106 protein-coding genes, 5 tRNA genes, 1 pseudogene and 1 riboswitch (2 of these 113 running past the window's edge) are annotated in these 113,693 nt (G+C 70.4%); of the genes and pseudogenes, 31 read left to right on the top strand and 81 right to left on the bottom strand.

All coding sequences use genetic code 11. The features are described 5' to 3' along the window. Window positions 1-1,130, bottom strand: partial view of an ATP/GTP-binding protein gene (locus ACIA8D_RS03700; RefSeq protein ID WP_399228354.1) — the 5' portion only. 1,231 nt of this gene lie to the left of the window's left edge; 1,130 of the gene's 2,361 nt are visible here — the first part of the coding sequence; it begins with the start codon at window positions 1,128-1,130; the stop codon falls past the left edge of the window. A 546-nt stretch (window positions 1,131-1,676) separates the two neighbouring features. On the opposite strand from ACIA8D_RS03700, the gene gabT reads away from it, so the two are divergent. Both gabT and ACIA8D_RS03690 read left to right on the top strand, forming a co-directional pair. Beyond that, entirely contained in the window at window positions 1,677-3,011 is a 1,335-nt protein-coding gene (gene gabT / locus ACIA8D_RS03695; RefSeq protein WP_399228352.1) for a 4-aminobutyrate--2-oxoglutarate transaminase, read from the top strand. A gap of 558 nt (window positions 3,012-3,569) precedes the next feature. Further along, complete coding sequence (locus tag ACIA8D_RS03690; protein ID WP_399228351.1) at window positions 3,570-4,001, top strand: phosphatase PAP2 family protein; 432 nt, start codon at window positions 3,570-3,572, stop codon at window positions 3,999-4,001. Here the strand turns inward: ACIA8D_RS03690 and ACIA8D_RS03685 are convergent. After that, window positions 3,955-5,784: a chitinase gene (locus ACIA8D_RS03685; RefSeq protein WP_399228350.1), complete on the bottom strand. Its 1,830-nt coding sequence runs from the start codon at window positions 5,782-5,784 to the stop codon at window positions 3,955-3,957. The two genes, ACIA8D_RS03690 and ACIA8D_RS03685, sit on opposite strands and share 47 nt — an antisense overlap. A gap of 101 nt (window positions 5,785-5,885) precedes the next feature. Next, on the bottom strand, window positions 5,886-6,344 hold the full coding sequence (locus ACIA8D_RS03680) for a hypothetical protein (protein ID WP_399228347.1): 459 nt from the start codon (window positions 6,342-6,344) through the stop codon (window positions 5,886-5,888). Between the two features lie 168 nt (window positions 6,345-6,512). Between ACIA8D_RS03680 and ACIA8D_RS03675 the strand changes: the two genes are divergently transcribed. Further along, a complete protein-coding gene (locus ACIA8D_RS03675) occupies window positions 6,513-6,893 on the top strand; it encodes a DUF4440 domain-containing protein (protein WP_399228346.1) in 381 nt (126 codons plus the stop codon). Window positions 6,894-6,907: 14 nt separating this feature from the next. Here the strand turns inward: ACIA8D_RS03675 and ACIA8D_RS03670 are convergent, their stop codons facing one another. From ACIA8D_RS03670 to ACIA8D_RS03645, 6 genes are all read right to left on the bottom strand, one after another. After that, window positions 6,908-8,326 carry an NAD(P)/FAD-dependent oxidoreductase gene (locus ACIA8D_RS03670; RefSeq protein WP_399228344.1) on the bottom strand — a complete coding sequence of 473 codons (1,419 nt, stop codon included), beginning with the start codon at window positions 8,324-8,326 and terminating at the stop codon, window positions 6,908-6,910. 46 nt (window positions 8,327-8,372) lie between these two features. After that, window positions 8,373-9,161, bottom strand: a complete 789-nt coding sequence (locus ACIA8D_RS03665; RefSeq protein ID WP_399228342.1) for an ABC transporter permease — start codon at window positions 9,159-9,161, stop codon at window positions 8,373-8,375. Then, window positions 9,161-10,093, bottom strand: a complete 933-nt coding sequence (locus ACIA8D_RS03660; RefSeq protein WP_399228340.1) for an ABC transporter permease — start codon at window positions 10,091-10,093, stop codon at window positions 9,161-9,163. Before ACIA8D_RS03660 ends, ACIA8D_RS03665 begins: the two co-directional genes overlap by 1 nt. Continuing rightward, the gene (locus tag ACIA8D_RS03655; RefSeq protein WP_399228339.1) at window positions 10,090-11,280 is read right to left on the bottom strand and encodes an ABC transporter ATP-binding protein; all 1,191 of its coding nucleotides are present in this window, start codon (window positions 11,278-11,280) and stop codon (window positions 10,090-10,092) included. Before ACIA8D_RS03655 ends, ACIA8D_RS03660 begins: the two co-directional genes overlap by 4 nt. A gap of 111 nt (window positions 11,281-11,391) precedes the next feature. Then, window positions 11,392-12,654, bottom strand: a complete 1,263-nt coding sequence (locus ACIA8D_RS03650) for a spermidine/putrescine ABC transporter substrate-binding protein (protein WP_399228337.1) — start codon at window positions 12,652-12,654, stop codon at window positions 11,392-11,394. Window positions 12,655-12,708: 54 nt separating this feature from the next. Then, window positions 12,709-14,259, bottom strand: a complete 1,551-nt coding sequence (locus ACIA8D_RS03645) for a gamma-aminobutyraldehyde dehydrogenase (protein WP_399228335.1) — start codon at window positions 14,257-14,259, stop codon at window positions 12,709-12,711. A gap of 226 nt (window positions 14,260-14,485) precedes the next feature. Here ACIA8D_RS03645 and ACIA8D_RS03640 point away from each other — a divergent pair, with 226 nt between their 5' ends. Continuing rightward, window positions 14,486-15,034 (top strand): NADAR family protein, encoded by a 549-nt coding sequence (locus tag ACIA8D_RS03640; RefSeq protein ID WP_399228334.1) that lies wholly within the window; start codon window positions 14,486-14,488, stop codon window positions 15,032-15,034. Between the two features lie 37 nt (window positions 15,035-15,071). Here the strand turns inward: ACIA8D_RS03640 and ACIA8D_RS03635 are convergent, their stop codons facing one another. Then, the gene (locus tag ACIA8D_RS03635; protein WP_399228332.1) at window positions 15,072-15,491 is read right to left on the bottom strand and encodes a DUF4190 domain-containing protein; all 420 of its coding nucleotides are present in this window, start codon (window positions 15,489-15,491) and stop codon (window positions 15,072-15,074) included. A gap of 71 nt (window positions 15,492-15,562) precedes the next feature. Between ACIA8D_RS03635 and ACIA8D_RS03630 the strand changes: the two genes are divergently transcribed. The 3 genes from ACIA8D_RS03630 to ACIA8D_RS03620 all read left to right on the top strand — a co-directional run bounded on the left by ACIA8D_RS03630 (window position 15,563) and on the right by ACIA8D_RS03620 (window position 18,613). Next, the gene (locus ACIA8D_RS03630) at window positions 15,563-16,645 is read left to right on the top strand and encodes an adenosine deaminase (RefSeq protein ID WP_399228539.1); all 1,083 of its coding nucleotides are present in this window, start codon (window positions 15,563-15,565) and stop codon (window positions 16,643-16,645) included. A 22-nt stretch (window positions 16,646-16,667) separates the two neighbouring features. Further along, entirely contained in the window at window positions 16,668-17,348 is a 681-nt protein-coding gene (locus tag ACIA8D_RS03625; protein WP_399228331.1) for a glycerophosphodiester phosphodiesterase, read from the top strand. Between the two features lie 161 nt (window positions 17,349-17,509). Beyond that, a complete protein-coding gene (locus tag ACIA8D_RS03620) occupies window positions 17,510-18,613 on the top strand; it encodes a serine hydrolase domain-containing protein (RefSeq protein WP_399228537.1) in 1,104 nt (367 codons plus the stop codon). On the opposite strand, the gene ACIA8D_RS03615 is transcribed toward ACIA8D_RS03620, so the two are convergent. From ACIA8D_RS03615 to ACIA8D_RS03600, 4 genes are all read right to left on the bottom strand, one after another. Then, window positions 18,597-19,136: an HXXEE domain-containing protein gene (locus ACIA8D_RS03615; protein WP_399228330.1), complete on the bottom strand. Its 540-nt coding sequence runs from the start codon at window positions 19,134-19,136 to the stop codon at window positions 18,597-18,599. The two genes, ACIA8D_RS03620 and ACIA8D_RS03615, sit on opposite strands and share 17 nt — an antisense overlap. A gap of 50 nt (window positions 19,137-19,186) precedes the next feature. Continuing rightward, a complete protein-coding gene (locus tag ACIA8D_RS03610) occupies window positions 19,187-20,389 on the bottom strand; it encodes a PotD/PotF family extracellular solute-binding protein (RefSeq protein WP_399228329.1) in 1,203 nt (400 codons plus the stop codon). Between the two features lie 89 nt (window positions 20,390-20,478). Further along, the gene (locus ACIA8D_RS03605; protein ID WP_399228328.1) at window positions 20,479-20,967 is read right to left on the bottom strand and encodes a DUF1990 family protein; all 489 of its coding nucleotides are present in this window, start codon (window positions 20,965-20,967) and stop codon (window positions 20,479-20,481) included. Then, window positions 20,964-22,415, bottom strand: a complete 1,452-nt coding sequence (locus tag ACIA8D_RS03600) for a gamma-aminobutyraldehyde dehydrogenase (protein ID WP_399228326.1) — start codon at window positions 22,413-22,415, stop codon at window positions 20,964-20,966. Before ACIA8D_RS03600 ends, ACIA8D_RS03605 begins: the two co-directional genes overlap by 4 nt. A gap of 167 nt (window positions 22,416-22,582) precedes the next feature. Here ACIA8D_RS03600 and ACIA8D_RS03595 point away from each other — a divergent pair, with 167 nt between their 5' ends. From ACIA8D_RS03595 to ACIA8D_RS03565, 7 genes are all read left to right on the top strand, one after another. After that, window positions 22,583-23,098 (top strand): Lrp/AsnC family transcriptional regulator, encoded by a 516-nt coding sequence (locus ACIA8D_RS03595; protein WP_266714722.1) that lies wholly within the window; start codon window positions 22,583-22,585, stop codon window positions 23,096-23,098. Further along, window positions 23,083-24,462: an aspartate aminotransferase family protein gene (locus ACIA8D_RS03590; protein WP_399228324.1), complete on the top strand. Its 1,380-nt coding sequence runs from the start codon at window positions 23,083-23,085 to the stop codon at window positions 24,460-24,462. Before ACIA8D_RS03595 ends, ACIA8D_RS03590 begins: the two co-directional genes overlap by 16 nt. 219 nt (window positions 24,463-24,681) lie before the next feature. Then, on the top strand, window positions 24,682-25,434 hold the full coding sequence (locus ACIA8D_RS03585; protein WP_399228535.1) for an ABC transporter ATP-binding protein: 753 nt from the start codon (window positions 24,682-24,684) through the stop codon (window positions 25,432-25,434). After that, a complete protein-coding gene (locus ACIA8D_RS03580) occupies window positions 25,416-26,579 on the top strand; it encodes a hypothetical protein (RefSeq protein ID WP_399228322.1) in 1,164 nt (387 codons plus the stop codon). Before ACIA8D_RS03585 ends, ACIA8D_RS03580 begins: the two co-directional genes overlap by 19 nt. Before the next feature lie 77 nt (window positions 26,580-26,656). Then, window positions 26,657-27,070: a VOC family protein gene (locus tag ACIA8D_RS03575; protein ID WP_399228320.1), complete on the top strand. Its 414-nt coding sequence runs from the start codon at window positions 26,657-26,659 to the stop codon at window positions 27,068-27,070. A gap of 38 nt (window positions 27,071-27,108) precedes the next feature. Beyond that, complete coding sequence (locus ACIA8D_RS03570; protein ID WP_399228318.1) at window positions 27,109-28,248, top strand: LOG family protein; 1,140 nt, start codon at window positions 27,109-27,111, stop codon at window positions 28,246-28,248. 166 nt (window positions 28,249-28,414) lie between these two features. Continuing rightward, entirely contained in the window at window positions 28,415-29,071 is a 657-nt protein-coding gene (locus ACIA8D_RS03565; protein ID WP_399228316.1) for an LAETG motif-containing sortase-dependent surface protein, read from the top strand. Between the two features lie 352 nt (window positions 29,072-29,423). Here ACIA8D_RS03565 and ACIA8D_RS03560 read toward each other — a convergent pair whose 3' ends face one another. From ACIA8D_RS03560 to rpsB, 11 genes are all read right to left on the bottom strand, one after another. Further along, a complete protein-coding gene (locus tag ACIA8D_RS03560; protein WP_399228315.1) occupies window positions 29,424-30,458 on the bottom strand; it encodes an ABC transporter ATP-binding protein in 1,035 nt (344 codons plus the stop codon). Next, complete coding sequence (locus tag ACIA8D_RS03555) at window positions 30,458-32,137, bottom strand: ABC transporter permease (protein WP_399228312.1); 1,680 nt, start codon at window positions 32,135-32,137, stop codon at window positions 30,458-30,460. Before ACIA8D_RS03555 ends, ACIA8D_RS03560 begins: the two co-directional genes overlap by 1 nt. Next, the gene (locus ACIA8D_RS03550; RefSeq protein WP_399228534.1) at window positions 32,113-33,168 is read right to left on the bottom strand and encodes a thiamine ABC transporter substrate binding subunit; all 1,056 of its coding nucleotides are present in this window, start codon (window positions 33,166-33,168) and stop codon (window positions 32,113-32,115) included. Before ACIA8D_RS03550 ends, ACIA8D_RS03555 begins: the two co-directional genes overlap by 25 nt. Before the next feature lie 112 nt (window positions 33,169-33,280). Beyond that, window positions 33,281-33,386, bottom strand: a riboswitch (TPP riboswitch). Window positions 33,387-33,424: 38 nt separating this feature from the next. Continuing rightward, entirely contained in the window at window positions 33,425-34,531 is a 1,107-nt protein-coding gene (gene rlmN, locus ACIA8D_RS03545) for a 23S rRNA (adenine(2503)-C(2))-methyltransferase RlmN (protein WP_399228310.1), read from the bottom strand. A 76-nt stretch (window positions 34,532-34,607) separates the two neighbouring features. Continuing rightward, a complete protein-coding gene (locus ACIA8D_RS03540; protein WP_399228307.1) occupies window positions 34,608-34,823 on the bottom strand; it encodes a DUF6243 family protein in 216 nt (71 codons plus the stop codon). A 227-nt stretch (window positions 34,824-35,050) separates the two neighbouring features. Further along, on the bottom strand, window positions 35,051-35,707 hold the full coding sequence (locus ACIA8D_RS03535) for a YceI family protein (RefSeq protein ID WP_399228305.1): 657 nt from the start codon (window positions 35,705-35,707) through the stop codon (window positions 35,051-35,053). A 196-nt stretch (window positions 35,708-35,903) separates the two neighbouring features. After that, entirely contained in the window at window positions 35,904-37,109 is a 1,206-nt protein-coding gene (locus ACIA8D_RS03530) for a phosphatidate cytidylyltransferase (protein WP_399228303.1), read from the bottom strand. Between the two features lie 32 nt (window positions 37,110-37,141). Beyond that, window positions 37,142-37,699: a ribosome recycling factor gene (frr, locus tag ACIA8D_RS03525; protein WP_399228302.1), complete on the bottom strand. Its 558-nt coding sequence runs from the start codon at window positions 37,697-37,699 to the stop codon at window positions 37,142-37,144. 189 nt (window positions 37,700-37,888) lie between these two features. Further along, window positions 37,889-38,659, bottom strand: coding sequence for a UMP kinase (gene pyrH, locus ACIA8D_RS03520; RefSeq protein ID WP_399228301.1), 771 nt, complete (start codon window positions 38,657-38,659; stop codon window positions 37,889-37,891). 171 nt (window positions 38,660-38,830) lie between these two features. Then, a complete protein-coding gene (gene tsf / locus ACIA8D_RS03515) occupies window positions 38,831-39,667 on the bottom strand; it encodes a translation elongation factor Ts (RefSeq protein ID WP_399228299.1) in 837 nt (278 codons plus the stop codon). 121 nt (window positions 39,668-39,788) lie between these two features. Beyond that, on the bottom strand, window positions 39,789-40,697 hold the full coding sequence (rpsB, locus tag ACIA8D_RS03510) for a 30S ribosomal protein S2 (RefSeq protein WP_399228298.1): 909 nt from the start codon (window positions 40,695-40,697) through the stop codon (window positions 39,789-39,791). Window positions 40,698-40,985: 288 nt separating this feature from the next. Here rpsB and ACIA8D_RS03505 point away from each other — a divergent pair, with 288 nt between their 5' ends. Beyond that, window positions 40,986-41,537 carry a murein hydrolase activator EnvC family protein gene (locus tag ACIA8D_RS03505; protein WP_399228296.1) on the top strand — a complete coding sequence of 184 codons (552 nt, stop codon included), beginning with the start codon at window positions 40,986-40,988 and terminating at the stop codon, window positions 41,535-41,537. A 204-nt stretch (window positions 41,538-41,741) separates the two neighbouring features. Here the strand turns inward: ACIA8D_RS03505 and ACIA8D_RS03500 are convergent, their stop codons facing one another. From ACIA8D_RS03500 to proS, 18 genes are all read right to left on the bottom strand, one after another. Continuing rightward, the gene (locus ACIA8D_RS03500) at window positions 41,742-42,299 is read right to left on the bottom strand and encodes a TetR/AcrR family transcriptional regulator (protein WP_399228532.1); all 558 of its coding nucleotides are present in this window, start codon (window positions 42,297-42,299) and stop codon (window positions 41,742-41,744) included. Between the two features lie 127 nt (window positions 42,300-42,426). Continuing rightward, on the bottom strand, window positions 42,427-43,269 hold the full coding sequence (gene whiG / locus ACIA8D_RS03495) for an RNA polymerase sigma factor WhiG (protein WP_399228295.1): 843 nt from the start codon (window positions 43,267-43,269) through the stop codon (window positions 42,427-42,429). 350 nt (window positions 43,270-43,619) lie between these two features. After that, window positions 43,620-44,780 (bottom strand): DNA-processing protein DprA, encoded by a 1,161-nt coding sequence (gene dprA / locus ACIA8D_RS03490; RefSeq protein WP_399228293.1) that lies wholly within the window; start codon window positions 44,778-44,780, stop codon window positions 43,620-43,622. A 65-nt stretch (window positions 44,781-44,845) separates the two neighbouring features. Continuing rightward, window positions 44,846-46,465 carry a YifB family Mg chelatase-like AAA ATPase gene (locus tag ACIA8D_RS03485; protein ID WP_399228292.1) on the bottom strand — a complete coding sequence of 540 codons (1,620 nt, stop codon included), beginning with the start codon at window positions 46,463-46,465 and terminating at the stop codon, window positions 44,846-44,848. Then, on the bottom strand, window positions 46,465-46,842 hold the full coding sequence (locus tag ACIA8D_RS03480; RefSeq protein WP_399228290.1) for a YraN family protein: 378 nt from the start codon (window positions 46,840-46,842) through the stop codon (window positions 46,465-46,467). The genes ACIA8D_RS03485 and ACIA8D_RS03480 overlap by 1 nt, the downstream gene beginning before the upstream one ends. Window positions 46,843-46,926: 84 nt before the next feature. Then, window positions 46,927-47,235: a DUF2469 domain-containing protein gene (locus ACIA8D_RS03475; RefSeq protein ID WP_003993268.1), complete on the bottom strand. Its 309-nt coding sequence runs from the start codon at window positions 47,233-47,235 to the stop codon at window positions 46,927-46,929. Window positions 47,236-47,290: 55 nt separating this feature from the next. Further along, complete coding sequence (locus ACIA8D_RS03470; protein ID WP_399228287.1) at window positions 47,291-47,803, bottom strand: NUDIX hydrolase; 513 nt, start codon at window positions 47,801-47,803, stop codon at window positions 47,291-47,293. Further along, entirely contained in the window at window positions 47,796-48,533 is a 738-nt protein-coding gene (gene lepB, locus ACIA8D_RS03465) for a signal peptidase I (RefSeq protein ID WP_399228286.1), read from the bottom strand. Before lepB (ACIA8D_RS03465) ends, ACIA8D_RS03470 begins: the two co-directional genes overlap by 8 nt. 93 nt (window positions 48,534-48,626) lie before the next feature. Continuing rightward, complete coding sequence (gene lepB / locus ACIA8D_RS03460) at window positions 48,627-49,589, bottom strand: signal peptidase I (protein ID WP_399228284.1); 963 nt, start codon at window positions 49,587-49,589, stop codon at window positions 48,627-48,629. Further along, window positions 49,489-50,589 (bottom strand): signal peptidase I, encoded by a 1,101-nt coding sequence (lepB, locus tag ACIA8D_RS03455; protein ID WP_399228283.1) that lies wholly within the window; start codon window positions 50,587-50,589, stop codon window positions 49,489-49,491. Before lepB (ACIA8D_RS03455) ends, lepB (ACIA8D_RS03460) begins: the two co-directional genes overlap by 101 nt. Continuing rightward, window positions 50,582-51,286 carry a signal peptidase I gene (lepB, locus tag ACIA8D_RS03450; RefSeq protein ID WP_399228281.1) on the bottom strand — a complete coding sequence of 235 codons (705 nt, stop codon included), beginning with the start codon at window positions 51,284-51,286 and terminating at the stop codon, window positions 50,582-50,584. The genes lepB (ACIA8D_RS03455) and lepB (ACIA8D_RS03450) overlap by 8 nt, the downstream gene beginning before the upstream one ends. Before the next feature lie 78 nt (window positions 51,287-51,364). Next, a complete protein-coding gene (gene rplS, locus ACIA8D_RS03445) occupies window positions 51,365-51,715 on the bottom strand; it encodes a 50S ribosomal protein L19 (RefSeq protein ID WP_327661379.1) in 351 nt (116 codons plus the stop codon). Between the two features lie 132 nt (window positions 51,716-51,847). Next, window positions 51,848-52,669 (bottom strand): tRNA (guanosine(37)-N1)-methyltransferase TrmD, encoded by an 822-nt coding sequence (trmD, locus tag ACIA8D_RS03440; protein ID WP_399228278.1) that lies wholly within the window; start codon window positions 52,667-52,669, stop codon window positions 51,848-51,850. Further along, entirely contained in the window at window positions 52,666-53,223 is a 558-nt protein-coding gene (rimM, locus tag ACIA8D_RS03435) for a ribosome maturation factor RimM (RefSeq protein WP_399228277.1), read from the bottom strand. The genes trmD and rimM overlap by 4 nt, the downstream gene beginning before the upstream one ends. A gap of 97 nt (window positions 53,224-53,320) precedes the next feature. Further along, window positions 53,321-53,560, bottom strand: coding sequence for an RNA-binding protein (locus ACIA8D_RS03430; RefSeq protein WP_014176063.1), 240 nt, complete (start codon window positions 53,558-53,560; stop codon window positions 53,321-53,323). Window positions 53,561-53,562: 2 nt separating this feature from the next. Continuing rightward, on the bottom strand, window positions 53,563-53,982 hold the full coding sequence (rpsP, locus tag ACIA8D_RS03425) for a 30S ribosomal protein S16 (RefSeq protein WP_399228275.1): 420 nt from the start codon (window positions 53,980-53,982) through the stop codon (window positions 53,563-53,565). Between the two features lie 208 nt (window positions 53,983-54,190). Next, a complete protein-coding gene (locus ACIA8D_RS03420) occupies window positions 54,191-54,787 on the bottom strand; it encodes a hypothetical protein (protein WP_351336314.1) in 597 nt (198 codons plus the stop codon). 192 nt (window positions 54,788-54,979) lie between these two features. Further along, window positions 54,980-56,395 (bottom strand): proline--tRNA ligase, encoded by a 1,416-nt coding sequence (gene proS / locus ACIA8D_RS03415; protein ID WP_399228273.1) that lies wholly within the window; start codon window positions 56,393-56,395, stop codon window positions 54,980-54,982. Between the two features lie 286 nt (window positions 56,396-56,681). Between proS and ACIA8D_RS03410 the strand changes: the two genes are divergently transcribed. Next, a complete protein-coding gene (locus ACIA8D_RS03410) occupies window positions 56,682-57,545 on the top strand; it encodes a class I SAM-dependent methyltransferase (RefSeq protein WP_399228271.1) in 864 nt (287 codons plus the stop codon). Between the two features lie 60 nt (window positions 57,546-57,605). Here ACIA8D_RS03410 and ftsH read toward each other — a convergent pair whose 3' ends face one another. Beyond that, a complete protein-coding gene (gene ftsH / locus ACIA8D_RS03405; protein WP_399228269.1) occupies window positions 57,606-59,549 on the bottom strand; it encodes an ATP-dependent zinc metalloprotease FtsH in 1,944 nt (647 codons plus the stop codon). A gap of 175 nt (window positions 59,550-59,724) precedes the next feature. Next, window positions 59,725-61,284: a signal recognition particle protein gene (ffh, locus tag ACIA8D_RS03400; protein WP_399228267.1), complete on the bottom strand. Its 1,560-nt coding sequence runs from the start codon at window positions 61,282-61,284 to the stop codon at window positions 59,725-59,727. A 453-nt stretch (window positions 61,285-61,737) separates the two neighbouring features. On the opposite strand from ffh, the gene ACIA8D_RS03395 reads away from it, so the two are divergent. The 4 genes from ACIA8D_RS03395 (at window position 61,738) to ACIA8D_RS03380 (ending at window position 65,432) form a co-directional block, all read left to right on the top strand. Further along, window positions 61,738-62,385, top strand: coding sequence for an ABC transporter permease (locus ACIA8D_RS03395; protein WP_399228265.1), 648 nt, complete (start codon window positions 61,738-61,740; stop codon window positions 62,383-62,385). Beyond that, window positions 62,382-63,491: an ABC transporter ATP-binding protein gene (locus ACIA8D_RS03390; protein ID WP_399228264.1), complete on the top strand. Its 1,110-nt coding sequence runs from the start codon at window positions 62,382-62,384 to the stop codon at window positions 63,489-63,491. The genes ACIA8D_RS03395 and ACIA8D_RS03390 overlap by 4 nt, the downstream gene beginning before the upstream one ends. Further along, entirely contained in the window at window positions 63,488-64,279 is a 792-nt protein-coding gene (locus ACIA8D_RS03385) for an ABC transporter permease (RefSeq protein ID WP_399228262.1), read from the top strand. The genes ACIA8D_RS03390 and ACIA8D_RS03385 overlap by 4 nt, the downstream gene beginning before the upstream one ends. A gap of 97 nt (window positions 64,280-64,376) precedes the next feature. After that, complete coding sequence (locus ACIA8D_RS03380) at window positions 64,377-65,432, top strand: glycine betaine ABC transporter substrate-binding protein (RefSeq protein WP_399228260.1); 1,056 nt, start codon at window positions 64,377-64,379, stop codon at window positions 65,430-65,432. A gap of 42 nt (window positions 65,433-65,474) precedes the next feature. Here ACIA8D_RS03380 and ACIA8D_RS03375 read toward each other — a convergent pair whose 3' ends face one another. The 4 genes from ACIA8D_RS03375 to ACIA8D_RS03360 all read right to left on the bottom strand — a co-directional run bounded on the left by ACIA8D_RS03375 (window position 65,475) and on the right by ACIA8D_RS03360 (window position 71,372). Continuing rightward, entirely contained in the window at window positions 65,475-67,958 is a 2,484-nt protein-coding gene (locus ACIA8D_RS03375) for a [protein-PII] uridylyltransferase (RefSeq protein WP_399228258.1), read from the bottom strand. A gap of 7 nt (window positions 67,959-67,965) precedes the next feature. After that, complete coding sequence (locus ACIA8D_RS03370; RefSeq protein ID WP_326015327.1) at window positions 67,966-68,304, bottom strand: P-II family nitrogen regulator; 339 nt, start codon at window positions 68,302-68,304, stop codon at window positions 67,966-67,968. After that, window positions 68,301-69,650, bottom strand: coding sequence for an ammonium transporter (locus ACIA8D_RS03365; protein ID WP_399228256.1), 1,350 nt, complete (start codon window positions 69,648-69,650; stop codon window positions 68,301-68,303). The genes ACIA8D_RS03370 and ACIA8D_RS03365 overlap by 4 nt, the downstream gene beginning before the upstream one ends. Window positions 69,651-69,890: 240 nt before the next feature. Further along, window positions 69,891-71,372, bottom strand: a complete 1,482-nt coding sequence (locus ACIA8D_RS03360) for a hypothetical protein (RefSeq protein WP_399228254.1) — start codon at window positions 71,370-71,372, stop codon at window positions 69,891-69,893. Between the two features lie 474 nt (window positions 71,373-71,846). Between ACIA8D_RS03360 and ACIA8D_RS03355 the strand changes: the two genes are divergently transcribed. Continuing rightward, a complete protein-coding gene (locus tag ACIA8D_RS03355) occupies window positions 71,847-72,515 on the top strand; it encodes a bifunctional DNA primase/polymerase (RefSeq protein WP_399228253.1) in 669 nt (222 codons plus the stop codon). Between the two features lie 89 nt (window positions 72,516-72,604). Here ACIA8D_RS03355 and ftsY read toward each other — a convergent pair whose 3' ends face one another. Continuing rightward, window positions 72,605-73,831, bottom strand: a complete 1,227-nt coding sequence (gene ftsY, locus ACIA8D_RS03350) for a signal recognition particle-docking protein FtsY (RefSeq protein ID WP_399228251.1) — start codon at window positions 73,829-73,831, stop codon at window positions 72,605-72,607. Between the two features lie 211 nt (window positions 73,832-74,042). Here ftsY and ACIA8D_RS03345 point away from each other — a divergent pair, with 211 nt between their 5' ends. Further along, window positions 74,043-75,497 (top strand): cytosine permease, encoded by a 1,455-nt coding sequence (locus ACIA8D_RS03345; RefSeq protein WP_399228249.1) that lies wholly within the window; start codon window positions 74,043-74,045, stop codon window positions 75,495-75,497. Between the two features lie 65 nt (window positions 75,498-75,562). Further along, window positions 75,563-76,540 (top strand): LLM class flavin-dependent oxidoreductase, encoded by a 978-nt coding sequence (locus ACIA8D_RS03340; protein ID WP_399228247.1) that lies wholly within the window; start codon window positions 75,563-75,565, stop codon window positions 76,538-76,540. Between the two features lie 87 nt (window positions 76,541-76,627). Here the strand turns inward: ACIA8D_RS03340 and ACIA8D_RS03335 are convergent, their stop codons facing one another. The 4 genes from ACIA8D_RS03335 to ACIA8D_RS03320 form a co-directional block, all read right to left on the bottom strand. Beyond that, the gene (locus tag ACIA8D_RS03335) at window positions 76,628-78,043 is read right to left on the bottom strand and encodes a sugar porter family MFS transporter (RefSeq protein WP_399228245.1); all 1,416 of its coding nucleotides are present in this window, start codon (window positions 78,041-78,043) and stop codon (window positions 76,628-76,630) included. Window positions 78,044-78,277: 234 nt separating this feature from the next. Beyond that, on the bottom strand, window positions 78,278-81,871 hold the full coding sequence (smc, locus tag ACIA8D_RS03330; protein WP_399228243.1) for a chromosome segregation protein SMC: 3,594 nt from the start codon (window positions 81,869-81,871) through the stop codon (window positions 78,278-78,280). A 223-nt stretch (window positions 81,872-82,094) separates the two neighbouring features. Then, entirely contained in the window at window positions 82,095-82,298 is a 204-nt protein-coding gene (locus ACIA8D_RS03325) for a hypothetical protein (RefSeq protein ID WP_266714564.1), read from the bottom strand. A gap of 382 nt (window positions 82,299-82,680) precedes the next feature. Beyond that, on the bottom strand, window positions 82,681-82,962 hold the full coding sequence (locus ACIA8D_RS03320; RefSeq protein WP_399228241.1) for an acylphosphatase: 282 nt from the start codon (window positions 82,960-82,962) through the stop codon (window positions 82,681-82,683). A 151-nt stretch (window positions 82,963-83,113) separates the two neighbouring features. Between ACIA8D_RS03320 and ACIA8D_RS03315 the strand changes: the two genes are divergently transcribed. Further along, a complete protein-coding gene (locus ACIA8D_RS03315) occupies window positions 83,114-84,061 on the top strand; it encodes a CAP domain-containing protein (RefSeq protein ID WP_399228239.1) in 948 nt (315 codons plus the stop codon). 16 nt (window positions 84,062-84,077) lie between these two features. On the opposite strand, the gene mutM is transcribed toward ACIA8D_RS03315, so the two are convergent. From mutM to recG, 8 genes are all read right to left on the bottom strand, one after another. Next, window positions 84,078-84,935 carry a bifunctional DNA-formamidopyrimidine glycosylase/DNA-(apurinic or apyrimidinic site) lyase gene (mutM, locus tag ACIA8D_RS03310; RefSeq protein ID WP_399228237.1) on the bottom strand — a complete coding sequence of 286 codons (858 nt, stop codon included), beginning with the start codon at window positions 84,933-84,935 and terminating at the stop codon, window positions 84,078-84,080. Window positions 84,936-85,097: 162 nt separating this feature from the next. Next, window positions 85,098-85,889 (bottom strand): ribonuclease III, encoded by a 792-nt coding sequence (gene rnc / locus ACIA8D_RS03305; protein ID WP_399228235.1) that lies wholly within the window; start codon window positions 85,887-85,889, stop codon window positions 85,098-85,100. 7 nt (window positions 85,890-85,896) lie between these two features. Continuing rightward, on the bottom strand, window positions 85,897-86,070 hold the full coding sequence (rpmF, locus tag ACIA8D_RS03300; RefSeq protein ID WP_381837144.1) for a 50S ribosomal protein L32: 174 nt from the start codon (window positions 86,068-86,070) through the stop codon (window positions 85,897-85,899). A 2-nt stretch (window positions 86,071-86,072) separates the two neighbouring features. Further along, a complete protein-coding gene (locus ACIA8D_RS03295; RefSeq protein ID WP_399228531.1) occupies window positions 86,073-86,717 on the bottom strand; it encodes a YceD family protein in 645 nt (214 codons plus the stop codon). A 157-nt stretch (window positions 86,718-86,874) separates the two neighbouring features. Beyond that, window positions 86,875-87,975, bottom strand: a complete 1,101-nt coding sequence (locus ACIA8D_RS03290) for a cell division initiation protein (RefSeq protein ID WP_399228233.1) — start codon at window positions 87,973-87,975, stop codon at window positions 86,875-86,877. 91 nt (window positions 87,976-88,066) lie between these two features. After that, window positions 88,067-88,546 (bottom strand): pantetheine-phosphate adenylyltransferase, encoded by a 480-nt coding sequence (gene coaD, locus ACIA8D_RS03285; protein ID WP_399228231.1) that lies wholly within the window; start codon window positions 88,544-88,546, stop codon window positions 88,067-88,069. Between the two features lie 26 nt (window positions 88,547-88,572). Then, window positions 88,573-89,172, bottom strand: coding sequence for a 16S rRNA (guanine(966)-N(2))-methyltransferase RsmD (gene rsmD / locus ACIA8D_RS03280; protein WP_399228229.1), 600 nt, complete (start codon window positions 89,170-89,172; stop codon window positions 88,573-88,575). Window positions 89,173-89,341: 169 nt separating this feature from the next. After that, window positions 89,342-91,552 (bottom strand): ATP-dependent DNA helicase RecG, encoded by a 2,211-nt coding sequence (gene recG / locus ACIA8D_RS03275; protein ID WP_399228227.1) that lies wholly within the window; start codon window positions 91,550-91,552, stop codon window positions 89,342-89,344. 75 nt (window positions 91,553-91,627) lie between these two features. On the opposite strand from recG, the gene ACIA8D_RS03270 reads away from it, so the two are divergent. Next, complete coding sequence (locus tag ACIA8D_RS03270) at window positions 91,628-92,344, top strand: sulfite exporter TauE/SafE family protein (protein ID WP_399228225.1); 717 nt, start codon at window positions 91,628-91,630, stop codon at window positions 92,342-92,344. A gap of 40 nt (window positions 92,345-92,384) precedes the next feature. Here ACIA8D_RS03270 and ACIA8D_RS03265 read toward each other — a convergent pair whose 3' ends face one another. After that, entirely contained in the window at window positions 92,385-93,677 is a 1,293-nt protein-coding gene (locus tag ACIA8D_RS03265) for a glucarate dehydratase family protein (RefSeq protein WP_399228224.1), read from the bottom strand. A 118-nt stretch (window positions 93,678-93,795) separates the two neighbouring features. Continuing rightward, on the bottom strand, window positions 93,796-95,505 hold the full coding sequence (locus ACIA8D_RS03260) for a DAK2 domain-containing protein (protein WP_399228221.1): 1,710 nt from the start codon (window positions 95,503-95,505) through the stop codon (window positions 93,796-93,798). Between the two features lie 255 nt (window positions 95,506-95,760). Between ACIA8D_RS03260 and rpmB the strand changes: the two genes are divergently transcribed. After that, complete coding sequence (rpmB, locus tag ACIA8D_RS03255) at window positions 95,761-95,946, top strand: 50S ribosomal protein L28 (RefSeq protein WP_016642993.1); 186 nt, start codon at window positions 95,761-95,763, stop codon at window positions 95,944-95,946. 143 nt (window positions 95,947-96,089) lie between these two features. On the opposite strand, the gene ACIA8D_RS03250 is transcribed toward rpmB, so the two are convergent. Beyond that, a complete protein-coding gene (locus ACIA8D_RS03250) occupies window positions 96,090-97,064 on the bottom strand; it encodes a thiamine-phosphate kinase (protein WP_399228219.1) in 975 nt (324 codons plus the stop codon). A 230-nt stretch (window positions 97,065-97,294) separates the two neighbouring features. On the opposite strand from ACIA8D_RS03250, the gene ACIA8D_RS03245 reads away from it, so the two are divergent. Both ACIA8D_RS03245 and ACIA8D_RS03240 read left to right on the top strand, forming a co-directional pair. Next, window positions 97,295-97,528 carry an Lrp/AsnC family transcriptional regulator gene (locus tag ACIA8D_RS03245; RefSeq protein ID WP_016642988.1) on the top strand — a complete coding sequence of 78 codons (234 nt, stop codon included), beginning with the start codon at window positions 97,295-97,297 and terminating at the stop codon, window positions 97,526-97,528. Between the two features lie 20 nt (window positions 97,529-97,548). Further along, entirely contained in the window at window positions 97,549-98,061 is a 513-nt protein-coding gene (locus tag ACIA8D_RS03240) for a DUF3515 domain-containing protein (RefSeq protein WP_399228217.1), read from the top strand. 22 nt (window positions 98,062-98,083) lie between these two features. On the opposite strand, the gene ACIA8D_RS03235 is transcribed toward ACIA8D_RS03240, so the two are convergent. The 3 genes from ACIA8D_RS03235 to ACIA8D_RS03225 form a co-directional block, all read right to left on the bottom strand. After that, window positions 98,084-99,247, bottom strand: a complete 1,164-nt coding sequence (locus tag ACIA8D_RS03235; protein WP_399228216.1) for a D-alanine--D-alanine ligase family protein — start codon at window positions 99,245-99,247, stop codon at window positions 98,084-98,086. Window positions 99,248-99,328: 81 nt separating this feature from the next. After that, window positions 99,329-100,339, bottom strand: a complete 1,011-nt coding sequence (locus ACIA8D_RS03230) for an NAD(P)H-dependent glycerol-3-phosphate dehydrogenase (protein WP_399228214.1) — start codon at window positions 100,337-100,339, stop codon at window positions 99,329-99,331. After that, window positions 100,336-101,121 (bottom strand): lysophospholipid acyltransferase family protein, encoded by a 786-nt coding sequence (locus ACIA8D_RS03225; RefSeq protein WP_399228213.1) that lies wholly within the window; start codon window positions 101,119-101,121, stop codon window positions 100,336-100,338. The genes ACIA8D_RS03230 and ACIA8D_RS03225 overlap by 4 nt, the downstream gene beginning before the upstream one ends. Window positions 101,122-101,243: 122 nt before the next feature. On the opposite strand from ACIA8D_RS03225, the pseudogene cofC reads away from it, so the two are divergent. Next, window positions 101,244-101,876 (top strand): annotated as a pseudogene (gene cofC / locus ACIA8D_RS03220) (2-phospho-L-lactate guanylyltransferase); the annotation flags it as partial. Window positions 101,877-102,226: 350 nt separating this feature from the next. On the opposite strand, the gene ACIA8D_RS03215 reads toward cofC, so the two are convergent. The 4 genes from ACIA8D_RS03215 to leuC all read right to left on the bottom strand — a co-directional run bounded on the left by ACIA8D_RS03215 (window position 102,227) and on the right by leuC (window position 105,620). Further along, window positions 102,227-102,907, bottom strand: a complete 681-nt coding sequence (locus ACIA8D_RS03215) for an HU family DNA-binding protein (protein ID WP_399228211.1) — start codon at window positions 102,905-102,907, stop codon at window positions 102,227-102,229. A 132-nt stretch (window positions 102,908-103,039) separates the two neighbouring features. Continuing rightward, window positions 103,040-103,279: a hypothetical protein gene (locus ACIA8D_RS03210; protein ID WP_266714505.1), complete on the bottom strand. Its 240-nt coding sequence runs from the start codon at window positions 103,277-103,279 to the stop codon at window positions 103,040-103,042. Window positions 103,280-103,596: 317 nt separating this feature from the next. Beyond that, the gene (gene leuD / locus ACIA8D_RS03205) at window positions 103,597-104,190 is read right to left on the bottom strand and encodes a 3-isopropylmalate dehydratase small subunit (protein ID WP_399228209.1); all 594 of its coding nucleotides are present in this window, start codon (window positions 104,188-104,190) and stop codon (window positions 103,597-103,599) included. 5 nt (window positions 104,191-104,195) lie between these two features. Beyond that, window positions 104,196-105,620, bottom strand: a complete 1,425-nt coding sequence (gene leuC, locus ACIA8D_RS03200) for a 3-isopropylmalate dehydratase large subunit (RefSeq protein ID WP_399228208.1) — start codon at window positions 105,618-105,620, stop codon at window positions 104,196-104,198. 189 nt (window positions 105,621-105,809) lie between these two features. Here leuC and ndgR point away from each other — a divergent pair, with 189 nt between their 5' ends. After that, entirely contained in the window at window positions 105,810-106,526 is a 717-nt protein-coding gene (ndgR, locus tag ACIA8D_RS03195; protein ID WP_324767461.1) for an IclR family transcriptional regulator NdgR, read from the top strand. A 165-nt stretch (window positions 106,527-106,691) separates the two neighbouring features. On the opposite strand, the gene ACIA8D_RS03190 is transcribed toward ndgR, so the two are convergent. The 9 genes from ACIA8D_RS03190 to ACIA8D_RS03150 all read right to left on the bottom strand — a co-directional run bounded on the left by ACIA8D_RS03190 (window position 106,692) and on the right by ACIA8D_RS03150 (window position 110,645). After that, a tRNA-Glu gene (locus ACIA8D_RS03190) sits at window positions 106,692-106,764 on the bottom strand. Between the two features lie 22 nt (window positions 106,765-106,786). Continuing rightward, window positions 106,787-106,858 (bottom strand) — tRNA-Gln (locus ACIA8D_RS03185). A 37-nt stretch (window positions 106,859-106,895) separates the two neighbouring features. After that, a tRNA-Glu gene (locus ACIA8D_RS03180) sits at window positions 106,896-106,968 on the bottom strand. Window positions 106,969-107,030: 62 nt separating this feature from the next. After that, window positions 107,031-107,103: transfer RNA gene (locus tag ACIA8D_RS03175), tRNA-Glu, on the bottom strand. Window positions 107,104-107,144: 41 nt separating this feature from the next. Beyond that, a tRNA-Gln gene (locus tag ACIA8D_RS03170) sits at window positions 107,145-107,216 on the bottom strand. 90 nt (window positions 107,217-107,306) lie between these two features. Continuing rightward, entirely contained in the window at window positions 107,307-108,026 is a 720-nt protein-coding gene (locus tag ACIA8D_RS03165) for an HAD family hydrolase (protein WP_399228205.1), read from the bottom strand. A 76-nt stretch (window positions 108,027-108,102) separates the two neighbouring features. Then, window positions 108,103-109,587, bottom strand: a complete 1,485-nt coding sequence (gene gltX / locus ACIA8D_RS03160; RefSeq protein WP_399228204.1) for a glutamate--tRNA ligase — start codon at window positions 109,585-109,587, stop codon at window positions 108,103-108,105. Beyond that, entirely contained in the window at window positions 109,580-110,365 is a 786-nt protein-coding gene (locus tag ACIA8D_RS03155) for a fumarylacetoacetate hydrolase family protein (protein WP_399228203.1), read from the bottom strand. Before ACIA8D_RS03155 ends, gltX begins: the two co-directional genes overlap by 8 nt. Before the next feature lie 91 nt (window positions 110,366-110,456). Beyond that, entirely contained in the window at window positions 110,457-110,645 is a 189-nt protein-coding gene (locus ACIA8D_RS03150) for a hypothetical protein (RefSeq protein WP_385761300.1), read from the bottom strand. A gap of 563 nt (window positions 110,646-111,208) precedes the next feature. On the opposite strand from ACIA8D_RS03150, the gene ACIA8D_RS03145 reads away from it, so the two are divergent. Continuing rightward, window positions 111,209-113,693, top strand: partial view of a nitrate- and nitrite sensing domain-containing protein gene (locus tag ACIA8D_RS03145; RefSeq protein WP_399228200.1) — the 5' portion only. 1,469 nt of this gene lie beyond the right edge of the window; only the first 2,485 of its 3,954 coding nucleotides appear in the window; its start codon is at window positions 111,209-111,211; its stop codon lies off the right edge, out of view.

The following is a 113,693-nucleotide window of genomic DNA, read 5'->3' as shown; positions in this document are numbered from 1 at the left end:
ACGCCCGCGCCGCGCAGCGCGTAGGGATTGCGCTCGTCGCTCGCGTAGGAGCCGATCCGCACCTGTCCGACGAGCAGGTCGTGCGCCGCCGCGCGGGCGGGCAGATCGCGCTGGCCCGAGGGGTGCGCCCAGGCGCCCGCGCCCTGCTTGAGCACGGTCTTGGCGAAGGTCGCCGGATCGGCGGCCTGCCGCCAGGCGTGCGTGACGCGGGCGCAGTCGACGTCGTTCATGCGGCCGCCCGCGACCTCGGCGGTGAGCACGTCGGCGGCCTGGTCCTGGCCGGCCTCGCGCAGCTGCGACCAGGCAGCGCGCGCGGGTGGTGCGGCGGGTGGCGCCGGGACCCTGCTCCGCCGGCGCCCCGACCACAACTCCAGCCAGCCGCCGACCCGGGCGAAGGGGTACAGGACGGCTGCGGCGATCAGGCCGTACAGCAGGTAGGCGAGGATCGGCACGCTCCGGAGGAAACCGTTGCCGCCCGCGATGAGGATGACGAGGGAGAACACTGGGTCGACGATCGGCAGCGGCCGCCAGTCGAGCCCCAGTGCGTAAGGCCATACGAAGATCAGCACACCCACTGCGGCGACCGAGGCGATGACGGCGCGAGCGGGCTGCGGGCGCCGCACGACGAAGTGCTGGATGCCCTCCCCCCACGCCCCGAACCGCCCCACCAGGAAGACAAGCACAGCGAACGCCACGCCTTCGTAGACGGCGAGCGCGTCGGATGCCTTCGGGTCGCGGACCGTGGTCGTGCCGGGCCACCACCAGCTGTCCGGCGTGAAGATCTTCAGCGGAGCCCACTGGTAGGGCAGCGTGCCGCGCCGCCACAGGCTCCACAGCAGGATGCCGACCAGGAACGACAGCGCCATCCACAGCAACAGCCTGCGCCCGAGCGCAGCCGTGTCCTGCTGGGGCGGCCGGGGCTCGTACTCGTACCGCCAGACGCCCGGCTGCGCCTTGGGTCGGCGCGCGGCGAGCCACTCGGCCACCGCACCGCGGGACGCGCTCGGCGCCTGCCGGGGCATCGGCGGGGCGGCGGGACGGGGCGGCCGCGCGGGACGCGGCACGGGCGCGGCGGCCCGCCGATCGCCCCCGGCCCCCTGCGTCTCCCGCATCCCGCTGTCGCTGTCCATCGCTTGACGCCCTCCTGACGGATCTTGCTGGAGTCGCGGGCCCTGGCACGCACATCTGCCGCGTTGTCGTCGGTTGCCAACGCTCCGCGTTGACGCCCTCCTCCGCCTTGCAGCCGCACGCACCAGACCCCACTTGTCTGCACCGACGCCCGGCGCTTTCCGTGTCCAGCCCGATCCGTCAGGAGGGCGCCGCCCCCTGACCTGCCCGGTCCACTCGTGCCATGTGCGTCGATCGGGCCTCAATCTAATGCCCGCACCAGGGGAGTTCACCGCATACGCGCCCCATGGGCCGGGCCCGTCGCGGCGCCGCGCGTCCGACCGCTGCCGCGGCCGCACTCGATCCACACCTGTCCAAGACGGACAACACCCAATCCCGACCCCGCCCCGATGGAGCATGACCACCCCGCTCCCCCGCCCCTAACCTGCGAGAAACCCCCGAAAACAGCCCCGGCGGCATCGACCTAGAGGCACTAGAGGCACAGCGACCCAGCGGCCCAGCGACCTCGACACCGAACCCGGGACCGGATCAAGAACCAGGAGTCCCGCATGAGCGACATCCCGCAGGAGCGCCGCGTCGTCACCGCCATCCCCGGCCCGAAGTCGCAGGAGCTGCAGGCCCGCCGCACCGCGGTCGTCGCCGCAGGCGTGGGCTCCACGCTGCCGGTGTTCACCGCCAAGGTCGACCGCGGCATCATCGAGGACGTCGACGGGAACCGCCTGATCGACTTCGGTTCCGGCATCGCCGTGACCTCCGTCGGCGCCTCCGCCGAGGCCGTGGTCCGCCGCGCCTCCGCGCAGCTGCAGGACTTCACCCACACCTGCTTCATGGTCACGCCGTACGAGAGCTACGTCGCCGTCGCCGAGGCCCTCGCCGAGCTCACGCCGGGCGACCACGAGAAGAAGAGCGCGCTCTTCAACTCCGGCGCCGAGGCCGTCGAGAACGCCGTCAAGATCGCCCGCGCCCACACCAAGCGCCAGGCGGTCGTCGTCTTCGACCACGGCTACCACGGCCGGACGAACCTGACGATGGCGCTGACCTCGAAGAACATGCCGTACAAGAACGGCTTCGGCCCGTTCGCCCCCGAGGTCTACCGCGTCCCGGTGGCCTACGGCTACCGCTGGCCGACCGGCCAGGAGAACGCGGGCGCCGAGGCCTCCGCCCAGGCGATCGACCAGATCACCAAGCAGATCGGCGCGGACAACGTCGCCGCGATCATCATCGAGCCGGTGCTCGGCGAGGGCGGCTTCATCGAGCCGGCCAAGGGCTTCCTCCCGGCGATCCGCCGGTTCGCCGCCGACAACGGCATCGTCTTCGTCGCGGACGAGATCCAGTCCGGCTTCTGCCGCACCGGCCAGTGGTTCGCGTGCGAGGACGAGGGCATCGTCCCGGACCTGATCACGACCGCCAAGGGCATCGCGGGCGGCCTCCCGCTCGCCGCCGTCACCGGCAAGGCCGAGATCATGGACGCCGCGCACGCGGGCGGCCTCGGCGGCACCTACGGCGGCAACCCGGTGGCCTGTGCCGGTGCGCTCGGCGCCATCGAGACGATGAAGGAGCTCGACCTCAACGCCAAGGCGAAGGAGATCGAGACGACGATGAAGTCGCGCCTGTCGGCGATGCAGGAGAAGTTCCCGGTCATCGGCGACATCCGCGGCCGCGGCGGCATGATCGCCGTCGAGCTGGTCAAGGACCCGGCGACCAAGGAGCCGAACCCGGAGGCCACCGCCGCGCTCGCCAAGGCCTGCCACGCCGAGGGCCTGCTCGTCCTCACCTGTGGCACCTACGGCAACGTGCTGCGTTTCCTGCCGCCGCTCGTCATCGGCCAGGAGCTCCTGAACGAGGGCCTCGACATCATCGAGAACGCCTTCGCGGCGCTCTGATCCAGTCCGACGACACCGCTCCGGCAACAGGAGCCACACCGCCCGATCGTGACGACGCGGACCGCGACAATTCCGTGACCTGCGACGACGGTCGGGCCGTGTGAAGAAGGTGTGCGAGGCCCATGGGATGTTGCCCAACCGGGTGTCGCACCCTGAGCCCCTGCCGTACGGTTTCTGCAGATGAGAGAAACACCCCGCTCGCAGGTGACTGCGGGCGATACCGGGTCGAGGCCTCCCCAGCTTCGCCCTGGTCGTGCCCTCGCGCACACACCCGGAGCTTCCGGCTCCGGAACTCCTCACCGGTCGGACGGTCGCCCGCCCCAAACCCCCCGGGGCGCGCGACACTCCGGCCAGTTCGGCCGGTTCGGAACTACCCCCCCTGTTCCGAACCGGCCGACCATCTTTCTCAGCCTCTTCGCGGCGCTCCTCTTCGCCGCACTCACCTGGCAGGTCGCCTCCGACGGCCCCCTCCTCGCGTACGACGAGCGCCTCGGCGACACGATCCGCACCGGCGCGATCCCCGCGGGCCCCGCCGAATTCCTCGCCGACCTCGGCAACATGACGGTCGCCCTCCCGGTCCTCGCCGCGACCCTCGCGTACGTCACCTGGCGCACCCGGGCCTGGCGCCCCGTACTCGCCGCCGTCGTCACGATGTCCCTGGTCCCCGCCCTGGTGGCCCCGCTCCAGTCGCTCGTCGACCGCCCGGGACCGCCGCCCATGGCCCCGGCCACGGGCTTCTACCCCTCGGGCCACGCGGCGACGGCGGCGGTCGCGTACGGGCTGTGCGTCCTGTTGCTGCGCTCACGCCGACTGGCCTACGGCTGCGTCCTGGTGAACACGGCCGTAGGCCTGGGACTCGTGCGGCAGGGCTACCACTGGCCGGCCGATGTGGTCGGGAGCTGGTGCCTGTCGGTGCTGTTGCTGTGCGCGGCGGCGTCCGCGGTCAGCCGAAGTAGCCGTCGAAGTTCTTCTGGAACTCCCAGTTGTTGAAGCGGTCCCAGTTGATCGACCACGTCATCAGGCCGCGCAGGGCCGGCCAGGTGCCGTGGGTGGCGTACGAGCCGCAGTTGGTCTTCTTGGTGAGGCAGTCGAGGGCCTTGTTGGTCTCGGCCGGGCTCACGTAGCCGTTGCCCGCCTGGGTGGAGGCCGGCATGCCGATCGCGATCTGGTCGGGGCGCAGGGGCGGGAAGACGTTGGCCGCGTCGCCCGCGACCGGGAAGCCGGTGAGCAGCATGTCGGTCATGGCGATGTGGAAGTCGGCGCCGCCCATGGAGTGGTACTGGTTGTCGAGGCCCATGATCGAGCCGGAGTTGTAGTCCTGGACGTGCAGGAGCGTCAGGTCGTCGCGCAGGGCGTGGATGACCGGGAGGTACGCTCCCGCGCGCGGGTCCTGGCCGCCCCATTTGCCGGTGCCGTAGTACTGGTAGCCGAGCTGGACGAAGAACGTCTCCGGGGCCATGGTCAGCACGAACTTGTCGCCGTACTTGGCCTTCAGGGTCTTCACCGCCGAGATCAGGTTCACGATCACGGGGGTCTTGGGGTTCTTGAAGTCGGTGTCGTCGGCGTTGAGGGACAGCGAGTGCCCCTCGAAGTCGATGTCGAGGCCGTCGAGGCCGTACTCGTCGATGATCTTCGAGACCGAGGAGACGAAGGTGTCGCGGGCGGCCGCCGTGGTGAGCTGGACCTGGCCGTTCTGGCCCCCGATGGAGATCAGGACCTTCTTGCCCGCCGCCTGCTTGGCCTTGATCGCGGCCTTGAAGTCGGCGTCCGACTCGACGCCCGGGCACTCGACGGCCGGGCAGCGGTCGAAGCGGATGTCCCCCGAGGTCGTCGAGGTGGGTTCGCCGAAGGCGAGGTCGATGACGTCCCAGCTGTCGGGGACGTCGGCGAGGCGGGTGTAGCCGGCGCCGTTGGCGAAGCTCGCGTGGAGGTAGCCGACGAGGGCGTGGGCGGGGAGGTCCGTGCTGCCGGAGCCGCCGGGGCCCTCGGCCGTGGTCGCCGTCACCGTCGCCGACTTCGCGGACTCGCCCGCGTCGTTGCCGGCGGTGACCTGGAAGCTGTGGGCGGTGGCGGGCGCGAGGCCGATGACCGTGGCCGAAGTGCCGTTCACGGTCTGGGACTTGGCGCCATTGCGGTACACCGTGTAGCTCGTGGCGCCGGGGACCGCCGACCAGGACAGGCCGACGCTCGTCGCGGTGACGGCCGAGGTCTTCAGGCCCGTGGGCGCGGCGGGCGGCGCCGGGGTCTCGGTGCCCGGGCCGAGCAGGGTGAGGTCGTCGGCGGCGTAGGCGGGGCTGCCGTACCAGCCGTGGGTGTAGATCGTGACCTTCGTGGTGGCGGGGCCGGTGCGGAAGGTGGTCCTGAGCTGCTGCCAGTCGGACGCCGACGGGGTCCAGGTCGACACGTCCGTGGTGCCGGTGCCGCTCGCACCGAGGTAGACGTAGCTGCCGCGGACGTATCCGGACAGCGTGTACGTGGAGTCGGGCTTGACCGTGACGGTCTGCGCGCACCGGGCGTTGTCGGCGCCCGATGGCGTGGCCTGGAGCGCCGAATTTCCGCTGTGGACGGGTGAGTTGACGTTTCTGCCCGTGCCGGCCGAGCAGGTCCAGCCGTCCAGGCCGGACTCGAATCCGCCGTTGCGGGCGAGGTCGACGTCGGCGGCGTTCGCCGTGCCGGACAGGGCGGTGAGGCCGGTCGCGGCGAGCGCCGCGGCCGTGAGGCTCGTGAGGAGCCCGCGGGATCGGCGGGGTCTGCGAGGTCTGGAGCGGGTCATGGCTGCCTCCGGGCGTGGCGGGGAAACGGGCACGGTGGAGCACGCCCAACTTGGTCCAGACCAATTGGGTTGTCAAGGGTCGGGTATCCGTCGCCCCTCCACTACTCCCCTGTTTCCCTTGCCAGTTGGGCCGCCGCCTCGTGCATCGCGAGCTCCAGGAGCGCGGGGTCCGTGAGCGTGCCCGAGCCGTCCGGCGGCACCAGCCAGCGCACGCCGCCCGCGAGCCTGCCGGGGTAGGGCACCACGATCCAGGAGCCGCTGCCCACCGCGCGCACCCCGGTGCCGAGCCAGCGGGCGGCGGTGCCCGCGGGCACGAAGAAGCCCATGCGGGCGGCCCCGAAGTCCGCGAGCACGGGCCCCGGCCTGTCGATCACCCGGCGCAGCACGTCGAGCGTCGGATAGCCCAGCTCCCCCGGCAGGATCAGTACGTCCCACCGCTCGCCCGCGGGCAGCAGCGCCACCCCGTGCGGATTGCGTTCCCACTCCCAGCGGCAGGCGTCCGGATCCGGTGCCACGGACACCAGCCACTCGACCGCGGCCTTGTCCCCCGAGCCAGTCATGACGGGGTCCTCCTCGTTCACATCGACGCTGATCGTCACGAACGAGAGGGGAAAGCGGCCGGGGCATTACGCGACTTCGGTTACCTGAAGGTAGTGAATTTTCTCGGCCGCGTGCGACCAGGGCGTACGCCGGGTGATCATTCACGGGCGCACCCGTACGCTCGGGCCATGGACGAGGACGTGAACGCGCAGATCCGGGCGGCGATCGACGGGGAGCTGCGACTGCTCGAACCCGGCGTGCGGGCGTCCGACGCGGAGGTGACGGCGCTGCTCGACCCGGAGTTCGTGGAGTTCGGCGCGTCCGGGCGCCGTTGGGGCCGGGAGTCGATCCTGGAGGTGACCGGCGCGGCTGCCGTGGAGCCGGGTCCCCCGGTGCGGGTCACGGGGATGCGGGGCACACTGCTCGCGCCCGGTGTGGTCCACCTGACGTATCACGCGGACAACAACGGACGCCGCGCGCACCGCAGTTCGGTGTGGCGCCGCCACCCGGAGGCCGGGTGGCGGCTGTACTTCCATCAGGGGACGCTCACGGCGGACGAGAGCGCCTGACCTGCGGGCCGGTCTCAGCTGTCGAAGCCGAGACCCACCGTGTCCATCGCCTTCAGCCACAGATTGCGGCGGCCGCCGTTCGCGTCGGCGCGCGCGAGGGACCACTTGGTGAGCGCGATACCGGTGGCCGCGAACGGCTCCGGCGGGAACGGGAGCGGCTTCTTGCGGACCATCTCAAGCTCCGTGCGCTCCGTGCGCTCGCCCGCCAGGAGGTCCAGCATCACGTCCGCGCCGAAGCGCGTCGCGCCGACGCCGAGGCCCGTGTATCCGGCGGCGTACGCCACCCGGCCCGCGTGCGCGGTGCCGAAGAACGCCGAGAAACGGGAGCAGGTGTCGATCGCGCCGCCCCATGCGTGCGTGAAGCGCAGCCCTTCCAACTGCGGGAAGCACGTGAAGAAGTGGCCGGCCAGCTTCGCGTACGTCTCCGGGCGGTGGTCGTGTTCGGCCCGCACCCGGCCGCCGTACGGGTAGATCGCGTCGTAGCCGCCCCACAGGATCCGGTTGTCGGCGGAGAGCCGGAAGTAGTGGAACTGGTTGGCCGAGTCGCCGAGGCCCTGCCGGTTCTTCCAGCCGATCTCCGCGAGCTGCTCGGCGCTCAGCGGCTCCGTCATCAGCGCGTAGTCGTACACCGGGACGGTGTACGCGCGGGTGCGCTTGACCAGCGACGGGAAGACGTTCGTCGCCAGCGCGGCGTGCCGGGCGAAGACGCGGCCGTAGGGGGTGCGGACCGCGACGCCCGCGCCGTTCGAGGACAGCTCCGTGGCCGGGGTGTTCTCGTAGATCCGCACGCCCAGGTCGGCGCAGGCCCGCTTCAGGCCCCACGCCAGCTTCGCCGGATGCAGCATCGCGACGCCGTGCCGGTCGTACATCGACCCGAGGAAGGTGGGCGAGTCGACCTGCTCGCGGGTCTGGTCCGCGTCGAGGAGTTCGACGCCGTCCGCGAGCCCGGCCTCGCCCAACTCGCCGTAGAAATCGTGCAGTTCCGCGACCTGGTGGGGCTGCGTCGCCACGTCCAGCTCGCCGGTGCGCTCGAAGTCGCAGTCGATGGAGTAGCGGGCGACCGCCGCCTCGATGGCGTCGAGGTTGGCGGCGCCGAGTTCCTCCAGCTTCCGGATCTCGTCCGGCCAGCGGGCGAGCCCGTTGGCCGTGCCGTGCGTGAGGGAGGCGGCGCAGAACCCGCCGTTGCGCCCGGACGCGGCCCAACCGATCTCACGGCCCTCGACGAGGACCACGTCGCGGCCGGGGTCGCGCTCCTTGGCGATGAGTGCGGTCCACAGTCCGCTGTAGCCGCCGCCCACGACCAGTAGGTCGCAGTGCTCGTCCCCGGTCAGAGCGGGCCGGGCCTCGGGCCTGCCGGGGTCGTCGAGCCAGTACGCGACCGGCTTGGCGTCGGCGAGTGAATTCGTCCAGCGATTCATGGCGCGTGCGGCCATGATTCCAACTCCCTCAGAAATGCGAGTAGTTCAAAATGCGAGTCGTTCAGGAAACCTTGTTCTTGCGCTTGCCGATGGTCATTGCAATCAGCACACACAGTACGGCGACGAGGAACATGGCCGTACCGATGACATTGATCTGAACGGGCGTTCCGCGCTGCGCCGAGCCCCAGACGAACATGGGGAACGTGACGGTCGATCCCGCGTTGAAGTTCGTGATGATGAAATCGTCGAAGGAGAGCGCGAAGGCGAGCAGCGCGCCCGCCGCGATACCGGGGGCCGCGATCGGCAGCGTGACCCTCAGGAACGTCTGCACCGGACCCGCGTACAGGTCCTGCGCCGCCTGCTCCAGGCGCGGGTCCATCGACATCACGCGCGCCTTCACCGCCGTCACCACGAAGCTGAGGCAGAACATGATGTGGGCGATCAGAATCGTCCAGAAGCCCAGCTGGGCGCCCATGTTGAGGAAGAGCGTGAGCAGCGAGGCCGCCATCACGACCTCCGGCATCGCCATCGGCAGGAAGATCAGCGAATTGATCGCGCCGCGCGCCCTGAACCGGTAGCGGACGAGCGCGAAGGCGATCATCGTGCCGAGGGCCGTCGCGCCGATCGTGGCCCACAGCGCGATCTGGAGGCTCAGCGAGAGCGATCCGCACATGTCGGCGACGCCGCACGGGTTCTTCCAGGCGTCCGTCGAGAATTCCTGCCACTCGTAATTGAAGCGGCCCTTCGGCTTGTTGAAGGAGAAGACCGTGACGACGAGATTCGGCAGCAGGAGATAGCCGAGTGTGATCAGGCCCGCTATGACGACGAGGTTCTTTCGCAGCCAGCGCATCAGACGAGGTCCTCCGTCCCGGAACGACGGATGTAGAAGGTGACCATGAAGAGAATGGCCGCCATGAGGATGAAGGAGAGCGCCGCCGCCGTCGGATAGTCGAGGATGCGCAGGAACTGCGTCTGGATGACGTTTCCGACCATGCGGGTGTCGGTGGAGCCGAGCAGATCGGCGTTCACGTAGTCACCGGCCGCGGGGATGAAGGTCAGCAGCGTGCCGGACACGACGCCCGGCATCGACAGCGGGAACGTCACCTTGCGGAACGTCGTCGCCGGGGACGCGTACAGATCGCCCGCCGCCTCGTGCAGCCGGCCGTCGATCCGCTCCAGCGAGGTGTAGAGCGGCAGGATCATGAACGGCAGGAAGTTGTACGTGAGTCCGCACACCACCGCGAGCGGGGTGGCGAGGACCCGGCTGCCGTCCGTCATGCCGAGCCAGGTCGTGACGTCGAGGATGTGCAGCGAGTTGAGCACGCCCACGACCGGGCCGCCGTCCGCGAGGATCGTCTTCCAGGCGAGCGTACGGATCAGGAAGCTGGTGAAGAACGGGGCGATCACCAGGACCATGATGAAGTTGCGCCAGCGGCCCGCGCGGAAGGCGATGAGGTAGGCGAGCGGGTAGCCGAGCAGCAGGCACAGGATCGTGGCGAGACCCGCGTAGAGGACGGACCTGAGGAACTGCGGCCAGTACTCGGACAGCGCGTCCCAGTACGTGGCGAAGTGCCAGGTGACCTTGAAGCCGTCCTCCAAGGAGCCCTGCTGCACCGAGGTCGACGCCTGGTACACCATCGGCAGGGCGAAGAAGATCACCAGCCAGAGGATGCCGGGCAGCAGCAGCCAGTACGGGACGAGGCGGCCGCGCTTGCGGGGCTTGCTCGGCCTCTCCGCGGGCGTGGGCGCCGCCGGGGGCGCGTCGGGGAGTGTCGTGCTCATGCGCCGGCGTCCTCCGAGACCTTGGCCGCGCCCGCGACCTGCACCTGTCCGTCATGGACGGACTGGGCGGCGTCGAGCCCGAAGGAGTGCGCCGGGTTCCAGTGCAGGACGACCTCGGCGCCGGGGGCGAGGCGGCTGTCGCGCTCGATGTTCTGCGCGTAGACCTCGAAGGAGTCGCACAGCGGGCTGTCGATGACGTACTGCGTGGAGACGCCGATGAAGCTGGAGTCGGCGATCTTCCCGGTGATGCGGTTGCGCCCGTCGGGGATCTCGCCCGCGTCGTCGGCGTGCGTGAGCGAGATCTTCTCGGGGCGCACGCCGAGGAGCAGCTTGTCGCCGGTCGCGGTGGTCTTCGCGGAGTTGCGGGCGGTGGGCAGGACGAGCTTGCCGTCGCCCGCCTTGAGGGTGAGGTCCTCGCCGGCCCGGCCCGCGACCTCGGCCTCGATGAAGTTCGAGGTGCCGAGGAAGTTCGCGACGAACGTCGAGCCCGGGTTCTCGTACAGGTCGGTGGGGGCGCCGAGCTGCTCGACGCTGCCCGCGTTCATCACGGCCACGGTGTCGGCCATCGTCATGGCCTCCTCCTGGTCGTGCGTGACGTGCACGAACGTGATGCCGACCTCGGTCTGGATGCGCTTGAGCTCCAGCTGCATCTGGCGGCGCAGCTTGAGGTCGAGGGCGCCGAGCGGCTCGTCGAGCAGCAGCACCTTGGGGTGGTTGATCAGCGCGCGGGCCACGGCGACGCGCTGCTGCTGGCCGCCGGAGAGCTGCTGCGGCTTCTTGCGGATCTGCTCGCCGAGCTGCACCAGGTCGAGCATCTCCTCGACCTGCTTCTTCACGGACTTGATGCCGCGGCGGCGCAGGCCGAAGGCGACGTTCTCGTAGATGTCCAGGTGCGGGAAGAGCGCGTACGACTGGAAGACGGTGTTCACCGGGCGCTTGTACGGGGGCAGCGACGTCACGTCCTGGTCCCCCAGGTGCACGGTGCCCGTGGTCGGGTCCTCGAGCCCCGCGATCATGCGGAGCGTCGTGGTCTTCCCGCAGCCGGAGGCGCCGAGCAGCGCGAAGAACGAGCCCTGGGGCACGGTGAGGTCGAGCGGCTGGACGGCGGTGAAGCCGTTGTCGTACGTCTTGCTGATGCCGGAGAGACGGACGTCTCCGCCGGTCTCCGACGTCGTGAGGGTCGTCATGGTGAGTCCAAGGAGTCGGTGAGGGCTGAGGCAGGGCCGGGCAAGGACGAAGGCGGGGCGGAGCCGGTACGGGGGCGTGGGCGACGGCCCACGGAAGGGGCAGGCGGTGGTTCAGCCGCCCGTGAGCTGGGCGAACTTCTGCTCGAACGCCGTGTCTTCCTTGGCCGTCAGGGAGCGGAAGCCGTGCGCCTTCGCCGACATCTCCTTGTCGGGGACGATCAGCGGGTCGTTCGCGACGTCCTTGTCGATCTTGGCGAGTTCCGGCTTGACGATGCCGGTCTCCAGCGGCGAGACGTAGTTGATCCACGCGGCCAGCTCCGCGCCGACGGCCGGCTCGTAGTAGTAGTCCATGAGCTTCTCGGCGTTCGTCTTGTGACGTGCCCTGTTGGGAACCAGCATGTTGTCTGTCGACGAGATGTAACCGGCGTCCGGGATCGCGAACTTGACGTGCGGGTTGTCCGCCTGGAGCTGCACGATGTCCCCGGCCCAGGCGAGGCAGGCCGCGAGGTCGCCCTTGCTGAGGTCGGATATGTAGTCGTTGCCGGTGAAGCGGCGCACCTGCTTGTTGTCGACGGCCTTCTGGACGCGCGCGATCGCCGCGTCGAAGTCGTCGGCCTTGAAGTCGGCGGGGTCCTTGCCCATGTCGATCAGCGTCATGCCGATCGTGTCGCGCATCTCGGAGAGCAGCCCGACCTTGCCCTTCAGCTTGGGGTCGTCGAGCAGCTGGGAGACCGAGGTGACCTCCTTCCCGCCGGTGGCCTTGGTGTTGTACGCGATGACCGTCGCGATGCCCTGCCAGGGGTAGGAGTAGGAGCGGCCCGGGTCCCAGTCGGGGTTGCGGAACTGGGGGGCCAGGTTGGTGTACGCATGGGGCAGGTTGGCCGGGTCGAGCTTCTGCACCCAGCCGTAGCGGATCAGGCGCGCGGCCAGCCAGTCGGTGAGGATGATGATGTCCCGGCCGGTGTCCTGGCCCGCCGCGAGCTGCGGCTTGATCTTGCCGAAGAACTCGACGTTGTCGTTGATGTCCTCGGTGTACTTGACCTTGATGCCGGTGCGCTTGGTGAAGGCCTCGAGCGTCGGACGGTGCTTCTCGTCGTCGCTCATGTCGATGTACTCGGTCCAGTTGGAGAAGTTGATCGTCTTCTCCTTGGCCGAGTGGTCCTCGGACGAGACGCCGCCCGAGGACTTGCTCGCCGCCGGGATGCCGCAGCCGGTGAGGGCACCGAGCCCGCCGACGGCGAGCGCGCCGCCCGCCGAGGCCCGCATCAGGGAGCGGCGGGACATCGCTGCCCTGCCGTTCCTGAAGCTGCGGTGCATGGCGGCCAGTTGGGGACGGCTGAGAGGCGTCGGGCTGTCGGGCTCGTACTGCTCCATGCGCTGGTTGCCCTTTCGGGAGGGTTGGCGGCCGCTGGTCGGGCGGCCGAGCTGCTATCGGTCCCCGAAAATCGTGCGGTGCCAGTCCTTGCGCACCACCGCTGTGTTGTCGAACATGACGTGCTTGATCTGCGTGTACTCGTCGAAGGAGTACGCGGACATGTCCTTGCCGAAGCCGGACGCCTTGTAGCCGCCGTGCGGCATCTCGCTGAGGATCGGGATGTGGTCGTTGACCCACACACAGCCCGCCTTGATCTCGCGCGTGGCCCGGTTCGCCCGGAACACGTTGGTGGACCAGGCGGAGGCGGCGAGCCCGTACGGGGTGTCGTTGGCGAGCGCGATGCCCTCGTCGTCGCTGTCGAAGGGCAGCACCACGAGCACCGGGCCGAAGATCTCGGACTGGACGGCCTCGCTGTCCTGCGCGGCGTCGGCGATCAGGGTGGGCCGGTAGTACGCGCCGGCCGCGAGCTCGCCGCCGGGGGCCTCGCCACCGGTCACCACGCGTGCGTAGCCGCGTGCCCGCTCCACGAAGGCGGCGACGCGGTCCCGCTGGGCGTGCGAGATGAGCGGCCCGAGGTCGGTGTCGTCGGCGAACGGGTCGCCGAGCCTGACGGTCTCCATCAGGGCGGCCGTCTGCTCCACGAAGGCTTCGTAGAGCGGGCGCTGCACGTACGCGCGCGTGGCGGCGGTGCAGTCCTGACCGGTGTTGATGAGCGCGCCGGCGACCGCGCCGTGCACGGCGGCGTCGAGGTCGGCGTCGTCGAACACCAGGAACGGGGCCTTGCCGCCCAGCTCCAGGTGGATCCGCTTCACGGTGGCCGTGGCGATCTCGGCGACCCGCTTGCCGACGCCCGTGGAGCCGGTGAAGGAGGTCATGGCGACGTCCGGGTGGCCGACGAGGTGCTCACCGGCGTCGCGGCCCGCGCCGCTGATCACGTTGACGACGCCGTCCGGGAGGCCCGCCTCGGTGGCGGCCTGCGCGAAGAGCAGCGAGGTGAACGGGGTCAGCTCGGCGGGCTTGAGGACGATCGTGTTGCCCGCCGCGATGGCGGGGAGCACCTTCCAGGCGGCCATCTGCAGCGGATAGTTCCACGGCGCGATGGAGCCGACGACGCCGATGGGCTCGCGGCGCACGTACGAGGTGTGGTCGGCGCTGTACTCGCCCGCGGACTGCCCGTCCAGGTGCCTGGCGGCGCCGGCGAAGAAGGCGGCGTTGTCGACCGATCCGGGCACGTCGAACTCGCGGCTCAGCTTGAGCGGCTTGCCGCACTGCAACGATTCGAGGCGGGCGAAGTCCTCCGCCTTCTCGTCCAGGACCCCGGCGAACCGGTGCATGGCGTCCGATCGCTCGCCGGGCGTGGCCCCCGACCAGCCGGGGAAGGCCGCGCGGGCGGCGGCGACGGCGGCGTCCACGTCGGCGGTGCCCGCCAGTTCGTACGTGTAGACCTCCTCGCCCGTGGCCGGGTCGACGACGGCGTGGGTGCGACCGGACGTGCCCTTGACAAGGCGGCCCGCGACGAAGTTCGCGCCGTCCGCGAAGAGTTCCTTCGCCAGTGCGGCCACATTCTTGGCCGAGGCGGGGTGATCCGAGGTGGGGTGGTGCATGAGTGCTCGCTCTCGCTTCTCCTGCGCCGGCCCCGTCCCGAGGGCCGACGTAGCTCCAGCCGTGGCTCCAGCTCGATTTGAGTGCCGATCCTGACAGAGGACCACTGGGCCAACAAGTGATTCCGTTGTTGCCTTTTGGTTACGCGACGGAATCTGTCGACCAGGTGTCGAGTCCGCCTGGAAAACGCAGGACGGATTGTCAGTAGTGCGTGCCAGACTCGCGTGTATGGAGATCAACAGCAGGGATTCGCTGGTCGCGGCCCTGGCGGCGGGGACAAGTGTGGAGTACCTGCTCTTCTGGGGGCACACACCGCACAGGGACGGATCCATCGGGGCGAGCTGTCTCAGCCAGTGGTGGCCCTCGCCGTTCACGGTGGCGGGCGTTCAGTACGCGACGGCGGAGCACTGGATGATGGCGGCGAAGGCCCGCCTCTTCGGTGACGCGGAGGCGGAGCGCCGCGCGCTGGCGGCGGAGCATCCGGCGGAGGCCAAGAAGGCAGGGCGCCTGGTGCGCGGCTTCGACGGCGCGGTGTGGGAGCGCGAGCGCTTCGGCGTGGTCGTCGAGGGGAGCGTCCACAAGTTCGCCGCGGATCCGCGGCTGCGGGAGTTCCTGGCCGGGACGGGTGACCGGGTCCTCGTGGAGGCGAGCCCGACGGACCGGGTGTGGGGCATCGGGATGGCGGCCGGCGACGCCGGGGCGTCCGATCCCGAGGCGTGGCAGGGGCTGAATCTGCTGGGGTTCGCGCTGATGGCGGCGAGAGAGCGGCTGCGCTGAGCCCTCCCCCGGGGCCTGTCGTTCGGATCAGGCCTCCCTAGCCCAGGAGGACGGCGATCCCGACCCCGACCGCCGACAGCAGCCCGCCCACGCCGCAGATGAGCCCGCCCAGCGCCTGCCCGCCGTTGGTCGCGGTTCCCTGCCCGGACCGGCGCCTGCCGATCACGCCGAAGATCACGGCGAGCGCACCCGTCACCATCGCGACCGGCCACAGCAGGAAGCCGACCGCGGTGACGACGCCGAGCACCAGGGCCGCGACACCGAGCCCGTTGCGGGGCGGCCCGGCCCCCGGGGCGCCGGGCCCGTACGCGTACCAGTACGCCCGGTACGCGTAGGGCCCCGGCCCCTCGGGCCCGATGGGCGGTGGCGGCACGGGCCCGTCCGGTGCCGCGTACGGGTTGGCGTACCCGTACGCGGAGGGCGCCGGCGGGGTGGCCCACGGGTCGTACTCGCTCATCCGCTCATGCTAGGCACCCGCGCGGCGCCGTCGGGCGCCCCGCATACGATGACCAGGACCCCGATCAGCCGATCACCCAAGTTCCTGGGGAGGAAACCGTGAGCCAGAGCCAGCGTCCGAGCACGGACCTGCAAGCCTTCATCACCGGACTGCCGAAGGCCGAACTGCACGTCCACCATGTGGGCTCCGCCTCCCCCAGGATCGTCTCGGCGCTCGCCGCCAGGCACCCCGACTCGAAGGTCCCCTCCGACCCCGAGGCGCTGGCCGAGTTCTTCACGTTCACGGACTTCGCGCACTTCATCCAGGTGTACCTGTCCGTGGTCGACCTGATCCGCACGCCGGAGGACGTCCGCCTCCTCACGTACGAGATCGCCCGCGACATGGCCCGGCAGAACGTGCGGTACGCGGAGCTCACCCTCACCCCCTTCTCCTCCACGCGCCGCGGCATCGACGCCCGCGGCTTCATGGAGGCGATCGAGGACGCCCGCAAGTCGGCGGAGGCCGAGTTCGGCACGGTGCTGCGCTGGTGCTTCGACATCCCCGGCGAGGCGGGCCTGGAGTCGGCCGAGGAGACGGCGCGGCTCGCCACGGACGACGCGCTGCGACCGGAGGGCCTGGTGTCGTTCGGCCTCGGCGGTCCCGAAGTGGGCGTCCCGCGGCCGCAGTTCAAGCCGTACTTCGACCGGGCGCGCGCGGCGGGCCTGCGTTCGGTGCCGCACGCGGGCGAGACGACCGGGCCCGAGACGGTGTGGGACGCGCTGACCCACCTGGGCGCCGAGCGCATCGGTCACGGCACGTCGGCGGCCCAGGACCCGAAGCTCCTCGCACACCTCGCCGAGCACGGCATCCCGCTGGAGGTGTGCCCGACGTCGAACATCGCGACCCGCGCGGTCCGCACGCTGGAGGAGCACCCGCTCAAGCAGTTCGTGGACGCGGGCGTGACGGTCACCATCAACTCGGACGACCCGCCGATGTTCTCCACGGACCTCAACACCGAGTACGCGGTGGCCGCCCGCCTCCTCGGCCTCGACGAGCGCGGCGTGGCGGAGCTGGCCAAGAACGCGGTGCGGGCCTCGTTCCTCGACGAGGCGGGCAAGACGCGCATCGCCGCGGAGATCGACACGTACACGCGGAACTGGCCGACGGCGGGCTGAGTCCGCAGGTCACAATGGGGCCATGCGCACCGTGACTGCCGTGGCCCACCGAGGCGACCCCTACCGCGTCCGCGAGAACACCCTCCCGTCCCTGCGCTCGGCGCTCGAACGGGGCGGGGACGCGGTGGAGGTCGACGTCCGCCTGACCAGGGACGGAGTCCCGGTCCTGCTCCACGACCCCACCCTGGAGCGGCTGTGGGGCCACGAACGCCCGCTGTCCGCGCTCTCGTACGACGAGGTGCGCGGGCTGACCGAGGGCGGGGTGCCCACCCTCGCGGACGCCCTTGAGGTGTGCCGGGACGCCCGCGTCATGGTCGACCTGCCGGGCGCCGACGCCCGCTCGGTGCTCACGATCGTCGGCGCGATCGCCGACTGCGACGCCGATGAGCGGGTGTACTACTGCGCGGACGCCCAGACGATGCTGAAGGTCCGGGCCGCGGCGCCCGCCGCGGAGATCGCCCTGACCTGGACCAGCCTCGCGCCCCCGCGCGCGGGCCTGCTGAAGGCGATCGCCCCGCGTTGGCTCAACTACCGCTTCCCGCTGGTGAGTCGGGACCTCGCGGCCCGCGTCCACCACGACGGCTGCCTCCTGTCGGCGTGGACCCCCGACACGAAGTCCTCGATGCGCCGCCTGCTCGACATCGGCGTCGACTCGATCACGACGAACCGCGTCGACGTCCTGACGGCACTGCGCGATTCCTGACCGGGGACCCCCTAGGGGTCGGGGGCCGGGCACCCCAAGGTGCGGATCATCCCGCACGACGAGCCGCCCCGGCGGGGGTCGTCCGAGGATGAACCGTGTCGGCCCGCTCGGGCCGACTCCCGCCCCAGGAGGCCCCGTTGAAGCGTCGTCTCGTCCTCACCATGTGCACCGCCCTCGCCCTCGGCGCGGTCGCCGCCGCCCCGGCGCCGGCGGCGGTCGCTCCCGCCCCGGGCACGCCCGACGCGAAGGCGCTGGCCGAGGCCCTCCACGGGCTGCCGGACGACGACGCCACGGCCGCGCTCGTCCGGGTCGGCGGGCGCGGCGGCTCCTGGCACGGGTCGGCGGGCGTGCGGGACCTGCGTACGGGCGCGAAGGCGCGGGAGGACGCCCGGTTCCGGGCGGGCTCGACGACGAAGGTGGTGACGGCCGCCACCGTGCTGCGGCTCGCCGCCGACGGCAGGGTCGACCTGGACGCGCCGGTGCGGCGCTACCTGCCCGAGCTGTTCCGCGGCACCGCCTTCCGAAAGCCCGTCTCCGTACGGCAGTTGCTCAACCACACGAGCGGGATCCCGGCCGGGAACGGCTGGGGCGACTCGTTCGCGGAGCAGTACGCGCACCGCTTCGACGTCGTCACGCCCGCCCGGGTCGCGGCCTCGGCGCTCGCGAAGCGACCGGAGTTCGCTCCGGGCACGCGGCAGCAGTACCTCAACATCAACTACACGCTGCTCGGGCTGCTCGTGGAGAAGGTCACCGGCGACTCCTTCGCCGAGACGGCGACCCGGCTCGTGCTGCGGCCCGCGGGGATGCGGCACACATACTTCCCGGGCGCCGACCCGCACGTGCACGGGCCGCACAACCGCGGATACCAGCTGGTGGACGGCGAGTTCGTCGACGTCACGGACTGGGTGCAGGCCGACCGCTCGGCGGCCGGCGACATGATCTCCACGACCGCCGACCTGGAGCGGCTGCTCACCGCCCTCTTCCGGGGCCGCGTCGTGCCGGCGGCGCAGCTGAAGGAGATGTTCCGGGTGCCGGCCGGGATCCCCGGAGCCACCATGAGCGCCGGCCTGCAAAGGATCGACATCGACGGCCGCGTCCACTGGGGCAAGTCCGGTGCCCGGTACGGCTACAGCACCGGCATGGCCGCCACCCAGGACCTGTCGCGCACGGTCGTCTACTCGGTGAACTCCACGGACGCGAAGGGCGAGGAGATGAACCCCGTCGCCCAGCGCATCATCATGGCGTCGGTCAGGAACGCCGCCTGACGAGCCGGCGCGCCACCCCGTGCGAGACCGCCGTCGCCGCTGCGGCCCAGGCGAGCCCGGTCACGAGGTCCCGGGGGCGGCCCGGCCGCAGCACCCCGGCCTTCTTCAGCCGCCGCCGCGCCCACACGGTGAACGGCACGACGAGCACCGGCGAGGTCACGACACCCGGGGTGTAGTCGCGGACGGCGACGGCCTGGCCGATGTGCAGAAGCCCGTGCGCCCCGAAGCCGTTGAGCATGGCCTGGTACGTGGCACTGCGCCCACCGCTCGCCCACCCGGCGACGGCCCCGGCGCCGACGATCCCGGCCATGACACCGACGGCGGCGGTGAACTCCCGCTCGTCGACGCCCTCAAGCCCCTGCCACACCCGCTCGGGCACGCCCGGCCACCGCTCGCGCAGCACCGGCACGTTCTTCCGGATCCAGCGCGGCGCGGCGAGCACTTCCTCGGTGTCGTGCAGCGCCCAGGCGGCGAGCAGCCCCAGGGTCACGGCGGCCCCGGCGGGCGACGAGTCATCGGCCATGGACACACCCTAGGCCGCCCCCAACTCCGCTCCCCCGCCGCCCCGTTGGCTCACAGACCCGCGATCTTGTTCCACCGCTTGGAGAACTCCGTGCGCTCCTTCGGGCCGATGTCACGGGCGATGGCGAGCCGGGAGCGCATCCTGTCGTCGGGGAAGATCAGCGGGTCCTCGGCGAGCTCGGCGGTCTCCTTGTCCTTGGACGAGGCGAGCACGTCCTGGGCCGCGGGCACCGGGCACACGTAGTTGACCCACGCGGCCAGCTCCGCCGCGACCTCCGGCTGGTAGTAGTAATCGATCAGGCGCTCGGCGTTGGCCTTGTGGTCGGCGAGGTTGGGGATCATCAGGGACTCGGCCCACAGCTCGGCACCCTCCTCGGGCACGACGAACTCGATGTCCGGGTTGTCTGCCTGGAGCTGGATGATGTCGCCGCTGTACGCCTGGCAGGCCAGGACGTCGCCGCTGGACAGATCCTTGATGTAGTCGTTGCCGGTGAAGCGGCGGATGTGCTTCGCCTTCACCAGCCTCTCGACCTGGTCGCAGACCTTGTCGAAGTCGGCGCCGGTCCACTTGGTGATGTCGACGCCGTTGCCCTGCATGAGGAGGGCGAAGGACTCGTCGAGACCGGACAGCAGCGTGACGCGCCCCGCGAGGTCCTTGGCCCACAGGTCGGAGACGTGCTTGATCTCGCGGCCCAGCTTCCGCTTGTTGTACGCGATGCCGGTGATGCCGGACTGCCACGGCACGGTGTACTTGCGGCCCGGGTCGAAGGCGGGCGACCGCAGCAGCGGGTCGAGGTACTTGGTGACGTTCGGCTGGCGCGCGCGGTCCATCTCCTGGACCCAGCCGAGCCGCACGAAGCGCGAGCACATCCAGTCGGAGATGACGATGAGGTCGCGATCGGTCTTCTGGTGGTTCATCAGCGACGGGCTGATCTTGCCGAAGAACTCGTCGTTGTCGTTGATCTCTTCGGTGTACTTGACCTGGATCCCGGTCTGCTTCTCGAACGCGTCGAGGCTGGGCCGCTTCGACGGATCGTCGTCGTCGACGTCGATGTAGAGCGGCCAGTTGGCCCAGGTGAGCCGCTTCTCGTCGGCGGACAGGTCATGGCCCGCCCGATCGCCCGGCGAGACGTACGCGGCGGGCACCCCGCAGCCGGCGGCGAGGGCGCCGACCGTCGCGGCCGCGGCACCACCGCCCAGGGCGCGCAGCAGGGAACGACGGGTGACCTGGTGGGATATCGGGTTCGCTCGCACGAACGCAGCCTCCCTTCCGGGGACTTGGCACCACAATGGACGCTGCGTCGAGCGCCGGGGTCCGGGGCCGACACCTTGTCGATCCGCGCTCACCCGGCCGCGTCCGCGACGGCCCGCAGGTACCGCCCGGTCATCCACTTCTGCACGCCGCGCGCCGCCGGCCCGCCGAGCCGCGTGTACCAGCGGCCCGGCCGCGAGAACGCCCGGATCCGGAACCACACGATGTCGTCCGCCGCCCGTTCGACGAGGAACGCCTCCTCGCCGCGCTCGGGGTGCCCCGGCAGCGTCCCGTAGGCGAAGCCGATCCGGGAGTCGTCGCGCACGACCCGCACCACCCGGCAGGGAATCCGCAGGAACAGCAGCCGCAGCACCGCGTCCGCACCCTCCCGGACGTCGTCACCCGGCGTCACGCGCATACCGGAGCCGCGCTGCGCGCCCCACGCGAGAACCGCCGCGCCGGCCCGCTCGAAGCGTTCCTGCCCCGAGCCGAGCCGGACACGGCGGTCCATGTGGGCGTACCCCGGCGGCAGTTCGCCCGCCGCCAGGGTGGCGCCGACCTCGCTGTACGTGAGGTTCACGCGTCCAGCGACGTCATCACGTGCTTGATGCGCGTGTAGTCGTCGAAGCCGTACGCCGACAGGTCCTTGCCGTAGCCGGACTTCTTGAAGCCGCCGTGCGGCATCTCGGCGACGAGCGGGATGTGGGTGTTGATCCACACGCAGCCGAAGTCGAGGACCTTGGACATCCGCATCGCGCGGCCGTGGTCCTTCGTCCAGACCGACGAGGCAAGGGCGTACTCGACGCCGTTGGCGTAGGACACCGCCTGGTCCTCGTCCGTGAAGGACTGGACCGTGATGACGGGGCCGAAGACCTCGTTCTGGACGATCTCGTCGTCCTGCTTGAGGCCCGAGACGACGGTCGGGGCGTAGAAGTAGCCCTGCTCGCCGACCCGGTGGCCGCCGGCCTCGACCTTGGCGTGCGCCGGGAGGCGGTCGATGAAGCCGGTGACCTGCTTCAGCTGGTTGGCGTTGTTCAGCGGGCCGTACAGGACGTCCTCGTCGTCGGCCGCGCCGGTCTTCGTCTCGGCGGCGATCTTGGCGAGCGCGGTGACGAACTCGTCGTGCACCGACTCGTGGACGAGCACGCGGGTGGCCGCGGTGCAGTCCTGGCCGGCGTTGAAGTAGCCGGCCTCGGCGATGCCCTCGGCGGCCTTCTGGAGGTCGGCGTCCTCGAAGACGACGACCGGGGCCTTGCCGCCGAGCTCCAGGTGGACCCGCTTGAGGTCCTTGGCGGCGGACTCGGCGACCTGCATGCCGGCGCGCACGGAGCCGGTGATGGAGGCCATCGCCGGGGTCTTGTGCTCGACCATCAGACGGCCGGTGTCACGGTCGCCGCACACCACGTTGAAGACGCCCTTGGGCACGATCGAGCCGATGATCTCGGCCATCAGGACCGTGGAGGCCGGGGTGGTGTCGGACGGCTTGAGCACGACCGTGTTGCCCGCGGCGAGCGCCGGGGCGAACTTCCACACGCCCATCATCATCGGGTAGTTCCACGGCGCGACCTGCGCGCAGACGCCGATCGGCTCGCGGCGCACGAAGGAGGTCAGGCCCTCCATGTACTCGCCGCCGGAGCGCCCCTCGAGCATGCGCGCCGCGCCCGCGAAGAAGCGGATCTGGTCGAGCATCATCGGGATCTCTTCGCTGCGGGTAAGACCGAGCGGCTTGCCGCAGTTCTCCGACTCGACGGCGATGAGCTCCTCGGCCCGCTCCTCGAACGCGTCCGCGATCTTGAGGAGGTACTTCTGGCGCTCGCCGGGTACCAGGTCGCGCCAGGCCGGGAACGCGGCCTCGGCGGCCGCCATCGCGGCGTCGACGTCGGCCTGTGCGGACAGCGGCGCGGTCGCGTACGCCTCGCCCGTGGCGGGGTTGACCACCTCGGTGGTCCGTCCGTCGGCGGCGTCCTTGAACTCACCGTCGACGTAGTTGCGTAGCTTGCGCAGCCGTCCCAGCTCACTGGTGCTCACTGCCGGCCCTCCTGACTGTTCGCTGTCCAAGACTTGAGACGCCCACCCTAGACGGTAGACCGACGTTTTCGACAGCCCCTCCCCCCACTGAACTACGGAATCAGTGAAGGCGAAGCCCTTGAACAACGAATTTCATTGATCCGGGGTTGCGAAACAAACGACTCCTCGTGCACAGTGAGGCCGTGGCCAGTCGTAGCGCAGACCCCAAGGGACCCAGTTCGAGGAACGGCAGCAATCCGCCGCTCGACTCCGTCTCCCTCGCCATCATCGAACAGCTCCAAGAAGACGGCAGGCGCCCGTACGCCGCCATCGGAAAGGCCGTGGGCCTGTCCGAGGCGGCCGTGCGCCAGCGCGTCCAGAAGCTGCTCGATCAGGGCGTGATGCAGATCGTCGCCGTCACCGACCCGCTCACCGTGGGCTTCAGACGGCAGGCGATGGTCGGCATCAACGTCGAGGGCGACCTGGATCCCGTGGCGGACGCGCTCACCGACATGCCGGAGTGCGAGTACGTCGTGATGACCGCGGGCTCGTTCGACCTGATGGTGGAGATCGTCTGCGAGGACGACGACCACCTTCTGGAGGTCATCAACCGACGCATCCGGGCCCTCCCCGGAGTGCGCTCCACCGAGAGCTTCGTCTACCTGAAGCTCAAGAAGCAGACCTACATGTGGGGAACCCGATAGCCGTGAGCAAGGACCTCAGCCGAACCGCGTACGACCACCTGTGGATGCACTTCACCCGCATGTCGTCGTACGAGAACGCGCCCGTTCCCACCATCGTGCGTGGCGAGGGCACCTACATCTACGACGACAAGGGCCAGAAGTACCTGGACGGCCTCTCCGGCCTGTTCGTGGTCCAGGCGGGCCACGGTCGGCAGGAGCTCGCCGAGGTCGCCGCCAAGCAGGCGGCCGAGCTGGCGTTCTTCCCGATCTGGTCGTACGCCCACCCCAAGGCCGTGGAGCTGGCCGAGCGCCTGGCCCACTACGCTCCGGGCGACCTCAACAAGGTCTTCTTCACCACCGGTGGCGGCGAGGCCGTCGAGACCGCGTGGAAGCTGGCGAAGCAGTACCACAAGCTCAACGGCAACCACACGAAGTACAAGGTCATCTCCCGCGCGGTCGCCTACCACGGCACCCCGCAGGGCGCCCTGTCCATCACGGGTCTGCCGGCCCTCAAGGCCCCCTTCGAGCCGCTCGTCCCGGGCGCGCACAAGGTGCCGAACACGAACATCTACCGCGCGCCGATCCACGGCGACGACCCGGAGGCCTTCGGCCGCTGGGCCGCCGACCAGATCGAGCAGGAGATCCTGTTCGAGGGCCCGGAGACGGTCGCGGCCGTCTTCCTGGAGCCGGTGCAGAACGCCGGTGGCTGCTTCCCGCCGCCGCCCGGCTACTTCCAGCGCGTGCGCGAGATCTGCGACAAGTACGACGTGCTGCTCGTCTCCGACGAGGTCATCTGCGCCTTCGGCCGTCTCGGCACGATGTTCGCCTGTGACAAGTTCGGCTACGTCCCGGACATCATCACCTGCGCCAAGGGCATGACGTCCGGCTACTCCCCGATCGGTGCGGCCATCGTCTCCGACCGGATCGCCGAGCCGTTCTACAAGGGCGACAACACGTTCCTGCACGGCTACACCTTCGGTGGCCACCCGGTCTCGGCCGCGGTGGGTCTCGCGAACCTCGACATCTTCGAGCGCGAGGGCCTCAACCAGCACGTGCTCGACAACGAGGCGAACTTCCTCAACACGCTGCAGAAGCTGAACGATCTGCCGATCGTCGGCGACGTCCGCGGCAACGGCTTCTTCTACGGCATCGAGCTCGTGAAGGACAAGGCCACCAAGGAGACCTTCACGGACGAGGAGTCGGAGCGCGTGCTCTACGGCTTCGTCTCGAAGAAGCTCTTCGAGTACGGCCTGTACTGCCGCGCCGACGACCGTGGCGACCCGGTCATCCAGCTCTCCCCGCCGCTGGTCTCCGACCAGGCCACCTTCGACGAGATCGAAGGGATCATCCGACAGGTCCTCACGGAGGCCTGGACGAAGATCTGATCAAGGTCTGAGCCAGGGCGGCCACGGACCGCCACCTGGCTTGATACGCGGCCCGGTTGCACCCATCCGAGTGAGATGGGGGCGACCGGGCCGCGTCCTTTCCCGCCCCCGAGCGCCGAATACCTACCGTGCCTCGTGACCGATCGGCCCCTGCCTTCGTTCCCCCGTACGGGGGACGGGATCTTCCCGGCACAACTGATCAGAACCGAGGTGTACGTCATGGTGGCCCCGCCGGACAACGACGTGCTGTGGGCGCGTGCCCTGCACTACGCGCACAACGGACCGGACAGCGGACCACCCGCGCTCACCGGTGTCTCGCTCGGTGTCCGCGAGGGCGAGATCCTCGCCGTCACGGGCCCGCGCGGCAGCGGGAAGACGACGCTGCTGCGCTGTCTCTCCGGCCAGCTCCTGCCGCAGCAGGGCGAGGTGTGGTTCAACAGCACGCCCGTGCACACGATGGGCCCGCTGGTGCGCGAACGGCTGCGCCGCGACCGGTTCGGCTGGATCGACCCCGAGCCGGTCCTCGTCCCCGAGCTGAACGTGTGGGAGAACGCCGCCCTCCCCCTGATGCTCCGCGGCACCCCGCGCCGCCCCGCCAAGGCCACCGCCCACGAGTGGCTCGACCGGCTCGACGTCGGCCGCCTCGCCCGCAAGCGCCCGCACGCCCTGTCCGTCGCCGAGCGCCAGCGCGTGGCCATCGCCCGCGCCCTCGCGCACGCCCCGCACGTGGTGTTCGCCGACGAGCCGACCGCGACCCTGCACCGCGCCGACAGCGCCCACATCCTGCGCACGCTCACCGCCGCGGCCCGCTCGCACGACATCACGGTCGTCCTCGCGACCCACGACTCCGCGGTGGGCGCGCTCGCCGACCGCACCGAGTCGCTGCTCGACGGGCGCCGCGTGCACACCGTGCCGCTGCCCGAGAAGGCCCCCGAAGGGGAAGGCCGGGCCGCGTGCTCGCTCTCCGTCTAGCCCGCGGCGCGCACCCGCTGGTCCAGCTGCGCAGACTCCTCGTCGCCGCCGCGTCGGCCGGCACCGGCTTTCTGCTCCTGTGCACGCTCGGCCACGCGCTCGCGCACCCCGAGACCGCGGCGGACTCCGTGCTGCGCCTCGCCTGGTGCGCGCTGCCGCTCGCCGCGACGGTGTACTTCGCGGTCGCCGTGGCCCGCTCCGACCCGGGTACGCAGCCGCGCGCGGGCCTGTCCGCCGTGGGCCTCGGCCCCACCCGCCTCACCCTGCTCGCCGCGATCTCCACGGCCATCGCCTGCACGCTCGGCTCGATGCTGGCGCTGCTGTTCTTCCTGCATCTGCGGGGCGACCTCTCCGGCCTCCCGTTCGACGGCGCGGCCCGCGGGCTGCTCGCCGCCGACCGGCCCCTGCCGCTCGCCGCCACGCTCACCCTGCTGACGTGGGTGCCGCTCGCGGCCTCCGCGGCGAGCGCCCTCGCGCTGCGCCCGCGCCTCGCGCGCCCCGTCAAGGACGCCGAGGTGCGGGAACCGGCGGCGGCCCCGGCCGGGCTGCCGTGGGGCTTCGCGCTGCTGGCGGCGGGCCTCGCCGTGGAGACGTACGCGGCGAGCGCGCGCGGCGCCGCGGGCTCCCGGCTGCCGGGCGGCCTCACCGGCAGCCCCACCGGCGTGCTCGTCGGATGGACGCTGACCGCGCTCGGCCTGGCGCTCGCCGGTCCCGGGCTCACGTATCTGTGCGGGCGCGCGCTGCAGTCCGTACGCCCCTCGGCGGTGCGGCTGCTCGCGGGCCGGGTGCTCCAGGAGGAGGCGCGGCGCGTCGGCCGCCCGCTCGGCGTGGTCTGCGCGGTGACGTCGGGCGTGTACGCGGCGGCCACGGTGTACGGGGAGCGCCAGGGGGCGGCCGGCGTCGGACCGCTCGCGACGCTCGGCGCGCTGCTCGTCGTCGGCTGCGCCGTGGCGACGCTGGTGACCGCGTCCTTCGAGGCCCGCGCGGCACGGCGGCACACGACGGAGGCGCTGCTGCGGATCGGCGCCCCCGCCACCGCCCTGCGCGGGGCGGCGGCGCTCAGGGCCTGCGCCCTTCTCGCCGTTTTCGGACCGCTGACCTGGCTCGTCGCGGAACTTTCGGCGGCACCGCTGACGGCGCGATGAGTTTTGACGACACTGGCCGTCTACATGTTCGTACGCACCACACCACTTCACTTCAGCGAGAAGGCGACGGACACATCATGAGCGAGTACCAGCAGATGATCTTCCCGAACCTGGCCGTGAACGACCTGGCCGCGTCGACCAAGTTCTTCACGGAGCTGGGGTACGAGCGCAACCCGCAGTTCTCGGACGACACCGCGGCCTCCATCGTGATCAGCGACCACATCGTGATCATGCTGCTCACCAAGGAGAAGTACGCGGGCTTCACCAAGAAGAAGATCGTCGACTCGACGAGCAGCAGCGAGGTGCTCCTCGCGCTGAGTGCCGAGAGCCGCGAGAAGGTCGACGAGCTCGTGGACCGGGCGATCGCCGCCGGCGGCACCGAGACCGGCGAGAAGCAGGACCACGGCTTCATGTACGGGCGGGCCTTCGACGACCTCGACGGCCACACCTTCGAGGTCATGTGGATGGACCCCTCGGTCGTCGAGGGCTGACCAACGGCCGCGCGCCCGCCCGTGCTTAGCATGGGCGGGTGCCGACTCCAGAGCATTCCTCCGAACCGTCCGTGCCCTCCACCGCCTCCGACCGCGAGATCGAGACGCTCGCGGAGTTCGACGAGGTGGTGGCCGCGCGCGCCACGCTGGCCGGTCACCGGGTTCAGGCCGTCGACCTGACCGCCCGCACCGAGCACCTGCGCCGCACCGAGGTCGAGGGCGCCATATTCCTCGGCTGCCCGATGGACCCGCAGGCGGCCGCCGAGGTCAGGGCGCGCGGCGCGCTGGTCTTCCCGCCGGTCCCCGGCCTCCCCTTCGACCCGTACCGCGGCCGTCTCTACACGCCCGCCGAGCTCTTCGAGGGCCTGTCCTCCGGGGGCGGCTACGCGGCGACTCCCGACGCCCGCGCGTACGAATGGTTCCAGCGCACCAAGTCCGACGGCGACGTGTTCGCGTCGATGCTGCGCTCCGTGCACGACGACTCCGTGTCCGACGCGCTCGACGAACTCCTCGTCGGGGCCCGGGTGGTGGGCGTCATGGGCGGTCACGCGATGGCGCGCGGCACGGACGCGTACGCGGGCGCGGCCCGGCTCGGCCGGTCGCTCGCCCGCGCGGGTCTCACGGTCGCGACGGGCGGCGGCCCCGGCGCGATGGAGGCCGCGAACCTGGGCGCGTACGCGGCGCCGTTCTCCGACGCGATGCTCGACGACGCGCTCCAACTCCTCGCGAAATCCCCCTCCTTCACTCCGTCGATCACGGACTGGGCGGACGCGGCCTTCGCCGTGCGGGAGCGCTGGCCGGGCGGCGGCCCCTCCGTGGGCATCCCCACCTGGTTCTACGGGCACGAGCCGCCGAACGTGTTCGCCGAGCACATCGCCAAGTACTTCGCCAACGCCACCCGCGAGGACGGACTGCTGGCCCGCTCCAACGCGGGCGTGGTCTTCCTGCCGGGTGCGGCGGGCACGGTGCAGGAGATCTTCGACAACGCGACGCCCAACTACTACGAGTCGCGCGGCGAACCGACCCCGATGGTCCTGGTGGACCGCGCCCACTGGACCGAACACCTTCCCACCTGGCCGCTGCTCCAGGCGCTCGCCCGCGAGCGGTCCATGGAGGAGCGGATCGCCTTGGTGGACACGACCGAGGAGGCGGGCGCGGCGATCGAGCGGCTCAGCTAGCACGTTGGGTCAAGCGGGGGTCAAGAGTGGCCGCTGAGGCGCCTCGTGTCTTGACCGTGCGTCACGGTCACCGATAAACCATCGGTGACCGTGGGGGTGTTGAGCCTTGAGGTGCGTTCGCGCCGCGCCGCACCCCTCCTCTTCCCAGTACATGTGAAGGACAGTTGTGTCCGTAGTCCCCCGTATATCTCAGCGCATCTCCTCCAGAGCGGCCCGATACGTCGGTGTGGCCGCCGCCGCGACGGCCCTGACGCTCGGCGTCGCAGGCTCCGCATCGGCGTGCAACATCAGTGAGTTCACCGCCAAGGCCGGCTGCGAGGGCCAGCAGGGCGTCATCTCCGTGACCGACGTCGACGCCTCCGGCACCCCGGCGACCGTCACCGTCTTCCGCACGTCCGGCGGCTCCGAGGAGCAGGTCGGCTCCCAGGTCGTGAAGGGCTCCAAGGAGGGCGCCACGATCACGTTCAAGGAGGACTGGAAGCCGGGCGCGACCTACCGCGTCCACGTGAAGACCGACCGCTTCAACGTCGACGACGACGTCAAGGGCGGCGTCACCGCCCCGGCCACGGCGTGCGCCACCGAGAAGCCGTCGACGCCTCCGACGTCCGCGGTGCCCAGCGCCCCGGCCCCGTCGCCCTCCAAGAGCAGCCCCGCCGCCGCCCCGGCCCCGAGCAACTCGGCCTCCCCGGCCGGCGATTCGGACCTCGCCGAGACCGGCGCGAGCAGCAACACCCCGATGATCGCGGGCATCGCGGCCGTCCTGGTGCTCGCGGGCGGCGGCGTGGTCTTCGCCCTCCGCCGCAAGGGTTCGACGCAGAAGTAACCCTCCCCGCAGCGTGTTCGGGTGGCCCCACACCCTCCGGGGCCACCCGAACACGACCAACTGCACCGCATCTTGAGCAATCCGCCCCCCTCATGGCGGTCACCCGCACCCCGCCTCGGACAATCCGCCACCACCACGCCTCCCCACCCTTGACGGCGGGCGGCACCCCGCCTCGGACAATCCGCCTCCATGCTTCCCCGCCCCTGGCGGCAGGCCGCCACCGACTTGGGCAATCTGCCGCCTGGGGCGGCAGGGTGGGCAAGGCGGCGCCCCGGTGCCGCACAACGATGACGGCGGGCGTCGACCCCGGCACGGCGGCACACCCAGGCGCCGCGCAACGAGAACCGTGGCGCTAAGAAGTCGCCCCCAGCACCACGATCTCCGCCGCGTCGAAGGCGACCCCGACCACGTCCCCCGGCTCCGGCGCGGAGCGCAACGCGCAGGCCGCTTCCAGCCGAGGCGCATCCCCCGGTTGCAGGTGCAGCGCGACATGCGTACCCCGGAAGGTCCGCGCGGTCACGGCACAGGTCAACTGGGCCTCGGCGGCAGGAACGAGCCGCACCCCCGCGGGCCGCACAAGGACCCGGCACTCCCCCTGCCCCGCCCCCTCGGGCACCGGAACCTTCCCCCAGGGCGTATCCGCGACCGCCCCCGTCACCGTCGCCTCCACCACATTGTCGAACCCGAGGAACCGCGCCACGAACTCGTCCGCCGGCTGCCGCCACACCTCGAGCGGCGTACCGCTCTGCGCGATCCGCCCGTCCCGCATCACCACGACCCGGTCGGCAAGCACGAAGGCCTCCCCCTGATCGTGCGTGACGGCGAGCACCGTCGTCCCCAACTCGCCGAACAGTTCCCGCAGTTCGACCACCAGCCGCTCACGCAGTGACCGGTCGAGCTGCCCCAACGGCTCGTCCAGCATCAGCAACCGCGGCCGCGGCGCCAGCGCCCGCGCGAGCGCGACCCGCTGCTGCTCCCCACCGGACAGCGCACCGACCGCATGCCGCTCGGCCCCCGACAACCCGACGAGCCCCAGCAACTCCCGTACGCGCTCCGCCTGTTCGGCCTTGCCGGCCCCATGCATCCGCAACCCGAAGGCGACGTTGCGCCCCACATCCCGCTGCGGGAACAACTGGTGGTCCTGGAACATCAGGCCGACCCCCCGCTTGTGCGCCGGCACCCCACCCTGGTCGGCCCCACCGAGCAACACCCGCCCCCCGTCCAGGGGTTGCAGCCCCGCGACGGCCCTCAGCAGCGTCGACTTGCCGCTGCCGCTCGGCCCGAGCACGCACACGATCTCGTGCTCGGCCACCTCCAGGTCCACGTCGTCGAGCACGGCGCGCCCACCGAACCGTACGGTCGCGTCGTCCAACTCCAGCAGCGACATCAGAACTCCCCGGTCGAGGCCTTGGCGGGCCGAATCCGTTCAAGGACGAGCAACCAGGCCGCGCAGACGACCATCAGTACGGTCGACAGGGCCATCGCCTGCCCGTAGTTGAGGTCACCGGCCCGCCCGAGCAGCCGGGCCACGGCGACCGGCAGCGTCGGACTGTCGGGCCGCGCGATGAACACGGTCGCCCCGAACTCACCGAGCGACACCGCGAACGCGAACCCCGCCGCCACCAGCAGCGCCCGCCGCACCATCGGCAGGTCGACCTCCCGCCACGCCCGCAGCGGCGACGCCCCGAGCACCGCGGCGGCCTCCCGGAGCCGCCCGTCGACGGCCCGTAGCACCGGCAGCATGGTCCGCACCACGAACGGCACCCCGACGAGCGCCTGCGCGAGCGGCACCAGGATCCACGTGGACCGCAGGTCGAGCGGCGGCTCGTCGAGCGTGATCAGGAACCCGAACCCGACGGTCACCGCCGACACCCCCAGCGGCAGCATCAGCAACGCGTCGAACCCGCGCACGAGCCGCCCGGCCCGACGCGTGAGAGCCGCTGCGGCCAGCCCACCGACCACCACGGCGATGGCCGTGGCCGCGAGCGCGTACTCCAGCGAGTTCCAGATCGCGTCGATCGGCGGCACAAGGAAGGTCCCGCCGTCCGCGTCCGTGAGCGCCCGGAAGTACCCGAACCCGTACCCGCCGGGAGCGTCGAGCGAGCGCTCGACGAGCACCCCGAGCGGCAGCACGATCAGCAGCGCGACGGACACCAGCACGCCGCTCAGCAGCGCCCACTGCCCGCCCCCGCGCGGCCTGCGCGCCGTGTGCGCCGCGTCGACGAGCCGCAACGCGCTCTCCCGCCGCCGCACGGTCCACGCGTGCACACCGAGAATCAGCCCGACGGCGACGAACTGCACGATGGTGAGCACGGCGGCGGTCGACAGGTCAAAAATCTGCGCGGTCTGCCGATAGATCTCGACCTCAAGCGTCGAGAACCCGGGCCCGCCCAGAATCTGCACCACACCGAACGACGTGAACGTGAACAGGAACACCATCAGCGCGGCAGCCGCGACGGCGGGCCCGAGCGCCGGCAGCGTCACCTTCCGCCAGGCCGCGAACCGCGAGGCGCCGAGCATCCGCGCGGCCTCCTCCTGCCGCGGATCGAGCTGCGCCCACAGCCCACCCACGGTCCGCACCACGACCGCGTAATTGAAGAACACATGCGCGAGCAGAATCGCCCACACCGTCGTGTCGAGCCGCACGCCCCACAGCTCGTCGAGCAGCCCGCCGTTCCCTACGAGCGCGAGAAACGCGGTGCCGACGACAACGGTCGGCAGCACGAACGGCACCGTCACGACGGCCCGCAGCACTTGCTTGCCCGGGAACTCGAACCGCGCGAAGACATACGCCCCCGGCAGCGCGAGCAGCAGCGTCAGCGCGGTCGACGCGAGCGCCTGCCAGACGGTGAACCACAGCACGTGCCGGATGTCGGACTGCCCGAGCACATCCAGGATCCGCCCGACCTGCCAGCCGCCGTCGACGTGCAGCCCGCGCTCGACGATCGCGACGACCGGATAGGCGAAGAACAGCCCGAAGAACACGACGGGCAGGACCATGAGCCCAAGCCGCGCCGCGTTCCCGTTTCTTCTCCCGACGGCTACTTCAGTACGAGCGACGTCCACGACTTCACCCAGTCGTCCCGGTTGTCCGCGATCTTGCGCGGGCTCATGGTCTCGGGGTCGTCGATCTTCACCGCGTACTTGGTGTAGTCGGCGGGGGCGGTGGCGTTCTTGGTCACCGGATCGACGAACATGTTGAGCGGCATGTCCTCCTGGAACTTCTTGGAGATCAAGAAGTCGAGCAGCGCCTTGCCGCCCTTCTCGTTCTGCGCCCCGTTCAGCAGCCCCGCGAACTCGACCTGCTGGAAGCAGGTCCCCTTCGCGACCCCGACCGGCGAGGTCTTCGGCTGGGGATCGGCGAACACGGCCTCGGCGGGCGGCGAGGACGCGTACGACACGACGAGCGGCCGCTCGCCCCCCGCCTTCCTGCCACCGGCGCTCCCGCTGAACTCCTCGTTGTACGCCTGGTCCCAGCCGTCGACGACCTTGAGCCCGTTGGCCTTGAGCTTCTTCCAGTACGGCTGCCAGCCGTCGTCGCCGTACTTCGCGGCGGACCCGAGCAGGAAGCCGAGCCCCGGCGACGAGGTGGCCGCGTTCTCCGAGACCAGCAGGTTCTTGTACGCGGGCTTGGCAAGGTCCGCGAAGGAGGCCGGGGGCGCGAGGTCGTGCTTCTTGAAGTACGCCTTGTCGTAGTTGACGCAGAGCGACCCGGTATCGACGGGGGTCACCCGGTTCTTACCCTTGTCGAGCCGGTACGCGCCCTTCACCTCGTCCTCCAGCCCCTTGGCCTTGTACGAGGAGAAGATCCCGTTGTCGAGCGCCCGCGAGAGCAAGGTGTTGTCGACGCCGAAGAGGACGTCGCCCTGCGGATTGTTCTTGGACAGGATCGCCTTGTTGACGGCCTCGCCGGCGTCCCCGTCCTTGAGGACCTTGACCCGGTACCCGGACTTCTTCTCGAAGTCCTTCAGTACGCCCTTGGAGACGGCCCACGAGTCATGACTCACGAGGGTCACCGTCCTGGAGTCCCCGCCGGCGGCACCGGAGCCACCACCGGAGGACCCGCACGCGGACAGCGTGACGAGCCCGAGCCCCATGACCACGGCGACGTACGCCTTCTTGCTCACTTGAATTCCTCCTGGGCGTGACCAGGAGAAGACGCGGCCCTGCCCGGAGCCCCTTCGCGGGGCCCCGGGCAGGGCGCAACAGCTTGAGTGGTGTCCGAACTTCCTACCCAGAATGACCTGGGCAAGGTCCAGAGGGTCTGCGGCCGATGCCGCACTCTCAGCGCTGTGGCGCTCCCCTGTCGGAATGCAGATGGAGTTGTGGTGTATCGAACTGACAGTCGCCAGGCTACCGCTCGGTGGCCGCCAGCTGTCCACAGGCTCCGTCGATCTCCTGGCCACGGGTGTCCCGGATGGTGACCGGAACGCCGTGCGCGGCGATCGCGTCGACGAAGGCCTTCTCGTCCTCGGGCCGCGAGGCGGTCCACTTCGAACCCGGGGTCGGGTTCAACGGGATCAGGTTCACATGCACGGGCTTGCCCTTGAGCATCCGCCCGAGCCGGTCACCACGCCACGCCTGGTCGTTGATGTCCCGGATGAGCGCGTACTCGATCGACAGCCGGCGCCCGGACTTCGCGGCGTACTCGAACCCGGAGTCGAGCACCTCGCGCACGTTCCACCGCGTATTGACGGGTACGAGGGTGTCGCGCAGCTCGTCGTCGGGCGCGTGCAACGAGATCGCGAGCCGGCACTTCAGCCCCTCGTCGGTGAACCGGTTGATGGCCGGCACGAGCCCGACCGTCGACACGGTGATGCCGCGCTGGCTGAGCCCGAGCCCGTCCGGCTCCGGGTCCGTGAGCGCGCGGATGGCCTGGATGACCCGCTTGTAGTTGGCGAGCGGCTCGCCCATGCCCATGAACACGATGTTGGAGAGCCGGGCCGGGCCTCCGGGAATCTCCCCGTCCCTGAGGGCGCGCATCCCATCAACAATCTGATGCACGATCTCGCCGGTCGACAGGTTCCGGTCGAGCCCGGCCTGGCCGGTGGCACAGAACGGGCAGTTCATGCCGCACCCGGCCTGCGACGAGATACACATCGTCACCCGGTCCGGATACCGCATGAGCACGCTCTCCACGAGCGTCCCGTCGAACAGCTTCCACAGCGTCTTGCGCGTCGTGTCGCTGTCGGTCGACAGATGCCGCACGACGGTCATCAGCTCCGGCAGCAACGCCTCCCGCAGCTTCTCGCGCGACCCCGCGGGGATGTCGGTCCACTCCGCGGGGTCGTGCGCGAACCGCGCGAAGTAGTGCTGCGAGAGCTGCTTGGCGCGAAACGGCTTCTCACCGATCGCGGCAACGGCTTCCTTCCGCTCAACAGGCGAAAGATCAGCAAGGTGCCGCGGCGGCTTCTTGGCTCCGCGGGGGGCGACGAACGTGAGTTCTCCGGGCTTAGGCATAGCCCATCCAGTGTCGCAGATGCGGAGGGGTGACCTTGCGCCGTTGTCTGGGACGGCCCTGGGCTCTCGGCTCGCGTCAGCTCTGCGCGGTGGCGTCGCCCGTCTGACCGGTGCCCTCGGCCGCGGCCGCCTTCTCGCGCATCTTGCGCACCAGCTCCGCCTTCTGGTCGGCGGCGAGCCGACGGTCGAGGTTGCGGTGCGGGCCGTTGTTCTGCCGTTCGGCGCGGGACAGCTTCTTGCGCTGGCCGCCGCCCTGGCCCACGGGGTTGTTGATGTTCTTGCTGTCGGTCACGGGTTCTCCCGGCGTGAAGTGAGGTGTTCTACGGATTCATCGGTGGGGGACGGGCGGCGACGTCGAAGGATGTCGGCGGGGCCCGTCACGCTCTCACTCGTAAATCGGCGTCTGGAAGAACATGTCGAGGACGATACCCGGTTCCATGGTCGTGGACCTGTGACGACAACGGGAACAGGCCCCTGATCCACGCCGGAGGCGCAGGTCGGGGGCCCTTTTATGAGGGGTCAGCCGCCCGACGGCGTGCGGATCGCCGCGATGTCGAACTGGAGGCGGACCTTTTCGCTGACCATGTTGCCGCCCTGGGCCAGGCGGGCGTTGTACGTGAGGCCCCAGTCGGTGCGGTTGATGGTGGTGGTGCCGTCGAAGCCGACGCGTTCGTCACCGAAGGCGTCCGTGACGAAGCCGATGTAGGTGAGTTCGAGGACGACCGGGCGGGCGACGCCCTTGATGGTGAGATCGCCGTGCATCCGGTAGACGTCGTCGCCCACCAGTTCCACGGCGGTGCTCTTGAAGGTCATGCGCGGGTACTGGGCGGCGTTCAGGAAGTCACGGCCCACCACGTGGGCGTCCCGCTGCTCGACACCCGTGTCGACGCTCGCCGTGGCCAGGACGAGCTCGGCGGATGAACGGGACGGGTCGTCACCGTCGAAGTAGAGGCGGCTCTGGTACTCCGCGAAAGCGCCGCGCACGGTCGTCACCATGGCATGCCGGACGGAGAACCCGATCCTGCTGTGTGCGGGGTCGACCATCCATGCGCCGGTGAGCGCCGCCATGGAGGGATCGTGACCGGCCGGATCGGGCAGCACTGCGGTGCCGGCGGCCCCCTGAGCAGCGGATCCCTCTGCGCGCCGGGATGAGAAGCTGCGACCGAAGATGTTCATGAGGCACGTTGTTACTTGAGCGTAAAACACGCACGCAAGCCCCCCTCAACGAACCCGACCACCTTCGTGAACAGGTCTTCACAAGTCTCGCGGGGGCGTATACGAAGAGCCCCCGTCCGGTTACGGACGGGGGCTTTCACCTGGGCGTACCCATGGGCATGTCCATGGGCGTACCCATGGGCCTCGCGGGCGTTCCTCAGGAACCGACGAACAGCACCAGAAGCAGCCATACGACCGGAGCCGTCGGCAGCAGGGAGTCGAGGCGGTCCATGATCCCGCCGTGCCCCGGCAGCAGCGTCCCCATGTCCTTGATCCCGAGGTCCCGCTTGATCATGGACTCGCCGAGGTCGCCGAGGGTCGCGCTGGCCGCGACGAGGGCGCCCATGACGAGGCCCTGCCACCACGTGCCGTCGTCCACCAGGAACTGCATGCACAGCACGCCCGCCACCATGGCGAACGAGACGGCGCCCAGCAGGCCCTCGCGGGTCTTGCCGGGGCTGATGCGCGGCGCGAGCTTGTGCTTGCCGAAGCGCCAGCCGACCGCGTACGCCCCGGTGTCGCTGACGACCGTCAGGATCAGGAACGTGAGCACGCGCCACGCCCCGTCGTCCGCGGTGAGCATCATCGCCACGAAGGTCGCGAGGAACGGCACGTAGAAGGCCGCGAAGACCCCCGCCGTGACGTCCTTCAGGTAGCCCTCGGGCGGCTCCGTCATCCGCCACACGAGGACGGCGAGCGCGGTCAGCGCCATCGCCACCCAGGCGCCCTCGGCGCCCCGCACGTACCCGGCCACCACCATGGCCGCGCCACCGACGGCGAGCGGCACGAGCGGCGCCTTGATGCCCTTGCGCTCCTCGAGGCGCGAGGTCAGCTCCCACAGGCCGACGACGACCGCGACCGCTATGACGCCGACGAACACGGCCTTGACGATGAAGAGCGAAGCGATGATCACCGCACCGAGTCCGACACCGACGCCTATGGCCGCCCCGAGGTCCCGGCCCGCGCTCTTCTTCTTGCGCGGCCCGGGCTGGGCGGACTCCGTGGACCGCGAAGGCGGTTCGGCCGGCTCCGGCTGCCGAGGCGTCTCGTCGCGGAACAGGGGACCACTCAGCCGAGCGGTCCCCCGGTCGTCCTGGTCGTCGCCCCTTCCGTCACCAGAAGGCGTATCAGGCATATCGGGCACGATGGGCATGGGCCGAGTCTCATCGACCGCGTGCCGTTCGTACGCGGGACCCGCCGGAGCGCGCCCGTGGTCGTACGACGGTCCTTGGTTGTACGACGGCCCTTGGCCGTACGCCGGCGCCTGCCCGTACGCGGGCCCCTGACCAGGGGCGGACCCTTGGCCGTCGGTCGGGCCCCACTGTCCGGGCCCGGTCGGCGCACCCCAGGAAGAGTCGTTCACGGATTCCTCGAACCTCGATCTTCCGCGCTCGCTCAGACTTCGAGCAGCTCGGCTTCCTTGTGCTTGAGCAGCTCGTCCACCTGGGCCACATACTTCGTGGTGGTGTCGTCCAATTCCTTCTCGCCGCGACGGCCCTCGTCCTCGCCGATGTCGCCGTCCTTGATCGCCTTGTCGATCGTGTCCTTGGCCTTGCGGCGCACGGAGCGGATGGAGACCTTGGCGTCCTCGCCCTTGGCCTTGGCGACCTTGATGTACTCCTTGCGGCGCTCCTCGGTCAGCTCCGGGAAGACCACTCGGATGATGCTGCCGTCGTTGCTCGGGTTGACGCCGAGGTCGGAGTCGCGGATCGCCTGCTCGATGTTGCGCAGCGCGCTCTTGTCGAACGGGGTCACCACGGCCATCCGCGGCTCGGGCACCGAGAACGAGGCCAGCTGGTTGATCGGCGTCAGCGCGCCGTAGTAGTCGGCCACGATCTTGTTGAACATCGCCGGGTGCGCACGTCCCGTGCGGATCGCGGCGAAGTCCTCCTTGGCGACGACGACGGCCTTCTCCATCTTCTCCTCGGCCTCGAGGAGGGTCTCTTCGATCACCACTTGCTCCTGCGTGTCTTGAGTGAGGCCCGGCCGGGCACGGGGGCGCGGTCGGCTGCGTCGCGTGTCTTTCCTGCACGGTGTCCGACCGGCAGGACATTGTCCATCCCTCCGAGAACCTTCGAGGACACGGGGTTCCCAATGGTTCCCAGCGGTTCCCGGTGGTTCCCAGGGGGGGGCGGGAGGGGGTCAGGCTCGGGTGCCCTGTTCGCCTACGAGGGTCCCGATCTTCTCACCCTTGACGGCACGGGCGATATTGCCCGACGTGATGAGCTCGAAGACGAGAATGGGGAGCTTGTTGTCGCGGCACAGGGTGATCGCGGTCATGTCGGCGACCTTCAGGTCGCGGGTGATGACCTCGCCGTAGCTGAGCGCGTCGAACTTCACGGCCTCGGGGTTGGTCTTCGGGTCCGAGTCGTAGACGCCGTCGACACCGTTCTTGCCCATGAGCATGGCCTCGGCGTCGATCTCCAGGGCACGCTGCGCGGCGGTCGTGTCGGTGGAGAAGTACGGCATTCCCATGCCGGCGCCGAAGATGACGACGCGGCCCTTCTCCAGGTGCCGTACGGCGCGCAGCGGGATGTACGGCTCGGCGACCTGCCCCATGGTGATCGCGGTCTGCACGCGGCAGTCGATGCCCTCCTTCTCCAGGAAGTCCTGGAGGGCCAGGCAGTTCATGACCGTGCCGAGCATGCCCATGTAGTCGCTGCGGGCGCGGTCCATGCCGCGCTGCTGCAGCTCGGCGCCGCGGAAGAAGTTGCCGCCGCCGATGACGACGGCGATCTGCCAGCCCTCGCGTACGACGGTCGCGATCTCACGGGCAATGGCGTGCACCACGTCGGGGTCGACGCCCAGACCCCCGCCCCCGGCGAACGCCTCGCCGGAAAGCTTCAGCAGAAAGCGCCCCGCGCCTTTGCCTTCGTCGCTCTTGTCACCGTTGTCGGCCTGGGTGGTGGTCATGGGATTCTCGCCTCTTTTGCTTGGCACACATACGAAGAAGGCCACTGCCGGTGGGGTGGTTCGCATCCCATGCGCGGCAATGGCCTCCTCGTCACAACTGCGGTCGTCCGGTGCGTTCCCGGACAACTGCTGTCGACCCTAGCGGGGTCTCGCGTCTGGCGCGGTACGGACTCAGATGCCGACCTTGATGCGCGCGAAGCGCTTCAGGGTGACACCGGCCTCCTGGAGGACCTTCTCGACGGACTTCTTGTTGTCGAGGGCGTACGGCTGACCGAGCAGCGTGGCCTCCTTGAAGAAGCCGTTGACGCGACCCTCGACGATCTTCGGGAGCGCGGCCTCCGGCTTGCCCTCGGCGCGGGTGGTCTCCTCGGCGACGCGGCGCTCGGACTCGACGACCTCGGCCGGGACGTCCTCGCGGGAGAGGTACTTCGGCGCGAAGGCGGCGATGTGCTGCGCGATGCCCTTGGCCAGCTCGGCGTCGGCCTTGTCCAGCTCGACCAGGACACCGATCTGCGGGGGCAGGTCGGGCATGGTGCGGTGCATGTACGCGGAGACGTAGGCGCCCGAGAACTGCGCGAAGCGGTCCAGGACGATCTTCTCGCCGAGCTGGGCGTTGGCCTCGTCGACGAAGGCCTGGACGGTCTTGCCGGCCTCGATCTCGGAGGCGAGCAGCGCCTCGAGGTCCGCGGGGCTCGTCTTGGCGACGTGCGCGGCCAGCTCGTTCGCGACGGCCTGGAACTTCTCGCCCTTGGCGACGAAGTCCGTCTCGCACTTCAGCTCGACGATGACACCGGAGGTGTTGTCGTCGGCGATGAGGGAGACGACGGCACCGTTCTCGGCGGAGCGGCCCTCGCGCTTGGCGACGCCCTTCTGGCCCTTGATGCGCAGGGCCTCAACGGCCTTGTCGACGTCGCCGTCGGCCTCGTCGAGCGCCTTCTTGCAGTCCATCATGCCGACGCCGGTGAGCTCGCGGAGCTTCTTGACGTCAGCGGCGGTGTAGTTCGCCATGATCCTGGTTTTCTCTCTACGAAGTCTGAAGCAGTGTGAGAACGAAGGTGACGGTTACGGGTGAAGGCGGGGGCCGCAGCCGACCCCCGCCGTCACCTCATGAAACCGAATCCCTTACGGGTCAGGCCTTCTCGGCGTCCGCGGCCGGAGCCTCGGCGGCGGGGGCCTCGGCCTGCTCGGCGTCGGCGACCTTCTCCGTCTCGGCGGAGGTCTGAACCTCGGCCTCGGCGTCCTTCGGCTCGTCGGCCTTCTTCTCGCCCTCGAGCAGGTCGCGCTCCCACTCGGCGAGGGGCTCGCCGGCGGCCTTCTCGCCCGGCTTCTGGTCGCCCGTGGCGACGCCGGAGCGGGCGATGAGGCCCTCGGCGACGGCGTCGGCGATCACGCGGGTGAGCAGGGTGACGGAGCGGATCGCGTCGTCGTTGCCCGGGATCTTGTAGTCGACCTCGTCGGGGTCACAGTTCGTGTCGAGGATCGCGACGACCGGGATGTTGAGCTTCCGGGCCTCGCCGACAGCGATGTGCTCCTTCTTGGTGTCCACGATCCAGACGGCGCTGGGCACCTTGGACATCTCGCGGATACCACCGAGGGTCTTCTCCAGCTTGGCCTTCTCGCGCGAGAGCACGAGAAGCTCCTTCTTGGTGAGACCCGACGCGGCGACGTCCTCGAAGTCGATCTGCTCGAGCTCCTTGAGGCGCTGCAGACGCTTGTAGACGGTCGAGAAGTTGGTGAGCATGCCGCCCAGCCAGCGCTGGTTCACGTAGGGCATGCCGACGCGGGTCGCCTGCTCGGCGATGGCCTCCTGCGCCTGCTTCTTCGTGCCGACGAACATGACCGTGCCGCCGTGGGCGACGGTCTCCTTGACGAACTCGTAGGCGCGGTCGATGTACGACAGCGACTGGAGAAGGTCGATGATGTAGATGCCGTTGCGCTCCGTGAAGATGAAGCGCTTCATCTTCGGGTTCCAACGACGGGTCTGGTGACCGAAGTGGACGCCGCTTTCCAGCAGCTCCCGCATCGTGACGACGGCCATGGCCGTACTCCTTGTGTTTTCTCGGTTGTTTCCTGACGCCCACTGCGTGTGCCTGCCGCGTACGTTCACGCTCTTGCGAGCCGTCCGTACGGGACCGATAGGCCACTGACACGAGCCTGTGAGGACCGGTGTCGGGGCGTGCGAAGTCGATCCGGTGGGCCGGATCGCCACATGAAGTGTACGGGACCCGCGAGGTACCGGGTGACGCCGCTGTCCACAACCGTTCGGTAGTCCACGTTTCCCGGCCATGATCCCCGCGGAAGCGCTCCGCGGGGAAACCTGAGCGCCATGCGGAAATTACTCACGGTGATGATGGCGGGCGCGCTGCTCTCGGTGCTGGGACCGGCGGCCTGGGCGGGGGACGCACGCTTCTGGCCGGTGGGCGAGCGGCCACGGGTGGTCCGGCCCTGGGCCCCACCGGCTTCGCCCTACGGTCCCGGCCATCGCGGCGTCGACCTGGCGGCCCCCATCGGCGCTCCCGTACGTGCGGTGGCCGACGGACGGATCTCGTTCGCGGGCGAGGTCGCGGGCAGAGGTGTGCTCTCCGTCGCACTCTCGGACACCGGCGACCCACCTCTGCGCACGACGTACGAACCGGTGACACCGCTGGTGAAACGGGGCGCCAAGGTCACGGCCGGCGACCCGGTGGCCACCCTCCAACTCCCCACGACCCACTGCCCGCCCAGGGCCCGCTCGTGCCTCCACTGGGGCCTGCGCCGAGCCACGACCTACCTGGACCCCTTGTCCTTGCTGAACGCCTCGGCCCTACACGGCCAACCGTCGAGACTGCTGCCGGTGTGGGGGTGGGAGTGGGAGTGGGAGGCGTCCTGGCCCATGTGACCCACCGACGGACAACCGTCACCGCCACCGCCTTCGGCGATCCGCCACCACCTCGCACCTTGGGCAATCTGCCGCCTTGGGCAGCAGGGTGGGCAAGGCGGCGCCCCGGTGCCGCGCAACGATCACGAGGGGCGCCGACCACGGCACCGCTACAGGAACCCCGATGCCGCGCACGACGACCACCGGGCCCGGACCGGGACGGGCTCAGCCCCGGACGCCCCGCAGGGCCATACCGACGGCCGCGTCCACGATCACGCCAGGCTCCTCCGCGGCCCCCAGCTCAATCCTGCGCACGGCCGCATCCACCACCCCTTGAAGCAACATCGCCGCGAGCCGCGGCTGCGCATGCCCCATCTGCTCGAGCGCCTCGACGATCATCGCCACGAGCCCCCCGTGCGCGGCCCGGATCTTCTCCCGCGCCCCGGCGTCCAGCTCACTCGCGGAGATGGCGACGACGGCCCGGTGCCGCCGGTCCCCCACCAGCGCCAACTGCTCCCGCACATACGCCTCGACCTTGCCCTCGGGCGTACCGGCCCGCGCCATCCCGGCCTCGACCTCGGCGGCCCACACCGGGAAGTCGACGGCGCACAGCTCCTCGACCACGGCCGCGCGCGACTTGAAGTACTCATAGACGGACGAGCGCGCGAGCCCCGTCCGCTCCGCGAGCGCGGGGAACGTCAGCGCGTCCGTCCCGCCCTCGGACAGCAGGGAACGCGCCGCGTCCAGAAGGGCGCCGCGCTGCATCGACCGGTGCTCGGCCACAGAGGCCGCTCGAATCCTAGGCACGTCTCCACTTTACGAAGATGCGGCCCGCGACGGGAGCCGCCGGGGCCTCCCGGACCGACCGGTGGCAGGCACGATTCGCCTCCCGACCCGGCCACACACCCCGTCAGCGCCCGAAACTCGCGAGCTTCGCCCGCAGCTGCAGCACGGACTTCGTGTGGATCTGGCTGACCCGGCTCTCGGTGACCCCGAGCACATTGCCGATCTCGGCCAGCGTCAGCCCCTCGTAGTAGTAGAGCGTGACGACGGTCTTCTCGCGCTCCGGCAGCGTATTGATCGCCCGCGCCAGGAACCGCCGCAGCTCCCGGTCCTCCGCGACCTCCACCGGGTTGTCCGCGGCATGGTCCTCGAGCGTGTCCAGGACACTGAGCCGGTCCCCGCCGCCCTCGCCCCCGACGTGCAGCAGTTCCTCCAGCGCCACCACGTTCGCCAGCGACAACGCGCTGAAGACCGCGTGCAGTTCCTCGAGCGCGACCCCCATCTCCGCGGCCACCTCGCTCTCCGAAGGAGTACGCCGCAGCTGGGCCTCGAGGGTGGCATAGGCCCGCTCCACGTTGCGCGCCTTCTGCCGCACGGAGCGGGGAATCCAGTCGAGCGCGCGCAGTTCGTCGATCATCGCGCCACGGATCCGGGTGATCGCGTACGTCTCGAACTTGATCTCCCGCTCGATGTCGAACTTCTCGATCGCGTCAATGAGCCCGAAGACCCCGGACGAGACGAAGTCCGCCTGCTCCACATTGGGCGGCAGCCCCACGCTGACCCGGCCCGCCACGTATTTCACCAGCGGGGAGTAGTGCAGGATCAGCTGCTCGCGCAGCCGCTCGTCGCCCGTCTCCTTGTACGACCTCCACAGCTCCTCGAGGGAGGAGGGAGCCGGAGGCCGCACGCTGGAGCCGCGCGCGGCGGGGGGTGCCGCCGCCCGGTCGGACCCGGAGGTGTGTTGTGGCATGCGCCGCCTTGTGCCGTTCTGCTGCTGCGTACCCAGGAACCCGAAGGTGCTTGACGTACTGGTCGCTGTGATCGCTCTGCCTGTGAAGATGCCGTGTTGCCCGTCTGGTGATGACTGGTACCGAGCTACCCACCTGATTCCGGATGGAGGGGACGAACCCGGATCCTGGTGAGCGTAGCGTGACTGGAGCGTCGCAGTGTGCGAAGGGTGGGAGATCACCGTTGCGCAGATACGTTCCCTTCGTCGACCCGCGTGGCCGGTTTCGTCGCCCCGGCCGACCGGGGTGGAGCGCCAACTGCCGGAATTGCCAAGGCCATCGGGGGGTCATCCGGACGGCGCAACGCACCGCGTCAGAGCACCTCCCCTCCGGGAAAGACCGATTCGATCGCCTGGCGTGTCAACTGCCAGCCGACGCCGTGTCGTTCGACAAACCCCAAAGAGCGCAGTTCGTACAGCCTCCCGATCGTCTCGTCCTCGGCCGTGCCCGCACCGCGGGCCGCCTCGGCGACACTGCACAACCCGCGTGCGGGAAGCGCGGCCAGCACCCGCGCCGCTTCGGGCGGCAGCAGATCGCGGGGCAGCACCGGTCCGCGCCGCTCGGGCGCGAGCTCTCCCATGTCCCCGACCAGCTCGACGACTTCCGCGGCGTCGGTCACCAGCACCGCCTCCTTGCGCAGCAGTTCATGCACGCCCGCGGAGACGCTGCTGGTCGCGGGCCCCGGTACGCCCATCGCGTGCCGCCCGAGGCGCTGCGCCCAACGGGCCGTTCCCAGCGCGCCGCTGCGATAGGCCGCCTCCACCACGACGGTTCCTCTGGTGAGCGCGGCAATCACCCGGTTCCGGAGGATGAACCGGCTGGGCGTCGGATGGTCCCCGGGCGGCAACTCGCCGATCACGAGTCCCTGTTCCGCGACCCGGTCGATCAACAGCGTGTTCCCCCGCGGATAGATCCGGTCGATGCCGCAGGCGAGCACGGCCACCGTCGCCCCGGCCGCCCCGAGCGCCCCACGATGCGCGGCCGCGTCGACCCCGTAGGCGCCGCCCGAGACGACGACCCAGCCGCGCTCCGCGAGCCCGGCCCCGAGGCTCGCGCCCATCCGCACCCCGTAGTCCGTGCAGGCCCGGGCGCCCACCACGGCCACCGAGCGCAGCGCCCACATCCGCAGGCTGGGCCCGCCCCGCACCCAGAGCCCCACCGGCCGCCCGTCCCCCAGGTCGTCCAGCTGTCCCGGCCACTCGGCGTCCCCCGGACACACGAACCGCGCACCGCCCGCCGCCGCCCGCGCCAGATCCCGCTCGGCCGGCGGCGCGTCCGCGGCCCGCGCGACAAGCCCCTCCCAGCGCTCGGCCCGCACCCCGGGCAGCGGCTCCTCGGTCCTGCCCGCCTCGATGCGCCGCACCGTCTCCACGGCCCCGAACTCCCGCAGCCACTGCCCGGCGACCTCCCAGCCCGGCTCCACGATCCGCGTGAGCCGCACCCGCGCGAGCCGCACCGCGTCGCCGCCTTCCACGCCCGTCGCGCCCCGATCTCCCTCGGCACCGCCCGGTCCCCCGGCCCGGAAGGCTCCGCCCCCGGTCACGAACCCGCCCCGATCGTCATCGGCACACCCCGCGAAATCCCGGTCCGCAGTTGCAGCGCGAGCGCCACGTCCTGGGCAAACGGGCGGTCCCGCCCGGCGAGATCGGCCACGGTCCAGGCCACCCGCAGCACCCGGTCGAGCCCCCGCGCCGTGAGGAAGCCGCGCTCCAGGTCGAGCTCCGCCTCGTCGAGGGCCCCGGGCGACGCGGGCCAGCGAGTGCGCAGGGCGTGGCCCGGCACCTCGCTGTTGGTCCGCCACGGGGTGTCCGCGAACCGGGCCGCCGCCCGCCCCCTGGCCTCCCGCACCCGGTCGGCGACGACCTTGGTGCACTCGCCCCGCGGCCCGTACCCCGCCAGTTCGTTGCGGGTGACGGCGTCGACCTCGACGCGCAGGTCTACCCGGTCGAGCAGCGGGCCCGAAAGCCTCGCCTGGTAGCGGCGGACCGTGGCCGGCGGGCAGTCGCACTCGCCGCCCAGCGCCCGGTACTGCCCGCAGGGGCAGGGGTTCGCGGCGAGCGCCATCAGGAACCGCGCGGGCAGCCGCACCACCCCGGCGCTGCGCGCGATGGTCACATGGCCCGCCTCCAGGGGCTGGCGCAGGGCGTCGAGTGCCTGCCCGCTGAACTCGGGGGCCTCGTCGAGGAACAGGACGCCCCGGTGCGACAGCGACACCGCTCCCGGCCGGGCCACTCCGGGCCCGCCCCCGACGAGGGACTGCATGGTCGCCGAGTGGTGCGGTGCGCAGTACGGCGCGGTATCGATCATCGATTTGCCCGGCGGCAGCATTCCCGCGACCGAGTGGATCGCCGTGACCTCCAGGGCCTCCTCACGGGTGAGCGGCGGCAGGACGGCGGGCAGCCGCTCGGCCAGCATCGTCTTGCCCGCGCCCGGCGGCCCGGACAGCATCACGTGGTGTCCGCCCGCCGCCGCGACCTCGATCGCCGTGCGCGCGGACAGCTGTCCGACGACCTCCGCGAGGTCGAGCCCCTGTCCGTCGTGCGCGGAGCCGCCGAGGCCCGTGCCGACGCCGCTGCCCGGCATGCTCAGTCCCGCGAGCAGCGGATCGGGCCGCCCCGACCCGTCCGCCTCCTCCTGCGGCACCGGCTCGTCCGTGAGCACGGCGATGAGCTGGCGCAGGCTGCGGACGCCGAGGACCGATACGCCCGGCACGAGGGCCGCCTCCCCCGCCGTGCACTCGGGGACCACCACCTGTTCGTAACCGGCGTCGGCCGCCGCGAGCACCGCCGGGAGCACGCCCCGCACCGGCCGCACCCGCCCGTCCAGGCCCAGCTCCCCGATCATCACGATGTCCGCGAGGATCTTCGGGTCGATCCGCTCGGCGGCACCGAGCACGGCGCACGCGACGGCGAGATCGAAGCCCGAACCGCCTTTGGGCACGGAAGCCGGGCTCAGCCCCACCGTGAGCTTCTTCTGCGGCCAGTCGCCCCCGGAGTTGACCACCGCCGCCCTGACCCGGTCCCGGCTCTCCACCAGGCTCTTGTCCGGCAGCCCGACCAGGGTGAACGCGGCGATGCCCGGCTCCAGGTCCGCCTGCACCTCGACGACGACGCCCTCGACTCCCACGAGGGCCACGGAACACGTACGCGCGAAGCCCATCAGGACACCCCTCGCACATGCTCGACGCGGGGCGCGCCGCGCTCCGGCAGCAGCACGCCGACGAGGTCGATGCGGACGCCGCCGGGCGGCGCTCCCCCATGCTCCTGCACCCAGCGCTCGGCGAGATCGCGCAGTCGCGCCGCCTTGACCGGTGTGATCGCGGCCATCGGGTGCTCGAAGGCCCCGGTCTCACCGCTCGGTCCGCTGCGGGTCTTGACCTCGCAGACAACGATCGCGTCGCCGTCCCGCGCGACGATGTCGATCTCACCGGACCTGCCCGCGCGCCAGTTGCGCGCGAGCACCGTCATCCCGGCCTCGGCCAGCCGCCTCGCGGCCAGATCCTCGCCGTACTTCCCCAGTGCTCCCCGTGCGTTCACGTCGGCACCACCTCCGGCACCCACGCTGACGCCCGGGCCGGAAAGAAGTGGATCTTGGTGAACTACCTACGGGTTGTGGAAAAGTCAGCCACTCGGAAGTTCGAGATCGCTCTTGTTCAGCTCCTCGATGTTCACGTCCTTGAACGTGAGCACCCGGACCTGCTTCACGAATCGAGCGGGCCTGTACATGTCCCAGACCCAGGCATCCGCCATCGACACCTCGAAGAAAACCTCGCCCTGGACCGAGTGCACCTGCATCTCGTAGTCATTGGTGAGGTAGAAACGCCGCTCGGTCTCGATCACGTATTTGAACAGACCGACGACATCGCGGTACTCCCGGTAGAGCTTCAGCTCCATCTCGGTCTCGTACTTCTCGAGGTCCTCGGCGCTCATGGCATGTTCCCCTTCAGCCGTGCGTCCCCCCATTGTGCGCCAGTCCCGTGCGCCTCTAGACGATTTCCGTGTCGAGGACCTCGGGCCGGCTCGGGGGACCTTCGTCGAGCAGCCGCTTCAGCAGCCCGGCGAGTCTGGTCGGATACACCGTCTCATGCGCCTCGGCCAGTTCCCGGCACGTCCACCAGCGTGCTCCCGCGACGCTGCGGCGCTCCAGGTCGGTCAGGCCCGTCCCGTGGAGCTCCCCGAGCTCGGCCGAGGCCTTCCTCGTACGGGCCAGGAAGTACCACTCGTCCTGATCCCAGCGCCGACCGGCGAACGGGAAGGAGCAGATCCGCTGCCACAGCACAGGCCCCAGTTCGACGTCGGTGATGCCGGTCTCCTCTGCCAGTTCCCGCAGGGCGGCGTCTTCACGCGTCTCGTCGCCCTCCAGGCCGCCGCCCGGCGTGAACCACCAGTCGTTCGCCATGTCGCCCGGCTCGTGACCGTGCAGGAGCAGGAGCCGCCCGTCCGGATCGAGCAGGACGACGCGGGCGACCTTGCGCAGTTCACCGCCGGGTTCAGGCACGGGCCGGCTCCGGGGAGGCGCCGCGCGAGCGCCGCGAGCGCTTCGCGATCGGACCGTACGCCGCCCCGCCGAGCACCAGCACCGCGCCCGCCACGATGGCCGCCAGCACCGTCTTCACCGGCCCCGGCTGCGAGATGCCGCCCGGCAGCGCCTCGAACCCGGTGGGCTTCTGCATCCCGGCCATGGGCCACGCCAGGGCGTCCACCCGGCCCTGCACGGCGCCGCGCTCCACCGAGCCGTTCTCGCTGTCGCCGATGTGCGCGCTGGAGTCCAGGGAGTCGGCGCGGTGGTCGCCGAGCAGGAAGAGCCGGCCCTGCGGGACGGTCGTGTTCCTGATGCCGGTGAGCGAGGCGCTCTCGCCCTTCGGGAGGTAGGGCTCGTCGATCTGCTCGCCGTTCACGGTCAGCTTGTTCTGCGTGCAGCAGGCGATCTTGTCACCGCCGACGCCGACCACCCGCTTGACCATCGGAACGTTTCCCCAGGAGTTCTCCTGGAAGACGACGACGTCGCCGCGCTTCACCTCGCTGCCGTCGATCCGCTCCGCGAGCACCCGGTCACCCGCCTTGATCGTCGGATCCATGGAGTCGGTGGGCACGGTGTACGGCTGGTACAGAATCGCTCCCCAGACGAACCCGCCGAGGAACAACACACAGCCGAGGGCCACGGCTATGCCGGACAGCGCGCTGCCGACCTTGCCGTGACCCTCATTCGTACGACGCGTCCTGCTCATCCCAGTTGCTCCCGCGGTTCGGAGAAGTCGATCTCGTCGAACCGGCCCCGGAACGGCGCGGACCACGGAAGATCGGCGATCTGGGACGGCACCCTACCGGGCGCCACCAGCCGCAGAAACCCTGGCGTTCCCCTCGGTAACGCGCTGATTGATCTTGCGCCTGCGCCACAGCACCAGGGGTGCCGCGCCCGCGAGGCCGAGCGCGCCCGGAGCCACGTTCGCCACCGCGTTGAGGCCGGACTGGTCGAAGGTGTCCGGCACCGGCAGCGTCGACCAGTGCGTGGGCGGCCAGGCTACGACGATGGCGCGGCCCACGACGTTGTCCACGGGGACGAAGCCGCCGTTCTTGTCGTTCTGGTGGTAGCGGGAGTCCATGGAGTCCTGGCGGTGGTCACCCATGACCCAAACTTTGCCCTCGGGAACCTTCACCTTGAACGTTCCACCGGCGTTGTCGTCGCTGCACGGGGTGTTGCCCGGGTAGACGTAGGGCTCGTTCAGCGCCTTGCCGTTGATCTTGAGCGGGCCCGTGCCGTTGCACTCGACGGTGTCGCCGCCGACTCCGACGACGCGCTTGATGAGGTCCTTCTCGTTGGCCGACGGCATCAGGCCGATCCAGCTGAGCACCGTCTGCACGGCGTTCGGCTCCGGCGTCGGCTCGCCCTCCAGCCAGCTCGCCGGGTCGTGGAAGACGATGACCTCGCCGCGCTCCGGCTCCGAACCGAACCACGGGGTGAGCTTGTCGACCAGGACCCGGTCGCCGATCTTCAGCGTGTTCTCCATCGACGCCGACGGGATCGAGAACGCCTGGACCAGGAACGTCTTGATGACAAGCGCCAGGATGAGCGCGATGCCGATCAGCAGCGGCAGTTCCTTCCAGAAGGAACGCTGCTTCTTGGAGCCGCCCGTCGACCCACCGCTCGACTCCTCCTCGCGCAAGGGGGGGGCCGTCGAGGCGTCACCCGCCTCCGTCGACCCCGGACCCGCCGCGTCGTCGGATCGCCCGGGCTCCTCTTCGGGACCATGCCCTGACCGTGCGCCGACCGCCAAGTCCCCCACATCCACTCCTCACTCCGTGCCGCCGCCTGATCCGTATCCGATGCAGGCCCACCACTCCCATAACGAGCGGGAGTTCCGCAGGGGTCGGGAGGGGGACAAATCCGTCCGAATCCGAAGCGTTCGAGCCCGGTCCGGCACCGTACGTGGAGGCCACCCTATGCGACGTTCCTGAGGCCGCGGTCGCCCCGTCTCCCTGCGCGTCGGCCACGGCGGCGAACGTCGGCGGCTCCGACAGCGAGGCCCAGTGGCCGATCGGCCACCCAATGAACCGGGCCCGGCCGACGACGGACTCCTCGGACACGGTCCCGTTGAAGGCTTCGGTGAGGTGATAGCGGGAATCCGCGGAGTTGGCGCGGTGGTCGCCCATCACGAACAGGCGCCCCTTGGGCACCTTCACCGAGAAGTCGAACTTCGAGGGGGCGTTGCCGGGGTGGATGTACGAGCGCTCTTCGAGCGGTGTTCCGTTGACCGTGACGTGGCCCGTCTTGTCACAGCACTTCACGGTGTCGCCGCCGACGCCCACGACCCGCTTGATGAGGTCGCGTTCGTTGTCGGACGGCAGCAGCCCGATCCAGGTCAGGCCTTCCTTGACCTGCTTCACACCGACCGGGGCCTCCTGCTTCGGGCCGGCCTCCTGCTCCAGCCACTTCCCCGGGTCGTTGAAGACGACGACGTCGCCGCGCTGCACCTGCGCGCCGAACCAGGGGGTGAGCTTGTCGACCAGGACCCGGTCGCCGATCCTGATCGTCTGTTCCATGGAGCCCGACGGGATGACGAACGCCTGCACCAGAAACGTCTTCAGGACGAGGGCGATGGCCAGGGCCACGCCTATGAGGAGGGGTATCTCCTTGAGCACGGAGCGCCTGCGGCGGCGCTTCACCTTGCGGGCGAGCTTGCGCCGCTCTGCCCTCCCGGGCTGCTCGGGGCCACTGGTGGGCCGACTGCCGGTGGGCAGTCGCTCGTCGCCGCGGTGGCTGCGCGTTTTGCCCCGCCTACCCATGGGCGCCGCCGGGTGCGGGCACGCGCGCGTAGACGTCCGTACGCGACAAGGAGTGCCAGTGTCCGCTCGGCCACGCGATCCACTCGGCCCTGCCGATCACCTGGTCCACGGGGACGAACCCGCCGCCGGGCGCGCCCAGGTAGTCGCGGGAGTCGCGGGAGTCGCTGCGATGGTCACCGAGCAGAAAGAGGGTGCCTTCGGGAACGACGATGTCGAAGCCCACCTGGGACGGCGCGTCCGTGGCGTGCAGCACGGCACGCTCGTCCACGGACTTCCCGTTCACCTCGAGCCTCCCCTTGCTGTCGCAGCAGGCCACCCGGTCTCCCCCCGTGCCCACGACGCGCTTGATGTAGTCGCCCTCGCCGAAGTACCCGCTGCCGTCGAAGACGACCACGTCGCCACGGGTCGGCTCGGCACCGAAACGGTACGCCAACTTATTTACGAGAACGCGGTCCCCGACCCTCAATGTGCTCTCCATGGAGCCGCTGGGGATCTGGAACGGCTGCATCACGAAGACGCTGAAGGCCAGCAGGAGCGCCAGGCACAGCAGCACGCTCAGGGTGATGCGGCCGCCCGGCAGCCAGGCGAGGACGTCGGACAGCAAAGAGGAGCGCGACCGGTCCTCCTCGCCCTGTGAGGTGTTCTCATGGGGCTCGGAGGAACGGTCGCGCTCCTCGTGCTGTGCTTCGGTGTCCATCGAGGCCAGATGCTATCCGGCCGCCCTGTGGACGCCGCAGGCGAGCTGGGCCGGCACCCCCTGGGGGCGCCGAGCGGCTCAGTTCTCGCGCTTCTCCTTGATCTTCGCGGCCTTGCCGCGCAGGTCACGGAGGTAGTACAGCTTGGCGCGGCGGACGTCGCCCTTGGTGACGAGCTCGATCTTCTCGACGATCGGCGTGTGCACCGGGAAGGTGCGCTCGACGCCGACGGAGAAGGAGACCTTGCGGACCGTGAAGGTCTCGCGGACGCCGGCGCCCTGGCGGCGGATGACTACGCCCTTGAACTGCTGCACACGGGAGCGGTTGCCCTCGATGACGCGGACGTGGACGTTGACGGTGTCGCCCGGGCGGAAGGCCGGGACGTCGTCGCGCAGCGACGCGGAGTCGACGGAGTCGAGCAGGTGAGACATGATCGTCTGCTTTCTTCGCCGATGCCACAGGTCATCGACGGGAGGTAAATGATGAGTTTCGGTAGCTGATCGCGTCGGGCCTTGCGTCGTTCCCCCTGTGGCAGGGGCGCAGGCTGGACGTACAGCAGCGGCCTATTCTTCCACGATCTCGGGCGTCGGCCCAAATCGTCCGTCGGGACGCGGCCCCCAGCCCAGGATCGAGAGCATTTCGCGGTCCTTCTTGTCGAAGGCCTTGGGGTCGGTGCGCTCGATCAGATCGGGCCGGTTGCGCGTGGTGCGGCGCAGGGCCTCGTCGCGGCGCCACCGCGCGATCTTGCTGTGATGGCCGCTCAGCAGCACGTCGGGGATGTCCCGGCCGCGCCACTCGGGGGGCTTGGTGTAGACGGGGCCCTCGAGGAGGTTGGCCATCGCGCCGGGCGCGAAGGAGTCGTCCTCGTGCGAGGCGGCGTTGCCGAGGACGCCGGGCAGCAGGCGCGCCACGGCCTCCGTGATCACGAGCACGGCGGCCTCTCCGCCCGCGAGCACGTAGTCGCCGATGGAGACCTCGTAGACGGGCATGCGGGTCGCGTACTCGTCGATGACGCGGCGGTCGATGCCCTCGTAGCGCGCGGGCGTGAAGACCAGCCAGGGGCGCTCGGAGAGCTCTACCGCGAGTTCCTGGGTGAAGGGGCGCCCGGAGGGCGTGGGGACGACCAGGACGGGCCCCTGGGCGCCGTTCTCGTACCCTTCGGCGAGCACGTCGTCGAGGCAGTCGCCCCACGGCTCGGTCTTCATGACCATGCCGGGGCCGCCGCCGTACGGGGTGTCGTCGACCGTGTTGTGCCGGTCGTGGGTCCACTGCCGCAAGTCGTGCGCGTGGACGTCGAGTTGCCCACGCGCGCGTGCCTTGCCGACGAGGGAGACGTTCAGCGGTTCCAGGTACTCGGGGAAGATCGTGACGACGTCGAGCCTCATGCGGACTCGCCCTCGGCGTCGTCGCGCGACGACGCGATCTCGGCGCGGTCGTCGATCAGGCCGGGCGGCGGGTCGATGACGGCCTTCTGCTCCTCGAGGTCGATCTCGGTGACGATCTCCTCGACGAACGGGATCATGACCTCGCTGCCGTCGGGGCGCTCCACGATGAACAGGTCCTGCGAGGGCAGGTGCGAGATCTCCGTGATCCGGCCGACCTCGGTGCCGTCGACCGTGACGACGTCGAGGTCCATGAGCTGGTGGTCGTAGAACTCGTCCTCTTCCTCGGGCAGTTCCTCGGGGTCCACCTCGGCGATCAGGAGGGTGTTGCGCAGCGCCTCGGCGCCGGTCCGGTCGCGTACGCCCTCGAAGCGCAGCAGCAGCCGGCCGCTGTGCACCCGGCCGGACTCGATGGTGAGCGGCCCCGTGGAGGCCGGGTCGGTGGCGAGTCGCGCGCCGGGGCCGAGCCGCAGCTCGGGCTCGTCGGTGCGCACCTCGATGGTGACCTCGCCCTTGATGCCGTGGGCGCGACCGATGCGCCCGACTACCAACTGCACGTCGGAAACTCTCCTGTCAGCCCACCAGGGGCACAAACGACTCGGGCCGGGGACGGCTCGTAAGCCCTCCCCGGCCCGAGCCGGTGTTCAACTGTTCTCAGCGAACCTGGTCGACGTCGACGAGGTCGACGCGGACACCACGGCCGCCGATGGCACCCACGACGGTACGCAGGGCGCGCGCGGTGCGGCCGTTGCGGCCGATCACCTTGCCGAGGTCGTCGGGGTGGACCCGGACCTCGAGGACGCGCCCCCGGCGCAGGTTGCGCGAGGCGACCTGCACGTCGTCGGGGTTGTCGACGATGCCCTTCACGAGGTGCTCAAGAGCCTCCTCGAGCATGCTCAGGCCTCGGTCGACTCGGACGCGGCCTCGGCCTCGTCCTTCTTCTCAGCCTTCTTCTTCTGGGTGATGGCCTCACCCTTGGGCTCGTCCTCGGTGGCCAGCGCCTCGAAGGAGGGGCGGGCGGCCTTCGGCTCGGCAACCTTCATCGGCGCCGGGGCCGGCAGACCCTTGAACTTCTGCCAGTCACCGGTGACCTTGAGGATGGCCGCGACCGGCTCGGTCGGCTGCGCGCCGACACCCAGCCAGTACTGGACACGCTCGGAGTCGACCTCGATGCGCGACGGGTTCTGCACCGGGTGGTACAGGCCGATCTCCTCGATGGCCCGGCCGTCACGGCGGGTACGGGAGTCGGCGACGATGATGCGGTAGTGAGGCGAACGGATCTTGCCCAGACGCTTCAGCTTGATCTTGACTGCCACGGGAGTGGTGTCTCCTGGTCTTGACGTGGGTGGGCACGGCGAGATTGCCGCGTGGGGTTGCGGTACCCGAGTGCCCGATGGACGCGTCAGCCGGAGGAGAGAGGGGTCCTGTGCGACTGTCGAGTACAGCTAGCCATTGTGCCACACGTCTCCGGAGCGGCCGAATCCCCCTCGGCCGCTCCACCGAGTCCCACCAGGAGCCCAGCACTCAGCCGGCCGCGACGCCGACGATCTCCGGGATGCGGAACGGCTTCCCGCAGCCGCCGCACATGATCGGGGCCTGTGCGAGCACCGACGGAACGACCCGGACGTTGCGCCCGCAGTCGCAGACCGCCTTGACGCGGACGCCGCCCCCGGAGGAGCCGTGCCGGGCCGCGGGGCCGCGGAAGCTGCGCTTGGTGTCCGCGGCGGTCGCCACGGTGTGCGCCTTCAGGGCGCGCTGGATCCGCTCGATCGTCTGCCGGTAGCGCTGCTTCGCCTCCGGGTTGAGCGTGACCAGTGAGAAGCCGCTGCTGGGGTGCGGCTCCTCGGGGTGGTCGAGGCCCAACTCCTCGGCGATGGCCAGGAATCTGCGGTTGTGATAGCGGCCGGCGCGCGATGTGTCGCGGATTCCGCGCGCGGCTGCGATGCCGTGGACTGCCTCGTGAAGGAGTCGCTCGAAGGAGAGCTCGCGTCCACAGGCGGACGACGACTCGCCGATCAGGGATTCGGGCGCGGCAAGATCCGGCAGCTCGGGGTGGTGCCGCTGAATGTCGGCCCACGCCCCTGCCAGCTCTGCGGCGAGAACAGGTGGTGTCGTGCTCACGTCGTGACAACGAGCCGGGGTGCCTCCGTGTTCCTATTCCAGGGCATCCCAAATAATTTGCACGTACCAGTCAGTTCCCGCTGATGCGTCCCGAGGAGGGCGGGTGCGCAGATGTACGGAGAAGGCGCACAGCTCACAACAAGGTGGCGCGTAGCGGCATGTACGCCTTTACGGACGTCCTCCCGTACGCGCCTAGTACGCGCGTGCCACGACCGCGACGTTACCGGCCGCGTCGTCGGCGTCCGGCACCGCCCCTTCGGGGGTGATCAGACACCGTACGGAGACGCCTTGCGCGGCGAGCTCGTTCTCGCCGGCCTCCCCGAGAGTGGCCCACGGGATGCGCGCCCAGCCGTCCACCGAGGTTGCCTCCAGCGCCTCGGCGACCGTGGTCACATCGGTCGTCCGCAGCTGCCGCCGCTGCCGGGACTGCGCGAGCAGCAGTGCCTGGTCCTCCTCCAGGATCTTGGGCAGCACCGCGACCAGCGCCTCGAGGGCGACCGGGGCCTTGCCGCCCGGGATCCGCCGGGCGAGCATCGCCGTGCCGTTCTCCAGGTCGCGGGGCCCGACCTCGACGCGTACGGGGACGCCCTTCAGCTCCCAGTCGACGGCGCGGCGCCCGAAGGGGGTGTCCGTGCGGTCGTCCACATGGACGCGGATTCCCGCCTTCTTAAGGATGTCGCCGATTTCGCGGACCTTGCGGACCACCGCCTCGTCGTCCTTGACGGCGAGCACGACCACCTGGGTGGCCGCGAGGCGGGGCGGGACGCGCAGCCCGTCGTCGTCGCCGTGCATCATCACCAGGGCGCCGATCATGCGGGTCGTGGAGCCCCAGGAGGTCTGCCAGACCAGTTCCTCCGCGCCGTCCTTGGACAGGTAGCGGGTGTTGAACGCCTTGGCGAAGTTCTGGCCGAGCTCGTGGCTCGTGCCCATCTGGAGGGCCTTGCCGTCGCCCATCATCCCTTCGAGGGTGAGGGTGTTGACGGCCCCGGCGAATCGCTCCTTGGGCGTCTTGCGGCCCAGGAGGACGTCCATCGCGAGGACGTTCTCCATGAAGTCCGCGTAGACGTGCCGGTGGATGCGCGCCGCGAAGTCGCGCGCCTCTTCGTAGGTCGCGTGCGCCGTGTGGCCCTCCTGCCAGAGGAACTCGGTCGTCCTCAGGAAGAGGCGGGGGCGCAGCTCCCAGCGGACCACGTTGGCCCACTGGTTGATGAGCAACGGGAGGTCCCGGTAGCTCTGCACCCACTTGGCGAAGGAGGCGTTGACGATCATCTCCGAGGTGGGGCGGACGACGGCGGGCTCCTCCAGCTCCTTGCCGCCGCCGTGCGTGACCACGGCCAGCTCGGGCGCGAAGCCCTCGACGTGGTCGGCCTCCTTGGTCAGGTACGACTGCGGGATCAGGAGCGGGAAGTACGCGTTCTGCGCGCCCGTCTCCTTGATGCGGTCGTCCATCTCCCGCTGCATCCGCTCCCACAGGCCGTAGCCGTACGGTCGGATGACCATGGTGCCGCGCACCGGACCGTTGTCGGCCAGTTCGGCCTTGGTGATCAGATCCTGGTACCAGCGCGGAAAGTCTTCCGTCCGGGGCGTGAGAACGCGAGGTTTGGCCATGGCGCGGATGCTACGGCGCGGGCCCTGGGGCATTCGAATCCTTTTCGCCCGTATGCCCGCGGCCTCCCGGGTGCGCCCGTCATATGACCCCTTGGGGGCGCACGACGGTGCACACGCGCATTGTCGCCACCCCTGCCAAACACCCCCTAGACGCGGCGGACATTGCGGAGTTGTCTGGCATACGGGGGGAGTGCGAGCAGCGCGCGAACACGGCCGGACGCCACGCGAACGGCCGGGCGGCACGACGACAACTCTCGGCATCTCTCGGTGGATTGGGGCACTTTCGATGACACCTACGCTCGTGCGGCGGCACCTCCCTCACGCGGCCACCGCGCCGCGGACGGACTTGTGCGCACGCGCGCGTGACTGGGCGGAGATTCAGGAGCGGATGCTGGTACCGCTCTACGAAGCGGTGTACGAGCGCCTGGAGGTCGGCCGGGGCACCCGGCTCCTCGGGCTCGACTGCGGCTCCGGGCTCGCTCTCTTGATGGCGGCATCGCGCGGCGCCGCCGTGACCGGCGTCGAGCCCTCCGACCCCGAACTCCTCGCCCTGGCGGAGGAGCGGCTGCTGCCCGACGGGGGACGGCCCCGGGAGGCCGCGGACGTCCGGCTCACGACGGCCGACGCCGCCGACCTCACCGCGACCGATCCCGGCGGAGCCCCGTACGACGTGATCACCGACTTCCAGCCGATCGGGTGTGTGGCCGGGGACTCCGAGGGGCTCTCCGCGCGCCTGGAGAGCGTGGCTCCGCTGGCGGGCCGGGGCGCCGCGGTGGTGCTGGTCGGCTGGGGTCCCCCGGAGCGCTGTGCCACGTCGTCCGTCCTACGGGTGGCCACGAAACTCGCCGAGCCGCTCCGTAGTACCGGGAGTTGGCGCCCAGCGCTCCGTGACGACCTGGAGGAGGTCGCCCAGCGGGCGGGGCTGCGGCCGGACGGTTCCGGCCGGGTGGCGTGCCCGTTCGGGTACGCGGACGCCGAGAGCGCGGTGCGGGGCCTGTTGTCGACGGGCCTGTTCGACGCCGCGGTGGGGGCGACGGATCCGGCGCAGGTCGACAAGGAGGTGTCCGAGGCGCTCCAGGCGCATGTGCGCGGCGACGGGACCGTGTGGATGCCCAATGTCTTCCGGTACCTGATAGCCCGCACGCCGTGACCGCGAACAGCCCGCACGCCGTGCGGCGTGCGGGCTGCATTCCCGTTGAGGTCGTGCCGTTCAGTCCTTGGTGAAGCGCGTGACGCCGGCGATCCGGTACGCGTCCGCCTCCTCCAGCGTCTCGTTCTCCATGAGAGCCCCGGCCAGCGCGTCGAGCTTGTCCCGGTTGTCGCGCAGCTTCTGGCACGCCTCCTCGTAGCACTCGTCCACGATGCGGCGCATCTCGCCGTCGATCGCGTTGACGGTGTCGGGGGCGGCGGCGAGGCCGTACGGCTGCTGGGAGTCGTTCGGGAGGGCGGACAGGCGGCCGACCTTCTCGCTCATGCCCCAGCGGGCGACCATGCCGCGGGCGATGTTGGTGACCTGCTCCAGGTCGTTCTCGGCGCCGGTCGTGATGACTCCGTAGACGACGTGCTCGGCCGCCATGCCGCCGAGGGCGCCGATGATGCGGCCGCGCAGGTACTCCTCCGTGTACGCGTACTTGTCGGAGTCGGGGGTGGAGAGCGTGACGCCGAGGGCGCGGCCGCGGGGCACGATCGTGATCTTGCGGACGGGGTCGGCGCCGGGCTGCAGCATGCCGAGGAGGGCGTGGCCGCTCTCGTGGAAGGCGGTGCGGCGGCGCTCCTCGTCGGGCATCACCAGCGGCCGCTCGGCGCCGAGCTGGACCTTTTCGAGCGCTTCGGAGAGGTCGGTCTGGTTGATCTCCTTCTGCTTGCGCTTGACTGCGAGCAGCGCGGCCTCGTTGGTCAGGTTGGCGAGTTCGGCGCCGGTCATTCCCGGTGTGGTGCGGGCGACCTGGGCGAGGTCGACATCGGAGGCCAGCGGCATGCCGCGGGTGTGGATCTTGAGGATGGCCTCGCGGCCGCCGCGGTCGGGCGGGGACACGTTGACGATCCGGTCGAAGCGTCCCGGGCGGGTCAGGGCCGGGTCCAGGACGTCCGCGCGATTGGTGGCGGCGATGACGATGACGCCCTCGGAGCCGCTGAAGCCGTCCATCTCCGTGAGGATCTGGTTGAGGGTCTGCTCGCGCTCGTCGTGGCCGCCCACGCCGCCGCCCCCGCCGCGGGCCCGGCCGATGGTGTCGATCTCGTCGATGAAGATGATCGACGGGGCGACCTTGCGGGCCTCGGCGAACAGCTCGCGCACGCGGGAGGCGCCGACGCCGACGATCATCTCGATGAACTCCGAGGCGGAGGCGGAGAAGAACGGCACCCCGGCCTCGCCCGCGACCGCCCGCGCGAGCAACGTCTTGCCGGTGCCGGGCGGGCCCGCGAGGAGTACACCGCGCGGCATCTTGGCGCCCATCGTGCGGTAGTCATCGGGGTTCTTGAGGAAGTCGACGACGTCGCCCAGCTCGCCCGCGACCTCGTCGATGCCGGCGACGTCCTCGAAGGTGGTGCGCTTCTTGCCGGGTTCGAGCTCGACCGGCTTGGGCGGCTGCTTGCGGCCGAGCATGCCGCCCGCGCCGCCGCCCATGCCCTGGCTCATCCGTCGCGCGATGAACAGCCACAGCACGACCAGGAGGACCATCGGGGCGAGCGAGATGAGCAGGTTGGACAGGAAGCTGCGCTCCTGGACGACGGGTTCGGCGGTCACCGTGACGTCGTGCTTTTCCAGGTTGGCCCAGAGGTCGTCGTCGGCGAAGGCCGGGCGCTGCGTCGTGAACTTGGTGTAGTTCTTGCGCTTGCTGTCGCTGTCCTTGGGGGTCGGCTTCTCCTTCTTGAGCTCCCCCTGGATGGCGTCGCCCTTGGAGTAGATCTTGGTGACGTTGTCGGCCTCGACCTGCTTGCTGAACTCGGTGTACGAGACCGTCGGCTCGTCGCCCTCATTGAAGAACGACAGCACCAGGTTGGCGATGAGGTAGACGATCAGGGCCGTCAGGATGAGGCCGCCCCAGCCGCCGGGCATCTTGCGCTTGGGCCCCGAGGGGGGCGGAGGGGGCGGCGCGCCCTCGGAACGCCAGGGCTGATCCGTCCGATCGCGCGGGGGTACCGGGTTCGCCACGCCTGTCTCTCCTCCTGCAGCCTGCCGTCCTCCGGGGCGGTCGCGGCCCCGAGGCCTTCCGCCCATGACCGCACAGTTGCCAGGGGGCCGCCACTCGTGGACATGCGTAAGGGGCGCCCGCCATGGCGGACGCCCCTTACCCGTACGGCTGCCTACCCGTACACCTGCCGATGTGTCAGCCCATGAACTTCTTGAACTCGTCGGGGAGCTCGAAGTCCTTCGGGTCCTGCTGGCCCGCGCCCGGCAGTCCGAGCGCGCCGCCCTGCTCGGCGGCGGCCGCGCGCCGGGCGGCCTCCTCCTGCTCCTGCTGCTTGCGCTTCATCGGGTTGCCGGAGCGCTGCTTGCCCTTGGCCTTCTTGGGCTGCTTCTTCTGCCGGCCGGGGCCGCCGCCGGTGCCGGGCATGCCCGGCATCCCGGGCATGCCGCCGCCCTGGGCCATGCGGGACATCATCTTGCGGGCCTCGAAGAACCGCTCGACCAGATTCTTGACCGCGCTGACCTCGACGCCGGAGCCCTTGGCGATACGGGCGCGGCGCGAGCCGTTGATGATCGTCGGCTCCGAGCGCTCGGCCGGGGTCATCGACTTGATGATGGCGGCCGTGCGGTCGACGTCGCGCTCGTCGAGGTTGGCGATCTGGTCCTTCATCTGCCCCATGCCCGGCAGCATGCCGAGCAGCTTGGACATGGAGCCCATCTTCCTGACCTGCTCCATCTGCGCCAGGAAGTCGTCGAGCGTGAAGTCCTGGCCCTTCTTGGAGGCCAGCTTGGAGGCCATCTTCTCGGCCTCTTGCTGCGAGAAGGTCTGCTCGGCCTTCTCGATCAGCGTGAGCATGTCGCCCATGCCGAGGATGCGGGACGCCATGCGGTCCGGGTGGAACGCGTCGAAGTCGTCCAGCTTCTCGCCGTTGGAGGCGAACATGATCTGCTTGCCGGTGACGTGCGCGATCGACAGGGCCGCACCACCGCGGGCGTCACCGTCGAGCTTGGAGAGCACCACGCCGTCGAAGCCGACGCCGTCGCGGAAGGCCTCGGCCGTGTTGACCGCGTCCTGACCGATCATGGCGTCGACGACGAAGAGGACCTCGTCGGGGCTGACGGCGTCGCGGATGTCCGCGGCCTGCTGCATCAGCTCCTGGTCGATGCCGAGGCGGCCGGCGGTGTCGACGATGACGACGTCGTAGACCTTCGCCTTGGCGTGCTCGATGGAGTCCTTGGCCACCTGCACCGGGTCGCCCACGCCGTTGCCCGGCTCCGGCGCGTAGATGCCGACGCCGGCGCGCTCGGCGACGACGCTCAGCTGGTTCACGGCGTTGGGACGCTGGAGGTCACAGGCGACGAGCAGCGGCGAGTGGCCCTGGGACTTGAGCCAGAGGCCGAGCTTGCCCGCGAGGGTCGTCTTACCGGCACCCTGCAGACCCGCGAGCATGATCACGGTGGGGCCGGTCTTGGCGAAGCGCAGCCGGCGGGTCTCGCCGCCGAGGATGCCGATGAGCTCCTCGTTGACGATCTTGATGACCTGCTGGGCGGGGTTCAGCGCCTGGGAGACCTCGGCGCCGGTCGCGCGCTCCTTGATCTGCTTGATGAAAGCGCGGACGACGGGCAGCGCCACGTCGGCTTCAAGGAGGGCGATCCGGATCTCGCGCGCCGTGGCGTCGATGTCCGCCTCGCTGAGGCGCCCCTTGCCGCGGAGGTTCTTGAATGTCGCTGCGAGGCGATCGGAGAGAGTGTCGAACACGGCGGTCGCGAATCCTCGGGTCGGGTGGCTTTACGGACAGGTCGCCCTCCAGGGTATCCGCCCGCGGTGCCGTGGTCAGTGGCCCGGTCCCGATGCGTCCCACCGGTCGTACCCACGTACGAAAAACCCGCACATACGCCTCGATATCCGCCGGAGCCGCCCCGCCGTGACCTGGGCGTTCGCCATAATTACGGCCCCGGCGGTTCCGTAAACCCGTGCACATCAGTGGCGCCCGACTGGGTAGGCGCCCTCAGGTTTCGACGCCACCCCTCTCCTCCGCCCCGCGCCGGGGCGTGCCCGGTCGTGCCCGGAACCGCCACCAGCAGCCGTACGGCGCACCGCCGTACACCCCTCTGACGTGAACTGGAGCTCACAGATGCCCTCCCTCGCTCCCTCGATGGACCGGCCGCCGCGGCCCGTGCGTAGGCCCCCGGCACCCCAAGGGAGGCCGGCGTGAACTTCTTCGACTACCTCCAGGGCAACTGGCCCGATGTGCTCGACGCCGCACTCGCGCACATCCTGCTGGTCCTCGAAGGCCTCGCCCTCGCGGTACTCATCGGGGTGCCAGTGGCGGTCCTGACGTACCGGACGAAGGCGCCGCGCGCCGCCGTGCTCGGGGCGGCCGGGCTGCTCCTGACGATTCCGTCCTACGCGCTGTTCGGCCTGCTCATCACGCCGCTCGGCCTCGGCACGGGGCCCTCGATCGTGGCCCTGACGCTGTACGCGCTGCTGCCCGTCATACGTAACACCGTGGTCGGCCTGCGCGAACTGGACCCGGCCGTCATCGAGTCCGCGAACGCGATGGGCATGACCCGCCTCAAGGTGCTCACCACCATCGAGTTCCCGCTGGCCTGGCCCGTGGTGATCACCGGCCTGCGGGTCGCGACGCAGATGCTGCTCGGCATCGCGGCCATCGCCGCCGCCGTGAACGGCCCCGGGCTCGGCAAGCTCATCCTCGACGGACTCGCCAGCGCGGGCACCCCGTTCGCCGTCTATCTGACGCTCGAGGGCGCGCTCGCCATCGTCGTCCTCGCGCTGCTCTTCGATCTGCTCTTCGCCCTGCTCAATCGCCTGACCACTCCGAAGGGGGTCACCCGATGATCCGGCTCGACCGGCTGACCAAGTCCTACGACGGCCAGAAGCGTCCGGCGGTGGACGATCTGACGCTGGAGATCCCCGAAGGGAAGATCGTGGTCTTCGTCGGGCCCTCGGGCTGTGGCAAGACGACGACGATGAAGCTGATCAACCGGCTGATCGAGCCGACGTCCGGCCGCATCCACCTGGCCGACGACGACGTCACGAAGATCCCGGTGCACGAGCTGCGCCGCCGCATCGGCTACGCGATCCAGCAGTCCGGGCTCTTCCCGCACCAGACGGTCGCCCAGAACATAGCCACCGTGCCCGGCCTGCTCGGCTGGGACAAGAAGCGTGTGCACGCGCGCGTGGACGAGCTGCTCGACATGGTGGGCCTGGACCCGGACACGTACCGCGGCCGCTACCCGAAGCAGCTCTCCGGCGGCCAGCAGCAGCGCGTCGGCGTCGCTCGCGCGCTCGGCGGCGACCCGCAGGTGATGCTCATGGACGAGCCGTTCGGCGCGATCGACCCGCTCAACCGCGAGGCGCTGCAGAACGAGTTCCTCAAGATCCAGGCCAAGCTGCGCAAGACGATCGTGTTCGTCACCCACGACATCGACGAGGCCGTGAAGATGGGCGACAAAATCGCCGTCTTCGCCGAGCACGGGAACGTCGTCCAGTACGACACCCCGGAGAAGATCCTCGCCGAGCCGGCGAACGAGTTCGTCACCGACTTCATCGGCGCCGGCGCCGCCGTGCGCCGCCTCTCGCTGACCCGGCTCGGGAACGTCGACGTACCGCTGTGGTCCACCGTCGCCGAATCGGCGAGCACCGAGGCGCAGCAGGACGCGGCCGCCGAGAGCGACCACGAGTTCGTGGTGGTCCTGGACGAAGACCGCCGCCCCGTCGGCTGGCTGCCCGCCGACGGTGGCACACGGCTCCCGCTGATCTCGCCGCTCGGCCCGGGCACGAGCCTGTACGACGCGCTCGACGAGATGCTCGCGGTGAACGCGTCGGCGCTGGCGGTCGTGGACGACCTGGGCCGCTACCGCGGTGTCGTCACCCTCGACACGCTGCGCACGCTGATCCACACCGAGAACGGCGCCGGTCTGCTGCAGGGGGCCCGGCCGTGACCCAGGCACTCGTCGACGAGCTCCCCGCCGCGGCAGAACCCGCGGAGCGCACCCGCGTCCTGCCGCCGCTGTGGCGCCTCGCCCTCACCCCGCTGGCCCTCGCCGTGGTCCTCGCGCTGCTCGCCTGGTACGTCTCGGGGCAGGACAAGGACCAGATCGAGCTGCGCAGCCTGAACGCGGACTACCTGCTCAGCCGGACCCTCACGCACATCGAACTGACCGCGGTCGCCACGGTCTTCATCCTGGTGATCGCCATCCCGCTCGGCGTGCTGCTGACCCGCCGCTGGGCCCGCCCCCTCGCCGGACCCGTTCTCGCGCTCGCCAGCATCGGGCAGGCGCTGCCCTCGCTCGGCCTGATCGTGCTGCTCGCGGTGGCCTTCGTCAGCCTCGGGGTGACGCAGATCGCGCTGATCGCGTTCGTCGCGTACGGGGTGCTGCCGGTGCTGCGCAACACCATCGCGGGCCTTCAGCAGGTCGATCCGTCGGTCCTGGAGTCCGCGCGGGGCATGGGCATGACCCGGTGGGAGGTGCTGCGCCGGATCGAACTGCCGCTCGCGGTGCCGGTGATGCTCGCCGGCATCCGTACGGCGCTGGTGATCACGGTGGGCACCGTCGCGCTCGCGACGTTCATCGGGGCCGGCGGCCTCGGCGACGTGATCTCCAACGGGATCAACTCCAGCCGGAACCTGGTCCTGATCACCGGAAGCGTGCTCGTGGCCGTCCTCGCGCTGCTCGTGGACTGGGTCGCCGGGATCGTCGAGAACCTGCTGCGCCCGCGCGGTCTGTGAGAAGGGGCCTGTGAAAGAAGTGACAACACGCATGCGATTCGGACCGGGCAGGGCCCTTCTGACGGATCAGGCTGGATCCGGACGACGTCCACCGACGGTGGAGTCGCCCCGCGACTCCAACAAGATCCGTCAGAAGGGCCCTGGGGCCCGCGGCAAGGTCGCCGCCGCCCTGTGCGCGGCCCTGCTCGGCGGCGCCGCAATGACCGGCTGCTCGGACACCGGCGCGAGCGGCGGTTCCTCCGGCGACCTGCCGCGTACGGCGAGCAAGAAGCAGCTCGACGGCGGCTCGCTCGCCAAGGACGTCGACCTGAAGGGCGCGCACTTCACGGTCGGCTCCAAGGAGTTCACCGAGCAGCAGATCCTCGGCAAGATCACGCTGTACGCGCTCGAGGCCGCCGGGGCGAAGACCAAGGACCAGACGGGCCTTCAGGGCACCACGATCGCGCGCAGCGCGCTGCAGAGCGGCGACATCGACATGTACTGGGACTACTCCGGCACCGGCTGGACCCAGTTCCTGCAGCACGACAAGCCCGTGCAGGGCAGCGCCGCGCAGTTCGGGGCGACCTCGCGGGAGGACCTGAAGAAGCACGGGATCAAGTGGCTGGGCCCGGCGAAGTTCGGCAACCAGTACGCGATGGCGCGCGCCGCCGACGCCACCGGCCGGGCCGGCGAGGTCGACTCGATCAGCGACCTCGCGAAGCTGGCGAAGGACCACCCGGAGGACGCCACGCTGTGCGGCGCCTCGGAGTTCCTGGACCGGGAGCTGTCGGCGCTGGAGCAGAGCCCGTACAAGCTGAAGTTCCAGGCGCCGCAGGTCTACCAGAACGCGTTCGCGCTGAACTTCGTGAACGTGGCGAAGGGCAGCCCCTGCAAGTTCGCCGAGGTGTTCACGACGGACGCCCGTCTGGAGTCCCTCGACCTGAATGTCCTCGACGACGACAAGGGGCACTTCACGACGGAGCTGGCCGCGCTGACCGTGCGCGACAAGACCGCCAAGAAGTACCCGCAGCTCGCGAAGCTGTCGAAGGAACTCGGTGACGCGCTCACCGAGAAGACGATCATCAAGCTCAACGGGCTCGTCGACCTGGAGGGCAAGAGCGCGGATCAGGCCGCGCTGTACTTCCTGCGGACGAACGGCTTCATCGGCAAGTGAGACCCGGCCGGGGCCCACGTCACCCGACGCGGACCCCGGCCCTCACCCCCGCAGCGCCTCCTCCACCCCCCGCGCCACGGACACCGCCTCTTGCGAGGGCAGCGGTCCCCCGTCACTCCCGGCCACGTAGAACGCGTCGACCGCGTTGGCGCCCAGCGTCGACACATGCGCCGAACGCACCCGCACCCCGGCCGTCTCAAGGGCCCGCCCGATGCGGTGCAACAGGCCCGGCGCGTCGTGCGCCCGCACCTCGATCACCGTCGCCCGGCGTGAGCCCGCCGAGGCCACCGTCACCCGGGCCGGCGGCGCCACCACGCCCCGCCTGCGCGGATACGCGGCGTCCCGCTCGGCGAGCCGCGCCGCGATGTCGAGCGAGCCGTCGAGGGCCCGTACGAGATCGGCGCGCAGCCGCGCGGCCTGCGGCAGTGAGCCGTACTCGGCGGCGACCCGCCAGTCGAGCAGCAGCGCGCCCCCCTCCACGCCGTCCGGTGGTGTCAGCGCCCGCAGTTCCGCCGTCCGTACGGTCAGCCGGTGCATCGCGAGCACCCCGGCGACGGCCGGAAGCACCCCGTCCTGCTCGGGCACCGCGATCAGCAACTCGACGCCGAGCGGCTCCGGTTCGCCGGCCCCACCGGTGTCCGTCGGCACCGCGTCCGTCTGCGCCCGCAGCGCGAGCACCGGCCCTCCCGTGCGCAGCGCCTCCACCGCGAGCCGCTCCTGCTCGGCCGTCGGCTCCGCGTCGGCGACGGTCTTCTCGGCGCCGGGATCGTCCCCCGCGAGCACCGCCGAGACCCGCTTGACCAGGTCGGCCACCAGCGAGCCGCGCCAGGACGACCAGGCGGCGGGGCCCGTGGCCAGCGCGTCCGCCTCGGTCAGCGCGTGCAGCAGTTCGAGCGTCCCTGCCGAGCCGACCGCGTCCGCGACGGACCGTACGGTCGCCGGGTCCTCCAGATCGCGCCGCGTGGCGGTCTCGACGAGCAGCAGATGGTGGCGGACGAGGGAGGCGAGCACGGCGACATCGGCCCGGTCGAAGCCGATCCGGGCGGCGACGTCCCGCGCGATGATCTCGCCGGCCACCGAGTGGTCACCCGGCCAGCCCTTGCCGATGTCGTGCAGCAGCGCCGCGACGAGCAGCAGGTCCGGGCGGTGCACGCGGCGCGTCAACTCGGAGGCACGCACGGCCGTTTCGACGAGATGCCGGTCGACGGTCCAGGTGTGCACGGCGTTGCGCTGCGGCCGGCACCGCACCCGCTCCCAGTCCGGGATCAGCCGCGTGATCAGCCCTTCCGCCTCCAATGCCTCCCACACCTCGACGGTCGGACGGCCCGCGCCGAGCAGTGTGACCAGCTGTTCGCGGGCCTCGGCGGGCCAGGGCGCGGGCAGCGGCCGGGCGGCGGCCGCGAGCCGGCGCACCGCGTGCAGCGACAGCGGAAGGCCCGCCTGGGCGGCAGCGGCGGCGGCCCGCAGCGGCAGCACCGGGTCCCGTTCGGGCTTGGCGGCGCGGGCGAGCACCACCTCCCCCTCCATCTCGACGACGCCCTCGGCGAGCGGCGACCGCTCGACCGGCGCCGCCTTCCCGCCGCCGAGCAGGGACCGCAAACGGGGCCTGGCGGACCGGGACTTGAGTACCCGGCCCACCTCGCGCCAGGTGACGTCACTGGCGTACGACACCGTGCGCGCGGCCTCGTACACCTGCCGCAGCAACGTATCGGCGTCCAACAGGCCCAGTTCCGCGGCGACTTGGTCCTGCTCCTGGAGCGCGAGCCGGTCGGTGGCGCGCCCGGTGGCCAGATGCAGGGCGTCGCGTACGTCGAGGAGCCGGCGGCGCGCGTCGGCGAGGCCCTCGCGGGGCGCGTCCGCGAGCCAGGAGGCGGCGACGGCGCGCAGCGCGGTGGCGTCCCGCAGCCCGCCCCGCGCCTCCTTCAGGTCGGGTTCGAGCAGGAACTGCAACTCGCCCTGGCGTTCGGCCCGTTCCTCGCACAGCTCCCGCAGTTCGGGCAGCCGCTTCAGCGCCTGGTTGCGCCAGTCCGCGAGCACGGCGGTGCGCAGGCCCGCCGTGAGCCCGAGGTCGCCCGCGAGGTGCCGGGCGTCGAGCAGGCCGAGCTGCACCTTGAGGTCGTCGCCCGCGGTCTTGCGCGCCTGCGCCGGTGTGCGCACGGAGTGGTCGAGGGCGAGACCGAGGTCCCACACCGGGTACCAGATGCGGTCGGCCAGCGCCGCGACCGCGTCGGCGTCCGCCGAGCCGTCGTGCAGCAGGAGCAGGTCGAGATCGCTGCGCGGGGAGAGCTCGCCGCGCCCGTAGCCGCCGACCGCGACGAGCGAGACGCCCGGCGCCCCGTCGCCGAACAGCCCGGTGAGCCAGTCGTCGGTCAGCTCCGCGAGGGCGGCACGGCGCGGCGGCCCGGACCGCGCCTCCCCCTGGAGAAGGCGCAGCCGGGCCGCCGCATAGCCGCCGGGGCCGGAATCCTCTGCTTCAGCACGTACGTCGTTCACGCTCGTCACCCGGCGACTCCCGCTTCCGTCCATCAATCCGTTACAGCGCGTCCGGGCCGCGTTCGCCGGTGCGCACCCGCACGGCCGTCTCGACGGGGACCGCCCAGACCTTGCCGTCGCCGATCTTGCCGGTCCGCGCGGCCTTCACCACGACATCGAGCAGTTCCTCGGCGTCGTCGTCCTCGACCAGGACCTCGATACGGATCTTGGGTACCAGGTCCACGGTGTACTCGGCGCCGCGGTAGACCTCGGTGTGTCCGCGCTGACGGCCGTATCCGCTGGCCTCGGTCACGGTCAGGCCCTGGACGCCGAAGGCCTGGAGGGCTTCCTTGATCTCGTCGAGCCGGTGCGGCTTGACGACGGCGGTGATCAGCTTCATGCGTCGACCTTCTTGTCCTGGGAAACCTGCGGGGTGGCCGGGGCGGGAGCCGCCTGGCGGGCGATGCTGCCGCCGCCCGCGCCGCTGTAGTCGTACGCGGTCTCGGCGTGCTCTGCCTGGTCGATGCCGGAGACCTCGTCGTCCTCGTCGACCCGCATGCCCATCGTCTTGTCGAGGGCGAAGGCGAGGACGGCGGAGACGATCAGCGAGTAGGCGAGGACGCCGCCGACGCCCGCGCACTGCTTCCAGAACTGGTCGAGGCCGCCGCCGTAGAACAGGCCCGCCGCGTCGGACTGGCCGCCGCCCGTGGCGAAGAAGCCGACGAGCAGGGAGCCGACGACGCCGCCGACCAGGTGGACGCCGACCACGTCGAGCGAGTCGTCGTAGCCGAACTTGTACTTGAGGCCCACGGCCATGGCGCAGAGCACACCGGCGATGGCGCCGATCGCGATGGCGCCGAGCGGCGAGCAGGAACCACCGGAAGGAGTGATGGCGACGAGGCCCGCGACCGCACCGGAGGCGGCGCCGAGCGAGGTGCACGCGCCGTGCCGGATCTTCTCGTAGGCCAGCCACGCCAGCATGGCGGCGGCGGTCGCGACCTGCGTGTTGATGAACATCAGGGCGCCGACGCCGTCGTCGTTGCCGAGCCACGAGCCGGCGTTGAAGCCGAACCAGCCGAACCACAGCAGACCGGCGCCGAGCATCGTCCACGGCAGCGAGTGCGGCCGCATCGGGTCCTTCTTGAAGCCGACGCGCTTGCCGATGACGAGGATCACGCCGAGCGCCGCGGCGCCCGCGTTGATGTGCACGGCCGTGCCGCCCGCGAAGTCGATCACGCCGAGCTCGAAGGCCCAGCCGCCGGTCCCCCAGACCCAGTGCGCGACCGGGAAGTACACGATCGTGGCCCACAGCGCGATGAACAGCGCCCAGGCGCTGAACTTCACGCGGTCCGCGAGCGCGCCGCTGATCAGCGCGGGCGTGAGCACGGCGAACATCAGCTGGAAGACGGCGAAGACATAGACCGGGATCGTGTAGCCGTCCCAGAGCTGGGTGAGGCCGATCCCGCTGAGCCCGACGAAGTCGCCGTCCCAGCCGAGGACCGAGCCCTTGTCGGTGCCGAACGCGACGGAGAAGCCGTACAGAACCCACAGGATCGTCACGATCCCGAGGCTGATGAAGCTCATCATCAGCATGTTCAGGGTGCTCTTGACGCGGACCATGCCTCCGTAGAAGAAGGCCAGGCCCGGTGTCATCAGCATCACCAGGGCGGAACAGATCAGCATGAAGCCTGTATTGGCGGGCGACAGTGTGGGTGCGTCTGCCGCCAGCGTGATGGCTGGAGCCATCGGCGTCTCCTCGTCATCGGGCCGGTTATGCGCCCTGACATTGGTGCAGCGCCGTTTCCGTTCGGGCCCCTTGATGTTTCGCCGCAGTGACGAAGAGCGTGCGGGTGTTACGGGTGAATGAAATGCCTGAAAACAGACCGGCCACGACCTCCGTCCGCGATGACCTGGCGTAGGGGAGCCGAGTCGGGCTGTTTCGGGACGGTGGCCGTGGCCGGGGTTCGTGGGGGTGCTCCCCCGCCGTCAGACCGCGGCTTCGGCGGTCTCCGGCAGATGGAGCGCGAGCTGTTCGGTGAGGTCGATGACCTCGGCGACGTCGCCGAAGTCCCGCGTCGCGTTGTCGACGGTCTTGCGGATCCGGGTGTTGACCCGCTCCGAGCGCACCTTCCTGGCGATCTCCAGGGCCTGCCCCGCGAGCACCGTGGACTGCTCGGGCTCCTTCTGCAACAGGTGCACCGTGGCCATGCCGATCAGGTTCAGCGCGTACGAACGCTGGTGCTCGGCGTCCTTCCCGAACAGCTCGACCGCGCGCTTCATGACGGGCTCGGCCATCGACGCGTACGTGGGGCTGCGACCGGCCACGTAGGCGAGATCCCGGTACGAGTGGCTGTTCTCGCCGTGCAGTTCGGCCTCGGAGAAGAAGCGGATCCAGTCGGGGTCCGGGTCGTCCCAGTCGTCGGCGTCGGTGAAGGTGTCCTCGGCCATCCGCACGGCGCGCTTGCACTTGCCGGGCTGCCCCATGTTCGCGTACGCGCGGGCCTCCATCGCATACAGCATGGCCTGGGTGCGGGGGCTGGCGCAGTCGCGGCTGCCGTACTGGGCGAGGTGGATGAGTTCGAGCGCGTCGTCGGGCCGGCCGAGGTGGATCATCTGCCGGCTCATGCTGGACAGCACGTACGAGCCGAGCGGCTTGTCGCCCGCTTCCTTCGAGGCGTGCAGGGCGAGCACAAAGTACTTCTGGGCGGTGGGCTGCAGGCCCACGTCGTAGCTCATCCAGCCGGCCAGCTCGGCCAGTTCGGCGGCGACCTTGAACAGGCGCCGCGTGGTCTCCTCGGGCTGCGGCTCCTGCAACAGGTCGGTCACCTCGTGCAACTGCCCGACGACGGCCTTGCGGCGCAGCCCGCCGCCGCACTGGGCGTCCCACTGGCGGAACATCACCGTGGTCGACTCCAGGAGGTCCAGCTCGGGCTTCGACAGCCGGTTCCCACGACGCTGCGTGGCCGACTCGGGCTCCGGCCGGGCCGAGGCCGCGCCGGGCGTCGGCACCAGCCAGCGCTGCATCGGTTCGATGAGCGAGGGGCCCGCGGCGAGCGCCAGCGAGCTGCCGAGGAAGCCGCGGCGCGCGAGCATCAGGTCGCTGCGCGAGAACTCTCCGATGAGCGCCACGGTCTGGGGGGCGGTCCAGGGCAGGTCGACGCCGGACACCGAGGGCGCCTGGTGCGCGGCGCGCAGACCGAGGTCCTCGACGGCGACGACGCAGCCGAAGCGCTCGGAGAACAGCTCACTGAGGATCCTGGGGATCGGCTCGCGCGGGTTCTCCCCGTCGAGCCATCGGCGCACGCGGGAGGTGTCCGTGGAGATGTGGTTCGCACCCAACTGCCGGGCCCGTCGGTTCACTTGGCGCGCCAGCTCGCCCTTGGACCAGCCACTGCGCACGAACCACGAACCGAGCAGCTCGTTGGGGCGCTTCTCGGCGTTCGTGACGCCACCGCCGCTGCCGCCCACTGGAACGCCCCCATTCCCTGAAGCCATCTAAGACGCTGTGTGCGAAGTCCCGTCGACCACTGTTCTCCACACTCTTGCCCGCAAGCCCTACCAGGATGCCGCCAAACCAGGCTTCCCGTCCGGCAGTTGTCACTCCTCGAACAGGAAACCGACTTGCCTCCGGCATACCCAAGGGTGCAGGCACCCTCAGAGCTCGTGCACTGAAAGTAATCCTACGATCACCCCTCCGGCGAGGGCGAACACGGAAACGCCACCATTCGCCACCCCTTCGAATGAACCCAGCGGCGGCCCCACACGATTCACTTGACATAGGACAGCCGGAAGTAGGCGGACCAGGGTGGACGGGGGCGCGCGACACCGGGCGCACCACCCCGAATGCGAATCGGCTCCGGTCCGACCGGAGCGGTGTGCGCATTGGGTAACGATCTGATTCCGTCACGTAACCACCGGCGCACGGGATGTGTTGGAGGGGGCATGGGCTTCACGATCGGCGGCATGCGCGAGATGCGCACCGGCTCACGTCGCCGCGGCCGCACGTCCGGCCGCGCTTCGGACTGCACCACGGTGGCCGAGTTCACCGGCCTCTGGGGCTGGGACGTGGTGCCCGGCGCCCGCGCCGCCGGCTCCGTGTGCTCCTGCGGAAAGGCGGACTGCCCGGCGCCCGGGGCGCATCCCCTGGATCCGGCAGCCGTGGTGAAGGCGGGGGCCACGCTCGACGAAGTCGCCGATTCCTGGGGCCGGTTCCCCGGCGCCGCGGTGCTGCTCCCGGTCGGCCGGGCCTTCGACGTGATCGACGTGCCGGAGCCGGCGGGCCGTCGTGCCCTGATCCGCCTGGAGCGCATGGGCCTGCCCCTCGGCCCGGTCGTCGCCACCCCCGAGGGCCGCGCCCACTTCTTCGTGGCACCGGGCGCCGCGGCCGAACTGCCCACGCTGCTCTACCGGATGGGCTGGGACGACGCGGCCCTCGACCTGCACGCGCTGGGCGCCGGCTCGTACGTCACGGCACCGCCCTCGGACCGCGGCGGCCGCGGCCCGACGACCTGGCTGCGCCCGCCGTCCCTGGACACGGCGACCCAGCCGCCGCAGGCACGACTGCTCCTGGGCACGCTGGCGTACGTGGCGCACCGGTCACCCTGCACCTGAGCCACCCCGCGCATGAGAGGGGCGGGGAACCAGGACCGGCCGGAGCCGGTCCGAGGTTCCCCGCCCCTCTCATGCGCGGAGACTCCCCGCTAATCCCCAATAAGCGCATCCACGAACGCCTCCGGCTCGAACGGCGCCAGGTCGTCCGGACCCTCGCCGAGACCGACGAGCTTGACCGGCACGCCCAGCTCGCGCTGCACGGCCACGACGATGCCGCCCTTGGCGGTGCCGTCCAGCTTGGTCAGCACGATGCCCGTGATGTCGACGACCTCGGCGAAGACACGGGCCTGGACCAGGCCGTTCTGCCCGGTCGTCGCGTCGAGGACGAGCAGCACCTCGTCGAGCGGCGCGTGCTTCTCCACGACCCGCTTGACCTTGCCGAGCTCGTCCATGAGACCGGTCTTGGTGTGCAGCCGCCCGGCGGTGTCGATGAGGACGACGTCGGCGCCCTCCTCGATGCCCTCCTTGACGGAGTCGAAGGCGATGGAGGCCGGGTCGCCGCCCTCGGGGCCGCGCACGGTGCGCGCACCGACCCGCTCGCCCCACGTCTGCAGCTGATCGGCGGCGGCGGCGCGGAAGGTGTCCGCGGCGCCTAGCAGCACGTTCTTGCCGTCGGCGACGAGCACGCGCGCGAGCTTGCCGGTGGTGGTGGTCTTTCCGGTGCCGTTGACGCCGACGACCATCACGATGCCGGGCGTCGTGCCCTCGGTGTTGAGGCTCTCCGTCTTCACGGTGCGGTCGAACTCGGGGACGAGCAGCTTGAGGAGCTCCTCGCGCAGCAGCGCGCGCAGCTCGTCCGGCGTGCGGGTGCCGAGCACCTTGACGCGCTCGCGGAGGTTCTCGACGAGTTCCTGGGTGGGCTGCACGCCGACGTCGGCGGTGAGCAGCGTGTCCTCGATCTCCTCCCACGTGTCCTCGTCGAGGTGCTCGCGGGACAGCAGGGTGAGCAGGCCCTTGCCGAGCGCGTTCTGCGACCGGGAAAGGCGGGCGCGCAGCCGCACGAGGCGGCCCGCGGTCGGCTCCGGAACCTCGACCTCGGGAGCGGCCGGCTCCTCGGCGGCCGGGGCCTCGGGTTCCTCCTCCACGGCCGGCTCGGCGGTGGGGAGATCGACCTCTTCGATCGTGCGCCGCGCTTCGTCGCGCGGCGTCTCGGCCTCTTCGCCGACGTGCGGCTCGGTGGGCGGGGCGGTGGTGATGTCGGGCGCCGACGGCGGGGGCGGGGGCAGCTGCTTCTTCTTGCGGCTGCCGATCACGAGCCCGCCGAGCGCGCCGATCACGACCACGGCGATGACTACAGCAAGGATGACGGTTTCCATAACCCGTCCAGTATCAGTCATGGGTCCGGCCGAAGCCTTGTTTGTGGCTTCCTCTAAAGGACAAAGGGCTCTGACGGGTCGGACTCGGACTAAAGTACGATGGCAGTCGTCGCATCAACGCGCGTAGAGTCCATCGCATTCACGACCCCACCCCCCACCGGCTCTCCGTCCCCCACGGCCGAGCCGAGCGAGAGGCACGGAACCCCACCGCATGAGCAAGACCGCCGAAGCCGAAGGCGCGCTGGAGACACGCGGCATCGAGCCCGTCCCCGACGCCGAGCGCACCGCCAAGACCCGCGAGCTCTTCCCGACCTGGGTCGCCGCCAACATCAGCGTGCTGCTGCTCACGATGGGCGCGAGCCTCGTCGTGAGTTACAAGCTGAACTTCTGGCAGGCCATCGTCGTCGCCATCGCGGCGCCCATCGTGTCGTACGGCCTGGTGGGCCTGATCGGCATCGCGGGCAAGCGGGGCGGTGCGCCCGGCATGGCGCTGTCCCGCGCGGTGTTCGGGCAGCGCGGCAATCTGCTGCCCGGTTCGCTGATCTGGGTCGCGCGCTGGGGCTGGGAGACGATCAACGCGGTGACCGGCGCGTACGCCGTGCTCACGGTCCTGGACATCCTGTTCGGCATCAAGCAGAACAACTCCCTGGTGATCCTCACCCTGCTGCTGTTCGTGTGCGTGACGTTCGCGATCTCGGGCCTCGGCATCAACGTCGTGCAGATGTGCAACAAGTACGCGACGTACCTCTTCGGCATCTTCTCGGTCCTGGTGCTGGTCTACCTGATCATCAACACCGACTGGTCCGAGGTCTTCGGGCAGCCCGCGGGCAAGACGTCCCTGATGGTCGCGGGCATCGGCATGATCGCCGCCGGTGGCGTCAGCTGGATCCCGTCCTCCCCCGACTTCACGCGCTACCTGCCGCGCACCGCCTCCGCCAAGGGCATCATCGGGAACTCGATCGGCGGCGCGGGCATCGTCGTGCTGCCGATGGTCCTGATGGGTTCCGTGATGGCGGTCTCCACCCCCGACCTGGCCTCCGCCCAGGACCCGGTCTCCTTCCTCGGCGAGATCCTGCCGATGTGGATCGCGGTGCCGTACCTGCTGATCGCCCTGGTCGGCATGCTGCTGATCAACGCCATGTCGATGTACTCGGCCGGCTTCACCGCGCAGACCCTCGGCTTCAAGGTGCCGCGACACTGGGCCGTCTCGATCAACGCGGTGATCTCGCTGGTCTTCGGCGCCATCCTGATGCTGGTGGCGACGAGCTTCATGAGCTCGTTCATCTCCTTCCTCTCACTGCTGGCCGTTGCCTTCTCCGCCTGGGTCGGCGTGTTCGGCGCGGACATGTTCAAGCGCAAGCACTACGACGGCGCGGCCCTGATCGACACGACCCGCACCAGCGCCTACTGGTACAAGGGCGGCTTCGCCCCCGCCGCGTGCGTCGCCTGGGCGGTCGGCCTGGTCGTCGGCCTGCTGTTCACGTCGTCGACCTGGTTCTCCGGGCCGCTCGCCACGAACAACTTCATCGGCGAGTACGGCCTCGGCTGGGTCGTCACGATCGTCGTCTCCGGTCTGCTGTACCTGGCGCCGCCCAAGCCGGCCGACACCACGAAGGCCCCGGGCGAGCCGGGCGAGCCCGAGGCTGCCGAAGCCATGGCTTCCTGACGCTCCGTCAGCTAGCGTCCCCCTCCACGAAACCGGCTCCACGCCTCGCGGAGGGGGACTTTTCCATGCCCGTGTCCGTCGTACGGTTCAACCTCGTCGACCCCGCCGGCACACCCGAAACGCTCGCCGCCCGCTACCAGGGGGCCGTCGAGATGGCCCGCTACGCGGACGAGCGGGGCATCGACACAGTGCAGACGGAGGAGCACCACGGCGTCGCCAACAACTGGCTGCCCTCGCCCTTCACCTTCGCGGGCGCGGTCCTCGGCGCCACGAAGCGCATCGCGGTCACCGTCTCCGCGATCATCGGCCCGCTGCACGACCCGCTCCGCCTCGCCGAGGACATCGCCGTACTGGACCTGGTCAGCGGCGGCCGCCTGGTGACGGTCTCCGGGATCGGCTACCGGCCCGAGGAGTACGCACAGTTCGACGTGGAGTGGAAGCGGCGCGGCAAGCTCCAGGACGAGCTGCTCGAAACGCTCCTCAAGGCCTGGACCGGCGAGGAGTTCACCTACCGCGGGCGCCGGGTCCGGGTCACCCCGCGCCCGTTCACCCAGCCGCACCCGCTGCTCCTGGTCGGCGGCTCCTCGCAGGCGGCCGCGCGCCGGGCGGCCCGGCTCGGCCTCCCGTTCTTCCCGAGCGCACATCTGCCGGAGCTGGAGACGTACTACAACGAGCGCCTTCAGGAGTACGGGACCGAGGGCTGGACCATGATGCCCGGGAAGGTCACCCCGCTCCTCCACCTGTCCGAGGACCCGGACCGCACCTGGGCCACGTACGGGAAGCACTTCCTGCACGAGGCTCGGACGTACGCGTCCTGGCAGTCCGGGGACATCAAGTCCGCGGTGAAGTCCGGCGCAGGGACCGTCGACGAGCTGCGCGCCGAGGGCGTCTACCGGATCCTCACGCCCGACGAGTGCGTGGCGCAGGGGCTCGACAACTACATCCTGCATCCGCTCTCCGGCGGCATGCCCCTGGACGAGGGCCGCCGCAGCCTCCAGCTGTACTGCGAAAACGTACTGCCCCGGCTGAAGGACCAGTCGTAGGTCCGTCGGCCGGGGCAGTGACGGCAGCGGGGAGATGGCAGCGGGGACTTGAATCCATCTCCCCGGGTTCTCGGGGAGGGGCCGGGGTCAGCCCATCTCCTCCAGCGCCTTGCCCTTCGTCTCCTTCACGAACTTGAGCACGAAGGGGATGGAGAGCGCGGCGAAGATCGTGTAGATCACGTAGGTCGCGGAGAGGTTCCAGTCGGACAACGACGGGAAGCTCGCGGTGATCGCCCAGTTGGCGATCCACTGGGCCGAGGCGGCCACACCGAGCGCGGCGGCGCGGATCTTGTTGGGGAACATCTCGCCGAGGAAGACCCAGACGACCACACCCCACGACAGAGCGAAGAAGAGGACGAAGAAGTGAGCCGCGACCAGGGCGACCCAGCCCTGCGTCGCCGGCAGCTTGCCGTCCACCAGGTCGTAGCTGAACGCCCAGGCCTCCAGGGCCAGACCGATCACCATGCCGACCGAACCGATCAGGGCCAGCGGCTTACGACCGATGCGGTCGACGAAGATCATCGCGATGACGGTACCGATGATGTTGATGATCGACGTCGTGAACGAGTAGAAGAACGAGTCCGTCGGGTCGACACCGACCGACTGCCACAGCGTCGAGGAGTAGTAGAACGCGACGTTGATGCCGACGAACTGCTGGAAGACCGAGAGGCCGATACCGATCCAGACGATCGGCTTGAAGAAGAAGCTGCCGCCGAGCAGGTCCTTGAAGGAGGACTTGTGCTCGCTGTGCATCGCGTGCTCGATCTCGGCGACACGGGCGTCGAGGTCGATCTCCTTGCCCTCGACCTCTTCGAGGACCTGCTTGGCGCGGTCGTGCCTGCCGACGGAGACCAGGAAGCGCGGCGACTCGGGGATCGCGAAGGAGAGCAGCCCGTAGATGACGGCCGGGATGACCATCACGCCGAGCATGACCTGCCAGACCTCGAGGCCCATCAGCGTGCCGCGCTGGTCGCCGCCCGCGGCCTGCAGCAGCGCGTAGTTGACCAGCTGCGAGATGGCGATGCCGATGACGATGGCGCCCTGCTGGAAGGAGCCGAGCCGGCCGCGGTACGCGGGCGGGGCGACCTCGGCGATGTACGCCGGGCCGATCACGGAGGCCATGCCGATGGCGAAGCCGCCGATGATCCGCCAGAAGGCGAGGTCCCAGATCGCGAAGGGCAGTGCCGAACCGACGGCACTGACGGTGAAGAGGACCGCCGCGATCTGCATGCAGCGGATGCGGCCGATGCGGTCGGCAATCCGGCCGGCGGTGGCGGCGCCGATGGCGCAGCCGATCAGGGCGATGGCGATGACCTGGGCGAGCGCGGCAGAGCCGATGTCGTACCGGTCGCGGATCGCCTCGACCGCGCCGTTGATCACGGAACTGTCGTAGCCGAAGAGGAAACCGCCCATCGCGGCCGCCGCCGCGATGAAGATGACATGGCTCAGATGCTCGGGCCTGGCCTCCCGGGCTCCGGACTTGGGTGCCGCACTACTGGTCACATGTACTCCTCGGGCCACCGGCCTCGCTGCCGGGGGTGGGGGCGAGCCCTTCAGATGCGATTCCAGTGGCGCACAACTTCACGCCGCCCACCACCTGAAGGTAAAAGCAACGTTGCAGAGACTATGCCTTCATGTTTTGAAGTCAATACTTCGGGTCCTGTGAATTTGAGGCACAGGCGTGTCGTCATGTGTTCAAGTCTTGAACACTGATAAGAGATGACCCGTCAGGGGATGTCAGGAACCCTGGCTCAGCCGCTGGCTGATGACCTTCGACACCCCGTCGCCCTGCATGGAGACGCCGTACAGCGCGTCGGCGACCTCCATCGTGCGCTTCTGGTGCGTGATCACGATGAGCTGGGAGGCCTCCTGCAGCTCCCGCATGATGCGGATGAGGCGTTGCAGGTTGGTGTCGTCGAGCGCCGCCTCCACCTCGTCCATCACATAGAACGGGCTGGGCCGCGCCTTGAAGATGGCGACCAGGAGGGCCACCGCGGTCAGGGACCGCTCGCCGCCCGAGAGCAGGCTGAGCCGCTTGACCTTCTTGCCCGGCGGGCGGGCCTCGACGTCGACACCCGTCGTGAGCATGTTCTCCGGATCGGTCAGGACGAGCCGTCCCTCGCCGCCGGGGAACAGCCGGCTGAAGACGCCCTCGAACTCGCGCGCGGTGTCCCGGTAGGCCTCGGTGAAGACCTGCTCGACCCGCTCGTCGACGTCCTTCACCACTTGAAGCAGGTCGGCGCGGGTCTTGCGCAGGTCCTCCAGCTGCTCACTGAGGAACTTGTGGCGCTCCTCCAGCGCCGCGAACTCCTCGAGAGCCAGCGGGTTGACCTTGCCGAGCTGTTGGTACGCGCGTTCCGCGGACTTCAGCCGCTTCTCCTGCTCCGAACGGACGAAGGGGCGCGGCTTGTTGCGCGGGTGCTCGGGGTCCTCCGGCAGCTCCTCGCCCTCGGCGGGGAGCGAGGGCGGCACGAGCTGGTCGGGACCGTAGTCCGCGACGAGTCCGGCCGGTTCGACACCGAGTTCCTCCAGCGCCTTGCTCTCCAGCTGCTCGATCCGCAGCCGCTTCTCGGCGCCGAGTACCTCGCCCTTGTGGACCGAATCCGTGAGTTTGTCGAGTTCTTCCTTGAGCTCGCGGCCACGGGCCCGCTCGGCGCCGAGCTCCTGCTCCCGCGCCGCCTTCGCCCGCTCGGCCAGCGTCCGCTCCTCGTCGGCCCGGGTGATGGACACCTCGACGTGCGCGAGCAGCTGCCGGGTCCCGGAGGCGACGGCCTCGGCGACGGCTGCCTCGTACTGACGGCGGGCGCGCTGCCGCTCGGCACGCGCGCGTGCGTCGCGCTCGGCGCGGGCGGCCCGGTCGAGCGATTCGGCGCGCCCCGCGAGGCCCTTGACGCGCTCCTCGTGGGTACGCACCTGGAGGCGCGCCTCCATCTCCGTCTGCCGCGCGTTGGCCCCGTCGGCGGAGAGGCGGTCGCGCACGGAGGTGTCGGGCTCCTCATCCCCTCCTTCCCCATGGGGGGATTGCTCCTCGGCCACGGCCAGCCGCTCGGCCAGTTCCTCCGCGTCCTGTACGGCCTTGTCCAGCGCGTCCTGCGCCTTCGCCGCGGCGGCGGCGCTGCGCTCGGCCTCGCCCGCGGCGCCGCGCGCCTGCCCGGCGAGCCGGCCGAGCTGCTGGGCCCGGCCCGAGCGCTCCCGCTCCATCGCCCGCTGCTGCTGCGCCAACTCCTCGACGAGCGCGGCGCACTCGGCGCGCCGCTCGGTCGCGGCATGCTGCGCCTCGGCCCACTGCTCGCACCGGGCCGCCAGCTCCTCCAGCTCGGCGGCGGCCTCGTCGACGGACGCCTGCACCTCCAGGAGGCTGGGCGCGCCCGCGGACCCGCCCTGCGCGAAGTGCGCCCCGAGCAGATCGCCTTCGGCGGTCACCGCGGTCAGCTCGGGCCGCGCGTACACCAGGTCCTCGGCGTCCTCGAGCGTCCCTACGACGACGATGTCACGCAGCAGCCGACCGACGGCGGGCAGCAACTCGGCGGGGCCGCGGACGAGTTCGGCGGCGTGTGGCGGGCCTGAGGTGGGCCGGGGTGCGCCCTGAGCCGCGGGGGCCTGATGGGCCGGGTCCGAGGTCAGCAGCAGCGCCGCCCGCCCCGCGTCCTGCTTGCGCAGCAGGCGAATCGCTTCGGCGGCCGCGGTGGGCGTGGTCACCGCGATGGCGTCGGCCGCCGCGCCGAAGGCCGCCGCGATCGGCACCTCGTAGCCCGGCGTCACGGACAGGAGTTCGGCGGCGGGGCCGAGGAGCCCCGTCAGGCGCTCCTTCGCGTCGAGCAGCGCGCCCGAACCGTCCTTGCGCCGCAGTCCGAGCGCGAGCGCCTCGTGCCGGGCCGCGAGCGCCGCGCGCCCCCGCTCCCCGGACGTGGCGGCCTCCCGCGCCGCGCTCAGCGCGGCCTCCGCCTCGGCGAGCGCGGCCCTGGCCGCCTCGTGCCGCGCGGACAGCTCCTCGTCCCCGGCGTCGAGCCCGTCGACCTCGGCCCGCAGCTGCTCGTACTCCTCCTGCGCGGCGGCCGCCCGCTGCTGCGCCTCGTCGCGCGAGGCGGCGAGCCGGTCGATCTCGGACTGCGCGGAAGCCGCCCGCGAACGCGCGGCGTTGACCTGTCCCTGAAGGCGGGCGAGCCCCTCGCGCCGGTCGGCGATGGCCCGCGCGACGTCCTTGAGGCGACGTTCCTCGACCGCCAGTTCCCGCTCGAGGTCGGCCCGGTGGGCGACCGTCTCGTCCAGGGCGATCTGCGCCGCCTCAAGGGCCGCTTCGAGCTCGGCCTCCTGCTCGCGCACCCGCGCGGCCTCGCGCTCCAGGTCCTCGGGGTCACGCCCGCGACGCTCCTCCGCGGGCGTGGACGTGGCGCTCTTGACCCGCGCGTCGGCCAGCGACACCGTGCCGCGCACCCGCTCGGCGAGCTGCGACAGCTCGTACCAGGACTGGTGTGCCCGCTGCAGTCGCGGCGTCAGTTGCCGGACCGCGTCCTCCAGATGTCCCTCGCGCAGCAGCGCCTTCTTCAGCTCGTCCTCGGCGCTCGCCTTGCGGCGCTTCAGCTCCGCCTCGTCGGCGACCTCGGCGCTGAGCGCTCCCCGCAGGCGTACGAGATCGTCCGCGAGCAGCCGCAGCCGCGCGTCGCGCAGGTCGGCCTGGATGACGGCGGCCCGACGCGCGACGGCGGCCTGTCTGCCCAGCGGCTTCAGCTGCCGCCTCAGCTCTTCGGTCAGATCCTGTACGCGCGAGAGGTTGGCCTGCATCGCGTCGAGCTTCCGCAGCGCCTTCTCCTTGCGCTTGCGGTGCTTGAGGACGCCCGCGGCCTCTTCGATGAAGGCCCTGCGGCCCATGGGGTCGGCGTGCAGTACGCCGTCGAGCTGGCCCTGGCCGACGATGACGTGCATCTCGCGGCCGATGCCGGAGTCCGACAACAGCTCCTGGATGTCGAGGAGTCGACAGGTGTCGCCGTTGATCTGATACTCGCTGCCGCCGTTGCGGAACATGATCCGCGTGATGGTGACCTCGGCGTACTCGATGGGCAGCGCGCCGTCGGAGTTGTCGATGGTGAGCGAGACCTCGGCGCGGCCGAGCGGCGGACGGCCCGTGGTGCCGGCGAAGATGACGTCCTCCATCTTGCCGCCGCGCAGCGACTTGGCGCCCTGCTCGCCCATGACCCAACTGAGCGCGTCCACGACATTGGACTTGCCGGAACCGTTGGGGCCCACGACGCAGGTGATGCCCGGCTCGAACCGCAGAGTGGTGGCCGAGGCGAACGATTTGAACCCGCGCAGGGTCAGGGCCTTGAGGTGCACGCCGTCGGACTCTACCGGGCGCCCCTGTCTCACTCCATGAACCCACGGTTTCACCCGTGAACGTGCAGGGCACATCAGACGTAAAGAACGTCAGGAAAACGGTGCGCGGGGGCGCCTGAAGGCACGGCCGGGAAGAAAGAAGGGACGCCGAAGCGTCCCTTGGGCAACTCTGTCGAGCGGCTGGTTACGGACGGCTGCCCGACCACCTACGTCGCTGGGGTGGTCAGGTGAGCGCAGGCTCCGCCTGGGGTACGTCGATACCCTCGATGAGAGAGTCGTGAGAAGCGGCAGCCGCCAGCTCGTCGTTCTCGGCCTGGATGCGGCCGAGCTCGGATTCAAGATCCTGGACGCGCTGCTGGAGCCGTCGCATCTCGGCGAGAAGTCGCGGGTCGCTGCCGCCGACGTAACCGAGAAGCGCCTTTGCCATGATGGATGGTCCTCCACAATGAGTGACCGACCGAAGCGGTGTGGGTCGTGAGGGAATCGCACCCGCGGTGCTTGGCACTTCTTGTATTGCTGCCGTTCTCACATGCCAAACAGCTAAGGTGCGCGGGGACTTCCAGAGTCTCACCAAAAAGTTTGACGGTCAACACGATCACGCCCCGTATTGGCGGGCAAACCGGGGGCTTCGCGCCGCAGAACCTGCGGTACGGCCTCACGTTCGGGGCCCGGGGGCGTAGAGATCATCCGTTCCCGCGGAGCTTGCCACGCGGTCCCCGTTCTTGGCAACCACCAGGGCGTTTCTGCCGCACGCAGGTGACATCTGCACCTCCGGGACCGCCCCACCCACCCCCGCCTGCGGTGACGACTCAGCGGATGGCAAACCCCTCGTAGCCACCACGGGGCGTGTCCCAGATCTCAGTCACACCGTCGACCCGGCCGGGTGTGTCGTCGCCATGGAGCCAGTCGAGCAGTTGCTGACATCCGCCGCGCGTCCCCTCGGCGACCACCTGGACACGCCCGTCGTCCAGATTGAGAGCAAAACCACTCAGGCCGCCGATCTCCAGCGCGCGGGCACGGGTGAACCACCGGAAACCCACACGTTGGACACGTCCTCGCACCCAGGCGGTGAGTCGTACTTCTTCGTTCATGGGTGCACGCTAACCGGCCAAAAGCACTCGGAGCACTTCGTCCACTGGGGAGTTGGGGTAGCGTCCCCGACCATCGAACCTCACTCGTACGGGTGAGGAGCACGCACCACAGTGACGACCACGGGGACCAGAGGCCCAGGAAGGCAAGGACATGGGACGCCACCGACGCTCCGCCGCCGGCCGCCCGCACGCGAGCGACTTCGCGCAGGGCTACGCGGAGTACCCGCCGCCCCTCTCGCCTCCCGCCCCGCCCGGCGCCTCCCACCACCGCAAGAAGCGCGACGGCGTCCCGCTGCGCACCGGTCTGCTCGGTGCCTCGGCCGCGGTCGCGATGGGCGCGGTCGCGGTGACCACGGGACTGATACCCGGGGGCGGCGCCTTCAAGTTCGGTGGCGGCGACGGCAGCAGGGTGCAGGCCGCCGACTCCCCCGACGTCACGGCGCAGGGCAGCACGGGCGGTGCGGTCGACGACCGGGCGCCGTCCGCGGCGAGCCGCGACACGGAACGCGCCACGCCGTCCGCGACGCCGTCACGGTCCGCTTCGAGCGCCGCGCCCCGCACCTCCCAGCCGTCGAAGCGCACACAGCCGTCCCGTACCACCGACGACGGCAGCGGCGGTGGTACGAAGACGAGGAGCGCGAACCCGTCGACCTCCGCCCCGTCCTCGCCGGCGCGGAGCAAGGCGCCCTCCGGTGCTGGCGGCGGATCGGCGACGTCGTCGGAGAAGGCGGCCTCTGCCCAGGTCCTCACCCTCGTCAACCAGGAGCGTTCCAAGGTGGGTTGCTCCCCGGTGACGGCGGACAGCGGCCTCGCCTCGCTCGCCACGGCGTTCAGCGACGACATGGCCTCGCGGGACTTCTTCGACCACACGGACCCGGACGGGGCGACCCCCTGGGACCGCGCCAAGGAAGCGGGCGTCACGGACCTCGGCGGCGAGAACATCGCCCGCGGCCAGGCCAACGCCCAGTCGGTCATGGACTCCTGGATGAACAGCCCCGGCCACAAGGCGAACATCCTGAACTGCGACTTCAAGACCTTGGGCGTCGGCGTGCACTTCGGCTCGGGCGGCCCGTGGTGGACGCAGGACTTCGGTTACTAGGACGACCTGCGCGGATCTACGCGGCGCGAGGCGGACGCTGGCAGCGCGGACAGTAGTAGCTGGACCGGTTCATCCAGGGACGGCGACGCATGGGCGTCCCGCACCGCCGGCACGGCAGCCCCTCACGCCCGTAGGCGTCGAGCGACCGGTCGAAGTAGCCGGACTCCCCGTTCACATTCACGTACAGGGCGTCGAAGCTCGTCCCGCCGACACTCAGCGCCGCGTTCATCACGTCCCTTACGTGGCCCAGGAGTTCGGCCGTGCGGGGGCGGGTGAACGTCGCCGTGGGGCGCTCGTAGTGCAGCCTCGCGCGCCACAGGGCCTCGTCCGCGTAGATGTTGCCGACGCCGCTGATGAGGGACTGGTCGAGCAGGGCCCGCTTGATGGTGCTGCGCTTCGCGCGCAGCGCGGTGTGGAACGCGGCGTCGTCGAAGAACGGGTCGAGCGGGTCGCGGGCGATGTGCGCGATGACGTCCGGGAGACCGTTGTCGTCGGTGTCGTGCAGGGAAAGCCCGCCGAAGGTGCGCTGGTCGACGAACCGCAGCTCGGTCGCCAGCTCGTCGTCGAAGCGGACGCGGATGCGCAGGTGCTTCTCGTCGGGGGCGTCGTGCGGCTGCACCAGGAGCTGGCCGCTCATGCCGAGGTGGGCGAGGACGGAGGTGTGCGTGCCCTCAAGGGGCAGCCACAGGTACTTGCCGCGGCGGCTCGGCCCGCCGATCGTCTGCCCCTTGAGCCGCGACGCGAAGTCCTCGCCGCCCGCGATGTGCCGGCGCACGGAGCGCGGGTGCAGCACCTCGGCCTCGGCGACGGTCCGCCGCGCCACCCACCGCTCCAGACCGCGCCGGACGACCTCCACTTCGGGCAACTCTGGCACGGGGTCCTCCGGACGGGAGCGGGTGGGTGTGATCCGGGGAGCGTATCGCGCACGCGGCCTGCGCCGCGGTGCGCCCTCGGGGCTCCGCCCCGTGGGCGGGGGAAATGCGAAGCCCGCCCTCACCGGGTGGGCCGATGGGGGCGGGCTCAGGAAGCGGAGCGGTTACGCTCCGGAAGCCGTATCGACCTCCGCAGCCTCCGCCCTCTCGTCCGCGGCAGCGCGAATCGCACGCCACGCGGACTCAGCGGCCTGCTGCTCCGCTTCCTTCTTGCTGCGGCCGGTGCCGGTGCCGTACGAGACGCCTCCGACGCGGGCGGCAGCAGTGAAGGTCTTCTCGTGATCCGGGCCGGTCTCGGAGACCAGGTACTCGGGCACGCCGAGTCCCTCCGTCGCCGTCAGCTCCTGGAGACTGGTCTTCCAGTCCAGGCCGGCACCGAGATTCGAGGACTTCTCGATGAGCGGGTCGAACAGCCGGTGGACGAGTTCGCCCGCCGCGTCCAGACCCTGGTCCAGGTAGACCGCACCGATCACCGCTTCAAGGGTGTCGGCGAGGATCGACGCCTTGTCCCGGCCGCCCGTGCCCTCTTCGCCCCGGCCGAGCCGGATGAAGGAGCCCAGGTCGAGCCCGCGGCTGACCTCCGCAAGTGCACGCGAGTTGACCACCGCGGCCCGCAGCTTGGCCAGTTGGCCTTCCGGCAGGTCGGGGTGGGTGCGGTAGAGAGTGTCGGTGACCACGAGGCCGAGGACCGAGTCGCCCAGGAACTCCAGGCGCTCGTTCGTCGGCAGGCCGCCGTTCTCGTACGCGTACGAACGGTGTGTCAGCGCACGCACCAGAAGGGCGGACTCGAGCTTGTACCCGAGCCGCCCTTCCAGAAGCGTATGGGACGAGGCTGTGGTGTCCACCTTTTTCTTGGCGTCATCCGCCTTCTTGGGGCTCGACACTGTGCCTCTCACCAGCCGCTCAGACCTCGAGGACCTGGCGCTTGTTGTAGGTGCCGCAAGCGGGGCACGCGATGTGCTGCTGCTTGGGCTCCTGGCAACGCTCACACGAAACCAGGGTGGGGACCGCAGCCTTCCACTGCGACCGGCGGTGGCGCGTGTTGCTGCGCGACATCTTCCGCTTCGGAACAGCCACGGCTACTTCTCCTGCTTCTCGTCGACGCCCGCTTCCGCTTCGGCGCCGCTCATCTCGTCCTTCTCGCCGTCCTGGATGGATTCAGCGAGTCCCTGCAATGCCGCCCAACGGATGTCGACGGCGTCGTGGTGGTGGCCCGGTTCGTCCGAGAGCCGCACTCCGCATTCGGAGCACAGACCCTCGCAGTCCTCCTGGCACACCGGCTGCATCGGCAGTGCGAGCACCACCGCATCACGCAGCACCGGCTCGAGGTCGAACAGGCCGTCCTCGAGAAAGAGCCTGTCCTCGTCGTCCTCGGCGTCGTCGCCGGCGTCGTCCTTGGGACGGCCCCGGTCGTCGGCGTCAGGGTACGAGAACATCTCCTGGAAGTCCGCGTCGACCTCTTGGACGACGGGCTCCAGACACCTTACGCACTCCCCCTTCGCCGATGCACGGGCGGTGCCTGTGACAAGCACACCTTCCATCACCGACTCCAGACGGAGCTCGAGCTCCACCGGGGCGCCTTCCGGCACCTCGATGACCCCCAGGAGACCGAACTCCTTGGGAGCGTCGATCGTGCGGGACAGCCGCTGCATGGCACCAGGACGCCGACCCAGCTCGTGCGTATCGAACACGAACGGGTTGCGGTGGTCGAGGTGGGTGTTCAGGGCTGGTCCTGCTTTCGTTCTTCGAAGCTCATGTGGGGGTTGCCGCCGCGAATTCCGGGCAGCTCGGAACGCACGTGCTACGCGCGACCGAAGAACCAGGGTACTGGACCTTTCGCTCACGGCCCAATCTGCCCCCGGGGCCCGGTACGGGCCCGGCTCAGCGCCCCTGCTCGTACTGCCGCATCTGCTCCAGGCTGATCATGCTCGTGTCGAAGAGACTCGTCTCGTCGAGCGCGCCGTCCTGGGGCTGGGAATGCTGCTGGGGGTCCTGCTGGTACGCGTACGGATCCTGCTGCTGGTGCTGCTGGTACGCGTACGGGTCCTGCTGGTAGGCCGCCGCGTACGGGTCCTGCTGGTACGTGCCGTAGGCGTCGGGCCGGCCGTAGGGCTGCTGGTAGGCGCCGTACGGGTCCTGGCCCTGCTGTGCGTACGCGGGCGCGGGCTCGGGGGCCTGGGCCGGGATCTGGGGGACCTGCGGGGGCTGCGGCATCTGCTGGGGCTGCTGGGGCTGCACCGCGGCCGGCTGCTGGGCCTGGGCGCCGCCGATCTCGGCGAGGCCCGCCAGGTAGTCGGCGTCGCTGGTGTGCGGCTGTCCCTCGCCGTCCACGGTCAGCGTGCCGAGGTCGTCGCTGGCGATGCGGCCGTGCAGCTTCTGGCGGCCCTTGCCGACGGCATCCAGGGTCTTGGCGAGCACCGCCTCGAAGGCGCCGAGCTTGGTGTCCACGTACGCGTCGGCGTCGCGGCGCAGCGTCTCCGGGTCGTGGCTGCGCTCGGGGGCGTCCTCGTCCTCGTAGCCCGCCTCGTCGACGCCGGGGCCGGTGCCGAGCAGCTTCTCGCGGCCGCGGCCGACCGAGCCGAGCGTCTTGTTGAGGACGACCTCGAAGTTGGCCAGCTTGGAGTCGACGTAGTCGTCGGCCTCCGCGCGGACCTCCTCGGCCTCCTGGCGGGCCTCGGCGAGGATCCGGTCGGCCTCGGCCTGGGCGCGGCGGGCGATCTCCGTGTCGGCGATCAGGGTGCCGCGCTCGGCGTGGGCGCCCTCGATGATCCGCTCGGCCTCGGCGTGGGCCTGCTCGACCATCTGCTCGCGGCCGCCGATGAGCTCCTGGGCCTGGGCGAGGGAGCCGGGCAGCGCCTGGCGCACCTCTTCGAGCATCGCCAGCAGGTCGGCGCGGTTGACCACGCACGAGGCCGACATGGGCATCGAGCGCGCGCCGCCGACCGTGCCGACGATGTCGTCGAGCTTCTTCTGCACGTCCACCGTGTGCTCGCCACTCTCTCGTCTAGACGCCGGTTTGGCTGGGGTGTTGGAGACGGACGAGACGACTGTAAGCCCAACGCGCGCGTGCGTGTCACTTCTTGGGAAGGCGCTCCACCAAAGCCTGGTTGACCAGCTCCGGAACCAGGTGCGAGACGTCGCCGCCCCAGGCCGCGACCTCCTTGACCAGGGAGGACGACAGGAAGCTGTACGTCGGGTTGGTGGGGACGAAGAGGGTCTCCACGCCGGACAGGCCGTTGTTCATCTGGGCCATCTGCAGCTCGTAGTCGAAGTCGCTGACGGCGCGCAGGCCCTTCACGATGGCCGGGATGTCGCGCTGCTTGCAGAAGTCGACGAGGAGGCCGTGGAAGGCCTCCACCTCCACGTTGCCGAACTCGGCCGTGACCTCGCGGATCAGTTCGATCCGCTCATCGACCTCGAACAGTCCCTTCTTGGACTGGTTGATCATCACCGCGACGTGCACGACGTCGTAGAGCTTGGAGGCTCGGGCGATGATGTCGAGGTGGCCGTTGGTGATGGGGTCGAACGACCCCGGACAGACTGCGCGGCGCACGGGAAGTCCCTCGCTCTCCGGTCCGGTCATCGTGCGTCGTCGCACGTGAGGGTGGTGTTCAAGGCGGCGCGACCGTACCAAAACGTGCCCTCGCCGTAGCGACGGGACCTCAGGCCCTCGAAGCCGTCCGGCCACCGGAATTCGCCGCCTCTGGTGCTGCGTTCCACGGTGACGAGCGCTTCGTCCGCGAGCCAGCCCCCGGTGCGGAGTGTGAGCAGTATCTCGCGAAGATCGTCGTCGGAGACGGCGTACGGCGGGTCGAGAAAGACCAGGTCGTAGGGGTTGGTTGGGGCCGGGCCCGCGATGATTTGCGCCGCTTTTCCGGTACGTGCCTCGGCGCCGGGGAGGCCGAGGGTGCGGATGTTCTCGCGGATCGTGCGGGCGGCGCGGGCGTCCGCCTCGACGAGCAGCGCGTGGGCGGCGCCGCGGGAGAGCGCCTCCAGGGCGACGGCGCCGGAGCCGGCGTACAGGTCGGCGACGCGGGTGCCGTCGAGGGTGCCGCCGAGCAGTGCCTGCCAGGTGGAGAAGAGGCCCTCGCGTGCCCGGTCGGAGGTGGGTCGGGTGCCGTTGCCTGGCGGCACGGCGAGGCGGCGTCCGCCGGCGGTGCCGCCGATCACGCGGGTCATCGCGCTGGTACGTCCTTGTCCTTGGGCGGGTTTCGGTGCGGCACCAGTTTGTCAGCCGCGCCCCGGGGGCCGCCTGTCGGCACCCGCCTTCCCCACGCCTCGGGGCTCCGTCCCGGACCCCGCTCCTCGATCGCCGGAGGGGCTTGAAGGATCGGGGCCGCGACGCCGGTCAGCCCTTGTCGAGGTACTGCTCCCGTTCCTCGTCCAGGAGCGCGTCCAACGCGATGCGCAGGGCCGGCAGGTGGTCGAGCTCGGGATCGGCCGTGACCACCTTCATGGCCTCCTCCCGCGCCGCCGCGATGATCTCCTCGTCCTCGATCACGGCGAGCATCCGCAGGGAGGAGCGCACCCCGGACTGGGCCTGGCCGAGGACGTCACCCTCGCGGCGCTGTTCCAGGTCGATCCGGGACAGCTCGAAGCCGTCGAGCGTCGAGGCGACGGCTCCGAGGCGGGTGCGCGCGGGCGCGGCCTCCGGCATCTCGGTGACCAGGAGGCACAGGCCCGCCGCCGAGCCACGTCCCACGCGACCACGCAGCTGGTGGAGCTGCGAGACGCCGAACCGGTCGGCGTCCATGATCACCATCGCCGTCGCGTTCGGCACGTTCACACCGACCTCGATGACCGTCGTCGCCACCAGGACGTCCGTCTCCCCCGCGGCGAAGCGGCGCATCACGGCGTCCTTGTCGTCGGGCTGCATGCGGCCGTGCAGGACTTCCACCTTGAGGCCCTGGAGCGGACCGCGCGCCAGCTCCTCCGCCACGTCGAGCACCGCCAGCGGCGGCCGCTTCTCCGCCTCGTCCTCGGCGGACTGCTTCTTGGCTGCGCCCTTCTTGGGCTTCTCGTCCTCGTCGTCGCCGATGCGGGGGCAGACGACGTACGCCTGATGCCCGTTGCCCACCTCCTCCCGTACGCGCTCCCACGCGCGCGCCAGGAAGTGCGGCTTGTCGGCGGCCGGTACGACATGGCTGGCGATCGGCGAGCGGCCGGCCGGGAGCTGGTCGAGGACGGACGTCTCCAGGTCGCCGAAGACCGTCATGGCGACCGTGCGCGGAATCGGCGTCGCCGTCATCACGAGGAGGTGCGGCGGCTGCTTGCCCTTGGAGCGCAGGGCGTCGCGCTGTTCCACGCCGAAGCGGTGCTGCTCGTCCACGACGACCAGGCCCAGGTCGTCGAAGAGCACCTTGTCCTCGATCAGCGCGTGCGTGCCGATGACGATGCCCGCCTCGGCCGTCGCCAGGTCGAGCAGGGCCTGGCGGCGCGCTGCCGTGCCCATGGAGCCGGTGAGCAGGACGACCTTGGTGGCGTGCTCGGACCCGCCCAGCATCCCGCCCTCCGCCAGCTCGCCCATCATCTCGGTGATGGAGCGGTGGTGCTGCTGGGCGAGGACCTCGGTGGGCGCGAGCATCGCGGCCTGTCCGCCCGCGTCGACGACGGCGAGCATGGCGCGCAGCGCCACCATCGTCTTGCCCGAACCGACCTCTCCTTGGAGCAGCCGGTGCATCGGGTGCTCGGTGGCCAGGTCGTCGAAGATCTCCTTGGAGACCTTCTGCTGGCCGTCGGTGAGCGTGAAGGGCAGCTTCGCGTCGAAGGCGGTCAGCAGGCCGTCCGGCTTGGGTACGCGCGCGACCGCCGTCAGCTGTGTCTCCGCGAAGCGGCGCCGGGCGAGGGCCACTTGGAGGACGAACGCCTCGTCCCACTTGAGACGGTCGCGGGCGTCGGCGATGTCGTCCTTCGTCTGCGGCCGGTGGATCTTGAGGAGCGCCTCGGGCAGCGGGACGAGGCCGCGGCCCTCGCGCAGCGACTCGGGCAGCGGGTCCTCGGCCTCCCGCGCGCTGGGCAGCACCAGATCGACGGCCTTGGCGATCTTCCAGGACTCCAGCTTGGCCGTGGCCGGGTAGATCGGCAGCAGGGCCCCGGCCCACGAGCCGACGGCTTCGGCGGCCTCGTCGGAGGAATCGGCGTTCAGCAACTGGTAGGCGGGGTGCGCCAGTTGCATCTTCCGGTTGAAGACCGACGCCTTGCCCGCGAACATCGCGCGCGTGCCGGGCAGCAGGTCCTTGTGCGGCTTGTGGATGCCGCGGCCGAAGAAGACGAGCTGGAGCTGGCCGCTGCCGTCGGTGATGGTGACTTCGAGGCGCTGGCCCCTGCCGCCGTTGAACTTCAGGATGCGGGCGGTCGCGACCTGCGCGACGACCGTCACGTGCTCGTCCAGCGGCAGGTCCGCGAGGCGGGTGAGCTCGCCCCGCTCCGCGTATCTGCGCGGGTAGTGGTGGATCAGGTCACCGACCGTGTGCAGGCCGAGATGCTCGGCCATCACCTTCGCGGTGGCGGGGCCGAGCACCTTCTTCAGTGGTTCTTCGAGCGCGGGCACGAGATCCATTGCACACCACGCCACTGACAATCCCCCACCTCCGCCCCCTGGACCGCCGGAAAGAGCATGTACTTGTATGGGCCCATGACGCTCACCGGCTATCTGATCATCGCGGGCGTCCTGACCCTTTCCGCCTGCCTGCAGGCCTCCATCGGCTTCGGCATGGCGATGCTCGCGGCACCGGTGGTCGCCGTGGTCGACCCCTCCCTGGTACCGGGAACGCTGATCATCCAGGCGGGCCTGCTGACCCTCTTCGTGACGGTGGCCGAGCGGCGGCACATCGATCTGCGGGGCACCGGCTGGGCGCTGGTCGGCCGGGTGCCCGGCACGGTCGCGGGGGCACTGCTCGTGGCGGCGCTGCCGCCGCGCGGTCTCGCCCTGATGCTGTCCGGCGTGGTGCTCCTGGGCGTCGTACTGACCTGCTTCGGCTGGACGCCCAGGCCGCACCGGCCGACCCTGGTCCTCGCCGGGTCCGCCTCGGGCCTCCTCGGCACCGCGACGTCCATCGGCGGGCCGCCGATGGCCCTGGTCTGGCAGGGCAAGGACGCCCCGGTACTGCGCGGCACCATGAGCGGTTTCTTCCTCATCGGCTCGGTGCTGTCCGTCGTGACGCTCGCGCCCACCGGCGCCATGGGCCCGCACACGCTCCTGACGTCCCTCCTGCTGGCCCCCGCACCGGCCCTCGGCTACGTACTGTCGCGCTACGTCAACCGTTTCTTGGACGCGCGGCGGTTGCGCTGGGCCGCGATCGGGGTGTCCACGCTGGGCGCCGTCCTGCTGATCGGCGCCCAACTGGCGTGAGGCCGAAGCCCGTTGCCGGTTCGGTGCGCCGCTCCCCCACTCACCACCTCGGCACCGCGGGGTCGAACTCCGGCCGGAAGCGGCGCATGTAAGCGGTGTCGTCGCGCTCGCGGAGACCGCAGTCGAGGTACTGCTCGTGCAGCCGGGCAAGCGCGTCGCGGTCGAGTTCGACGCCGAGTCCGGGGGCGGTGGGCACCGCGACCGCGCCGTCCTCGAACGTGAGCGCGCCCGGTACGACGACGTCCTCGGCCGGGTCCTTCCACGGCCAGTGCGTGTCGCAGGCGTAGTCGAGGTTCGGGGTGGCGGAGGCGAGGTGGGTCATGGCCGCGAGGCTGATGCCCAGATGCGAGTTGGAGTGCATGGAGAGCCCCATGCCGAACGTCTCGCAGATCGCGCCGAGCCGCTGGGACCGCCGGAGCCCGCCCCAGAAGTGGTGGTCGGAGAGCACCACCTGGACGGCGTCCTGGCGCACGGCGGGCGGCAGGTGCCTGAAGGCGACCACGCACATGTTGGTGGCGAGCGGCATCGACACCTCGCGCGCGACGCGTGCCATGCCCTCGATGCCGGGCGTCGGGTCCTCCAGATACTCGACGACTCCGTCGAGCTCCTGCCCCACCTTGACCGAACTGGCCACGCTCCAGGCCCCGTTGGGGTCGAGGCGGAGCGGCAGCTCCGGGAAGGCCGCGCGCAGCGCCCGGACCGCCTCGATCTCCTCCTCGGGCGGGAGGACGCCGCCCTTCAGCTTGATCGCGCCGAACCCGTACGCGTCGATGATGCGCCGCGCCTGGCGGACCAGGCCGTCGGGGTCGAGCGCGGCGCCCCACTCGTCGTCCTCCTGTCCGGGGTGGCCGGCCCACTTGTGGAACAGGTAGGCGCTGTAGGCGACGCGGTCGCGCACGGCGCCGCCCAGCAGGTCGCTCACCGGGCGGCCGACGACCTTGCCCTGGAGGTCGAGCGCGGCGACCTCGAAGGGCGAGACGACCCGGTCGGCGAGGGAGCTGTCGGTCACCATCCCGCTCATCCCGTGCCCGCCCACGCCGCTGTCGGCGGCCAGCGACGCGTTGACCGCGCGCCAGGCGCCGTTGAGGTCGAAGACGTCGGTGCCGACCAGGTGCCGCCCCGCCCGTTCCAGGCGGCGCAGATGCGGCAGGTCCCCGTAGGACTCGCCGAGCCCGCACAGGCCGCTGTCGGTCGTCACCTCGACGACCGAGCGCAGCGCGAACGGCTCGTGCACACCTACGGAGTTGAGCAGCGGAAGGTCACGGAAGGCCACCGGCGTCACGCGCACCTCGGTGATCCGGTGCTTCTCGGCGACTGGAGCAGTGTCAGGCATGGCGGGATCCTGACACGATCTACGTATGTAGACAAGGCTTGCGTATGTGACTCAGTGGTGACGCGGAGGAAACAGCGAGGGCCCGGCCTTTCGGCCGGGCCCTCCATGGGAGAACGGGTTACTCGACGCCGATCAGCATCAGCGCCGACTGCCGCCCACCGCGGTACACCACCGTGTCCACGGCCAGGTAGGACTCGCGCACATGCCGCTCGAGCCCGGCCGCGACCTCGTCGGAGACGTCCTCCCCGAGGACGAGCGTGACGAGTTCGCCGCCCGCCGCCAGCATCCGGTCGAGGACCGTGCGGGCCGTCGCCGGGACCTCGCCGCCGATGACCGCCACGTCGCCGTCGATCAGGCCGAGGACGTCACCGGCCTGACAGATGCCCGCCATGGTCCACGACTGCCGCTCGGCGACGGCCAGTTCGCCGTACCGGGTCGCCCCCGCGGCGGAGGTCATCGCCACGACGTCCTCGTCGAAGCGCCGGTCGGGCTCGTGGACGGCGAGCGCGGCGATGCCCTGGACCGCCGAGCGGGTCGGGATGAGCGCGATCCGGAGGCCCTCGGAACGGGCCTGCTCGGCCGCCGCGGCGGCGGTGTGCCGCAGCTCGGCGTCGTTCGGCAGCAGCACCACCTCGCGCGCGTGGGCCCGCCGTATCGCGTCGACGAGCTCCCCGCTGGCGGGCGGTTCGCCGGGCCGGTCGGGCACGGTCGTGGCACCCGCCTCCCGGTAGAGCCCCGCGAGCCCGTCCCCCGGCACGACCGCCACGACGGCCCGCTGCGCCCGCTCCCGCGGCGCCGCGGCGTGCGTCGCGTGCACGTCACCGAGCCCGAAGTGGGTGATGCGGATGCGGTACGGGCGCCCGGCCTCGACGCCCGCCTCCACGGCCGCGCCCGCGTCGTCCACGTGGACGTGGACGTTCCACAGGCCGTCCCCGCCGACGACGACGAGCGAGTCCCCGAGGGCGTCGAGCCGGGTCCGCAGCCGGGCCACCGCCCCGTCCTCCGCCTCGAGCAGATAGATGACCTCGAAGGCGGGGCCCGCCGCGCCTTCGTCCTCGGGGCATTCGAGCAGCACCCCGTCGGGAACGGCGTCCACGCGCGCGCGGGTGCCCGCTCCACGGCCGCGTACCGGCGCCGCCTCCCCCGAGACCGCCTCGCTCAGCGCCCCCAGGACGGCCACGAGCCCCCGCCCGCCCGCGTCCACGACCCCGGCGCTGCCCAGGGCCGCGAGCTGCCCCGGCGTCGCGTCGAGCGCCACGCAGGCGCCTTCGTAGGCGGCCCGGACGACCTCCCGACAGCCCCCGTCGGCCGCGGAGGCGGCCTCCGCCGCCGCCGTCGCCACGGTCAGCACGGTGCCCTCCACGGGGTGGGCGACCGCCTCGCGCGCGGCCTCGGCGGCCCGGCCCAGCGCGAGCCTCAGGGCGTCCGCGTCGGCGCCCCCGGCGTGATCTCCCTCACCGGCACCGTCCGCCGCGAGGACCTGCGCCATGCCCCGCAGCAACTGCGCGAGGATCGTCCCGGAGTTGCCCCGGGCGCCGATGAGGGCACCGTGCGCCATGGCGCGCATCACTTCGGGGAGCGCGGGAGCGGCCGGCTCGGGCCCCGCCTCAAGACCGGCGAAGACCGCCTCGACGGCCTGGTGCGCGGACTCGAGGGTCAGATAGAGGTTGGTGCCGGTGTCCCCGTCGGCGACCGGATACACGTTGATCGCGTCTATCTCGGCCCGGTCGCGGCCGAGCGCCTCCAGGGCGAGTGAGCACCAGGCGCGCACCGCGATCACGTCGAGCACCTGCGGCACCTGCGCCTCCTCGAGCAGCTGGACTGGCACCGCAGAGTAGACCGCGGAAGGTGAGAGTCCGGAAAGAGGGCCCGGCCCGAAAGCCGCTCCCGACCTGGTCCGGAGCCCGGGCGGGCCGTCCGACCAGCCATGGTAGTTTCGTTCTACCGACGCAGCCGTTGTATGCTGCTCGGGTTGCCCGATATCCGTCGGGCCATCCCCTGGCACCGCCACTCAGATCCTCCGATCCTGATCCCGGCATGCCGGGATCAACCGTAAGTGCATCTGAAGTCTTTGGAGTGACCCGTGGCTGCCAACTGCGACGTCTGCGGCAAGGGGCCGGGCTTCGGCAACAACATCTCGCACTCACACCGCCGTACGCCCCGTCGCTGGAACCCGAACATCCAGCGTGTGCGTGCAGTGGTGAGCGGGACGCCGAAGCGCCTCAACGCCTGCACCTCGTGCATCAAGGCCGGCAAGGTCTCGCGCTGACGTAACGCTTAGCGCGGCCACCTAGCTGGTTGCTTGAAAAGAGCCGGTCCCCTCGGGGACCGGCTCTTTTTCTTTGCTCATGCTGGTTCTCCGCTCATGCCTGGTGAGCACGCCCGGCGCGGGCGGGCGCCCGCACCCGCGCCTCACGACTCGATCTCGTACCCGTCCCCGAAGTGGTCCCAGCCGCCCTGGTTCGTCCAGGGCGCCCCGTCCACGGTCACCTGGGACAGCGCCGTGGGGCCCAGCACCTCGCCGATCACCTTCCAGCGGGCGGGCAGCTTCACGGACGGCGGGAAGGTGGCCACGATCGCGTGGTCCTCGCCGCCGCTCAGCACCCATTGCAGCGGGTCGACGCCGACGGCCTGGCCGATGTCGCTCATCTGCGAGGGCACGTCCACCTGCCCCGACTTGATGTCGATACGGACCTTGCTCGATTCGGCGATGTGCCCCAGGTCGGCGATGAGCCCGTCGCTGACGTCACACATGGCCGTCGCGCCGAGCCCGGCCGCCGCGGGACCCGCGTGGTACGGCGGCTCGGGGCGGCGGTGCGCCTCCACAAAGGCCCGCGGCGAGCGGAAGCCGCGGGAGAGCACCGCGTAGCCGGCGGCGGACCAGCCGAGCCAGCCGGTCACGGCCACGACGTCGCCGGGCTGCGCACCGGACCGCGTCACCGGCTCGTGGCCCTGCATGTCGCCGAGCGCGGTGATCGCCACAGTGATCGTGTCGCCGCGCACGACATCGCCGCCGACGACGGCTGCGCCCGCCACCTGGCACTCGTCCCGCAGCCCGTCCATCAGCTCCGAGGGCCAGGACGCGGGCAGTTCGGCGGGCACCACGAGGCCGAGCAGCAGCGCGGTGGGCACGGCGCCCATGGCCGCGATGTCGGCCAAGTTCTGCGCGGCGGCCTTGCGCCCGACGTCGTACGCGGTGGACCAGTCGCGCCTGAAGTGCCGGTTCTCCAGCAGGACGTCCGTGCTGGCGACGACCCTGCGGTCCGGCGCGGCGATCACGGCGGCGTCGTCGCCGGGACCGATGCGTACGGCCGGGGTGGTGGTGAGCCGCGAGGTCAGCTCCCGGATGAGGCCGAACTCCCCCAACTCGCCGACGGTGCCCTTCATGCGCGTGCTGCCCTTTCTGCCCCGGTTCGCTGCCGCCCGCCAGGGCCGTATGCCCCGGCCCGCTTGCGGTCGCGGGCCGTCTCTGTCATGGGTACGGTTCTTGTCACGGGCCTGCCTTCCACGTCCGTCGGACGCCACAGCCGCCACCGGGTCTCCCCGCGACGAGCGGTGACGCGATAACGTGGCGTCCCTTCTCCCCACATGATCCTCGTGGCTGCCCTGGAGGTTCCGTGGTACAGGCGTACATCCTGATCCAGACCGAAGTAGGCAAGGCGTCGACCGTCGCCGAGCTGATCGGGAAGATTCCAGGAGTGATCCAGGCCGAGGACGTCACCGGCCCCTACGACGTGATCGTGCGCGCGCAGGCCGACACGGTCGACGAACTCGGCCGCATGGTGGTCGCCAAGGTCCAGCAGGTGGACGGCATCACGCGCACTCTGACCTGCCCGGTCGTCCACCTGTAGCCCCCGTCTACGCTGTGCCGGTGAAGTCATATCGTCACCGGATCCGGCACGGCCGGCTCAGTCGCCTGTCCATCGCGGTGCCCTCGCTCTCCTTGCTGATCGCCACCGCGGGCTGCGCTTCGACGGACGAGGCGCCCAAGGCGACGGTTCCCACTCCGGACGCGAAGGCCGCCAAGCTGTGCCGGAACCTGGACGAGGTCCTGCCGGAGAAGCTCGACGGACTCGAGCGCAACGATCCCGAACCGGGCTCGAAGCTCACCGCGGCGTGGGGAAGCCCCGCGATCATACTGCGCTGCGGCGTGCCGTGGCCCGACGCGGCGTTGAAGACGAGCAGCAACACGGCGACGATCGACGGCGTCGGCTGGGTCGCGGACGAACTCGACGACGGCGCGCAGCGCATGACGACGGGCGGCCGCCTCGCCTACGTAGAGGTGACGATCCCCAAGGACGAGGTGGCCAAGAACGGGGCGGGCCCCCTGGTCGACCTCGCCGGGCCCATCAAGAAGGCGATCCCCAAGGGGATCGCCGACTAGAGGGTCTGTCATAAGGCGCGGTCTACCGCAGGCCGGTCGACCGCCGCAGCGCCGCCTGGATGAGCCGGTCCACCAGCTCCGGGTAGCTCACTCCGGTCTCCTGCCACATCCGCGGGTACATGGAGATCGGCGTGAAGCCCGGCAGGGTGTTGACCTCGTTGATGACGAACTCGCCGTCCTCGTCGAGGAAGAAGTCCGCGCGCACGATGCCCTCGCAGGACATGGCGTCGAAGGCGTCGACGGCGAGCCTGCGGACCTCGGCGGTCTGCTCCTCGCTCAGCGGAGCGGGCACGATGCCGGCAGCGGAGTCGATGTACTTCGCCTCGAAGTCGTAGAACGCGTGCGAGTCGGCCGGCGGGATCTCGGCCGGGACGGAGGCCCGCGGCCCGTCCTCGAACTCCAGGACCCCGCACTCGATCTCGCGCCCGACGATGCCCGCCTCGACGATCACCTTCGGGTCGTGCTCACGGGCGGTCTCGATCGCCTCGTCGAGGCCCTCGAAGGAGTCGACCTTCGTGATGCCGATCGACGAACCCGCGCGCGCGGGCTTGATGAACAGCGGCCACCCGTGGTCCCCGACGAAGTCGGCGACGCGGCGCCGGGCGCCGTCCTGGTCCTGCTCCCACTCACGCGGCCGGATCACGAGATAGGGACCGACCTTCAGCCCGAAGGACGTGAAGATCCGCTTCATGTACTCCTTGTCCTGGCCGACGGCCGAGGAGAGCACACCGCAGCCGACGTACGGGGTCCCGGAGAGGTCCAGGAGGCCCTGGATGGTGCCGTCCTCGCCGTACGGGCCGTGCAGCACGGGGAAGACCACGTCGACCTCGCCGAGGGCCTTGGGGACGGATCCCGGCTCGTTGTAGACGACTTCGCGGGAGCTCGGGTCGACCGGGAGGACCACGCCGCCCTCGGGCGACTCGGCGAGATCGGCGACGTCCGGCACCTGGCGGTCGGTGATGGCCATCCGCTCCGGGTCGTCCGCCGTCAGCGCCCAACGCCCCTCACGCGTGATGCCGACCGGCAGCACGTCGTACTTGGAGCGGTCGATGGCGCGCAGCACGGCGCCCGCCGTGACCACGGAGACGCCGTGCTCGGAGCTGCGGCCACCGAAGACGACGGCCACGCGCGGCTTGGGCCCACCCGCGGTGGACGCAGGGCTCTGGGGGAGGTTCTCGCTGCTCATATCGCGTTGAGCGTACCTGCTGGTAGTACGAGAGTCAGCGCCCGCAGAGCCTGGGGCCTGTCGTCAAACTCCCGTCGTCGCTCAGCGTCGTTCCGGCTTGGCGGAGCGCGACATGAGCTCCTTCACCGCGACGACCGGGGACTTGCCCTCGTGGACGATCGCGACGACGGTCTCCGTGATGGGCATGTCGACGTCGTGACGGCGCGCCAGATCGAGCACCGACTCGCAGGACTTGACGCCCTCCGCGGTCTGCTTGGTGACCGCGATCGTCTCCTGGAGGGTCATGCCCTTGCCGAGGTTCGTGCCGAAGGTGTGGTTGCGCGACAGCGGCGAGGAGCAGGTGGCCACCAGATCGCCGAGGCCGGCGAGACCGGAGAACGTCAGCGGGTCCGCGCCCATGGCGAGCCCGAGCCGCGTCGTCTCCGCGAGCCCGCGCGTGATGAGCGAGCCCTTCGTGTTGTCGCCGAGCCCCATGCCGTCCGCGATGCCGACGGCGAGCCCGATCACGTTCTTGACCGCGCCGCCGAGCTCGCAGCCGACCACGTCGGTGTTGGTGTACGGCCTGAAGTACGGGGTGTGGCAGGCGACTTGGAGCCGCTGCGCCACGGACTCGTCGCGGCAGGCGACGACCGCCGCGGCGGGCTGCCGGGCGGCGATCTCGCGCGCGAGGTTGGGCCCGGTGACGATCGCGATGCGGTCCTCGCCGACTTTCGTGACGTCCTCGATGACCTCGCTCATACGCATCGCCGAGCCGAGCTCGACGCCCTTCATGAGCGAGACGAGGACGGTGTCGGGGGCGAGCAGCGGCGCCCACTCCCCCAGGTTCTGGCGCAGCGTCTGGGAGGGCACGGCGAGCACGGTGAAGTCGGCATCCGCCGCGGCCTCGGCCGGGTCGCTGGTCGCCCGCACGTTCTCCGGGAGTTCCACACCGGGCAGGTAATCGGGGTTCGTACGCGTGGAGTTGACGGCCTCGGCGAGTTCCGCGCGGCGGGCCCAGAGGGTGACGTCGCAGCCCGCGTCCGCGAGCACCATCGCGAAGGCGGTGCCCCAGGAACCGGTGCCGAAGACGGCGGCCTTCACGGGTCGGGTCACTTGCTGCTCTCCTCGCTCGTACCGCCGGCGGTGGCCGAACTGCCGTTGTCGCCCTGCAACTTGCGGCGCTGCTCGATGCGCGCCTCACGCGGGTCGTAACGCTTCTGCGGCGCCTTCTCGCCGCGCAGCACCTCCACCTCGGCAGTGATCGCGGCCATGATGACCTCGGTCACCTCCTTCAGGAGGTCCGGCGTGATCTCCCTGTCGTAGTACGCGGACAGGTCGACGGGCGCACCGGCGAGCACGTGATGCGTCTTGCGCGGAAAGAAGTCCGGCTTCTTGGAGTACGGCGCGAGCGCTTCGGTGGCGCCCCACTGGCCGACCGGAATCACCGGGCATTTCGTCTGCAGGGCCACGCGGGCGACGCCGGTCTTGCCGGTCATCGGCCACAGTTGAGGATCGCGAGTGAGCGTTCCTTCCGGATAGAAGGCGACGCACTCGCCGCGCTCCACCGCGTCGATCGCGGCCCGGAAGGCACTCAGCGCGTTCGTGGACTCGCGATAGACGGGAATCTGTCCGGTGCCGCGCATCGCGGCGCCCACGAACCCCTTCCGGAAGAGGCCGTGCTTGGCGAGGAAACGCGGGACCCGTCCCGTGTTGTACTGAAAGTGGGCGTAGAGGAACGGGTCCAGATGCGAATTGTGGTTGACCGCGGTGATAAAGCCTCCGTCGGCCGGAATGTTCTCCATTCCACGCCAGTCCCGCTTGAACAGAACCACCAGCGGTGGTTTGCAGAGGACCGCGGCGAAGCGGTACCAGAAGCCGATTCTGCGGCGGGACACTCGGACACCTTCCTCTAAGGGGGCCTACGGGCGCACAAGTGTCGCCCCCGACCACCGGTCTGTCGAGAACACCGTACGCCCGCACCGACGGCCGCACCTCATGCACAGGTCACAATGGGCGCGTGCAGTGGACCCTGGTGATACCGCTGAAACCGCTGGTGCGGGCGAAGAGCAGGCTGGCCCCGACGGCGGGAGACGCCCTGCGCCCAAGCCTCGCCCTGGCGTTCGCCCAGGACACCGTGGCCGCCGCGGGGGCCTGTGCGGCGGTGCGGGATGTGGTGGTCGTCACGGACGATTCCCGCGCGGAGCGCGAACTGGCGGCCCTGGGCGCCCACGTGCTCCCCGACAGCCCGCAGGCGGGACTCAACGCCGCTCTCGCGCACGGGGCGGCCTCGGTGCGCGCCCGGCGCCCGGCCGCCGCCATAGCCGCCCTGAACGCCGATCTGCCGGCGCTGCGCCCGGCGGAATTGGCCCGTGTTCTGACGACGGCCGCCGCATTTCCCCGCGCATTTCTGCCCGATGCCGCCGGAATCGGCACAACGCTCTTGTCCGCGGGCCCCGGCACGGAATTGCTGCCCGCATTCGGCGGGCCGTCGCGCGCCCGGCACACGGCGTCCGGCGCCGCGGAACTCCCCCTCGAAGGCGTCCACTCCGTACGCCAGGACGTCGACACCGGCGAGGATCTGCGGACGGCGCTCGCCCTGGGCGTGGGCCCGCACACCGCGAGGGCCGCGGCGGGGCTCCTGATCCCCGACCGACCGGGCACTGAGTACGCTGCCCGTATGCAGGCCACCGCGTACACGTACGACTCCGAGACCCGTGCCGGCAGCGTCCTTCTGGACGACGGCACGCCCGTGTCCTTCGACGCCGCCGCCTTCGACGCGGGCGGCCTGCGGCTGCTGCGCCCCGGGCAGCGGGTGCGCATCGAGGTACAGGACACCGAAAACGCGGCCGACGCCCTGCGGATCACCCTGGTGACCCTGCAGACCTTCTGAAAACCCCTGTGGGGCCCGGTGGGGCCCCCGAACACACCGCGGGCCGGTCTCCCCGGAGGGAGCCCGGCCCGACGCGTGAGCAACCTTGTGGCGTACGCCCGAGAAGCGACTTACTTCTTGCGGGCGGTGGCCTTCTTGGCGGTGGTCTTGCGCGCCGTCGACTTCTTGGCGGGCGCCTTCTTGGCCGTGGCCTTCGTGGCGGGCGCCGTCTTCTTCGCGGTGGCCTTCTTGGCCGGGGCGGCCTTCTTGGCGGTGGTCTTCTTCGCCGTGGCCTTCTTGGCGGCGGTGGCCTTCTTGGCCGGGGCCGCCTTCTTGGCCGGAGTCGCCTTCTTGGCCGTGGTCTTCTTCGCCGTGGCCTTCTTGGCGGCGGTGGTCTTCTTCGCCGTCGTCTTCTTGGCGGTGGTCTTCTTGGCCGTGGCCTTCTTGGCCGCCGCCTTCTTGACCGTCGCCGAAGCGCCGCCGCTCAGGCTGCCCTTGGGCGCCTTCTTGACCGCGACGTCGTTCTTCGGGAGCTTCTTCGAACCCGCGACGAGGTCCTTGAAGCCCTGGCCCGCGCGGAACCGCGGCACCGAGGTCTTCTTGACCCGGACGCGCTCGCCGGTCTGCGGGTTGCGGGCGTAGCGGGCCGGGCGGTCGACCTTCTCGAACGAGCCGAAGCCCGTCACCGAGACGCGGTCACCGCTGACCACGGAACGCACGATGGCGTCGAGTACGGCGTCGACGGCGTCAGCGGCCTGCTGACGGCCGCCAACCTTGTCGGCAATGGCTTCTACGAGCTGCGCCTTGTTCACGTCTTCCCCTTCGGAGACATTGCCGGAACGAATCTCTTTCGCACCGGCTTTTTCGCACGTTAGGCAGATATATACCGCAAATCAAACGCGAAACGGGCTAATCACCCTTGTGCCGCAACGAACTGGGCAGTCTCAGAGTTCCTCTTCAGTGATGGAGCCCTCTTCGAAGTCGTCGAGGTCCGCCATGAATCGCTCCAGACGCCTTGCCGCACCGGCGAGATCGTGTTTGGCCGCGGCCGTGACGGCCAGCAGCTTCCGGGTCAGCGCCATCCGTACGCCCTCCGGGACTTGCAGTGTGCGCACTCTGGCGTGCGCTTCCTTGAGTTGGTCCGCGACCGCCGCGTACAGCTGGAGTTGGCCGTCGTGTTCCATGCACAGATTGTGCCATCTGGGGCGAGTTGTCGCCTCCGCAGGGTGCAACTCCCGCCCCAGAAGGCCCACCTGGAGCCTTTCACGACGTGCCCGCCGCGAGCGGCGCCGAAGCACGCGTACCCCTGGAACACCCTTGGTATTCAAGGGAGTTGGGAGGCCCCGGCGGGCCCGCGCGAGGGCCCGGGGAGGCGCTTTGGGCCCGGACACAGAAGTACCCCCAACCGGTGCACGATTGGGGGTACGGGGCCCTGTGGATGTGGCCTGAATAAGCCTTGCCCGGCTACGGATCCCTTAGGGAGCCGTAGGAACTGGTCGGCTCAGACCTGGACCGTCTGCGGCTTGAAGGACGGGCGCTTCGCCTCGTAGGCGGCGATGTCGTCCTCGTTCCGCAGTGTGATGCTGATGTCGTCGAGGCCGTTCAGCAGCCGCCAGCGGGAGTTCTCGTCCAGCTCGAAGGAGGCGGTGACGCCCTCGGCGCGAACTTCGCGCTCCTGCAGGTCGACCGTGATCTCGGCCTGCGGGTCGTTCTCCACCAGCTCCCACAGCTGGTCCACGACCTTCTGGTCGAGAACCACGGTCAGCAGACCGTTCTTGAGGGAGTTGCCCCGGAAGATGTCCGCGAAGCGGGAGGAGATGACGGTCTTGAACCCGTAGTTCTGCAGCGCCCAGACGGCGTGCTCACGGGAGGAACCGGTGCCGAAGTCGGGGCCGGCCACCAGGACGGTGGCACCCTCGCGCTCGGGCTTGTTGAGCACGAACTCGGAGTCCTTGCGCCAGGCCTCGAAAAGACCGTCCTCGAACCCGTCCCGCGTCACCTTCTTGAGCCAGTGGGCGGGGATGATCTGGTCGGTGTCGACGTTGCTGCGACGCAGCGGGACGGCCCGGCCGGTGTGCGTGGTGAATGCTTCCATGACTCTCAGACTCCAGCGGCGACAGGGGTGTCGGACAGGTCGGCGGGCGAGGCCAGGTGGCCGAGCACCGCGGTGGCCGCGGCGACCTGGGGCGAGACCAGGTGGGTACGGCCCCCCTTGCCCTGCCGGCCCTCGAAGTTGCGGTTGGAGGTGGACGCGGAGCGCTCGCCGGGAGCGAGTTGGTCCGGGTTCATGCCCAGGCACATGGAGCAGCCCGCGTAGCGCCACTCGGCGCCGGCCTCCTTGAAGACCTTGTCCAGGCCCTCGTCGACGGCCTGCAGGCCCACCCGCGCGGAGCCGGGGACGACCAGCATCCGTACGCCGTCGGCGATTTTGCGGCCCTTGAGGATCTCGGCGACGGCGCGCAGGTCCTCCATGCGGCCGTTGGTGCAGGAGCCTACGAAGACGGTGTCGACCTTGACGTCGCGCAGCGCCTGCCCCGCCTCCAACCCCATGTACTCCAGGGCCTTTTCGGCGGCGAACCGCTCCGAAGCGTCTTCGTACGAAGCCGGGTCGGGGATGTTCGCCGAAAGGGGCGCTCCCTGACCGGGGTTGGTGCCCCAGGTGACGAACGGGGACAGCTCGTCGGCCTTGATGAAGACCTCGGCGTCGAAGACCGCGTCGTCGTCCGTCTTCAGCGTCTTCCAGTACGCGACGGCCTCGTCCCACTCGGTGCCCTTGGGGGCGTGCGGACGGCCCTCCAGGTACGCGAACGTGGTCTCGTCCGGGGCGACCATGCCCGCGCGGGCACCGGCCTCGATGGACATGTTGCAGATGGTCATCCGCGCTTCCATCGACAGCTTCTCGATGGCCGAGCCGCGGTACTCCAGGATGTAGCCCTGGCCGCCGCCGGTGCCGATCTTCGCGATGATGGCGAGGATCAGGTCCTTGGCGGTGACGCCCTCGGGCAGTTCGCCGTCGACGGTGATGGCCATCGTCTTCGGGCGGGCCATCGGCAACGTCTGCGTGGCCAGCACGTGCTCGACCTGCGAGGTGCCGATACCGAACGCCAGGCCGCCGAAGGCGCCGTGCGTCGAGGTGTGCGAGTCGCCGCAGACGACGGTGGTGCCCGGCTGCGTCAGGCCCAGCTGCGGGCCCACGACGTGCACGACGCCCTGCTCGACGTCGCCCAGCGAGTGCAGGCGGACCCCGAACTCGGCGGCGTTCTTGCGCAGCGTCTCCAGCTGCACGCGCGAGACCGGGTCGGCGATCGGCTTGTCGATGTCGAGGGTCGGGGTGTTGTGGTCCTCGGTGGCGATGGTGAGGTCGGTGCGCCGCACCTGGCGGCCCGCCTGCCGGAGGCCGTCGAAGGCCTGCGGGCTGGTCACCTCGTGCAGCAGGTGCAGATCGATGAAGAGGAGGTCGGGCTCGCCCTCGGCGCGCCGGACGACGTGGTCGTCCCAGACCTTCTCCGCGAGTGTCCTACCCATCGCTTTCCCTCCGGCCGGCTTGAGGTGCGCCGGCCCAACTAGAGATTCGGATCGCCATCGCCCGTACCCCTCGTGCCGGACGTCGGCGGCCGGGCCCGTTTGGTCCACGGGCCGGTGTGACGTACAGGGTGGCAAGTTCCACGGAAAATTGAACTTGCGTTTCACAGAGTGAGACGGGAGTATCGACGCATGGACAACAGTAGCGGCGTCGGCGTTCTGGACAAGGCAGCCCTTGTCCTGGGCGCCCTGGAGTCCGGACCCGCGACCCTCGCAGGCCTTGTCGCGGCCACCGGACTGGCAAGACCCACAGCCCACCGCCTGGCGGTGGCCCTGGAGCACCACCGCATGGTGGCGCGCGACATGCAGGGCCGTTTCATTCTCGGCCCGCGCCTCGCGGAACTCTCGGCGGCGGCCGGCGAGGACCGCCTGCTCGCGACGGCGGGCCCGGTGCTCACGCACCTGCGCGACGTCACGGGCGAGAGTGCCCAGCTCTACCGCCGGCAGGGCGACATGCGCATCTGTGTCGCCGCGGCGGAGCGGCTCTCCGGGCTGCGGGACACGGTTCCGGTGGGCTCGACCCTCACGATGAAGGCGGGCTCCTCCGCGCAGATCCTGATGGCCTGGGAGGAGCCGGAGCGCCTGCACCGGGGCCTCCAGGGCGCCCGCTTCACGGCGACGGCCCTGTCGGGCGTCAGGCGCCGCGGCTGGGCCCAGTCGATCGGCGAGCGGGAGCCGGGCGTCGCGTCCGTCTCCGCGCCCGTGCGCGGCCCCTCGAACCGCGTCGTGGCCGCCGTCTCGGTCTCCGGGCCGATCGAGCGCCTCACGCGCCACCCGGGCCGGATGCACGCCCAGGCGGTCATCGACGCCGCGGGTCGCCTCTCCGAGGCCCTGCGTCGTACCGGTTGAGCCGCTCGCCCCAACTCCCCTTACATTTCCCGCCCGTTCCCGGCCGGTCGCTTCAACGCCGCAGCGACCGGCCGGAGTTGTCTTTGCCGGGCCTCAACTCCCGTACGTACACCGGGCACACGAAAAGGCCCTTCCCGCATTCGGGAAGGGCCTTGATCGTTCGCGTACCCCCGACCGGATTCGAACCGGCGCTACCGCCTTGAGAGGGCGGCGTGCTAGGCCGCTACACAACGGGGGCCTTGACCACTTGCGTGATCGAGCTGGTCTACCAGGACTCGAACCTAGAATGACGGTACCAGAAACCGTAGTGTTGCCAATTACACCATAGACCACTGAAGTTCAAGCCTCGCGGCCTGCGAACTCAATGCGTACCCCCGACCGGATTCGAACCGGCGCTACCGCCTTGAGAGGGCGGCGTGCTAGGCCGCTACACAACGGGGGCCCTAGCGATCCTGCATCAGGGTCGGTGGGAGCTACCCAGGCCGTCCCCGCGGGAAGGATCTGTACCCCCGACCGGATTCGAACCGGCGCTACCGCCTTGAGAGGGCGGCGTGCTAGGCCGCTACACAACGGGGGCTTTGTGGATGCCATATCCACGTTGCAGATGAGCTCTGCGAGCTGGCCTACCAGGACTCGAACCTAGACTAACGGAACCAGAAACCGTCGTGCTGCCAATTACACCATAGGCCACCGAAGCGCAACCCCTGAGGGGGATCTTGCTTGGCTTGCGCTTCCGGGACCCGGGCTTTTCGGCCCGCTCCCCTTGGCGCAGAAAGAACATTACCCGAAGGTGGACTGCGCTCCAAAACGGGTATCCCCCGCCAACAGCGCAGGCAGTTGATCGAGCCCTGTGATGCGTACGAGTTCGGGCCTGCCGCCCAGTTCCGCGCGGTCGAGCCAGATTCCGCTCAGGCCCGCGTCGACGGCTCCGCGGGCATCCGTGTCCGGCTGGTCACCGACGTACGCGATCTCGTGCGGCTCCAGGGAGAGCTCCTCGCACACGGCGTGGAAGGCGGCCGCTTCGGGCTTGGCGACGCCGAGTTCGGCGGCGCACAGGACGGCCTCGAAGCGGTCGCGCACGCCGAGGACGCGCAGCTTGCGGTCCTGGTTGTGCAGCGAGGAGTTGGAGAGCACCGCGTGCCGGTAGCCGGCGGCGAGGGCGTCGAGGGCCGGGACCGAGTCGGGGAAGAGGCTCCACGCGGCCTCGTAGTGACCGAGATAACGGGCGAACCAGCCGTCGGCCTCCTCGGTCCCCATGGCGCGCCCCACAAAGCTGCGCACCCGGTCCCTGCGCTGCCTCTCCCAGTCGGCCTCCCCCGCCTCGAACCGGGCCCAGTGCTCCCGCGTGACGGCCCGCCACCGCACGAGCGCCTCCTCGACGGTGCCGTACCCGTCGAGCAGCCCCTCGGCGGCGAGGTGCTCCCGCATTCCGACGGTGTCGGCGGTCGCGTAGTCGAAGAGGGTGTCGTCGATGTCCCAGACGATGGCGCGAATAGACATACGACGACCGTAATGGCGAGAGACCCGGAAGCGGATCGCTTCCGGGTCTCTCAGGGCTACGCGCGCGGGGGCACGGTCACGCGGTGAGCTTCGTCAGGGCCGCGTCGATGCGGGCGAAGGTCGTCTCCTTGCCCAGGATCTCCAGGGACTCGAAGAGGGGCAGGCCGATCGTGCGGCCGGTGACGGCCACGCGGACCGGGGCCTGGGCCTTGCCGAGCTTGAGGCCGTGGGCCTCGCCGGCGGCCAGGACGGCCTCCTTGAGGGACTCGGGGGAGCTCCAGTCGGCCGCGTCGAGCTTCTCGCGGGCCGTCCGCAGGAGGGCGTCGGAGCCCTCCTTCATGGCCTTCGTCCAGCTCGCCTCGTCGAAGACCGGCTCCGGGAGGAAGAGGAAGTCCACGTTGTCCGTGATCTCCGAGAGGACCTTCAGACGGGTCTGGGCGTGCGGGGCGATCGCCGCCCACTTCGCCTCGTCGAAGTCCTCCGGGGCCCACGGCGCGAACGGGGCCTTGAGCCACGGGGCGCAGCGCTCGGCGAAGTCCTTCGGGTCGAGCAGGCGGATGTGGTCGCCGTTGATCGACTCGCACTTCTTGAGGTCGAAGCGGGCCGGGTTCGGCTGGACGTCCTTGACGTCGAAGGCCGCCACCATCTCCTCGACGGAGAAGATGTCGCGGTCGGCGGAGAGCGACCAGCCGAGGAGGGAGAGGTAGTTGAGCAGGCCCTCGGGGAGGAAGCCGCGCTCACGGTAGAGGTTCAGCGAGGACTGCGGGTCGCGCTTGCTGAGCTTCTTGTTGCCCTCGCCCATGACGTACGGCAGGTGGCCGAACTCGGGCACCAGCTTGGCGAGGCCCAGGTCCTTCAGCGCCCAGTAGAGCGCGATCTGGCGCGGGGTGGAGGAGAGCAGGTCCTCGCCGCGCAGGACGTGGGTGATCTCCATCAGCGCGTCGTCGACCGGATTGACGAGCGTGTAGAGCGGAGCGCCGTTGGCGCGGACGATGCCGTAGTCCGGCACGTTCTCCGGCTCGTACGAGATCTCGCCGCGGACCAGGTCGTTGAACGTGATCTTCGTGTCGGGCATGCGGAAGCGGGTGATGGGCTTGCGGCCCTCCGCCTCGTACGCGGCCTTCTGCTCGGCGGTGAGGTCACGGCAGTGGCCGTCGTAGCCGGAGGGCTTGCCGGCGGCGCGGGCCGCCTCGCGGCGCTCGTCCAGCTCCTCGGTGGAGCAATAGCAGGGGTACGCCTTGCCGGCCTCGACGAGCTTGTCGGCGACGTCCTTGTAGATGTCCATCCGCTGGGACTGCCGGTACGGGGCGTGCGGACCGCCGACCTCGGGGCCCTCGTCCCAGTCGAAGCCGAGCCAGCGCATCGCCTCGAGGAGCTGGTTGTACGACTCCTCGCTGTCGCGGGCCGCGTCGGTGTCCTCGATGCGGAAGACCAGGGTGCCCTGGTTGTGGCGCGCGAAGGCCCAGTTGAACAGGGCGGTGCGGACCAGGCCCACGTGGGGGTTACCGGTGGGCGAGGGGCAGAAACGGACACGGACTGTTGGGGCGGATGCGCTAGCCACGCTTGACAACCTTGTTGGTGAGAGTGCCGATGCCTTCGATGCTGACGGCGACCTCGTCGCCGACGGCGAGCGGGCCGACCCCTTCCGGGGTGCCCGTGAGGATGACGTCGCCGGGGAGCAGCGTCATGGCCTCGGAGATGTTGACGATCAGGTCCTCGATGGACGTGATCATCTGCGACGTGCGGCCGAGCTGTCGCTGCTGGCCGTTGACCGTGCACTGGATCGTGAGGTCGGAGGCCTGCTCCAGGGAGAGGTCGGTCTCGACCCACGGGCCCAGCGGGCAGGACGTGTCGAAGCCCTTCGCCCGCGCCCACTGCTTCTCGCGCTTCTGCACGTCGCGGGCGGTGACGTCGTTGGCGGCCGTGTAGCCGAAGATGACGTCCTTGACGCGCTCGCGCGGGACCTCGCGGCACATGCGGCCGATGACGACGGCGAGCTCCGCCTCGTGGTGCAGCTCCTCGGAGAAGCCGGGGTACTGGATCTCGGCGTCCGGGCCGATCACCGACGTCGACGGCTTGAAGAAGGCGAAGGGGGTGTCCGGGACCTCGTTGCCCAGTTCCTTCGCGTGCTCCGCGTAGTTGCGGCCGAAGGCGATCACCTTGTTCGGGAGCACCGGGGGCAGCAGCCGGACCTTGCCGACCGGCACCTTCGTACCGGAGAGTTCGAAGTCCGCGAACGGGATGCCCTTGATGATGTCGAGGACGAGCTCGTCTGGCTTGTCGCCCTCGACCGCGCCGAAGGCGACGTTCCCGTCGATGGAGAATCTGGCGATGCGCACGGTCTGCTGCGCCCCTTTTTTATGCGTTGGCCCGGGTGGGATGTGACAGAGCCAGGCTAACGCGGCGGGGCCTGCGCCGTCGGACCGGTTGTTACGCCGCCGGGGCGGTCTGCGGTGCCACCATCAGGATGGTGCGCTTGGGGTTCGCCGTGTTCGAGGGCAGGGCGGCCGAATGCTCCGGGACGGCGGGCGCGGCCTGGATCTCGTCGGCGTCCGCGAGGTGCGCCAGCGTCGTGCGCCGCGGGTTGGCAATGTTCTGGAACATCATCGTCTTCGTCATGACTGCGCTCGGGAACCTTCTCCGTAGTCTGATGGGCCATCCCTGTAAAACGTCAGGCTAAACATCTGATTCCCGCCGAAAGCCGGGAAGTTGCGATCCACCGCGTGTGAGTTTGCTCACGGAGTACCTCGCAAATGGGGCATCCCGGGCCGTCAACTCCCGCGCCGGAAAAGGACATTACGCGACTGAAGCCACTATTCCGCTCCCGATCATGGCGACTGGGGCACCCCCCAGGTGTACACGGAAAGTCCCGCAATGGCCGGGTTGGAGCAGGTCGAATTGCACGTCCCGTGACTCTCCTCTTACGTCGCGTCACACTGGGTGCGGCTGCCACCACGGGCCTTGTTGGAGATCCTGCACTGTGCTGGAATCGCGTGGACCGCCGCAGGTACAGAACCGGCGCGCACGGGCGCAACGCAGCGCCGAGCAGCGGCGGAGAGGGGGAACCAGCGCCGGTCACTTCACGACCACAGGGGGACGTTTCAGGTCGCCCCCCGAACGACGCCGACACCGTCTTGTCCGTGCATACGGGCGGGGCGCCTGGTCCAGAGGTTGCGACGCTAGTGCAGGGACGTAAGAACAGGGATGGCAGCGCTGCGGCGGAGCCGGAGCCGCGCGGCGGGACCGGCCCGATAGCCGGCGGTACCCGGCCCCCGCACGCCCAGAACCCGGGACGCACCGCGTCCGTCGACACCTCGGAGGCCGACGGCAGGAGCGGCGCCCCCGGCTCGGCGACGCCGCCTTCGGCGAAGCCCAAGGGTCCCACCGGGCCCGGTTCGCGGATGGCGCTGCGCAACTGGCGCATCTCGACGCGTCTCGTCTCGCTGCTCGCGCTGCCCGTGGTCGCCGCGACCTCGCTGGGCGCGCTGCGCATCGCCGAGTCCCTGAACGACATCCAGCAGCTCGACAACATGAAGCTGCTGACGGAGATGACCAAGCAGGCCACCGAGCTGGCCTCGGCGCTCCAGGAAGAGCGCGACCAGGCGGCGGGCCCGCTGTCCAGCGGCGGTTCGGCGAGCGACTTCAGCGTCAAGTCGACGCGGGAGAAGACCACCCGGGCCAAGTCCGCGTTCCTGCAGAGCACCACGGACATCAAGGCGGACGGCGAGGCCGGCAGCCTGAACGGTGTGCGTGAGCACGCGGTGCAGATCGCCAGCGAGCTGATCAAGCTCAGCAAGATCCGGCAGGAGGCGTACGGCGACAAGTCGAACGCCTCGCAGACCGTCGACTCCTACAGCCGCATCATCAACGAGCTGCTCTCCCTGTCCACGGACATGGCGCAGGCCACCAGCAGCCCCGAGATGATCCAGCGCACGCGCGCCCTCGCGGCCTTCTCCTCCGCCAAGGAGTACGCCTCCGAGCAGCGCGCCATCATCGCGGCCGCCCTGCCGCCCAACAGCTCCCGGTTCGGCCGGCTCTCGGAGACCGACCGGCAGTACGGCCTCGCGGCGTCCGAGAACCAGAAGTCGCAGATCCAGTCGTTCAAGGCCGTCTACGGCGCCGTTCCCGCGCAGGAGCTGCTGAAGCCGATCGAGGAGAACAACTCCACGATCAAGGCCGCGGACACCTACGCGAACCGTGTGCTGCAGAAGACCGACGGCATCAAGTCCCAGGACAAGCGCTCGTACAAGGACTGGGTCGACGCGGACACCGCGCGCATCCAGGAAATGTCCAAGATCGAGCTGACGCTGCTCAACCAGATGGAGCAGCAGGCCCGCGAGCTGCGCAACGCCTCCGAGCGCTCGGCCATCATCAACGGTGCGCTGATCCTGCTCGTGCTCGGCGTCTCGCTCGTCGGCGCCTTCGTCGTGGCCCGCTCCATGATCCGCTCGCTGCGCCGGCTCCAGGACACCGCGACCAAGGTCGCCCAGGACCGCCTGCCCGAGCTGGTCAAGGAGCTGTCCGAGTCCGACCCGCAGGACATCGACACGTCCGTCGAGTCCGTCGGCGTGCACTCGCGCGACGAGATCGGCAAGGTGGCCGCGGCCTTCGACGACGTGCACCGCGAGGCCGTGCGTCTCGCCGCCGAGCAGGCCCTTCTGCGGGGCAACGTCAACGCGATGTTCACCAACCTCTCGCGCCGTTCCCAGGGCCTCATCCAGCGCCAGCTCTCGCTCATCTCCGAGCTGGAGTCCCGCGAGGCCGACCCGGACCAGCTGTCCTCGCTGTTCAAGCTCGACCACCTCGCCACGCGTATGCGTCGTAACGGTGAGAACCTCCTCGTCCTCGCCGGTGAGGAGCCCGGTCGTCGCTGGACGCGGCCCGTGCCGCTCGTCGACGTGCTGCGTGCCGCCGCGTCCGAGGTGGAGCAGTACGAGCGCATCGAACTGGCGGCCGTGCCCGCCACGGACGTCGCCGGTCGCGTCGTCAACGACCTCGTGCACCTGCTCGCCGAGCTGCTCGAGAACGCGACCTCGTTCTCCTCGCCGCAGACCAAGGTCAAGGTCACCGGTCACGCGCTGCCCGACGGCCGTGTGCTGATCGAGATCCACGACACCGGCATCGGCCTCTCCCCCGAGGACCTCGCCGCGATCAACGAGCGGCTCGCGTCGCCGCCCACCGTGGACGTCTCGGTCTCCCGCCGCATGGGTCTGTTCGTGGTCGGCCGCCTGTCGCAGCGCCACGGCATCCGCATCCAGCTCCGCCCCTCCGACTCCGGTGGTACGACCGCGCTGGTCATGCTCCCCGTGGACGTCGCGCAGGGCGGCAAGAAGCCTTCCGGCAAGGGCGGCCCCGGTGGTTCCGGCGGCGGTCCGGCCGCCGCGCAGGCCGCGGCCGGTGTCGCCGCCGCGCGCCGCAGTCAGGCGCCCGGCAACGCCGGTGGCCCGGCCGGTCTCCTCGGTGGCGGCTCCGGTGCGCCCGGTGGCGGGCGGCCGCAGGTCGGCGCCGGTACGGGCGGGCCGCGTGCGGCGCTGCCCGGGCGTGGCGGTGGCCCGCAGGCGCCGGTCGGTTCCGGTGCGGGCGGTCCTTCGGGCCCGGTCGGTCCCTCCGCTTCTTCCGGTCCCGCGGGGCCTTCGGGTCCCTCCGGTCCCGACATGTTCGGCAAGG

The sequence above is a fragment of the Streptomyces sp. NPDC051684 genome (assembly GCF_044453445.1).
Classification (GTDB): Bacteria; Actinomycetota; Actinomycetes; order Streptomycetales; family Streptomycetaceae; genus Streptomyces.
Note: the sequence above shows the minus strand (reverse complement) of the source record. Positions and strands in the feature narration are given on the sequence as shown.

Bases quoted from the DNA above. Each gene is read 5' to 3' on its own strand.
- ACIA8D_RS03550 (WP_399228534.1), bottom strand. From the start codon at position 33,168: ATGGGGCTCGGGCTCGTCACGCTGTCCGCGTGCGGGTCCTCCGGTGGT.
- ACIA8D_RS03625 (WP_399228331.1), top strand. From the start codon at position 16,668: ATGCGCACCGTGACTGCCGTGGCCCACCGAGGCGACCCCTACCGCGTC.
- gabT (WP_399228352.1), top strand. From the start codon at position 1,677: ATGAGCGACATCCCGCAGGAGCGCCGCGTCGTCACCGCCATCCCCGGC.
- ACIA8D_RS03655 (WP_399228339.1), bottom strand. From the start codon at position 11,280: ATGACGACCCTCACGACGTCGGAGACCGGCGGAGACGTCCGTCTCTCC.
- ACIA8D_RS03370 (WP_326015327.1), bottom strand. From the start codon at position 68,304: ATGAAGCTGATCACCGCCGTCGTCAAGCCGCACCGGCTCGACGAGATC.
- whiG (WP_399228295.1), bottom strand. From the start codon at position 43,269: ATGCCACAACACACCTCCGGGTCCGACCGGGCGGCGGCACCCCCCGCC.
- pyrH (WP_399228301.1), bottom strand. From the start codon at position 38,659: ATGACCACCACCCAGGCCGACAACGGTGACAAGAGCGACGAAGGCAAA.
- ACIA8D_RS03575 (WP_399228320.1), top strand. From the start codon at position 26,657: ATGAGCGAGTACCAGCAGATGATCTTCCCGAACCTGGCCGTGAACGAC.
- rsmD (WP_399228229.1), bottom strand. From the start codon at position 89,172: ATGACCCGCGTGATCGGCGGCACCGCCGGCGGACGCCGCCTCGCCGTG.
- lepB (WP_399228283.1), bottom strand. From the start codon at position 50,589: ATGGGTAGGCGGGGCAAAACGCGCAGCCACCGCGGCGACGAGCGACTG.
- ACIA8D_RS03270 (WP_399228225.1), top strand. From the start codon at position 91,628: ATGACGCTCACCGGCTATCTGATCATCGCGGGCGTCCTGACCCTTTCC.
- rpsB (WP_399228298.1), bottom strand. From the start codon at position 40,697: ATGGCCGTCGTCACGATGCGGGAGCTGCTGGAAAGCGGCGTCCACTTC.
- leuD (WP_399228209.1), bottom strand. From the start codon at position 104,190: ATGGAAGCATTCACCACGCACACCGGCCGGGCCGTCCCGCTGCGTCGC.
- ACIA8D_RS03680 (WP_399228347.1), bottom strand. From the start codon at position 6,344: ATGACTGGCTCGGGGGACAAGGCCGCGGTCGAGTGGCTGGTGTCCGTG.
- ACIA8D_RS03355 (WP_399228253.1), top strand. From the start codon at position 71,847: ATGGGCTTCACGATCGGCGGCATGCGCGAGATGCGCACCGGCTCACGT.
- ACIA8D_RS03505 (WP_399228296.1), top strand. From the start codon at position 40,986: ATGCGGAAATTACTCACGGTGATGATGGCGGGCGCGCTGCTCTCGGTG.
- ACIA8D_RS03320 (WP_399228241.1), bottom strand. From the start codon at position 82,962: ATGAACGAAGAAGTACGACTCACCGCCTGGGTGCGAGGACGTGTCCAA.
- ACIA8D_RS03665 (WP_399228342.1), bottom strand. From the start codon at position 9,161: ATGCGCTGGCTGCGAAAGAACCTCGTCGTCATAGCGGGCCTGATCACA.
- ACIA8D_RS03315 (WP_399228239.1), top strand. From the start codon at position 83,114: ATGGGACGCCACCGACGCTCCGCCGCCGGCCGCCCGCACGCGAGCGAC.
- ACIA8D_RS03250 (WP_399228219.1), bottom strand. From the start codon at position 97,064: ATGAAGGGCACCGTCGGCGAGTTGGGGGAGTTCGGCCTCATCCGGGAG.
- ACIA8D_RS03670 (WP_399228344.1), bottom strand. From the start codon at position 8,326: ATGGCCGCACGCGCCATGAATCGCTGGACGAATTCACTCGCCGACGCC.
- leuC (WP_399228208.1), bottom strand. From the start codon at position 105,620: ATGGGTAGGACACTCGCGGAGAAGGTCTGGGACGACCACGTCGTCCGG.
- ACIA8D_RS03615 (WP_399228330.1), bottom strand. From the start codon at position 19,136: ATGGCCGATGACTCGTCGCCCGCCGGGGCCGCCGTGACCCTGGGGCTG.
- ndgR (WP_324767461.1), top strand. From the start codon at position 105,810: ATGGACAACAGTAGCGGCGTCGGCGTTCTGGACAAGGCAGCCCTTGTC.
- ACIA8D_RS03345 (WP_399228249.1), top strand. From the start codon at position 74,043: ATGAGCAAGACCGCCGAAGCCGAAGGCGCGCTGGAGACACGCGGCATC.
- ACIA8D_RS03620 (WP_399228537.1), top strand. From the start codon at position 17,510: ATGTGCACCGCCCTCGCCCTCGGCGCGGTCGCCGCCGCCCCGGCGCCG.
- rplS (WP_327661379.1), bottom strand. From the start codon at position 51,715: ATGTCTCACCTGCTCGACTCCGTCGACTCCGCGTCGCTGCGCGACGAC.
- ACIA8D_RS03675 (WP_399228346.1), top strand. From the start codon at position 6,513: ATGGACGAGGACGTGAACGCGCAGATCCGGGCGGCGATCGACGGGGAG.
- ACIA8D_RS03650 (WP_399228337.1), bottom strand. From the start codon at position 12,654: ATGGAGCAGTACGAGCCCGACAGCCCGACGCCTCTCAGCCGTCCCCAA.
- ACIA8D_RS03165 (WP_399228205.1), bottom strand. From the start codon at position 108,026: ATGTCTATTCGCGCCATCGTCTGGGACATCGACGACACCCTCTTCGAC.
- recG (WP_399228227.1), bottom strand. From the start codon at position 91,552: ATGGATCTCGTGCCCGCGCTCGAAGAACCACTGAAGAAGGTGCTCGGC.
- rlmN (WP_399228310.1), bottom strand. From the start codon at position 34,531: ATGCCTAAGCCCGGAGAACTCACGTTCGTCGCCCCCCGCGGAGCCAAG.
- ACIA8D_RS03390 (WP_399228264.1), top strand. From the start codon at position 62,382: ATGATCCGGCTCGACCGGCTGACCAAGTCCTACGACGGCCAGAAGCGT.
- ACIA8D_RS03235 (WP_399228216.1), bottom strand. From the start codon at position 99,247: ATGAGCAGCGAGAACCTCCCCCAGAGCCCTGCGTCCACCGCGGGTGGG.
- ACIA8D_RS03640 (WP_399228334.1), top strand. From the start codon at position 14,486: ATGGAGATCAACAGCAGGGATTCGCTGGTCGCGGCCCTGGCGGCGGGG.
- lepB (WP_399228281.1), bottom strand. From the start codon at position 51,286: ATGGACACCGAAGCACAGCACGAGGAGCGCGACCGTTCCTCCGAGCCC.
- proS (WP_399228273.1), bottom strand. From the start codon at position 56,395: ATGGCCAAACCTCGCGTTCTCACGCCCCGGACGGAAGACTTTCCGCGC.
- ACIA8D_RS03535 (WP_399228305.1), bottom strand. From the start codon at position 35,707: ATGAACATCTTCGGTCGCAGCTTCTCATCCCGGCGCGCAGAGGGATCC.
- ACIA8D_RS03375 (WP_399228258.1), bottom strand. From the start codon at position 67,958: ATGGACGGAAGCGGGAGTCGCCGGGTGACGAGCGTGAACGACGTACGT.
- ACIA8D_RS03685 (WP_399228350.1), bottom strand. From the start codon at position 5,784: ATGACCCGCTCCAGACCTCGCAGACCCCGCCGATCCCGCGGGCTCCTC.
- ACIA8D_RS03410 (WP_399228271.1), top strand. From the start codon at position 56,682: ATGACACCTACGCTCGTGCGGCGGCACCTCCCTCACGCGGCCACCGCG.
- ACIA8D_RS03485 (WP_399228292.1), bottom strand. From the start codon at position 46,465: ATGGGCTTCGCGCGTACGTGTTCCGTGGCCCTCGTGGGAGTCGAGGGC.
- ACIA8D_RS03210 (WP_266714505.1), bottom strand. From the start codon at position 103,279: ATGGAACACGACGGCCAACTCCAGCTGTACGCGGCGGTCGCGGACCAA.
- ACIA8D_RS03645 (WP_399228335.1), bottom strand. From the start codon at position 14,259: ATGCACCACCCCACCTCGGATCACCCCGCCTCGGCCAAGAATGTGGCC.
- ACIA8D_RS03660 (WP_399228340.1), bottom strand. From the start codon at position 10,093: ATGAGCACGACACTCCCCGACGCGCCCCCGGCGGCGCCCACGCCCGCG.
- ACIA8D_RS03150 (WP_385761300.1), bottom strand. From the start codon at position 110,645: ATGACGAAGACGATGATGTTCCAGAACATTGCCAACCCGCGGCGCACG.
- ACIA8D_RS03635 (WP_399228332.1), bottom strand. From the start codon at position 15,491: ATGAGCGAGTACGACCCGTGGGCCACCCCGCCGGCGCCCTCCGCGTAC.
- lepB (WP_399228286.1), bottom strand. From the start codon at position 48,533: ATGAGCAGGACGCGTCGTACGAATGAGGGTCACGGCAAGGTCGGCAGC.
- ACIA8D_RS03690 (WP_399228351.1), top strand. From the start codon at position 3,570: ATGACGGTCGCCCTCCCGGTCCTCGCCGCGACCCTCGCGTACGTCACC.
- ACIA8D_RS03430 (WP_014176063.1), bottom strand. From the start codon at position 53,560: ATGCTCGAGGAGGCTCTTGAGCACCTCGTGAAGGGCATCGTCGACAAC.
- ACIA8D_RS03475 (WP_003993268.1), bottom strand. From the start codon at position 47,235: ATGAGCGCCGAGGACCTCGAGAAGTACGAGACCGAGATGGAGCTGAAG.
- ACIA8D_RS03560 (WP_399228315.1), bottom strand. From the start codon at position 30,458: ATGTCGCTGCTGGAGTTGGACGACGCGACCGTACGGTTCGGTGGGCGC.
- ftsY (WP_399228251.1), bottom strand. From the start codon at position 73,831: ATGGAAACCGTCATCCTTGCTGTAGTCATCGCCGTGGTCGTGATCGGC.
- ACIA8D_RS03585 (WP_399228535.1), top strand. From the start codon at position 24,682: ATGGTGGCCCCGCCGGACAACGACGTGCTGTGGGCGCGTGCCCTGCAC.
- ACIA8D_RS03325 (WP_266714564.1), bottom strand. From the start codon at position 82,298: ATGGCAAAGGCGCTTCTCGGTTACGTCGGCGGCAGCGACCCGCGACTT.
- tsf (WP_399228299.1), bottom strand. From the start codon at position 39,667: ATGGCGAACTACACCGCCGCTGACGTCAAGAAGCTCCGCGAGCTCACC.
- ACIA8D_RS03365 (WP_399228256.1), bottom strand. From the start codon at position 69,650: ATGGCTCCAGCCATCACGCTGGCGGCAGACGCACCCACACTGTCGCCC.
- ACIA8D_RS03340 (WP_399228247.1), top strand. From the start codon at position 75,563: ATGCCCGTGTCCGTCGTACGGTTCAACCTCGTCGACCCCGCCGGCACA.
- ACIA8D_RS03265 (WP_399228224.1), bottom strand. From the start codon at position 93,677: ATGCCTGACACTGCTCCAGTCGCCGAGAAGCACCGGATCACCGAGGTG.
- trmD (WP_399228278.1), bottom strand. From the start codon at position 52,669: ATGAGGCTCGACGTCGTCACGATCTTCCCCGAGTACCTGGAACCGCTG.